General features: G+C 72.3%; 73 protein-coding genes and 1 riboswitch (2 of these 74 cut by a window edge). Of the genes, 35 read left to right on the forward strand and 38 right to left on the reverse strand.

The window, feature by feature from the left end:
• From J5X86_RS04125 to J5X86_RS04135, 3 genes are all read right to left on the reverse strand, one after another.
• On the reverse strand, window positions 1–1,206 hold the 5' end (the start) of the coding sequence (locus J5X86_RS04125) for an aminotransferase class I/II-fold pyridoxal phosphate-dependent enzyme (RefSeq protein ID WP_208515393.1). Its footprint begins 1,287 nt before the window's first position; only the first 1,206 of its 2,493 coding nucleotides appear in the window; its start codon is at window positions 1,204–1,206; the stop codon falls past the left edge of the window.
• A complete protein-coding gene (gene hppD / locus J5X86_RS04130) occupies window positions 1,203–2,234 on the reverse strand; it encodes a 4-hydroxyphenylpyruvate dioxygenase (RefSeq protein ID WP_308124440.1) in 1,032 nt (343 codons plus the stop codon). The genes J5X86_RS04125 and hppD overlap by 4 nt, the downstream gene beginning before the upstream one ends.
• Window positions 2,235–2,495: 261 nt before the next feature.
• Window positions 2,496–3,107, reverse strand: coding sequence for a hypothetical protein (locus J5X86_RS04135; protein WP_208515395.1), 612 nt, complete (start codon window positions 3,105–3,107; stop codon window positions 2,496–2,498).
• Between the two features lie 325 nt (window positions 3,108–3,432).
• On the opposite strand from J5X86_RS04135, the gene J5X86_RS04140 reads away from it, so the two are divergent.
• The 3 genes from J5X86_RS04140 to J5X86_RS04150 are packed head-to-tail and all read left to right on the forward strand — an operon-like array spanning window position 3,433 to window position 6,470.
• Window positions 3,433–4,659, forward strand: a complete 1,227-nt coding sequence (locus tag J5X86_RS04140; RefSeq protein ID WP_208515396.1) for a cytochrome P450 — start codon at window positions 3,433–3,435, stop codon at window positions 4,657–4,659.
• A 45-nt stretch (window positions 4,660–4,704) separates the two neighbouring features.
• On the forward strand, window positions 4,705–5,679 hold the full coding sequence (locus J5X86_RS04145; RefSeq protein ID WP_208515397.1) for an ATP-binding cassette domain-containing protein: 975 nt from the start codon (window positions 4,705–4,707) through the stop codon (window positions 5,677–5,679).
• On the forward strand, window positions 5,676–6,470 hold the full coding sequence (locus J5X86_RS04150) for an ABC transporter permease (RefSeq protein ID WP_208515398.1): 795 nt from the start codon (window positions 5,676–5,678) through the stop codon (window positions 6,468–6,470). Before J5X86_RS04145 ends, J5X86_RS04150 begins: the two co-directional genes overlap by 4 nt.
• 97 nt (window positions 6,471–6,567) lie before the next feature.
• Here the strand turns inward: J5X86_RS04150 and J5X86_RS04155 are convergent, their stop codons facing one another.
• From J5X86_RS04155 to J5X86_RS04165, 3 genes are all read right to left on the reverse strand, one after another.
• The gene (locus tag J5X86_RS04155; RefSeq protein ID WP_208515399.1) at window positions 6,568–7,641 is read right to left on the reverse strand and encodes a MupA/Atu3671 family FMN-dependent luciferase-like monooxygenase; all 1,074 of its coding nucleotides are present in this window, start codon (window positions 7,639–7,641) and stop codon (window positions 6,568–6,570) included.
• 79 nt (window positions 7,642–7,720) lie between these two features.
• Window positions 7,721–8,938 carry a cytochrome P450 gene (locus J5X86_RS04160; protein WP_208515400.1) on the reverse strand — a complete coding sequence of 406 codons (1,218 nt, stop codon included), beginning with the start codon at window positions 8,936–8,938 and terminating at the stop codon, window positions 7,721–7,723.
• Between the two features lie 93 nt (window positions 8,939–9,031).
• Window positions 9,032–9,229: a hypothetical protein gene (locus J5X86_RS04165; protein WP_208515401.1), complete on the reverse strand. Its 198-nt coding sequence runs from the start codon at window positions 9,227–9,229 to the stop codon at window positions 9,032–9,034.
• Here J5X86_RS04165 and J5X86_RS04170 point away from each other — a divergent pair.
• From J5X86_RS04170 to J5X86_RS04180, 3 genes are all read left to right on the forward strand, one after another.
• Complete coding sequence (locus tag J5X86_RS04170) at window positions 9,213–20,219, forward strand: non-ribosomal peptide synthetase (protein ID WP_208515402.1); 11,007 nt, start codon at window positions 9,213–9,215, stop codon at window positions 20,217–20,219. The two genes, J5X86_RS04165 and J5X86_RS04170, sit on opposite strands and share 17 nt — an antisense overlap.
• Window positions 20,220–20,373: 154 nt before the next feature.
• On the forward strand, window positions 20,374–32,145 hold the full coding sequence (locus tag J5X86_RS04175; protein ID WP_208515403.1) for a non-ribosomal peptide synthetase: 11,772 nt from the start codon (window positions 20,374–20,376) through the stop codon (window positions 32,143–32,145).
• Window positions 32,146–32,161: 16 nt separating this feature from the next.
• Window positions 32,162–33,427 carry a cytochrome P450 gene (locus J5X86_RS04180; protein ID WP_208515404.1) on the forward strand — a complete coding sequence of 422 codons (1,266 nt, stop codon included), beginning with the start codon at window positions 32,162–32,164 and terminating at the stop codon, window positions 33,425–33,427.
• 84 nt (window positions 33,428–33,511) lie between these two features.
• On the opposite strand, the gene J5X86_RS04185 is transcribed toward J5X86_RS04180, so the two are convergent.
• Together J5X86_RS04185 and J5X86_RS04190 are read right to left on the reverse strand one after the other, a co-directional pair.
• Window positions 33,512–33,988: a 3-hydroxyacyl-ACP dehydratase FabZ family protein gene (locus J5X86_RS04185; RefSeq protein ID WP_208515405.1), complete on the reverse strand. Its 477-nt coding sequence runs from the start codon at window positions 33,986–33,988 to the stop codon at window positions 33,512–33,514.
• Entirely contained in the window at window positions 33,985–34,359 is a 375-nt protein-coding gene (locus J5X86_RS04190; RefSeq protein WP_208515406.1) for a hypothetical protein, read from the reverse strand. Before J5X86_RS04190 ends, J5X86_RS04185 begins: the two co-directional genes overlap by 4 nt.
• 231 nt (window positions 34,360–34,590) lie before the next feature.
• Here J5X86_RS04190 and J5X86_RS04195 point away from each other — a divergent pair, with 231 nt between their 5' ends.
• Both J5X86_RS04195 and J5X86_RS04200 read left to right on the forward strand, forming a co-directional pair.
• Complete coding sequence (locus J5X86_RS04195) at window positions 34,591–48,990, forward strand: non-ribosomal peptide synthetase (protein WP_208515407.1); 14,400 nt, start codon at window positions 34,591–34,593, stop codon at window positions 48,988–48,990.
• A 7-nt stretch (window positions 48,991–48,997) separates the two neighbouring features.
• Window positions 48,998–49,507, forward strand: coding sequence for a flavin reductase family protein (locus J5X86_RS04200; protein WP_208515408.1), 510 nt, complete (start codon window positions 48,998–49,000; stop codon window positions 49,505–49,507).
• A 132-nt stretch (window positions 49,508–49,639) separates the two neighbouring features.
• Here the strand turns inward: J5X86_RS04200 and J5X86_RS04205 are convergent, their stop codons facing one another.
• The 4 genes from J5X86_RS04205 to J5X86_RS04220 all read right to left on the reverse strand — a co-directional run bounded on the left by J5X86_RS04205 (window position 49,640) and on the right by J5X86_RS04220 (window position 54,615).
• Window positions 49,640–50,278, reverse strand: coding sequence for an MBL fold metallo-hydrolase (locus tag J5X86_RS04205; RefSeq protein WP_208515409.1), 639 nt, complete (start codon window positions 50,276–50,278; stop codon window positions 49,640–49,642).
• Entirely contained in the window at window positions 50,278–51,363 is a 1,086-nt protein-coding gene (locus tag J5X86_RS04210; protein ID WP_208515410.1) for an S-(hydroxymethyl)mycothiol dehydrogenase, read from the reverse strand. Before J5X86_RS04210 ends, J5X86_RS04205 begins: the two co-directional genes overlap by 1 nt.
• Before the next feature lie 109 nt (window positions 51,364–51,472).
• A complete protein-coding gene (locus J5X86_RS04215) occupies window positions 51,473–53,092 on the reverse strand; it encodes a M4 family metallopeptidase (protein ID WP_208515411.1) in 1,620 nt (539 codons plus the stop codon).
• A gap of 512 nt (window positions 53,093–53,604) precedes the next feature.
• Window positions 53,605–54,615, reverse strand: coding sequence for an NAD(P)-dependent alcohol dehydrogenase (locus J5X86_RS04220; protein ID WP_208515412.1), 1,011 nt, complete (start codon window positions 54,613–54,615; stop codon window positions 53,605–53,607).
• Between the two features lie 98 nt (window positions 54,616–54,713).
• Between J5X86_RS04220 and J5X86_RS04225 the strand changes: the two genes are divergently transcribed.
• Both J5X86_RS04225 and J5X86_RS04230 read left to right on the forward strand, forming a co-directional pair.
• A complete protein-coding gene (locus tag J5X86_RS04225) occupies window positions 54,714–55,295 on the forward strand; it encodes a TetR/AcrR family transcriptional regulator (protein ID WP_208515413.1) in 582 nt (193 codons plus the stop codon).
• Between the two features lie 88 nt (window positions 55,296–55,383).
• Window positions 55,384–55,980, forward strand: a complete 597-nt coding sequence (locus J5X86_RS04230) for a Uma2 family endonuclease (protein WP_078642106.1) — start codon at window positions 55,384–55,386, stop codon at window positions 55,978–55,980.
• A gap of 105 nt (window positions 55,981–56,085) precedes the next feature.
• Here the strand turns inward: J5X86_RS04230 and J5X86_RS04235 are convergent, their stop codons facing one another.
• Window positions 56,086–56,661 carry a TerD family protein gene (locus J5X86_RS04235; protein ID WP_059142734.1) on the reverse strand — a complete coding sequence of 192 codons (576 nt, stop codon included), beginning with the start codon at window positions 56,659–56,661 and terminating at the stop codon, window positions 56,086–56,088.
• A gap of 182 nt (window positions 56,662–56,843) precedes the next feature.
• On the opposite strand from J5X86_RS04235, the gene arfB reads away from it, so the two are divergent.
• A complete protein-coding gene (gene arfB, locus J5X86_RS04240; protein ID WP_208515414.1) occupies window positions 56,844–57,272 on the forward strand; it encodes an alternative ribosome rescue aminoacyl-tRNA hydrolase ArfB in 429 nt (142 codons plus the stop codon).
• Window positions 57,273–57,378: 106 nt separating this feature from the next.
• On the opposite strand, the gene J5X86_RS04245 is transcribed toward arfB, so the two are convergent.
• Window positions 57,379–57,879 (reverse strand): flavin reductase family protein, encoded by a 501-nt coding sequence (locus J5X86_RS04245; RefSeq protein ID WP_308124441.1) that lies wholly within the window; start codon window positions 57,877–57,879, stop codon window positions 57,379–57,381.
• Window positions 57,880–58,283: 404 nt separating this feature from the next.
• Here J5X86_RS04245 and cdgB point away from each other — a divergent pair, with 404 nt between their 5' ends.
• Together cdgB and J5X86_RS04255 are read left to right on the forward strand one after the other, a co-directional pair.
• Window positions 58,284–59,972 (forward strand): diguanylate cyclase CdgB, encoded by a 1,689-nt coding sequence (gene cdgB, locus J5X86_RS04250; RefSeq protein WP_078642103.1) that lies wholly within the window; start codon window positions 58,284–58,286, stop codon window positions 59,970–59,972.
• Between the two features lie 320 nt (window positions 59,973–60,292).
• Window positions 60,293–61,291 carry a carbohydrate-binding protein gene (locus tag J5X86_RS04255; RefSeq protein ID WP_208515416.1) on the forward strand — a complete coding sequence of 333 codons (999 nt, stop codon included), beginning with the start codon at window positions 60,293–60,295 and terminating at the stop codon, window positions 61,289–61,291.
• Between the two features lie 93 nt (window positions 61,292–61,384).
• Here the strand turns inward: J5X86_RS04255 and J5X86_RS04260 are convergent, their stop codons facing one another.
• The 3 genes from J5X86_RS04260 to J5X86_RS04270 form a co-directional block, all read right to left on the reverse strand.
• Window positions 61,385–62,347, reverse strand: a complete 963-nt coding sequence (locus J5X86_RS04260; RefSeq protein ID WP_208515417.1) for a 1-phosphofructokinase family hexose kinase — start codon at window positions 62,345–62,347, stop codon at window positions 61,385–61,387.
• A 230-nt stretch (window positions 62,348–62,577) separates the two neighbouring features.
• The gene (gene nagA / locus J5X86_RS04265) at window positions 62,578–63,762 is read right to left on the reverse strand and encodes an N-acetylglucosamine-6-phosphate deacetylase (RefSeq protein WP_208515418.1); all 1,185 of its coding nucleotides are present in this window, start codon (window positions 63,760–63,762) and stop codon (window positions 62,578–62,580) included.
• Window positions 63,762–64,694, reverse strand: a complete 933-nt coding sequence (locus J5X86_RS04270; RefSeq protein WP_208515419.1) for an ROK family protein — start codon at window positions 64,692–64,694, stop codon at window positions 63,762–63,764. The genes nagA and J5X86_RS04270 overlap by 1 nt, the downstream gene beginning before the upstream one ends.
• Window positions 64,695–64,986: 292 nt before the next feature.
• Here J5X86_RS04270 and J5X86_RS04275 point away from each other — a divergent pair, with 292 nt between their 5' ends.
• From J5X86_RS04275 to otsB, 3 genes are all read left to right on the forward strand, one after another.
• On the forward strand, window positions 64,987–66,270 hold the full coding sequence (locus J5X86_RS04275) for an extracellular solute-binding protein (RefSeq protein ID WP_208515420.1): 1,284 nt from the start codon (window positions 64,987–64,989) through the stop codon (window positions 66,268–66,270).
• Between the two features lie 146 nt (window positions 66,271–66,416).
• Window positions 66,417–66,635 (forward strand): DUF3263 domain-containing protein, encoded by a 219-nt coding sequence (locus J5X86_RS04280; protein WP_078647486.1) that lies wholly within the window; start codon window positions 66,417–66,419, stop codon window positions 66,633–66,635.
• Between the two features lie 156 nt (window positions 66,636–66,791).
• Window positions 66,792–67,646: a trehalose-phosphatase gene (gene otsB, locus J5X86_RS04285; protein WP_208515664.1), complete on the forward strand. Its 855-nt coding sequence runs from the start codon at window positions 66,792–66,794 to the stop codon at window positions 67,644–67,646.
• Window positions 67,647–67,721: 75 nt separating this feature from the next.
• On the opposite strand, the gene J5X86_RS04290 is transcribed toward otsB, so the two are convergent.
• Both J5X86_RS04290 and J5X86_RS04295 read right to left on the reverse strand, forming a co-directional pair.
• Window positions 67,722–69,200: a trehalose-6-phosphate synthase gene (locus J5X86_RS04290; protein ID WP_208515421.1), complete on the reverse strand. Its 1,479-nt coding sequence runs from the start codon at window positions 69,198–69,200 to the stop codon at window positions 67,722–67,724.
• 148 nt (window positions 69,201–69,348) lie between these two features.
• Window positions 69,349–70,296: a glucosyl-3-phosphoglycerate synthase gene (locus J5X86_RS04295; protein ID WP_208515422.1), complete on the reverse strand. Its 948-nt coding sequence runs from the start codon at window positions 70,294–70,296 to the stop codon at window positions 69,349–69,351.
• 192 nt (window positions 70,297–70,488) lie between these two features.
• Window positions 70,489–70,630, forward strand: a riboswitch (SAM riboswitch).
• Between the two features lie 18 nt (window positions 70,631–70,648).
• Between J5X86_RS04295 and thrC the strand changes: the two genes are divergently transcribed.
• The 4 genes from thrC (at window position 70,649) to groL (ending at window position 74,846) form a co-directional block, all read left to right on the forward strand.
• A complete protein-coding gene (thrC, locus tag J5X86_RS04300; protein ID WP_078642095.1) occupies window positions 70,649–71,950 on the forward strand; it encodes a threonine synthase in 1,302 nt (433 codons plus the stop codon).
• Entirely contained in the window at window positions 71,947–72,225 is a 279-nt protein-coding gene (locus tag J5X86_RS04305) for a MoaD/ThiS family protein (RefSeq protein ID WP_059142722.1), read from the forward strand. The genes thrC and J5X86_RS04305 overlap by 4 nt, the downstream gene beginning before the upstream one ends.
• A gap of 409 nt (window positions 72,226–72,634) precedes the next feature.
• Entirely contained in the window at window positions 72,635–72,841 is a 207-nt protein-coding gene (locus tag J5X86_RS04310) for a cold-shock protein (protein WP_009716982.1), read from the forward strand.
• Window positions 72,842–73,220: 379 nt separating this feature from the next.
• The gene (groL, locus tag J5X86_RS04315; RefSeq protein ID WP_208515423.1) at window positions 73,221–74,846 is read left to right on the forward strand and encodes a chaperonin GroEL; all 1,626 of its coding nucleotides are present in this window, start codon (window positions 73,221–73,223) and stop codon (window positions 74,844–74,846) included.
• Window positions 74,847–74,996: 150 nt separating this feature from the next.
• Here groL and murQ read toward each other — a convergent pair whose 3' ends face one another.
• Together murQ and J5X86_RS04325 are read right to left on the reverse strand one after the other, a co-directional pair.
• On the reverse strand, window positions 74,997–75,968 hold the full coding sequence (gene murQ / locus J5X86_RS04320; RefSeq protein ID WP_208515424.1) for an N-acetylmuramic acid 6-phosphate etherase: 972 nt from the start codon (window positions 75,966–75,968) through the stop codon (window positions 74,997–74,999).
• A 118-nt stretch (window positions 75,969–76,086) separates the two neighbouring features.
• Window positions 76,087–77,025, reverse strand: coding sequence for a MurR/RpiR family transcriptional regulator (locus J5X86_RS04325; RefSeq protein WP_078642093.1), 939 nt, complete (start codon window positions 77,023–77,025; stop codon window positions 76,087–76,089).
• Between the two features lie 145 nt (window positions 77,026–77,170).
• Here J5X86_RS04325 and J5X86_RS04330 point away from each other — a divergent pair, with 145 nt between their 5' ends.
• Window positions 77,171–77,527: a hypothetical protein gene (locus J5X86_RS04330; RefSeq protein ID WP_208515425.1), complete on the forward strand. Its 357-nt coding sequence runs from the start codon at window positions 77,171–77,173 to the stop codon at window positions 77,525–77,527.
• Window positions 77,527–77,799, forward strand: coding sequence for a DUF4031 domain-containing protein (locus tag J5X86_RS04335; RefSeq protein WP_078642092.1), 273 nt, complete (start codon window positions 77,527–77,529; stop codon window positions 77,797–77,799). The genes J5X86_RS04330 and J5X86_RS04335 overlap by 1 nt, the downstream gene beginning before the upstream one ends.
• A 230-nt stretch (window positions 77,800–78,029) precedes the next feature.
• Here J5X86_RS04335 and J5X86_RS04340 read toward each other — a convergent pair whose 3' ends face one another.
• A complete protein-coding gene (locus J5X86_RS04340) occupies window positions 78,030–79,268 on the reverse strand; it encodes a Cmx/CmrA family chloramphenicol efflux MFS transporter (RefSeq protein ID WP_243979238.1) in 1,239 nt (412 codons plus the stop codon).
• Window positions 79,269–79,607: 339 nt separating this feature from the next.
• Between J5X86_RS04340 and J5X86_RS04345 the strand changes: the two genes are divergently transcribed.
• A complete protein-coding gene (locus J5X86_RS04345; protein ID WP_208515427.1) occupies window positions 79,608–80,276 on the forward strand; it encodes a peptidase E in 669 nt (222 codons plus the stop codon).
• Window positions 80,277–80,540: 264 nt separating this feature from the next.
• Here J5X86_RS04345 and J5X86_RS04350 read toward each other — a convergent pair whose 3' ends face one another.
• Window positions 80,541–81,212, reverse strand: coding sequence for a hypothetical protein (locus J5X86_RS04350; RefSeq protein WP_208515428.1), 672 nt, complete (start codon window positions 81,210–81,212; stop codon window positions 80,541–80,543).
• Between the two features lie 56 nt (window positions 81,213–81,268).
• Between J5X86_RS04350 and J5X86_RS04355 the strand changes: the two genes are divergently transcribed.
• Window positions 81,269–81,997, forward strand: coding sequence for a copper homeostasis protein CutC (locus tag J5X86_RS04355; RefSeq protein WP_208515429.1), 729 nt, complete (start codon window positions 81,269–81,271; stop codon window positions 81,995–81,997).
• A 227-nt stretch (window positions 81,998–82,224) separates the two neighbouring features.
• Complete coding sequence (locus J5X86_RS04360) at window positions 82,225–82,644, forward strand: VOC family protein (RefSeq protein WP_208515430.1); 420 nt, start codon at window positions 82,225–82,227, stop codon at window positions 82,642–82,644.
• 28 nt (window positions 82,645–82,672) lie between these two features.
• On the opposite strand, the gene J5X86_RS04365 is transcribed toward J5X86_RS04360, so the two are convergent.
• The 3 genes from J5X86_RS04365 to J5X86_RS04375 form a co-directional block, all read right to left on the reverse strand.
• On the reverse strand, window positions 82,673–84,805 hold the full coding sequence (locus J5X86_RS04365) for an AAA family ATPase (protein ID WP_208515431.1): 2,133 nt from the start codon (window positions 84,803–84,805) through the stop codon (window positions 82,673–82,675).
• Between the two features lie 291 nt (window positions 84,806–85,096).
• Complete coding sequence (locus J5X86_RS04370; protein WP_208515432.1) at window positions 85,097–85,525, reverse strand: hypothetical protein; 429 nt, start codon at window positions 85,523–85,525, stop codon at window positions 85,097–85,099.
• A 187-nt stretch (window positions 85,526–85,712) separates the two neighbouring features.
• The gene (locus tag J5X86_RS04375) at window positions 85,713–87,362 is read right to left on the reverse strand and encodes a DNA repair helicase XPB (protein ID WP_208515433.1); all 1,650 of its coding nucleotides are present in this window, start codon (window positions 87,360–87,362) and stop codon (window positions 85,713–85,715) included.
• Between the two features lie 178 nt (window positions 87,363–87,540).
• Here J5X86_RS04375 and J5X86_RS50390 point away from each other — a divergent pair, with 178 nt between their 5' ends.
• Window positions 87,541–88,521, forward strand: a complete 981-nt coding sequence (locus J5X86_RS50390) for a VanZ family protein (RefSeq protein WP_308124442.1) — start codon at window positions 87,541–87,543, stop codon at window positions 88,519–88,521.
• A gap of 93 nt (window positions 88,522–88,614) precedes the next feature.
• Here J5X86_RS50390 and J5X86_RS04385 read toward each other — a convergent pair whose 3' ends face one another.
• The gene (locus tag J5X86_RS04385; protein ID WP_243979529.1) at window positions 88,615–91,437 is read right to left on the reverse strand and encodes a helicase C-terminal domain-containing protein; all 2,823 of its coding nucleotides are present in this window, start codon (window positions 91,435–91,437) and stop codon (window positions 88,615–88,617) included.
• 285 nt (window positions 91,438–91,722) lie between these two features.
• Here J5X86_RS04385 and J5X86_RS04390 point away from each other — a divergent pair, with 285 nt between their 5' ends.
• The gene (locus J5X86_RS04390) at window positions 91,723–93,021 is read left to right on the forward strand and encodes a hypothetical protein (protein ID WP_208515435.1); all 1,299 of its coding nucleotides are present in this window, start codon (window positions 91,723–91,725) and stop codon (window positions 93,019–93,021) included.
• A gap of 114 nt (window positions 93,022–93,135) precedes the next feature.
• On the opposite strand, the gene J5X86_RS04395 is transcribed toward J5X86_RS04390, so the two are convergent.
• From J5X86_RS04395 to J5X86_RS04405, 3 genes are all read right to left on the reverse strand, one after another.
• Entirely contained in the window at window positions 93,136–94,044 is a 909-nt protein-coding gene (locus tag J5X86_RS04395) for an ABC transporter ATP-binding protein (RefSeq protein WP_208515436.1), read from the reverse strand.
• Window positions 94,041–95,129, reverse strand: coding sequence for a FecCD family ABC transporter permease (locus J5X86_RS04400; protein ID WP_374229225.1), 1,089 nt, complete (start codon window positions 95,127–95,129; stop codon window positions 94,041–94,043). Before J5X86_RS04400 ends, J5X86_RS04395 begins: the two co-directional genes overlap by 4 nt.
• Window positions 95,130–95,254: 125 nt before the next feature.
• Window positions 95,255–96,289 (reverse strand): iron ABC transporter permease, encoded by a 1,035-nt coding sequence (locus J5X86_RS04405; protein WP_208515437.1) that lies wholly within the window; start codon window positions 96,287–96,289, stop codon window positions 95,255–95,257.
• A 75-nt stretch (window positions 96,290–96,364) separates the two neighbouring features.
• Between J5X86_RS04405 and J5X86_RS04410 the strand changes: the two genes are divergently transcribed.
• A complete protein-coding gene (locus tag J5X86_RS04410; RefSeq protein ID WP_208515438.1) occupies window positions 96,365–97,057 on the forward strand; it encodes an HAD family hydrolase in 693 nt (230 codons plus the stop codon).
• A gap of 114 nt (window positions 97,058–97,171) precedes the next feature.
• On the opposite strand, the gene J5X86_RS04415 is transcribed toward J5X86_RS04410, so the two are convergent.
• The gene (locus J5X86_RS04415) at window positions 97,172–97,477 is read right to left on the reverse strand and encodes a hypothetical protein (protein ID WP_208515439.1); all 306 of its coding nucleotides are present in this window, start codon (window positions 97,475–97,477) and stop codon (window positions 97,172–97,174) included.
• A 168-nt stretch (window positions 97,478–97,645) separates the two neighbouring features.
• On the opposite strand from J5X86_RS04415, the gene J5X86_RS51895 reads away from it, so the two are divergent.
• A complete protein-coding gene (locus tag J5X86_RS51895; RefSeq protein ID WP_208515440.1) occupies window positions 97,646–98,029 on the forward strand; it encodes a cold-shock protein in 384 nt (127 codons plus the stop codon).
• Window positions 98,030–98,259: 230 nt separating this feature from the next.
• On the opposite strand, the gene J5X86_RS04425 is transcribed toward J5X86_RS51895, so the two are convergent.
• From J5X86_RS04425 to J5X86_RS04440, 4 genes are all read right to left on the reverse strand, one after another.
• Window positions 98,260–99,126: a 1,4-dihydroxy-6-naphthoate synthase gene (locus J5X86_RS04425; protein ID WP_107439087.1), complete on the reverse strand. Its 867-nt coding sequence runs from the start codon at window positions 99,124–99,126 to the stop codon at window positions 98,260–98,262.
• Complete coding sequence (gene mqnB / locus J5X86_RS04430) at window positions 99,123–99,941, reverse strand: futalosine hydrolase (RefSeq protein ID WP_208515441.1); 819 nt, start codon at window positions 99,939–99,941, stop codon at window positions 99,123–99,125. Before mqnB ends, J5X86_RS04425 begins: the two co-directional genes overlap by 4 nt.
• A 152-nt stretch (window positions 99,942–100,093) precedes the next feature.
• Entirely contained in the window at window positions 100,094–100,600 is a 507-nt protein-coding gene (locus J5X86_RS04435; protein ID WP_208515442.1) for a hypothetical protein, read from the reverse strand.
• 276 nt (window positions 100,601–100,876) lie between these two features.
• Window positions 100,877–102,349: an MFS transporter gene (locus J5X86_RS04440; protein WP_208515443.1), complete on the reverse strand. Its 1,473-nt coding sequence runs from the start codon at window positions 102,347–102,349 to the stop codon at window positions 100,877–100,879.
• A 433-nt stretch (window positions 102,350–102,782) separates the two neighbouring features.
• Here J5X86_RS04440 and J5X86_RS04445 point away from each other — a divergent pair, with 433 nt between their 5' ends.
• Together J5X86_RS04445 and J5X86_RS04450 are read left to right on the forward strand one after the other, a co-directional pair.
• Window positions 102,783–103,688, forward strand: a complete 906-nt coding sequence (locus J5X86_RS04445) for a DUF3027 domain-containing protein (RefSeq protein ID WP_208515667.1) — start codon at window positions 102,783–102,785, stop codon at window positions 103,686–103,688.
• Between the two features lie 941 nt (window positions 103,689–104,629).
• The gene (locus J5X86_RS04450) at window positions 104,630–108,151 is read left to right on the forward strand and encodes a sacsin N-terminal ATP-binding-like domain-containing protein (protein WP_208515668.1); all 3,522 of its coding nucleotides are present in this window, start codon (window positions 104,630–104,632) and stop codon (window positions 108,149–108,151) included.
• A gap of 298 nt (window positions 108,152–108,449) precedes the next feature.
• On the opposite strand, the gene J5X86_RS04455 is transcribed toward J5X86_RS04450, so the two are convergent.
• Together J5X86_RS04455 and J5X86_RS04460 are read right to left on the reverse strand one after the other, a co-directional pair.
• On the reverse strand, window positions 108,450–109,268 hold the full coding sequence (locus J5X86_RS04455) for an SAM-dependent methyltransferase (RefSeq protein ID WP_208515444.1): 819 nt from the start codon (window positions 109,266–109,268) through the stop codon (window positions 108,450–108,452).
• A 370-nt stretch (window positions 109,269–109,638) separates the two neighbouring features.
• Complete coding sequence (locus J5X86_RS04460) at window positions 109,639–109,902, reverse strand: DUF2530 domain-containing protein (RefSeq protein WP_078642074.1); 264 nt, start codon at window positions 109,900–109,902, stop codon at window positions 109,639–109,641.
• 170 nt (window positions 109,903–110,072) lie between these two features.
• Between J5X86_RS04460 and J5X86_RS04465 the strand changes: the two genes are divergently transcribed.
• The 4 genes from J5X86_RS04465 (at window position 110,073) to thpR (ending at window position 114,359) form a co-directional block, all read left to right on the forward strand.
• Window positions 110,073–111,539, forward strand: a complete 1,467-nt coding sequence (locus J5X86_RS04465; RefSeq protein ID WP_208515445.1) for an NCS2 family permease — start codon at window positions 110,073–110,075, stop codon at window positions 111,537–111,539.
• A gap of 252 nt (window positions 111,540–111,791) precedes the next feature.
• Window positions 111,792–112,253 (forward strand): MarR family winged helix-turn-helix transcriptional regulator, encoded by a 462-nt coding sequence (locus J5X86_RS04470; RefSeq protein WP_243979244.1) that lies wholly within the window; start codon window positions 111,792–111,794, stop codon window positions 112,251–112,253.
• Between the two features lie 32 nt (window positions 112,254–112,285).
• Complete coding sequence (locus J5X86_RS04475) at window positions 112,286–113,668, forward strand: MFS transporter (RefSeq protein ID WP_208515447.1); 1,383 nt, start codon at window positions 112,286–112,288, stop codon at window positions 113,666–113,668.
• Between the two features lie 112 nt (window positions 113,669–113,780).
• Complete coding sequence (thpR, locus tag J5X86_RS04480) at window positions 113,781–114,359, forward strand: RNA 2',3'-cyclic phosphodiesterase (protein WP_208515448.1); 579 nt, start codon at window positions 113,781–113,783, stop codon at window positions 114,357–114,359.
• A 253-nt stretch (window positions 114,360–114,612) separates the two neighbouring features.
• Here thpR and J5X86_RS04485 read toward each other — a convergent pair whose 3' ends face one another.
• A protein-coding gene (locus tag J5X86_RS04485) for an aldo/keto reductase (protein ID WP_208515449.1) crosses the window boundary here: on the reverse strand, window positions 114,613–115,343 show its 3' portion. It continues 265 nt past the right edge of the window; only the last 731 of its 996 coding nucleotides appear in the window; the start codon falls outside the window, past its right edge — the gene reads right to left on this strand; its stop codon occupies window positions 114,613–114,615.

Below are 115,343 nucleotides of genomic sequence, written 5' to 3' on the forward strand. Positions count from 1 at the left end.
GTCGGACACGCTGCGGTGCAGGTCCTGCTTGCGCAGCCCCGGCGCCGGCTCCGGCGGGTGCGGCCGGTCGCGCCGCGGTGCCGCGCCGGACGGGCGGTGGCGCGCCGGGGAGGTGTCCTCCTCCCCGGTCAGCAGCGAGGCGTCCGCGTCGGCGACGGTGGCGGTGCCGGTCAGCGTCATGGCCTCCGACAGCTCGTCGAGGACCAGGTCCAGGACGCCCGCCGCGCCGTCCCGGCCCGCCACGGCCAGGCCGTGCAGCACCGGGCGGCCCAGCAGCACGGCGTCCGCTCCCAGGGCGAGAGCGCCGAGGACGTCCCGGCCGCGGCGGACGCCGCCGTCCAGAAGCAGTGGGCAGCGGCCGTCCACGGCGGCGGCGATCCGGGCGAGCACGTCCAGGGTGGCCGGCGCCCCGTCGAGCTGCCGTCCGCCGTGGTTGGAGACCACGATGCCGTCCGCGCCGGCGTCGATCGCGCGTCGGGCGTCCTCGGCGGTCATGACGCCCTTGACCAGTACGGGCAGTTGGCCGACCGAGCGCAGCCAGGCGATGACCGACCAGTCGAGCGAGGGGTCGAGGCCGGTGCGGCCGTGCTCGGACGGGGACGAGTAATCGGCCTGGCCCGCGGGCAGGTTGGCGGGCACGATATGCGGCGGCAGCCGGAAGTCGTTGCGCAGGTCGCGCAGCCGGCGGCCGAGCCGCGGGGTGTCGACGGTCAGGACCAGGGCCTCGAAGCCCGCGGCCGCCGCGTGCTCGATGAGCCGCCGGGTCGTGTCGCGGTCGCGGAAGCAGTAGACCTGGAGCCACAGGGGCGAGGTGGCGGCCGCGGCGATCTCCGCGAAGGTCCGCCCGGCGAAGGTGCTCACCACGAGCGGGAGGCCGGCCGCGCCCGCGGCCCGCGCGGTGGCCGTCTCGCCGTCGGGGTGCATGAGCGTGTGGTAGGCCATGGGCGCCACGCCCACCGGCGCCCCCCACCGGCGCCCCAGGACCGTGGTGGACGGGTCGCACTCACCCGCCCCGGTCAGCACCCGGGGACTCAGCCGGGTGCGGTCGAACGCCGCCAGGTTGGCGGCGAGCGTCCGCTCCTCCCCGGCCCCGCCCTCGATGAAGTCCCAGACCGCCGGGTCCAGTCGGGTGCGCGCCCGCTCGGCGTACTCCTCGAGGGACAGCGGCGGCCGGGAGCCGCCGGAGGGGGCCGTGCGGCCGGTCACGAGGTGGCCGCCCGGGCGCGCTCGACGGCCTCGTACAGCGCGCGGATGTTGGAGCTTCCGAAGCCCTGGGCCCCGTGGCGCTGGATGAGTTCGAAGAACAGGGTGCGCCGCTCGTAGGGCGAGCGGGTGAAGAGCTGCAGCAGGTAGCCCCACTCGTCGCGGTCGGCGAGCACATTGGTCTTGCGCAGATCGGCGATCGCCTCGTCGAGGTTGTCGATCCGCTCGGCGAGGGCGTCGTAGTAGGTGCCGGGCGTCTGCAGGAACTCGATGCCCCGGCTCTCGAATTCGAGAACGGCCGGGATGATCTCGTCCACGAGGAACGCCAGGTGCTGCACCCCCGGGCCGCCGTTGCGCTCCAGGAATTCGTCGATCTGGCCCGGCTTCTTGGTGCTGTCGGGCTCGATGATGGTGAAGGTGATCCCGGCCGAGGGGCTGCGCACCACGATGGAGTCCATGGCCTGCTCGCCGACGGCGACGTATTCGCTGGAGTACTCCTCGAAGCCGAATCCGTCGATGTAGTAGCGGACCGTGTCGCGCAGGGTGCCGGCGTCCAGGCAGACCGCGATGTGGTCGAGCAGCCGGAGTTCGGTCGTGGTGCCGTCCTGGGCGGCGCGCTCCGGCGAGGAGATCCAGTCCCGGCCCGGGGGCAGCGCGTGCGGCTGGCCCGCGGTGCGCTTGAGGAGGGTGTGGCGGACGGCGCCGAAGCCGGAGACGGCGGGACCGGCCGGGTTGCCGGAGGTCAGATCGCGGGCGCCGGCGGCCAGGGCGCCTTCCCGGGCCGCGAGCGGGTCCTCGCAGGCGAAGGCGATGTCGGCGATGCCGTCACCGTGCGCGGCCAGGAAGTCGGCCGTGCCCGGTCCCGAGGTGATGAGGAGCTGGATGTCCTTCTGGCGGAGGAGTATCGAATCCAGCGCGCCGGTCCGGCACCGGGCCTTTTCCTGGAAACCCATGCTGGACACGAAATAGTCCGTGGTTTTCCGCTGATCGCTGGTGTAGATCTCGATGTACTCGACGTCATACGCGGTCACGATGTCCCCATCCGACGATTGCCTCGCCACACGTGTGTGCAACTCGTGGAATCGCACGCTACCGGCACGGGGGAGCGGTGCCATGGGCCGCCAAGAATTCTTCTATAGCCGGAAAGAGACGGGTGCGGCATTTATGCGGAAGGCGACGGAGGGGGTACCGCCAAGAAGGTCCGCCGACCGCGTCAATCGCCTCTTTTCGGGCGGTCGGCGGTGATCGTGAAGGCGGTCGGCGGACCCTGGCAACGGCTTATTCGATTCTCTTCATTTGAACGCTTTGCGGCGCACCGCGTATGCGTAGGTGACCGCGGCCAGCAGCGGCCCCCAGGCGAGCAGCGGCAGATAGGCGCTGACGAACACCCAGGCCCGCCAGCCGAGTTCGCCGACGTCATGGATGAGCGATCCGCGCCAGCCGCCGCCCCCGAACTCGCGGCCGTCCAGGGCGCGCCCCCGCAGTGAGAGGACCAGGGTCATGGTCCAGGTGACGGTGAGGGCCACCGCCCCGAGCGCGGCGGGAATGATCGCGGACAGCGGCCGTACGCGTTTCCCGGCGAGGAAGGGAACCCAGCGTGGCCACACCTCGCCCCAGGTGGTGACCAGCCCCACGGCGAGGAAGGCCAGCCCCTCGGCGATGATGGACAGGATGACGACGTAGATCTCCAGCGGCAGCCAGCCCGGCAACTGTCCCCGGCCGATGTCCACGTTCTTGGTGAGCGGAACACCGAAGGTGACCTGGGCGATGCGCCACAGCCCCGAGGGCAGCACGACCAACGGGATCAGAAAGGCCGCACGCCGGGCCCAGAGGGGCACCCCTTCGGCGGGAGTGCCGTGCAGCTTTCGATAGCCACGGGAAACGGCGGTCAGGATTCCGGACACGGGGCCCTCCAGTAAACACCGGGAAACATGCGTCCGTTGCCGGATCGCTGCCAGGATCATGGCATGGGGCACCCCGCGTCCGACTCCTCCCGCGGAGGCAAACCCACACGCCGTCGGGTGGAGCGCCCCTTCGCTCCCTCCTCCGTCCGGATGACCGCCGAGGAGTGGATGAACGACTTTCGAACGCCCTCCGAGGGAGCTCGATAGAAATCCTCGAAGTGCGCCGGGGAAGCGCGGAAAACACTGCTATCAACGGGTCGGAGACATCGTTCACCCACCCTGCGTCCGCGACATGCGGCACGGGCCGACCGAGAGGACCGGACAAATGGCCGAGGAGACCAGCCGGACGCCGGAGGTGCTGGGTGAGGACTTCATCCGCGACCCGTACCCGGTGTACGCCCGGCTCCGCGAGCGGACCCCGGTGGCGCGGGTCGTGCTCGGCGGGGCACCGATGTGGCTGGTGCTCCGCCATGAGGCGGCGCGCGCCGCGCTGACCGATCCGAAACTGCACAAGGACCCCGAGCGCTGTGCCCGGCTGGCCGCCAAGCACGCGGGCATCGACCCCGTCGAGCAGCCCGCCGCGAAGTCGCCCGGACAGCGGATGCTGGTGGAGCACATGCTGGGCATGGACCCGCCCCACCACACCCGGCTGCGCAAGCTGGTGGCCAAGGCGTTCACCGCACGGCAGATCCAGGCGCTGCGGCCGCGGATCGAGCACACGGTCGGTGCCCTGATCGAGGACATCGCCGGGCAGGGCGAGGTGGATCTGCTGAAGGTGTTCGCCTTCCCGCTGCCGCTCACCGTGATCTCCGAGATGATCGGCGTGCCCGAGGCCGACCAGGCCGCCTTCGGGGCGTGGTCCAACGCGCTGACCGTGGCCGTCCAGCCGCAGGAGATGCACCGCATCGCCGACGAGATGGCGGAGTACCTCACCGGGCTGATCGCCGCCAAGCGGGCCGCCCCGGCCGACGACCTGATCAGCGGGCTGATCCAGGCGCGGGACAACGAGGACCGGCTCAGCGAGAACGAGCTGGTGTCGATGGTCTTCCAGCTCCTGGTGGCCGGATACGAGACGACCGCGCATCTGATCGGCAACGGGATGCTGGCGCTGCTGCGCCACCCCGACCAGCTCGCCGCCCTGCGCGCGGACCGGTCGCTGCTGCGGGGCGCGGTCGAGGAGTTCTGCCGCTACGACAACTCGCTGCACCTGAACACGCTCTCGGTGACCACGGAACCGATGGAGATCGCCGGAGTCGCCGTCCCGGCCGACGAGTTCGTCATCGTCTCGCTCGGCGCGGCCAACCACGACCCCGAACGCTTCGAGGATCCCGAGCGGTTCGACATCCGCCGGGAGGCCGGCGGGCATCTGGCCTTCGGCCATGGCATCCACCACTGCATGGGCGCGCCTCTCGCACGGCTGCAGACCGAGATCGCCGTCGGCGCGCTCCTGGACCGCTTCGCGCGGATCGAACTGGCCGTGGCGCCGACGGAGTTGCGCCGCGAGATGAACCTGACCCGGGGGCTGGAGTCACTGCCCGTCCGGCTCGGCTGAGCGAGACGGACCGGACCGGCATACCGGCCGATGAAGAGGAGTCTGATGGATATCGCAATCTCCGCGGCTGGTCTGCGGAAGCGCTACGGCGACAACGAGGTGCTGGGCGGCATCGATCTGTCCGTCGAGGCCGGCACGGTCTACGGGCTCCTGGGCCCCAACGGCGCCGGCAAGACGACCACGGTGCGCACGCTGGCGACGTTGATCAAGCCCGATGAGGGCACCGCGACGGTGGCGGGCTACGACGTGCTGACCCAGGCCCACGAGGTGCGCCGCAGCATCGGGCTGACGGGTCAGTACGCCGCGCTGGACGGTGAGTTGACCGGGCGCGAGAACCTGGTGCTCATGGGCACCCTGCTGCACATGGGCCGCAAGCGGGCCCGTTCCCGCGCCGATGAGGTGCTGGAGATGTTCGACCTCACCGATGCCGCCGACCGGGTCGTCAAGACCTACTCGGGCGGTATGCGCCGCAGGCTGGACCTGGGCGCCAGCCTGACCGGGAGCCCGCCGGTGATCTTCCTGGACGAGCCGTCCACGGGTCTTGACCCGGTCAGCAGGAACGCGCTGTGGGACATGGTGCGCAAGCAGGTCGCCGCAGGGGTCACCGTGCTGCTGACCACCCAGTACCTGGAGGAGGCCGACCAGCTCTCCCACCGCATCGCGCTGATCGACAAGGGGCTGGTGGCGGCGGAGGGCACGCCCGACGAGCTGAAGAAGAAGGTCGGCGGCGAGCGGCTGGAGATCACCGTACGGACCACCGAGATGGTGGAGGCCGCCCGGGTCGCGCTGGCCCGGATCTCCGCACGGGGCTCCGCCCCGCCGGTCGTCGACGAGAGCGGGATGCGGGTGTCGATCGCGCTGGAGACCGGTATCGCCGGTGTCTCCGCGGCGGCGTCGGAGCTCCAGGGGGCCTCGGTGGAGGTGGTCGACTTCCTCGTACGGCGCCCCTCGCTGGACGACGTGTTCCTGGAGCTGACCGGAGCCGGACCCGAGGCCGAACTGGAGGCGACGAGCCGATGAGCACCTATGTCCTGAGCGACGCGTTCGCCCTGGCGGGCCGCCACATACGGCACCTGAAGCGGGCACCGCAGCGGATCCTCAGCATCACCCTGATGCCGATCATGTTCGTGTTCCTCTTCGGCTATCTCTTCGGCAGTTCGATGAGCGTGCCGGAGGGCGACTACCACGAGTACATCATGGCGGGCATCTTCACCCAGATGATGCTGGCCGGCGTCATCAACACCGGGGTGGGGGTGGCCGAGGACCTCTCCAACGGCCTGGTGGACCGGTTCCGTTCGCTGCCGATGAGCAGGGGCTCGGTGCTGCTCGGCCGGACCCTCTCCGATGTGCTGCTCAACGCGATCTCCTGTACCGCGATGCTCTCCGTCGGCCTGCTCATCGGCTGGCGCATCCACGGCGGACCGCTCAAGGCCCTCGCGGGCTTCGGGCTGTTGCTGCTGCTCGGTTACGCCACGGCGTGGCTCGGCGCGCTCATCGGGCTGCTGCTGCGCGATCCCCAGGCGGTCAACTCGGTGGCCATGGTGATCACCATGCCGCTCACCTTCCTTTCGGCGACCTTCTACCCGGCCCAGAACCTGCCGGGCTGGGTGCGTCCGGTGGCCGAGTGGAACCCGGTGACCACCCTGACCACCGGGATGCGTGAGCTGTGGGGCAACCCCACGGGGAACGGCGCCGATCCGGCGTTCCCGCTGCGGCATCCGGTGATGGCCTCGCTGATCATGGTGGTGGCCCTGCTGATCGTCGTGATCCCGCTGGCCAACCGGGCCTACGAGCGGGCCGCCGCGCGCTGAGCCGCGGCCGTAAGACGCCCAGGCCGAAGCCGAAGCCCGGACGACCGCTCTCGGTCGTCCGGGCTTCAGCCTGCCCCGCCGGGGGAGCGCCGCCGGGTCAGCTCCCCAGATGCGCACGCCAGGTGTCATGGAGGCGGGCCAGGTGCTCGAAGCCGCCGACCACCACATCGGTCGCCACACCGAAGTCCACCAGACAGGCGACCTCGTCCACCCCCGCGTCCTCGAGCTGCTTGAGCATCGCCATGCAGTCCTCGACCGTTCCGAACATCCCGCTCGTCTCGAAGTACCGGTCGAATGCCTGGGCCACCAGGAACTGACGGTCCTCCGGGCCCATGCTCTTCAGCTCCCGGGACATGTCCGCGCCCTGGGCGCCCGCCGCCTCGGCCGCCTTGATCAGCAGGTCGAAGGAGCTGGCCAGATAGCGGGAGAACGGCTCGCGCACGGTCTCCCGCACGGTGTCGCGGTCGGTGCCGACGAAGGTGTGCACCATCACGGCCACATGCCCCTGCCCGGCCGAGGCGGGCTGGTGCTCCCGGTACGCCCGGCGGTACTCGGCGATGCGCTGCGCGAGGACGTCGACCTCCTGGCCGAGCAGATGGGTGAGCATCCCCATCCCGTTCTCACCGGCCAGGGTGAACGTCGCCGGGGTGCCGCCGCTGGTCAGCCACATCGGCAGCGCGGGCTGGACGGGCGGCGGGAACATGGTCAGCTCCACCGTCTCGCCCGCCCCGTCGGTCAGGGACACGCTCTCCCGCCTCCAGAGCCGGCGGATGGTGTCGACCGTCTCCATCAGCCCGGACTTGCGGGTCTCGTAGTTCTCCGGGCGGAGCGCGAAGTCCGCGGCGTGCCAGCCCGAGGCGAGTGCCACCCCGGCCCGGCCGCCCGACAGGTTGTCGACGACCGACCACTCCTCGGCGATCCGCATCGGATGGTGCAGCGGCGCCACGACGCTTCCGGCGCGCACCGCGACCCGTTTGGTGACCGCCGCCACCGCGGCGCCCGTCACCGAGGGGTTCGGGTAGAGCCCGCCGAACGGATGGAAGTGGCGTTCGGGGGTCCACACCGCGGTGAAGCCGTTGTCATCGGCGAACCGGGCGCCGTCCAGCAGCAGCCGGTAGCGGTCGCGCTCCTCGGCATCGTTGTTGGCGAAGTAGAACAGACTGAAATCCATGAGTCCTCCGGAAAGCGAAAGAAAAGAGCCCGGGGCGCGCTGACGGCGGGTCCCGGGCGGTGATGCTGCTGTGCGCCGTTCAGAAACGCACCGGCAGGTCGATCATCGGGCGGACCATCAGTCCGGGCTGATAACGCACCTCCGAGGGGTGCACGGCCAGCCGGATGCCGGGAAAGCGTTCATAGACCCGTCGAATCGCCAACTCGGTCAGCGCCTTGGACATATGGGAGCCCAGGCAGTAGTGGATTCCGTATCCGAAGCTCACATGCGCGGGCTTGGGACGGGTGATGTCCAGCTCCGAGGGGCGCTCGGGGAAAGCGTGCGGATCGTGGTTCGCCCCGGCCAGCGAAATGATGACGATCTCGTCCTTGGGGATCTTCACCCCGCACAGCTCGACCGGCTCCAGTGTGACCCGCTGCAGGGAGTTGATCAGCGGGCTGGTGAACCGCAGCAGCTCCTCGACCGCGTTCGGCAGCAGACTCCAGTCGGCCCGGATCTTGTCGGCCTCGCCGGTATGGGTGAGCAGCGCCGCGAAGGAGCCGTTGAGCAGGCTGGTCGTGGTGTCGTTGCCGCCGGTCATCAGGGCGAACGCGGTGGACAGCGCCTCCGCGGCGGTCAGCCGCTTGTCCTCGTCGGCGTGGACCAGCGCGGAGATCAGATCGTCCTGCGGGGTCCGCTGCTTGGTGGCGATCAGCGCCTTGAGGTAGTCCGACAACTGCCGGGTGTGCTCGGCGATCATGCCCGTCGGATCGCTGGCGTCCACCCGGCGCAGGGTGTTCGTCCACACCAGGAACCGCGGCCAGTCGGCGTCGGGCACGCCCATGAGCTGCGCGATGGTGATGATCGGAAGCGGTTCGTTGAGCCCGGAGATCAGGTCCCGGTTGTCCGTTCGCACCATCTCGTCGAGCAGGTCGTCGACCACCTTCTCCCAGCGGTCGCGCAGCCCCCTGACCCGCTTGGGGGTGAAGGCGAAGGTGAGCGCCTTGCGCAGCGGGGTGTGGCGCGGCGGATCGGAGTTGGCCAGATGGTTGCTGATCTCGTCGGCGGGCTTGATCTCCTGGCCGAGCTGCCTGCCCAGCGCCGCGTAGAGCTTGCCGATGTCCCGGCCGAGCCGGGGGTCGGAGAGCGCGTCGCGGACGTCGTCGTAGCGGCTCACCACCCAGGCCCGCACCCCGTCCGGGGTCTCCACCCGGCACACCGGCTGTTCCGCGCGCAGTTGGGCGAGGAAGGGATAGGGGTCCTGTGTGTACTCGTCGCTGAACATCCAATAGCGGGACAGCGTGCCGGTGTTGGTCACCAGTACTCCCTGAAGTCGCGGTGCGGGTAGCGGGCCCGCGGGCGCTTGACGGCACGCGGCCGAACCGATGACAGCACGGCCGGACCCGACCGGTCAGCGGCAGTGCGAATTCTTCGAAGTGGCCTGCTTCCGCACCGCGCGACGCGCAAAACGAAGTTTTTGCAGCGCCGTTGCCGGGTGGACCGGCCGGAGATGAAACTCGGCGATCCAGGCTGGTGGCAGGCGACCGAGCCCTTTGTCGGCGACCCCGGAATGACGAGTGGAGATTTCCATAATGACGCGAGCAGCCATCGACGACGTCCTTCCGCTGTGGCCACTGCAGGAAGGCCTGCTGTTCCAGACCCTGTACGGGGAGCAGAAACTCGATGTCTACGTCGCCCAGATCCTGATCGACCTCGACGGCCCCCTGGACGCCGGGGCCATGCGCGACTCGGTGGCCACTTTGCTGCGCCGGCACCCCAATCTGCGGGCCAGTTTCCGGTACGAGAAGCTGAGCCGGCCGGTGCAGGTGATTCCGCGGGAAGTCCCGGTGCCCTGGCGGGAGTTCGACCTCACCGGGCTCGACGAGCCGGCCCAGGAGCGGGAGCTGGAGCGGCTCGCCGCCGAAGAGGCGGCGCACCGGTTCGACCTGGGGACCGGGCCGTTGCTGCGCTTCACGCTGATCAAGCTGGGCCCGCGCACCAGCCGGCTGATGTTCAACTCGCATCACATCCTGCTCGACGGGTGGTCCACCGCCCAGCTCATGTTCGAGCTCTTCGAGATCTACCACCGTCGCGGCGACGGCTCGGGGCTGCCGCCGGTGACGCCGTACCGCGAATGCCTGAGCTGGCTGGAACGGCAGGACCGGGCGGCGGCGGAGAACGCCTGGCGCACCGTGCTCGCTGAGGTGGAGGAGCCCACGCTGATCGCGCCCGGCGACACCGGGGCGCGGATCGCGCCGGCCGAGCAGGTCATCACCATGCCCGATGAGCTGGCCGCCCGGGTGCGGGAGACCGCCCGGCGCAACGACCTCACGCTGAGCGCGGTGTTCCAGGGCTGCTGGGCGCTTCTGCTGGGGCAGCTGACCGGCCGTGACGACGTGGTGTTCGGCTCGACCGTATCGGTGCGCCCCGCCGAGCTGGCCGGCGCGGACCAGATGGTCGGCCTGTTCATCAACTCGGTGCCCGTCCGGGTGCGGGTGCGCCCGCAGGAGAGCCTGCTGTCCCTGCTGACCGGGGTGCAGCGGCAGGCGGCCGGAATGGTGGAACACCACCACCTCAGCCTCCCGGACATCCAGCGGGCCGCCGGGCACGGCACCCTGTTCGACACGCTCACCGTCACCGAGAACTACCCCATGGGCGGGGACGACCTGCCCGAGCTGCCCGGTGACCTCACGCTGACGGGCGCCAAGGGCACCGATGCCAACCACTACCCGCTGAGCATCGCGGCGCTGCCGGGCGACGGGCTGCGGCTGCACTTCGGCTACCGGCAGGAGATCTTCACCCGCGAGGACATCGAGGTGCTCGGCGAGCGCTTCCGCAGCCTCTTCGCGGCCTTCGCGGCCGACCCGGAGCAACTGATCGGCCGACTGCCCCTGCTGAGCGACGCCGAGGCGAGGCGCATGCTCGCCCTGGGCATGCCCGCACAGCCGCTGCCGGGCGGTGACGTCATCCCCGCGCTCTTCGCCGAACAGGTACGGCGGCATCCGGACGCCGTCGCCCTGGTCCACGAGGACACCACCCTCTCCTACGCCGAACTGGACCGCCGCGCCAACCGCCTGGCCCGCACCCTGATCGAGCGGGGCGCGGGGCCGGAGCGGGTCGTCGCGCTCGCCCTGGGGCGCTCCCCCGAACTGGTCGTCGCGATGCTGGCGGTGCTCAAGGCGGGCGCGGCCTACCTGCCGGTGGACATTTCCTATCCGGCCGACCGGATCGCCTATCTGCTCACCGACTCCGACCCGGCGCTGGTCCTGGCCACCTCCGCGTCGGCAGAGGTGATTCCGGACGTCTGCGCCGCGCCGCGGGTGCTGCTGGACGACCCGGCCACCGTCCGCGAGACCGACGCGAGGCCGGACACCGATATCGAGCCGGGCGAGCGGCGGGGGGCGACGACGTCCGCCAACCCCGCCTACGTCATCTACACCTCCGGATCCACCGGCCGTCCGAAGGGCGTCATGGTGACGCACTCCGGTCTCGCCGGTCTGGTCGCCACCAACGTCGAGCGGTTCGACGTGGGGCCCGGCAGCCGGGTGCTGCAGTTCTCCTCACCCAGCTTCGACGCCGCCGTCTGGGAGACCTACACCGCCCTGCTCACCGGCGCCACGCTGGTGGTCGCCCCCGCCGAACGGCTGCGGCCCGGCCGGGCGCTGGTCGAGCTGGTCGCCGAGCACCAGGTCACGCACGCGCTCATCCCGCCCGCCGCGCTGGCCGTGCTCACCGAGGGCGATCTGCCGTCGATACGCCTGCTGGTGGTCGGCGGTGAGGCGTCCGCGCCGGAGCTGGTCCAGGCGTGGTCCGGCGACCGGACGATGATCAACGCCTATGGGCCGACCGAGAGCACCGTCTGCGTCACCCTCAGCGAGCCGCTCTCCGGCGCGGTGGCGCCGCCCATGGGCACCGCCCTCGGCACCGCGCGGCTGCGGGTGCTCGACGGTGCGCTGCGGCCGGTGCCGCCCGGTGTCACCGGGGAGCTGTACGTCTCCGGCCCCTGCCTGGCACGCGGTTATCTGAACCGGCCCGGTGTGACCGCCGAGCGCTTCGTCGCCGATCCGTTCGCGGGCGGCGGCGAACGGATGTACCGCACCGGTGACCTGGTGTGCTGGAACACCGAGGGCGAGCAGCCCGTGCTGGAGTTCGCCGGCCGGGCCGACGACCAGGTCAAGATCCGCGGATTCCGGATCGAGTTGGGGGAGATCGAGTCGGTCCTGGCCGCGCACGAGCGGATCGACCGTGCGGTGGTCGTGGTGCGTGAGCCGACCCCGGGCGACAAGCGGCTCGTCGCCTATCTGGTGCCGGTGGGCGGTGGAGAGGTGCCCACCCCCACCGTGCTGCGCGAACACGTGGGCGCCGCGCTGCCCGAGTACATGGTGCCCGGCGCGTTCGTCGCCCTGGACGCCCTGCCGCTGACCCCCAACGGCAAACTGGACCGCAAGGCGCTGCCCGAGCCCGGCGCGGCCGGGCCGGCCGGGCGCGGGCCGCGCACCCCGCAGGAGGAGATCCTGTGCGCGCTCTTCGCCGAACTGCTCGGCGTGGCCGAGGTAGGGGTGGACGACGACTTCTTCGACCTCGGCGGCCACTCGCTGCTGGCCACCCGGCTGGTCACCAGGACCCGCGCGGTCTTCGGCGAGGAGCTGTCGCTGCGCGCCGTGTTCGAGACGGCCACGCCTGCCGGGATAGCCCGCCGGCTGCACGAGGCCGTGGACGGCCGGCCCGCGCTGGAGGCCGGGCCGCGTCCCGAGCGGGTACCGCTGTCCTTCGCCCAGCGTCGGCTGTGGTTCCTGGACCGGTTCGACGGCGCCAAGCCGATCTACAACGTCCCGCTCACCGTGCGGCTGACCGGTGAACTGGACCTGGACGCGCTGCGCCATGCCTTCCAGGACGTCCTTGCCAGGCACGAGAGCCTGCGGACGGTGTTCCCGGACGTGGACGGCGACCCGTATCAGCGGGTGCTGGATCCCGCGGAGGCCGAGCTCGACCTGTCCCTGGTGGATCTGAGCGCGGCACCCGAGCGGCTGGACGAGGCACTGAAGGAGGAGGCGACCGCCGGGTTCCGGCTGGCCGGTGAACTCCCGCTGCGGGTGCGCGTCTTCCGCACCGGCGACCGTACGTACGTCCTGCTCGTGGTGATGCACCACATCGTCGGGGACGGCTGGTCGCTGGGCGTCTTCGGCCACGACGTCTCGCTCGCCTACGCGGCCAGGCTGAAGGACGCCGCGCCGTCGTGGGAGCCGCTGCCCGTGCAGTACGCGGACTACACGCTGTGGCAGCAGCGCGTACTGGGCGAGGAGGCGGACGAGAACAGCGCGATCGCCCAGCAGTTCGCCTACTGGTCGGATGCCCTGGCCGGGATCCCCGACGAGCTCAACCTCCCGGTGGACCGGTCGCGCCCCGCGGTGGCGAGCTACGCGGGCGACACCGTGACGTTCCACCTCCCCGAGGAGCTGCACAAGCGGCTGCTCACCATCGCCCGTACCTCCCAGGCCAGCCTGTTCATGGTGGCCCAGGCCGGTCTTTCGGTGCTGTTGTCGCGGTCCGGTGCGGGCACCGACATCCCCATCGGCACGCCGATCGCCGGTCGTACCGACGACGCCCTCGACGGACTGGTCGGGTTCTTCCTCAACACGCTGGTGCTGCGCACCGACACCTCCGGCAACCCGACCTTCCGCGAACTGGTCCAGCGGGTGCGGGAGACCGACCTGGCCGCGTACGCCAACCAGGACGTGCCGTTCGAGCGCCTGGTCGAGCAGCTCAACCCCGAGCGCTCCCTCGCGCGCCACCCGCTGTTCCAGGTGATGTTCACCGTGCAGAACAACCGCCCGGCCGAGCTTTCGCTGCCGGGCCTGCGGGTGGACCAGTACGACCACCTCGGCGACATGGCCAAGTTCGACCTGTTCGTCGGGCTGACCGAGCGGCGCACACCCGACGGCGCACCGGACGGTCTGGACGGGTGGATGGAGTACAGCACCGATCTGTTCGACCGGGAGACGGTCCAGCGGCTCGTCGACCGTCTGATCCGGGTGCTGGCCGGGGCGGCCGAGGACCCCAAGCGGCCGATCGGCTCCCTGGACCTGCTCGACCCGATCGAGCGGCACCGCCAGCTGACCACCTACAACGACACCGCGCACCAGTTCGACGGGGCCTTCCTCCCGGAACTGCTCGAGCGGCAGGCGCATGCGCTGCCGGACGCCCCGGCCGTGGTGCACGGCGACACGGTGATGTCGTACGCCGAGCTGAATGCGGCGGCGAACCGGCTGGCACATCTGCTCATCTCACGGGGCACCGGACCGGAGGACACGGTCGGCATCGCGCTGCCGCGCTCGGCGGAGCTGCTGGTGGCGGTGTGCGCGGTGCTCAAGACCGGAGCGGCCTATCTGCCCATCGACCCGGAGTACCCGGCCGAGCGCGTCTCCTTCATGCTGGCCGACGCCGCGCCCTCGGTGGTGCTGACCCGGACCGGGGTGCTGCCGGGCGGTCACCGGGCCCCGGTCCTCGCCCTCGACACACCGGAGACCGCCGCCCTCCTGGCCGGGCAGGCCGACACCGACCCCACCGACGCGGATCGCGTCCGTCCGCTCCACCCGGCCGCCCCGGTCTACGTCATCTACACCTCCGGCTCCACCGGCCGCCCCAAGGGCGTCGTGATGCCCGCGGGCGCCATGGCCAACCTGGTCGCCTGGCACCACGGTGAGATCGGCGGCGGCGCCGGGACGCGGGTCGCGCAGTTCACCGCGATCAGCTTCGACGTCTCCGCCCAGGAGATCCTGACCACCCTGCTCACCGGCAAGACGCTGGTGGTCCCGGACGACGCGGTGCGCCGTGACGCCGCCGCCCTCACCCGGTGGCTGGAGGAGCACCGGATCAACGAGCTGTACGCCCCCAACCTGGTGGTGGACGCCGTCGCGGAGGCCGCCTTCGAGGGCGGTGTCGCCCTCGGCGAGCTGCGAGTGATCGCCCAGGCGGGCGAGGCGCTGGCGCTCACCCCGAGGCTGCGCGCCTTCAGCGCCGAACGCCCGTGGCTGCGGCTGCACAACCACTACGGCCCCACCGAGAGCCATGTGATCACCGGTACCACGCTGCCCGCCGACCCCGCGGACTGGCCCGCCGCGGCGCCCATCGGCCGCCCGGTGTGGAACGCCCGGGTCTATGTGCTGGACGACGCGCTCGGCCCGGTGCCCGCGGGGGTCGTCGGGGAGCTGTACCTGGCCGGCACCGGGCTGGCCCGCGGCTATCTGAAGCGGCCCGGCCTCACCGCGGAGCGCTTCGTCGCCGACCCCTTCGGCCCGGCCGGGTCCCGGCTGTACCGCACCGGTGACCTGGTGCGCTGGGACAAGGACGGACAACTGCGGTTCGTGGGGCGGGCCGACCACCAGGTCAAGGTGCGCGGATTCCGCATCGAGCTCGGCGAGATCGAGACGGCGCTGGCCGCCCACCCCGACGTCGCCTCGGTGGCCGTCCTGGCCCGGCAGGACCGGCCCGGGGCTCACCAACTGGTCGGCTACCTGGTCCCGATGGCCGGCCGGACCGCCCCGGCCCCGGCCGAACTGCGCAAGCATCTGGCCACCACCCTGCCCGAGTACATGGTGCCCAGCGCGTTCGTCGCCCTGGACACGCTGCCGCTGACCCCCAACGGCAAGCTGGACCGCCGGGCGCTGCCCGCGCCGGTACGGGAGGACGCCGAGCGGCGGGAGCCGGCCACCCCGCAGGAGGCCGCGCTGTGCGGGCTGTTCGCCGAGGTGCTCGGGGTGCCCGAGGCCGGGGTGGACGACAACTTCTTCGACCTCGGCGGTCATTCGCTGCTCGCCACCCGGCTGACCAGCCGGATCCGTACGACCCTGGGCGCGGAGCTCAGTGTGCGCGACCTGTTCGAGTCGCCGACGCCCGCCGGCCTTGCCGGGCTGATCGGCGACGCGGGCGGGGCGCGGCGCGCGGTGACCGCGCGGGAGCGGCCCGAGGCGGTGCCGCTGTCCTTCGCCCAGCGCAGGCTGTGGTTCCTGGGCCGGTTCGAGGGGCCCAGCGCCACCTACAACCTGCCGATGGCCCTGCGGCTGACGGGTGAGCTGGACCGGGAGGCGCTGCGCGCGGCGCTGGCCGATGTGGTCGCCCGCCACGAGAGCCTGCGCACCGTCTTCCCGGAGGTGGCCGGCCGCCCCCGCCAGGTGGTGCTGGACGTGGTGCCCGAGCTGCCGGTGGCCGAGGTCACCGAGGCCGGTCTGGAGGCGGCGCTCGCCGAGGCCGCCGGGTACGCGTTCGACATCGCCACCGAGATCCCGGTACGGGGGCGGCTGTTCGCGCTCAGCCCGACCGAGCATGTGCTGGCGCTGGTGGTCCATCACATCGCGGGCGACGGCTGGTCCATGGCCCCGCTGGGCCGCGATCTGTCCGCCGCCTACGCGGCCCGCAGCGCGGGCCGGGCCCCGGAGTTCACCCCGCTGCCCGTGCAGTACGCCGACTACACGCTGTGGCAGCACGAGGTGCTGGGCAGCGAGGACGACCCGGACAGCACCATCTCCCGGCAGGCCGCGTTCTGGCGGTCGGCCCTGGAAGGGGCGCCGGAGGAGCTGGCGCTGCCCGCCGACCACCGCCGTGCGCCGGCCATCAGCTACCGCGGCGATATGGTCACCTTCCGCTTCGATGCCGAGGTGCACCGCGGCCTGCGCGACCTGGCCATGGAGCACCGGGCCAGCCTCTTCATGGCCGTACAGGCCGGTCTGGCCGCGCTGCTCAGCAGGCTCGGCGCGGGCACCGACATCCCGCTCGGCACGGCGATCGCGGGCCGCACCGACGACGCCCTGGACGACCTGGTCGGCTTCTTCGTCAACACACTGGTGCTGCGCACCGATGTCTCCGGCGACCCGACCTTCGCCGAGCTGCTGGAGCGGGTGCGGGAGACCGACCTGGCCGCGTACGCCCACCAGGACCTGCCGTTCGAGCGGCTGGTCGAGCTGATCAACCCCGAGCGCTCGGCGTCCCGGCATCCGCTGTTCCAGGTGATGCTGGCGTTCCAGAACACCGCCGAGGGCAGGGTCGAACTGCCCGGGGTGGTCGCGGGGCCGCAGCCGATCGGCCACGACGTGGCCAAGTTCGACCTGTCCTTCACCCTGTCGGAGACCCACCGGGACGACGGCGCGCCCGCGGGGATCGAGGGGGCGCTCACCTACAGCACCGACCTGTTCGAACGGGACACGGTGCGGATGCTGGTGGACCGGCTGGCGCGGCTGCTGGCCGCCGCCGTCGCGGATCCGTCCGCACCGGTGGACGGGCTGGACGTGCTGCTGCCCGGGGAGCGCCACCGGATCGTCGAGGAGTGGAACGACGCCGCGGTCCGTGAGGTGCCCCCGGCCACCATGGCGGAGCTGTTCGCCGGGTGGGTGGCCCGCACCCCGGACGCACCGGCCCTGCTCACCGAGGAAGGGACCTGGACCTTCGCCGACCTCGACGCGAGGGCCGAGCGGATCGCCCGGGCGCTGGCCGCGCGGGGAGCGGGACCGGAGAAGCTGGTGGCGGTGGCACTGCCGCGGTCGCCGGAGCTGATCGTCTCGCTGCTCGCGGTGGTGCGGGCGGGGGCGGCCTATCTGCCGATCAACCCGGAACTGCCGGGCGACCGCATCGGGTACATGCTCGACGACGCCGAGCCCGCCCTGCTGCTGACCTCCGGCGCCGTCGCCGGACGGCTGCCGCGGACCACCGTGCCCACGGCGCTGTTCGACGCGCTGGACGCGGCGGAGCCCTCTGATACGGCCGACGCGTCCGTGCCCGCCGTTGCCCTGTCGCCCCAGCACCCCGCCTACGTCATCTACACCTCCGGATCGACCGGCCGGCCCAAGGGCGTGACCGTGACCCACGCCGGAGTGGCGCAGCTCTGCGCGACGCTGGTGGAGCGGGCGGGCGTCGGCCCGGGCGCCCGGGTGCCGCAGCTCGCCTCGGCCAGCTTCGACGCGGCGTTCCTGGAGCTGGCCATGAGCCTGCTGGTGGGCGGCGCGCTGGTGGTCGTCCCGGCCGACCGGCCCACCGCCGGACAGGCGTATCTCGACCTGTGCGCCGAGTACGGCGTCACCCACGCCTTCATCACCCCCGCCTCCCTGGCCGCGCTGCCCGAAGGCGGGCTGCCCGAGGGCATGGAGATCGTCGTCGGCGGTGAGTCCTTCGGACCGGAGCTGATCGGCCGGTGGCGGGACACGGTGCGGATGCACAATGTGTACGGCCCGACCGAGACCACCTGTGTGGCGGCGATGAGCGGGCTGCTGACCGACGACGCCGTACCGGCGCTCGGCGCGCCCGTCGCCGACTCGCGGCTGCATGTGCTGGACGAGCGGCTACGCCCGGTACCGCTCGGCTGCGTGGGCGAGTTGCACATCGCGGGCGTCTCGCTGGCCCGCGGCTATCTGGGCCGCCCCGGGCTGACCGCCGAGCGCTATGTGGCCGACCCGTTCGGGCCGCCCGGATCGCGGATGTACCGCTCCGGCGACCTGGTGCGCCGACGCGCCGACGGCGAGCTGGAGTTCGTCGGGCGCACCGACGACCAGGTGAAGCTGCGCGGGCTGCGGATCGAGCTGGGCGAGATCACCGCGGCCGTCTCGGACCACCCCGATGTGCACCGCGCCACCACCATCGTGCGCGAGGACCGCCCGGGGGTGCGGCTGCTGACGGCCTATGTGGTGCCCACCGCAGGGGCGGGCGACCTCGACATCGACGCACTGCGGGCCGGGCTGGCGCGACGGCTGCCCGACTACATGGTTCCGGCGGCGTTCGTGACGCTCGACACGCTTCCGCTGACCACCAGCGGAAAGATCGACCGCAAGGCGCTGCCCGCACCGGAGCAGGGCGGCACCTCCCGTGCGCCGAGCGGCGCCCGTGAGGAGACCCTGCGCGGGCTGGTCGCGGAGGTGCTGGGGCTCGGGGTCGAGGAAGTCGGCGTCGACGACAGCTTCTTCTACCTGGGCGGCGACAGCATCGTCTCGATCCAGCTGGTGGCCAGGGCGCGCGCCGCGGGTCTGGTCTTCACCCCGAAGGACGTCTTCCGCCACCAGACGGTCGCGGCCCTCGCGGCCGCCGCGGGGACCGTCCCCGAGGCCGAGGCGGAGGACCCGGACGCCGGTATCGGGGAGATCCCCGCGATCCCGATCCTGCACTGGCTCAGCGAGCGGAACGGGCCCATCGACCGGTTCCACCAGTCGATGCTGCTGCAGACGCCCGCAGAGCTGGACCTGGACCGGCTGGTCACCGCCGTGCAGACGCTGCTGGACCACCACGACGCCCTGCGGGCGCGGCTGAACCGGACCGAAGGGGAATGGTCGCTGGAGGTGGCGGCCCGCGGCGCGGTCCGCGCGGCGGACCTGATCCGGCGGGTCGACCTCACCGGCCTGGACGACGCGGCGCGGAGCGCCCGCCTCGCCGAGCAGAGCGACGCGGCGGTGGGCCGGCTCGCCCCCGAGGACGGCACGATGGCCCAGTTCGTGTGGTTCGACGCCGGGCCCGGTGAGCGCGGCAGGCTGTGGTTCTCGCTGCACCACCTCGTCGTCGACGGCGTCTCCTGGCGGATCCTGCTGCCGGACCTGGCACGGGCCTGGGAGGTGGTACGGGACGGGCGCACCCCCGAACTCGACCCGGTGGGCACGTCCTTGCGCCGCTGGTCGCGGACGCTGGCCGAGGAAGCCGTGACGCCGGAGCGGATCGCCGAACTCCCGGTCTGGCGCGGCCGCCTCGCCCAGGCCCCGGAGCCACTGGCCGAGCTGACCGTCGACCCGTCCCGGGACCTCACCCGCACGCAGCGCGCGATCACCATGGCGCTGTCCGCGGACACCACCCGGACCCTGCTCACCCGGCTGCCCGAGATGTTCCGCGCGTCGGTCAACGACGTGCTGCTCACCGGGCTGACCCTGGCGGTGGCCGACTGGCGCCGCCGGCACTTCGGCGGGGCCGCGGGCGGGCTGCTGGTGGCGCTCGAGGGCCACGGCCGCGAGGAGATCGCCGAGCACACCGAACTGTCCCGTACGGTCGGCTGGCTCACCAGCATGTACCCGCTGTTCCTGGACCCCGGGCGGATCGACTGGGGCGAGGTGTGGACCGGCGGGGCGACCGTCGGCGACGTCCTCGCCCGGATCAAGGAGCAGCTGCGCCAGGTGCCCGACAACGGCGTCGGCTACGGCCTGCTGCGCCATCTCAACCCGGACACCGCGCCCTCGCTGCGGGGCCTGGCCGAGCCGCAGATCGGGTTCAACTACCTGGGGCGGTTCAACTCCTCGGGCACGCCCGAGGCCGCCGACTGGGCGCTCGCCCCCGAAGCCGGCGCGGTCGGCGGCGAGGATCCGGACATGCCGGTCGCCCACGCGCTGGAGGTCACCGCGTCCACCCAGGACCGCCCGGAAGGACCCGAGCTGTCGGTGCTCTGGCAGTGGCCCTCGGCGCTGCTGGAGGAGGCCGTGGTGCGGGACCTCGCGGAGGCGTGGATCCGGGCGCTGGAGGCGCTGGCCCGCCATGCCGACACCCCGCAGGGCGTCCGCCACACTCCGTCCGACATGGATCTGATCGAGGTCAGCCAGGACGAGTTGGACCAGCTCGCGAGCGAACTGGACAACTGGCAGTAGCCCACTTCGGAGTTGTTTATGTGCGGCTTTCGCCGGGCCGCAGCGCCATTACGGTCGGATCGGCGGGCCTCGCCGACGGGCGAGAAGGGCCCCGCCGATCCGCCTGCGCACTCGTCACACATCGCATCACGAAGACGCCCAGGGAGCCTGTGCAGTGAAGCAGACACGTATCGAGGACCTTCTGCCTTTGTCGCCGCTCCAGGAAGGGCTGCTCTTCCACGCGCAGTACTCCGAGGACGCGGACGCGCTCGACGTCTACACGGTGCAGCTGGCGGTGAGGATCCAGGGCCCGGTGGACGCCCCGGCGGTGCGCCGCGCGGCGGCCACCCTGATACGGCGGCATGCGAGCCTGCGCGCGGGATTCCGGCGTCGCACGACCGGCGACCCGATGCAGGTGATCCTCCGGGACCTCGAACTCCCGTTGACCGAGCTGGACTTCAGTGATGTCTCCGAGGAGGAGCAGCGGGCGAAGGTCCGGGAGTTCGCCGCCGGGGACCGCAAGCGGCGCTTCGACATGGAGCGGCCGCCGCTGCTGCGGGTCACCATGATCAAGGTCGCGGCCGACGCCTTCTGGCTGGTGCTCACCGCCCACCACATCCTGCTGGACGGCTGGTCCGCCCCGCTGGTGATGCAGGAGCTGTTCCAGCACTACCGCGCGGGCGGCGAGGACACCACCCTGCCGCCGGTCACCCCCTACCGCACCTATCTCGCCTGGCTGTCCCGGCAGGACAAGGCCGCGGCGAAGCGGGCCTGGCAGGAGGCGCTCGCGGGGGTGGACTCGGCCACGCTCCTGGTGCCCGACGCCGGCCCCGGAGCCGAGGTGCTGCCCGAGGACCTGGTCGCCGAGGTGCCCGCGGACCTCACCGCCCGGCTCGGCGAGCTCGCCCGCTCCGCCGGTGTCACCCTGAACACGCTGGTGCAGAGCGCCTGGGGCGTCCTGATCGGCCGGCTGACCGGCCGCGGCGATGTGGTGTTCGGCGCCACCGTCTCCGGGCGCCCGGCGGACATCCCCGGGGTGGAGTCCATGGTGGGGCTGTTCATCAACACCCTGCCGGTCCGGGTGCGGGTGGACCACGGCGCCCCCTGGACCGAGCTGCTGACGGCGGTCCAGCGACAGCAGGCCGCGCTGCTGGACCACCACCACCTGCCGCTGTCCGCCGTACAGGAGTCCACGCCGGTCACCGGTGAACTCTTCGACACCCTCGTCGTCTTCGAGAACTACCCGCTGGACTCCGACGGCATCACCGAGCCCATCGACGGGCCGCGGATCACCGACATCACCGGCCAGGACGCCACCCACTACGCGCTCACCCTGTTCCCGACCCCCGGCCCCACGCTGCGGCTGCGCCTGGGATACCGGCCCGATCTGTACCCGGCCGAGCGGGCGCGGGCCCTGCTGGACGGCTTCTGCCGGATGCTGGAGCGGATCGAGGCGGACCCGTCCCTTCCGGTGGGCCGCACCGAAGTGCTCGCGCCCGAACTGCTGCGCACCGTCCTGAACGGCTGGAACGAGCCCGACGCCGGAGCCCCGGACACCTCGGTGCCCGAACTGTTCGAGGCCGCGGTGGCCGCCGACCCGGCGGCGGTGGCCCTGGTCGCGGACGGGGCCGAGGTGTCCTACGGCGAGCTGGACGCCCGCGCCAACCGGCTGGCCCGGCTGCTGTCCGGGCTCGGCGTCGGCCCCGAGACGCGGGTGGCGGTGGCGCTGCCGCGCGGGGCGGACCTGGTGGCCACCCTGCTCGCGGTGGGGAAGACCGGCGGCGCGTACATCCCGCTGGACCCCGAATACCCGGCCGAGCGCGTCGAGTACATCATGACCGACGCCGCGCCCGCGGTGGTGGTGACCGACTCCTCGGTGACCTCGGTGCCCGCGGCCGGTGGCGCGACGCGGGTACTGCTGGACGACCCCGCGGTCCGCGACCGGCTGGCCGCCCTGTCCGGCGAGGCCCCGGGGCTCGCCCCGGTGGCGGGGGACCACCCCGCGTACACCATCTACACATCGGGTTCCACGGGCCGGCCCAAGGGCGTCGTGGTCACCCGGGACAACCTCACCAACTTCGTCCAGGACATGCGGGACCGGTTCGCCCTGCGGCCCGGGGACCGGCTGGCCGCGGTGACCACCATCGCCTTCGACATCGCGGGCCTGGAGCTGTACACCCCGCTGGTGTCCGGCGCCGGGGTGGTCCTGGCCACCCGGGACGAGGTGATCGACGTCCCCAGGCTGGCCGCGCTGCTGAAGAGCACCGGCGCCTCGGTCATGCAGGCGACCCCCACCCTGTGGCAGGCGCTGGTGTCCCAGCACCCCGAGGCGCTCTCCGGGCTGCGGGTGCTGGTCGGCGGCGAGGCGCTGCCCGCCGGGCTCGCCTCCCGGCTGTGCGAACTCGGCTCCGAGGTGACGAACCTCTACGGCCCCACCGAGACCACCATATGGTCGACCGCCGCCCGCCTCGCCGGGCCCGACGGCAGTGGGACGCCGAGCACCACACCGGGCGCACCGAGCACAACACCGGCCAGTGCGCCAGTGATCGGCAGGCCCATCGCGAGCACCCAGGTCTATGTCCTGGACGCCGGGCTGTCACCGGCCCCGCCCGGGGTCCTCGGCGACCTCTACATCGCCGGGCGGGGCGTGGCGCGCGGCTACGCGGGCCGTCCGGACCTGACCGCGGAGCGGTTCGTCGCCTGCCCCTTCGGCGCGCCCGGCACCCGGATGTACCGAACCGGTGACGTGGCCCGGTGGACGGACGACGGGGAGCTGGAGTTCGCCGGCCGCACCGACGACCAGGTCAAGGTGCGCGGCTTCCGCATCGAGCTGGGCGAGATCGAGACCGTGCTCGCCGAACTGCCCGAGGTCGCCCAGGCGGCGGTCGTGGCCCGCGAGGCCGGGTCGGGTGAGCAGCGGCTGGTGGCATACGTCGTCGCGGCCCCGGGCGCGGCGGTGCCGGTGCCCGCGCTGCGCCGGGCCGTCACCGCGCGGCTGCCGGAGTACATGATGCCCTCGGCGTTCATGGTGCTGGACGCGCTGCCGCTGACCCCCAACGGCAAGACCGACCGCAAGGCGCTGCCCGCGCCCGACTTCGGCGAGCTGTCCACCGGTGCCGCCCCGCGCACCCCGCAGGAGGAGATCCTGTGCGGGCTGTTCATGGAGACGCTGGACCTGGACGCGGTCGGCATCCACGACGACTTCTTCGAGCTGGGCGGGCATTCGCTGCACGCCACCCGGCTGGTCAGCCGGGCCCGGGCGGCCTTCGCCGTGGAGCTGCCGCTGCGGGTCCTGTGGGAGGCCCCCACGGTGGCCCGGCTGGCGGCCCGGCTGCGCGGCGCCGACGCGGCCCGGCCGCCGGTGCGCGCGGTGGAGCGGCCCGAGCGGATCCCGCTGTCCTACGCACAGCGCCGGCTGTGGTTCCTCAACCGGTTCGAGCACGGCGCCGCGGCCCACAACATCAGCATCGGCCTGCGGCTGAGGGGACGGCTGGACCAGGAGGCGCTGCGGGCGGCCGTCCGCGACGTCACGGCCCGGCACGAGACGCTGCGCACGATCTTCCCCGAGACCGACGGGGCGGCCCGGCAGCTGATCCTGAGCCCGGAGCGGGGGGCGACCGACCTGGTCGTCACCGCCGTGGACGAGCGGGACCTGGACACGGCGATCGCGGAGCAGGCGGCGCGCGACTTCGACCTGGCGACCGAGACTCCGCTGCGGGTGACCCTGTTCCGGATCGGCCCGGAGGACCACGTCCTGCTGCTGCTCCTCCACCACATCGCGGGCGACGGCTGGTCGGTCGGCCCGCTGGCCGGCGATCTCACCGCCGCCTATCTGGCCAGGGCACAGGGAGCGGCACCGGGCTGGGAGCCGCCGACCGCCCAGTACGCCGACTACACGATGTGGAACTACGAGGTGCTCGGCGAGGAGGACGATCCACAGAGCCCGGTCGCCCAGCAGCTCGACTTCTGGCGCAAGCGGCTGGAGGGCATCCCCGATGTGCTGGCGCTGCCGACGGACCGCCCGCGGCCCCCGGAGGCGGACTACACCGCCGAGACGGTCGAGATGGACATCTCCCCGGAGCTGCACCGGGCGCTGACCGTCGTCGCGCGGAAGACCGGGACCAGCCTCTTCATGGTGCTCCAGGCCGGTCTGGCCTCGCTGCTTTCGGCGCTCGGCGCGGGCTCCGACATCCCCATGGGCTCGCCGATCGCCGGGCGCAACGACAAGGCGCTCGAGGGGATGATCGGCTTCTTCGTCAACACGCTGGTGCTGCGCACCGACACCTCCGGCGCCCCGACCTTCCGGGAACTGCTGGACCGCGTCCGCGAGTACGATCTCGCCGCGTACGCCAACCAGGAGGTGCCCTTCGAGCGGCTGGTCGAGCTCCTCAACCCGGAGCGCTCGCTGGCCTGGCACCCGCTGTTCCAGATCTGGCTGAACGTGCAGAACGTCGAGGCCGCGGGCAGCGCCCCGGTCGGGCTGCCCGGGGTCGACGCCGAGGCGTATCCGGTGCCGGTGAACGCCACCCAGTTCGATCTCGCGTTCACCTTCAACGAGCGGACCACCGCCGACGGCGGCCCGAACGGTATGCAGGCGCTGGTCGACTTCCGGCTGGACCTCTTCGACCGGCGGACAGTCGTGGACCTCTTCGGCCGGCTGGAGCGGCTGCTGGAGCGGGTGGCCGCCGACCCCGGGCTGCGCGTACAGGAACTGTCCGTGCTGACCGAGGACGAGCGGACGATGCTCTCCCGCGTCAACGACACGGGCCGCCCCGACCTCGGCCGGGCCACCTTCCCCGAGCTGTTCGCCCGGCAGGTGGCGAAGCACCCCGACGCCCCCGCGGTGGCCTTCGAGGGCAGCGAGCTGTCCTACGCCGAACTCGACCGCCGGGCCAACCGGCTCGCCCACGTCCTGTGTGCCGAAGGCGCCGGCCCCGAGGGGTTCGTGGCCCTCGCGCTGCCCCGCTCGCAGGAGTGGCCGACCGCGGTGCTGGCGGTGCACAAGGCCGGCGCGGCCTATCTGCCGCTGGACCCGGCCTATCCCGCCGAGCGCCTGGCCTACATGCTCTCCGACGCCCGTCCCGGTGTGGTCGTCACCACCCGGGCCATCGCGGCCACCCTGCCGTCCACCGGCTCGGCCACGGTGCTGGTCCTCGACGACGAGGCCACGGCCGCCCGGGTCGCGGGCGCGCCGGACACCGCGCCGCAGGTGTGGGTGTCGGTGCGGCACCCCGCGTATGTGATCTACACCTCCGGGTCCACCGGCAGGCCCAAGGGCGTGGTGGTCTCGCACGCCGGTGTCGCCGCCCTGGCCACCGGCTACGCCGAGGCGCTGGGGCTGGGCCCGGGCAGCCGGGTGCTGCAGTTCGCCTCGCCGAGCTTCGACGCGGCGTTCGCCGAGCTGTGCCAGTCGCTGCCGGTCGGCGCGACCCTGGTGATGGCGCCGACCGAGCGCCTGGACCCGGGCGCCCCGCTGGCCGGGCTGCTCGCCGAGCAGCGCGTCACCCAGGCGACCATTCCGCCCGCCGCGCTCGGGGTGATGGGCGACGGCGAGGTGCCAGCGGGCACCACCCTGCTGGTCGCCGGTGAGGCGACCCCGCCGGAGCTGGCCGGCCGCTGGTCGGCCGGGCGGCGGATGGTCAACGCCTACGGCCCGACCGAGACCACGGTGTGTGCCACCATCAGCGCCCCGCTGTCCGGGGTGGCCGAGCCGCCCATCGGCACGCCGATCCCGAACACCCGGGTCCATGTGCTGGACGCCGAACTGCGGCCGGTGGCCACCGGCATGGCCGGTGAGCTCTACATCGCGGGCGACGGGCTCGCCCGCGGCTACCTCGGCCGCCCCGGCACCAGCGCCGAGCGCTTCGTCGCCGATCCGTCCGGCCCGGCCGGCAGCCGGATGTACCGCACCGGGGACCTGGCCAAGTGGACCCGCGACGGTGAGCTGATGTTCCTCGGCCGCGCCGATGAGCAGGTCAAGCTGCACGGCTTCCGGATCGAGCCCGGCGAGATCCGCTCCGTACTGCTGAGCCGCCCTTCGGTGGCGCAGGCGGAGGTGATGGTGCGTGAGGACCGCCCGGGGGACCAGCGGCTGGTGGCCTATGTGGTGCCCGAGACGGGTGCCGCACCGCTGGACGGCGCCGAGCTGCGCGCCCACGCGGCCACCGCGCTCCCGGACTACATGGTGCCCGCCGCGGTGGTGGTGCTCGACGCGCTGCCGCTGACCCCCAACGGCAAGACCGACCGCAAGGCGCTGCCCGAGCCGGAGTACGCGGGCGCCGCCGCCCCCACCGACGGGCCGCGCACCCCCCGGGAAGAGCTGCTGTGCTCGTTGTTCGCGGAGGTCCTCGGGCTGGAGCGGGTCGGCATCCACGACAGCTTCTTCGACACCGGCGGGGACAGCATCATGTCCATCCAGCTGGTCCGCCGGGCGCGTGACGCGGGCGTCAAGCTGACGCCGCGGGATGTGTTCGAGCACAAGACGGTGGCCGGCCTCGCCAAGGCCACAGCCGTCGAGGACGCTCCCGCGGGGGCCACCGCGGCCGAGCCCGTCGCGGCCTCAGCGGGGGTCGGCGACGTACCGCTGACGCCGATCATCCACTGGATGCGCGAGCGGGGCGGCCGCCCCGACCGGTTCAGCCAGACCAACATGATGATGGTCCCGGCCAACCTCGGCGAGCAGCGCCTGCGGTCCGGGTTGCAGACGGTGCTCGACCACCACGACGCGCTGCGGATGCGGCTGCGCCGCACCGGTGGCGTGGTGTGGAGCCTGGAGGTGCCCGAGCGCGGCGCGGTCCGGGCGGCGGACTGCCTGCGCCGGGTCGATCTGACCGGGCTGGACGAGGAGCGGGCCCGGGCCCGTATGGCGGAGGAGACCAAGGGCGCCTGGGACCGGCTCGACCCCGAGGCCGGGCTGATGCTCCAGGCCGTCTGGTTCGACGCCGGCCCGGACGTCGACGGCAGGCTGCTGCTCACCATCCACCACCTGGCGGTCGACGGTGTGTCCTGGCGCATCCTGCTGCCGGACCTGACCACGGCGTGGTCGCAGACGGACGGCGGCACCCCTGAACTCGACGCCGTCGGCACCTCGTTCCGGGAGTGGGCGCAGCGGCTCTCCGACGCCGCCCAGCGGCCGGAGCGGATCGAGGAGCTGAAGTTCTGGCTGGACACCCTCGCCGAGCCCGACCCGGCGCTCGCCGACCGGCCGCTCGACCCCGCGCGGGACATCACCGCGACGACCAAGCGGCTGATCCTCACGCTGCCCACCGAGCAGACCTCGGCCCTGCTCACCACCGTGCCCGCCGCGTTCCACGCCCGGATGAACGATGTCCTGCTGAGCGCGTTCGCGGCCGCCGTCACCCAGTGGCGCGCCCAGCGGGGCCACCAAGCCGGCCATCTCCTGGTCAACCTGGAAGGCCACGGCCGTGAAGAGCTCGACGAGGGCGTCGACCTGTCCCGGACCGTCGGCTGGTTCACCAGCCTGTTCCCGGTACGGCTCGACCCCGGCCCGCACGACTGGGCCGAGTACCGCGCGGGCGGTCCGGCGACCGGCCGGGTGCTCAAGCGGGTCAAGGAGCAACTGCACGCCCTGCCGGACAACGGGATCGGTTACGGTCTGCTGCGGTACCTCAACCCGCAGACCGCTCCGGTGCTGTCGCGGCTGACCGAGCCCCAGATCAGCTTCAACTACCTGGGCCGCTTCCCCGCCGCCGTGGCGACCGCGGAGGCCACCTTGGCCGAGGGGCCGGCCCCGGACGGCTTCGACCTCGACGGCGGCAGCGACCCCGAGCGCCCGCTCGCGCACACCGTCGACATCACCGCGATGACCCAGGACCTGCCGGACGGCCCTCGTCTGGTCGCCGATGTGTCCTGGGCGGGCGAGCTGCTGAGCGAGGACGAGGTCCGCGAGCTGGGCCAGAACTGGCTGACCGCGCTCACCGCCCTGGTCAGGCACGCCGAGCGGCCGGAGGCGGGCGGCTACAGCCCCTCCGACCTGACGCTGGTCCCGCTGACCCAGGACGAGATCGAGGCGGTCGAGTCCGCGGGAGCGGAGCGGTTGGAGGACGTCCTGCCGCTCACGCCGATGCAGGAGGGGCTGCTCTTCCACGCCCAGTTCGACGAGGACGAGCCCGACCTCTACACCGTGCAGCTCGGCATCGACCTCGCGGGCCCGCTGGACGCGGACAGGCTGCGCGGCGCCGCGCGGACCCTGCTGGGACGCCACGCCAACCTGCGCGCGGGCTTCCGCCAGCAGGGGCTGAGCCGACCCGTACAGGTGGTGGTCGGCGACCTCGAACTGCCCTGGACCGAGCTGGACTTCGGTCATCTGCCCGAGGCGGAGCGGGCTGCCCGGCTGGACGCGCTGATGGACGAGGACCGGGTGCGCCGGTTCGACCCCGAGCGGCCGCCGCTGCTGCGCTTCACCCTGATCCACATGGGCGACCGGCTGGCCCGGTTCCTGATGACCAATCACCATCTGCTGCTCGACGGCTGGTCGGGCCCCCTGCTGATGCGTGAGCTGTTCGCGCTGTACGAGGCGGACGGCGACGAGTCGGCGCTGCCGGACGTCACCCCGTACCGCGACTATCTCGCGTGGCTCGGCCGGCAGGACAAGCAGGCGGCACGCGAAGCATGGCGCACGGTGCTCTCCGGGGTGGACGGCGCGACGCTCATCGCGCCCGACAGCGACGGACGGACCGCCGAGGTCCCCGGCGACCTGCTCGTGGAACTCCCCGAACGCACCACCACGGATCTGACCGCGCTGGCCCGACGCCACGAGGTGACCCTGAACACGGTCGTGCAGGCGGCCTGGAGCGTGGTGCTGTCCGGGCTGACCGGCCGGACCGACGTGGTGTTCGGCGCGATCGTCTCCGGCCGCCCCGCGGACCTCCCGGGTGTGGAGACCATGGTCGGCCTGTTCATCAACACCGTCCCGGTCCGCGCCGAGCTGAAGCCGATCGACACCTGGACGACGCTGCTGGAGCGGCTGCGGGGCCAGCAGACGGCGGTGATGGACCACCACTACCTCGGCCTCCAGGACGTGCTGCGCCTGGTCGAGCCGGACACGCTGTTCGACACGATCGTGGTGACCGAGAACTATCCGCTGGAAGGCGACGGAATGCCCGCCGTCGAGGACGGTTTGCGCATCATCGGCACCTACGGCTCGGACGCCAACCACTACCCGATCAGTCTGGTGGCGATGCCGGGACGCGCCCTGCGGCTGCGTCTGGGCTACCGGTCGGACGTCGTGGACCGTGACGCCGTGGCGGCCATCGGCGACCGGCTGGTGCGGGCGTTCGACGCCATGATCGGCGCGCCGGGGCAGCCGGTGAACCGGGTCGATCTGCTGGCCACGGACGAACGCCGCACGCTGCTGGAGGAGTTCACCGCCACGGCCCGGCCCGCGCCCGGCGCCCTGGTGCCCGAGCGCTTCCAGGCCCAGGCCGCCCGTACCCCGGACGCCCCGGCGCTGCTGGCCGCGGACGGCACCCGGCTCAGCTACGCGCAGCTCGACGCGGCCGCCGACCGGCTGGCCGCCGAGCTGATCGGGGCCGGGGTGGGCCCCGAGCGGCTGGTGGCGCTGGCGCTGCCGCGCTCGGCGGACCTGGTGATCGCCGCCCTCGCGGTGCTCAAGGCGGGCGGCGGCTATCTGCCCGTGGACCCGGGCGACCCGGCCGACCGGCTGGCGCACGTCCTCACCGACGCGACTCCGGTGCTGGTGCTGACCCGCTCGGACATCGCGCCCGGCCTGCCGGAGACGGCGGCGCCGGTGCGGCTGCTGGACCAGCCGTCGGATGGGCCCGCGCCCGCCGTTCCCGCAGGTCAGCGATGGCATGCGCAGAGCCCCGCGTATGTGATCTACACCTCGGGGTCCACCGGGCGGCCCAAGGGCGTCGTGGTGGAGCACCGTTCGTTCGCCCAGTACCTCGACTACGCCGCCGAGGCGTATCCGTCGCTGGGCGAGCGGGCCCTGCTGCACTCGCCGGTCTCCTTCGACATGGCGGTCACCTCGCTGTTCGGCCCGCTGACGACCGGTGGCTGTGTGCATGTGGCGGAGCTGGAGCAGCCCGCGGAAGGGCGGGTCCGGCCCGCGTTCTGCAAGGTCACCCCGTCGCATCTGCCGTTGCTGGCAGGTGTGGACCCGGAGTGCTCCCCGACCCGTGAGCTGGTGATCGGCGGTGAGCAGCTACTGGGCGAGGCGCTGGCCCCCTGGCGCGCCGCCCACCCGGACGTGGCCGTGGTGAACGAGTACGGGCCCACCGAGGCCACCGTCGGCTGCGCGGTGCTGCGGCTGGAGCCGGGCGAGGAGACCCCGTCCGGCGCGGTGCCGATCGGCCGGCCCACTCCCAACACCCGGCTGTATGTGCTCGACGCGGGGCTGCGGCCCGCGCCGCGCGGCGCCGTCGGCGAGCTCTACATCGGCGGCGGCCAGCTCGCCCGCGGCTATCTGGGCCGGCCCGCTCTGACGGCGGCCCGGTTCGTGGCCGATCCGTTCGGCGCGCCGGGCGGCCGGCTGTACCGCACCGGCGACCTGGCGCGCTGGAACGCGGACGGGCAGCTGGAGTACCTGGGCCGGGTGGACGAGCAGGTCAAGATCCGCGGCTACCGCGTGGAACTCGGCGAGATCGAGGCCGCGCTGGCCCGGGACCCCGAGGTGGGCCAGGCCACGGTCGTGCTGCGCGGCGACGAGGGCGCGGGCAAGCGGCTGGCCGCCTATCTGGTGCCGGCGGCGGGCAGCGGGCTGGACACCGCCGCGGTGCGCGAGCGGCTGGCCGCGGCCGTACCGGACTACATGGTCCCGGCCGCGTTCATGGTGCTCGACGAGCTGCCGCTGAACGCCAACGGGAAGGTCGACCGCAAGGCGCTGCCCGCACCCGACTACAACCCCCGCGAGTGGAGCGGCCCGCGCACCCCGCAGGAGGAGATCCTGTGCGGGCTGTTCCGGGAGGCGCTGGGTCTTGACGTGGTGGGCGTCCACGACAGTTTCTTCGACCTGGGCGGCGACAGCATCATGTCGATGGGCCTGGTCAACCGGATCCGGTCGGCGTTCGGCGTGAAGCTCGGCATGCGGACGGTGCTGACCGCGCCCACCGTCGCCGAACTGGCCCAGAAGCTCGGCGGCGACGCGGAGCAGGACTCGCTGGATGTGCTGCTTCCGCTGCGCGAGCACGGCAGCCGCACCCCGCTGTTCTGTGTCCACCCCGCGGGCGGGCTGAGCTGGAGCTACTCGGCGCTGCTGCGGAGCGTGGACGCCGAGCATCCGGTCTACGGGCTGCAGTGCCGCGGACTGGGCGGTGAGGGGGACGCGCTCCCCGCGACCCTGGAGGAGATGGCGGCCGACTACGTCGCCCAGATCCGCCGGGTCCAGCCCACCGGACCGTACGCCCTGCTCGGCTGGTCGCTCGGTGGCACGGTCATCCACGCCATGGCGGCGCTGCTGCAGGCCGCGGGCGAGGAGGTGGCGCTGCTGGTCAACCTGGACGAGTACCCGCTCGACCGCTCCCAGCCGCTGCCCGACCGGCTGCCGGACGAACAGGACGCGCTGCGCGTGCTGCTGGACTTCGAGGGCTACGACGTGGACGCCCTGGGCGACGCGCGGCTCACGCACGGCCAGGTGGTGACCATGCTGCGGGATCGGCAGTCCGTGCTGGCCAGCCTGGACGAGGACAACGTGGCCGCCCTGGCCCGTGCCTTCGCCAACAACCGCCGGCTGTTCATGGCCTATGAACCGGTCCCCTACCGGGGCGACCTGCTGGTGCTGGTGGCCGAGGAGGACCCGTCGGTGCCCGCGGCCGACCTGGCCGGGCGCGCCGAGCGGTGGCGGCCCCATGTCGAGGGACGGATCGAGTACCGGCGGATCGGATGTGCCCACCCGTACCTGATGCGGCCCGAACCGGCCGCCGAGATCGGCCGCGTACTCAACGAGAAGCTCCGGGAACTCAAGTGACCCGATTGGTGGAGAGATGAGCGTGCAGACAGCGACGAGCCACGACGAGATACCGGAGGAGATCTCGGCCATCAACCTGGTCGATACCCGGACCTACCTCGAGCACGACATGGACGCGTACTGGCGCCGGCTGCGCGCCGACCACCCGCTGCACTGGCATCCGCCGGTCGACGGCACACCCGGCTTCTGGGTGGTCAGCCGCTACGCCGACGTGATGGCGCTCTACCGGGACAACCAGCGGCTCACCTCGGAGAAGGGCAACGTCCTGGTGACGCTGCTGGCGGGCGGCGACTCGGCCGCCGGCCAGATGCTGGCGGTGACCGACGGCCGGCGCCACAAGGACCTGCGCAACGTGATGCTCAAGGCGTTCTCGCCGCGAGCCCTGTCCAAGGTCGCGGAGCTGGTCCGGGTCAACGCCCGCCGGATGATCGCCGACGCGGTCCGCCGGGGGGAGGGGGACTTCGCGGCCGAGGTGGCCTCGGTGATCCCGCTGACCACCGTGGGCGGTCTGCTCGGGGTGCCGGTGAAGGACCACTCCTATCTGCTGGGCCTGACCAAGTCCTCGCTCAGCTCGGACGAGGCGGACCAGGCCCCGGAGGAGGCGTTCCTGGCGCGCAACGAGATCCTGCTGTACTTCAGCGACCTGGTCGCCGAGCGGCGCGCCGATCCGCAGGACGACGTGATCAGCACGCTCACCGCCAGTGAGATCGACGGCGTGCCGCTGACCGATCAGGACATCGTCTTCAACTGCTACAGCCTCATCCTGGGCGGCGATGAGACCAGCCGGCTCACGATGATCGACTCCCTCTACAGCCTCAGCCGTGAGCCGGAGCAGTGGAAGCGGCTCAAGGAGGGCTCGGTGACGCTGGAGTCGGCCACCGAGGAGGCGCTGCGCTGGGCCACCCCCGCGATGAACTTCGGCCGTACCGCGCTGGTCGACATCGAGATGGCCGGGGGGACCATCAAGGCGGGCGACGTGGTGACGCTGTGGAACACCTCGGCCAACCGCGACGAGTCGGTCTTCGATGACCCGTACGTCCTGGACCTCGGCCGTTCGCCGAACAAGCACATCACCTTCGGCTACGGTCCGCACTTCTGCCTCGGCGCCTATCTGGCGCGGGTGGAGGTGAAGGAGATGCTGGACGCGATGCGGACCTTCAGCGACGGTATCGAGCTCACCGGTGAGCCGCGCCGGATCCACTCCAATCTGATGACCGGGATGTCGACCCTGCCGGTCCGGTTCCGGCCGGACGAGGCGGGGCTGGCCACCGCCGACTCCTGAGTGCCGTTGCGACACCGGGCCGCCAGGTGCCTCCCCGCGGGAGCACCTGGCGGCCCGGTGTCAGTGGTGCAGCGCCCCGTCGGTTCAGCGCCCGTCCTCGTCCGGCGGGAACAGCGCGCTCGCGGGGCGGAACGCCATCACCATCTGCCCGATGGACACCACCGTGTCCCCGTCCACCACGCTCTCCCCCTCGAAGATCAGATGGTCACCGAGGGATCTGACGATCCTCGCCCGGTGCTCCAGCAGCACTCCGGGCATGACCGTGCGGTGCACCAGGACGTCGTTCATCGCGGCGAGCAGCATCATGCCCTCGGGCAGCTCACCGCTCAGCCGCGCCAGAATCCCGGCGGCCTGGCCCCATGACTCGATCACCAGAGCCGTCGGATAGCCGAGCTGTTCGGCGGGGGTGCCTTCGGCGAGCCGCGCGTACCACGGCTCATTGCAGGTGACGGCCTTCGTCGCGACGATCCGCTCGCCGGGGACGACGTCCAGCACCCGGTCCACGAGCAGCATGGGGCGGCGGCGCGGCAGCAGCCGGCGCACCCCGTCGAGTTCGATCACTGGTCCGCCTCCCCGGCGTAGCGCAACCGGGCGGAGGCCGCCGTGCCGCGCACGGTGCTCGCGGTGACCAGCCCGGTCCACGCGTCCTCGCCCGACCGCTGCCAGGTCAGCCGGACCGTCAGCTCCTCACCGGGGAAGACGGCGGACAGGAACCGCACCCGGTCCACCGCGCGCCAGTGCAGGCCCGGGGCGGGCAGATTGGCCTCGGCGCTCGCCCGCAGATACTCCAGGACGCACACCCCGGGCAGGACGGGGAAGTCCGGGCAGGGGGCCGCGAGCAACATCTCGAGACATGTGGTGTGGGTGACCTCGGCGGTCAACGCCATCGGGGCCCGCTCGCGGTGCTCGGCATCCTGCCGTCTGACGTTCATGGCTCACAGGGTGCCCTTGGTGAGGGGCGGCGCCTACATCGCCTCGAATAGTTCAAATCGGAAGCCCCGCTACGCCTCCCGGCCACGTACTCAATTCTTTGCACTGTCGTTGTCGCACCTCACGGGCGTCGGACAGGCTGCGAACCGTGAAGGCTGTTCAGCCGACCGTCTCCTTTCTCCCATCGAATGTGGAGTGAGTGCATGTCTCTCCCGCAGGGTGTTCGATTCCGCTTGACCGACGGCCAGCGGGGAATCTGGTACGCCGTCCAGGGCGATTCCGCCAATCCGCTCTTCGGCCTGGCGGAGCGGGTGGACATCCAGGGCCCCGTCGACACCGGGCTGTTCGAGGCCGCCCTGCGGCGGGTGGTGGACGAGACCGAGGCCCTGCGGGTGTCCTTCGGCGAGGACGCCGACGGCCCCTACCAGGTGGTGGCGCCCGGACTCGACTGGCCGTTCCACCTCGTGGACGTGTCCGGAGCGGACGATCCGGAAGCCGCCGTGCGCGACTGGACGTCGGCCGACCAGCGGCGGCCGGTGGACCTCACAGCCGGTCCGCTGTTCACCTTCGCGCTGTTCCGGCTCGCCGACGAGCGGTACGTCTGGTACCAGCGCCATCACCACATCGCGCTGGACGGCCTGAGCGTGGGCATGGTCGCGCGCCGGGTCGCCGCCGTGTACTCGGCCGCCGCGGCGGGGGAGCGGTGCCCGGAGTCCGGCCACGGCGGGCTGCGGGAGCTCATCGAGGCCGACGCCGCGTACGGCGGGTCCGAGGAGATCGCCCGCGACCGGGGGTACTGGGCCGAGCAGTTGGCCGACCGCCCCGAGGCCCAGGGCCTGACCGCACAGCCCACCCGCTATCCGGACGGCCCGCTGCTGCGCGTCGTGTCCACACTGGAGCCGGCCGCCGTCGAGTCGATCCGGTCGCTGGCCCGCGAGGTAGGTACGGCCTGGCCGACGGTGGCCGTCGCCGCCCAGGCGCTGTATCTGCACCGGATCACCGGCCGCACCGATGTCGTCCTCGCCCTCCCGGTCGCGGCCCGGCCCGGCGGCGACGCCGCGAACGTGCCCGGCATGGTGTCCAACCTGGTGCCGCTGCGGCTGTCCGTACGGCCCGGGGACACCGTCGCCGAGCTGCTGGGCCAGGTCTCCCGGCGGATGCGCGGCGCCCTGCGCCACCAGCGCTACCGCTATGAGGAACTGCGCCGCGACGTCGGCGCGCTGGCCGACGGCAGGCGCCTGGTCGGCCCCCGCGTCAACATCATCATGTTCGACTACGACCTGGACTTCGGCGGCCACCCGGGCGTGGTGCACAACCTGACCATCGGCCACGACGACGATCTGACCGTCGTCGTCGACAACCGGGCGGGCGACGGCGGGCTGCGGGTGGAGCTCAACGCCAGCCCCGAGCTGTACTCCCCTGCCGAGGTGGAGCGCCACGGCGAGCGGCTGACCGGGCTGCTGCGCGCCCTGGCCACCGGCGCGCCGGACCGGCCGCTGGGCCTGCTGGACATCGCCACCGAGGCCGAGCGCCGGCAGGTGCTGGTGGACTTCGCCGGCGACGCGGCCCAGGCCGCCACCGCCGCGCTTTCCGCGCAGCCGGACGGCGACCGGGCCGCCACCGCCACCCTCACCGAGCTGTTCGAGGCGCGGGTGCGGGAGTGCCCCGAGGCGCCCGCGGTGTCCCTCGGCGCGGACACGCTGACCTACGCCGAGCTGAACGCGCGGGCGAACGCGCTGGCCCGGCTGCTGGTCGCGCGGGGCGCCGGGCCCGGCCGGTTCGTGGGCCTGGTGCTGCCCCGCTCGATCGACCTGGTGGTGGCGCTGCTGGCGGTGGTGAAGTCGGGCGCCGCCTATGTGCCCATCGACCCCGCGTATCCGGCGGACCGGATCGCGTACACCGTCTCCGATGTGGACCTGACCCTGCTGGTGACGGACACCCGGGCCGAGGTGGCGCTCCCGGAGGGCGTGGAGCGGGTGGTGCTGGGCGACGAGGAGGTGCGGGCGCGGCTCGCCGCCCTGCCCGGCACCGATCTGACGGACGCCGACCGGCCCTCGCCCCTGCTGCCCCTCGCCCCCGCGTACGTCATCTACACCTCCGGTTCCACCGGGCGCCCCAAGGGCGTCGTGGTCTCCCACCGGAACGTGGTCCGGCTGTTCGCCGCCACCCGCCGGTGGTTCCCGTTCGGCGCCGACGAGGTGTGGACCCTGTTCCACTCCTACGCCTTCGACTTCTCGGTATGGGAGCTGTGGGGTCCGCTGCTGCACGGCGGGCGGCTCGTGGTGGTCCCGTTCGAGGTGTCGCGGTCGCCGGAGCGCTTCCTGCGGCTGCTGGCGGACGAGCGGGTGACCTTCCTCAACCAGACCCCGTCGGCCTTCTACCAGCTCGTCAACGCCGACCGGGAGGACCCGGCGACCGGCGACCGGCTGGCGCTGCGCCATGTGGTGTTCGGAGGTGAGGCGCTGGACCTGGGGCGGCTGGCCGACTGGTACGAACGGCACGGCGAGGGCGCCACCTGCGCACCGCTGCTGGTCAACATGTACGGCATCACCGAGACCACCGTGCACGTCAGCCATCTCGCCCTGGACCCCGAACTCGCCGCCGCGGGCGCCGGTTCGCTGATCGGCCGGGGCATCCCCGATCTGCGGGTGCGGGTGCTGGACGGCGCGCTGCGCCCGGCTCCCCCGGGCGTGGCCGGGGAGATGTACGTGGCGGGCGCCGGTGTCGCGCAGGGCTATCTGAAGCGGCCCGGCCTGAGCGCCTCCCGGTTCGTGGCCGACCCGTTCGCGGGCGACGGCAGCCGGATGTACCGCACCGGTGACCTGGCGCGCTGGAACGCCGACGGGCTGCTGGAGTACCTGGGCCGCGCCGACGACCAGGTGAAGATCCGGGGATTCCGGATCGAGACCGGCGAGATCGCGGCCGCGCTGTCGGCCTGCCAGGGCGTCGCCGACTGCGCCGTGGTCGCCCGCGACGACCGGGGCGGTGAGCGCCGACTGGTGGCGTATGTGGTGCCGCAGGCCCCCGGTGAGGCGCTGGATCCCGGACTGCTGCGCAAGAAGCTCGGCGAGTCGCTGCCGGACTACATGCTGCCCGCCGCGTTCGTCACCCTGCCCGCGCTGCCCCTGACCCCCAGCGGCAAGCTCGACGCTCGGGCGCTGCCGGAGCCCGAGGTGGCCGGCGGGGCGGCCGGACGCGACGCCCGCACCCCGGGCGAGCAGGTGCTCGCCGGGCTGTTCGCCGAGGTGCTCGGCGTGCCCCGGGTCGGGGTGGACGACAACTTCTTCGCCCTCGGCGGCCATTCGCTGGCCGCCACCCGGCTCGCCGGCCGGGCCCGCTCCGTGCTCGGCGTGGAACTCGCCGTGCACGAGGTGTTCGACCGGCCCACCGTGGCCGCGCTCGCCGAACTGCTGGACACCGCGCGGGCGGCGCGGACCGCGCTGGTCCCGGTGGACCGGCCCGACCCCATGCCGCTGTCGTTCGCCCAGGCCCGGCTGTGGTTCCTCGACCGGCTCGACGGCCCCAACCCCACGTACAACATCCCCTTCCTGCTGCGGATGTCCGGCGACCTGGACGTCGCGGCGCTGCGGGCGGCGCTGCGCGATGTGCTGCTGCGGCACGAGAGCCTGCGCACCGTCTTCCCCGACACGGCGGGTGAGCCCCGGCAGCATCTGGTGGCCGCCGAGGAACTGCCGCCGCTGCCGTACGCGTCCGAGGTCACCGCCGCGGACCTGCCCGCCGCCCTCGCGACGGCCGCGAGCCACAGCTTCCAGCTCGCCGCCGAACTGCCGCTGCGCGCCGAGCTGTTCCACCTCGGCGGCGGCGAGCATGTGCTGTCCGTCGTCGTCCACCACATCGCCGGGGACGGCTGGTCCCTGGCGCCGCTGGTGCGCGATCTGTCGGCCGCCTACACCGCCCGCTGCGACGGCCGGGCCCCCGGCTGGGAGCCGTTGCCGGTCTCCTACGCCGACTACACCCTGTGGCAGCGGTCGCTGCTGGGCGAGGACTCCGACGAGACCAGTGCGCTGGCCCGTCAGCTCGCGTACTGGAAGAGCGCGCTGGCCGGTCTCCCCGAGGAACTGGCCCTGCCCGCCGACCGGCCCCGGCCCGCCGTGGCGAGCCACCGCGGCGCCGTACTGGACTGCGAGATCGGCCCCGAACTCCACCGTGAGCTGCTCGCCGTCGCCCATGCCGGCGGCGCCAGCGTGTTCATGGTGCTCCAGGCGGCGCTGGCCGTGCTGCTGTCCAAGCTCGGCGCGGGCGACGACATCCCGGTCGGCAGCCCGATCGCCGGACGGACCGACGAGGCCCTGGACGACATGGTCGGGTTCTTCGTCAACACGCTGGTGCTGCGCACCGACACCTCCGGGCGGCCGTCGTTCACCGACCTCGTCGACCGGGTCCGCCGGGCCGACCTGGCGGCCTACGCACATCAGGACGTGCCGTTCGAGCGGCTGGTCGAGGTGCTCAACCCGGACCGCTCGCGGTCCCGGCACCCGCTGTTCCAGATCCTGCTGAGCATGCAGGACCACCCGGACCGCACGCTGGACCTGCCCGGGCTGACCGCCTCGGTGGCCCCGGGCGACCTCACCATCGCCAAGTTCGACCTGCAATTCGACTTCAGCGAGCGTCGGGACGAGGCGGGAGCGCCCGCCGGGATCGGCGGACAGGTGCTGTACGCCACCGATCTGTACGACGCCGAGACCGTGCGCCGGATGGTGCGGCGGTTCCTGAAGGTGCTGGAGTCGGCCGTCGCCCGGCCCGGGACGAGCATCGCCGAGATCGACGTCCTGGCGCCCGAGGAGACCCGCCGGCTGGCCGTGGAGTGGGCCGGTGCGGTCCGCGAAGTGCCCGCGCTCACCGGCTCGGTACCCGCCCGGTTCGCCGAGCGGGTGGCCGCCGCCCCGGACGCGGCCGCGCTCATCGCCGCCGACGGCACCGAGATCAGCTACCGGGAGCTGGAGACGCGCGCCAACCGGCTCGCGCACCGGCTGCTCGCCGTGGGCGTCGGCCCGGAGGCGCGGGTGGCCGTGCTCCAGCAGCGCTCGGTGGAGCTCGTCGTCTCCCTGCTCGCCGTGCTCAAGGCCGGTGCCGCGTATGTGCCGCTGGACTCGCGCGCCCCGCAGAGCCGCTGGGAGCAGGTGATGGAGCGGACCGAACCGTCGGTGCTGCTCGTCGACCTGGCCCAGCCGGAGCTGGAGTTCACCCACCGGGCCACCACCGTCGTGGTGGACGGCGACCTCGACGACCTCGCCGACCTGACCGGCGATCCGGACCAGCCTCCCGCGGTGGCCGTTCACTCCGAGCGGCTCGCGTATGTGATGTTCACCTCCGGCTCGACCGGCCGCCCCAAGGGCGTCGCGGTCACCCACCGCGATCTGCTGGCGTTCGCCCTGGACGGCTGCTTCGCCGCCGACGCCCACCGCCGGGTGCTGCTGCACGCGCCGCACGCCTTCGACGCCGCCAACTACGAGCTGTGGGTGCCGCTGCTCACCGGCGGCACAGTGGTCATCGCCCCGCCGCAGGACATGGACGTCCGCACCCTGCGCCGGATGATCGCCGAGCACGGCATCACCGGACTGCACCTGACCGCCGGGCTGTTCCGCGTCGTGGCAGAGAACGACCTGGACTGCCTGACCGGTGTGCGGGAGCTGCTGGCCGGCGGCGACGTCGTGCCCGGTACGGCGGTGCGTGCCCTGCTCGAGCGCTTCCCCGGCATGGTGTTCAAGGACACCTACGGCCCGACCGAGACCACCTCCTTCGCCACCGCCCACCGGGTGACCTCCGCCGACCAGGTGCCCGACGTCGTACCGATCGGTGCCCCGCTGGACAACACCCGGGCCCAGGTCCTGGACGGCCAGTTGCGCCGGGTGCCGCCGGGCGTCGTCGGCGAGCTGTACATCGCCGGCGAGGGCCTGGCGCGCGGCTATTGGCGGGCGCCCGCGCTCAGCGCGGAACGGTTCGTAGCCGACCCGTACGGTCCGGCGGGGAGCCGGATGTACCGGGTGGGCGACCTCGCCCGCTGGACCGGCGAGGGGGTGCTGGAGTTCGCCGGCCGCGCCGACGACCAGGTGAAGATCCGGGGCTTCCGGATCGAACCCGGTGAGGTCGAGGCCGCGGTCGCCCGCCAACCCGGTGTCGCCTCCGCCGCCGTGATCGTGCGCGAGGACCGCCCCGGGGACAAGCGGCTGGTCGCCTACGCGGTGCCCGCCCCCGGCCACCGCCTCGATACGACCGCGCTGCGCGACCAGCTCGCCGAGGCGCTGCCCGACTACATGGTGCCCTCCGCCGTGCTGGCCCTGGACGCCCTTCCGCTCACCCCCAACGGCAAGCTCGACCGCAAGGCGCTGCCGGAGCCGGAGCTCACCGGCGAAGGAGCGGGCAAGGCGCCGCGGACCCCGCAGGAGCAGGTGCTGTGCGGACTCTTCGCCGAGATCCTCGAACTGGCCTCGGTGTCGGTGGACGACAACTTCTTCTCCCTGGGCGGGCACTCCCTGCTCGCCACCCGGCTGGTGCTGCGCATCCAGGCCGTCCTGGGCGCCGACGTGGCGGTGCGCGACCTGTTCGACGCGCCGACCGTCGCCGAGCTGGCCAAGCTGGTCGACCGGGCCACCGGGGCGCGCACCCCGCTGACGCCCCGGGAGCGCCCCGAACTGGTGCCGCTGGCGTACCCGCAGCGCGGACTGTGGTTCATCAACCAACTGGACCACGCGGACGGCACCTACAACCTGGGGGTGTCGCTGCGCTTCACCGGACGGCTCGACCGCGGCGCGCTCTACACCGCGCTGCACGACGTCATCGCCCGGCACGAGAGCCTGCGCACCCTCTTCCCCGACCGCGACGGTGTGCCCTCCCAGGTCGTGCTGGACGCCGACGGGGCCCAGGCCGAGATCCGGGTCTCCGAAGTGGCCGAGGAGCGGCTGGACGAGGCGCTGTCGGAGGTGGCGCGGCGCGGTTTCGACCTCGCCTCCGAACTGCCGATCCGCGCGGACCTGCTGGTGCTGAGCCCCACCGAGCACGTCTTCCTGATCGTGGTGCACCACATCGTCGCCGACGGCTGGTCCTTCGGCCCGCTGGTGGACGACCTGGTCGCCGCCTACACCGCGCGGCGCACCGGATCCGCCCCCACCTGGCGGCCGCTGCCGGTGCAGTACGCGGACTACACGCTGTGGCAGGCCGAGCTGCTGGGCGCCGAGGACGGCCCGGACAGCCTGCTGGGCCGTCAGCTCGACTACTGGAAGCGGACCCTGGCCGGTCTGCCCGAACAGTTGGAGCTGCCCACCGACCGGCCCCGCCCGGCGGTGCTCGGCAACGACGGTGACCGGCTGCCGCTGTCCCTGAGCCCCGAGCTGCAGACCGCGCTGACCGACATCGCCCGCTCCAGCGGCGCCAGCCTCTTCATGGTGGTGCAGGCGGGCCTGGTCGGGCTGCTGTCCCGGCTGGGCGCGGGCGAGGACATCCCGATCGGCACGGCCATCGCGGGCCGCAACGACGAGTCCCTGGTGGACGGCATCGGCTTCTTCGTCAACACGCTGGTGCTGCGCAACGACGTGTCGGGCGATCCGACCTTCCGGCAGCTGGTCGAGCGGGTCCGGGAAGCGGACCTGGCCGCCTACGCCCACCAGGAGGTGCCGTTCGACCTGCTGGTGGAGACCCTGAGCCCGGACCGGTCGCTCTCCCGGCACCCGCTGTTCCAGACGATGCTGACCTTCGAGAACATCCCCGAGCTGCAGCTGCGCTTCCCCGGTCTGGACACCAGGCTGCACCCCGCCAACAACCGCACGGCCAAGTTCGACCTCGACTTCGCCATCGGCGAGACCTTCCACGCCGACGGCTCCCCGGCCGGGATGACCGGCACGCTGGTCTACAACACTGACCTGTACGACCGGACCGGCGCGCAGACGCTGGCCGACCGGTTCGTACGCCTCCTGGAGACGGTGGCGGCCAACCCGGCCGTCCGCGTGACGGAGATCGACCTCCTCTCCGAGGCGGAGCGCCGGCGGGTGCTGGTGGAGTGGAACGGGGATGCGGCCGGTGAGGTCGTGGCCACCCTTCCGGAGCTGTTCGAGGCGCGGGTGCGGGAGTGTCCCGGTGCGCGGGCGGTGTCCCTGGGCGGGGACGGCCCGACGTACCGGGAGCTGAACGAGCGGGCCAACGCGCTGGCGCGGTTGCTGGTCGAGGAGGGCGCGGGGCCTGGCCGGTTCGTGGGCCTGGTGCTGCCCCGCTCGATCGACCTGGTGGTGGCGCTGCTGGCGGTGGTGAAGTCGGGCGCCGCGTATGTGCCGATCGACCCCTCCTATCCGGCGGACCGTATCGCCTACACGGTCGCGGACGTGGACCTGGCGCTCGTGGTGACCGACACCCGGGTCGAGGTGCCGCTGCCGGAGGGCGTGGCGCGGGTGGTGCTGGGCGATGAGGCGGTCGCGGGCCGGCTCGCCGGGCTGCCGGGTACGGACCTGACGGACGCCGACCGGATCGCGCCGCTCGTGCCGGAAGCACCCGCGTACGTGATCTACACGTCGGGTTCGACGGGGCGTCCCAAGGGTGTGGTGGTCTCGCACACCAATGTGGTGCGGCTCTTCGAGCACACGCGGCAGTGGTTCGCGTTCGGCCCGGACGATGTGTGGACGCTGTTCCACTCGTACGCGTTCGACTTCTCGGTGTGGGAGCTGTGGGGCCCGCTGCTGCACGGCGGCCGGCTCGTGGTGGTGCCGTTCGACGTGTCCCGTGCGCCGGAGCGTTTTCTGCGGCTGCTGGCGGATGAGGGGGTGACCTTCCTCAACCAGACGCCATCGGCGTTCTACCAGCTCGTCAACGCCGACCGGGAGGATCCGGGGACCGGCGACCGGCTGGCGCTGCGCCATGTGGTGTTCGGCGGTGAGGCGCTGGACCTGGGACGGTTGACGGACTGGTACGAACGGCACGGTGCGGGCGCCGCCTGTGCGCCGCTGCTGGTGAACATGTACGGCATCACCGAGACCACGGTCCACGTCAGCCATCTGCCGTTGAACGCGGAGCTGGCGGCCTCGGGCGCGGGCTCGCTCATCGGCCGGGGCCTTCCGGACCTGCGGATCTATGTGCTGGACGGTGCGCTGCGCCCGGTGCCCCCAGGGGTGGCGGGGGAGATGTACGTGGCCGGTGGCGGCGTGGCGCAGGGGTATCTGAAGCGGCCGGGGCTGAGTGCGTCGCGGTTCGTGGCCGATCCGTTCGCCGGTGATGGTGCGCGCATGTACCGGACCGGTGATCTGGCGCGCTGGACCGTGGACGGTCTGCTGGAGTATCTGGGCCGGGCGGATGACCAGGTGAAGATCCGGGGATTCCGGATCGAGACGGGGGAGATCGCGGCCGCGCTGTCGGCCTGCCAGGGCGTGGCCGACTGCGCGGTGGTGGCCCGGGACGACCGGAGCGGCGAACGCCGGCTGGTCGCCTACGTGGTGCCGCAGGACCCGGGTGAGGCACCGGAGCCGGGCCCGCTGCGCGACACGCTCGCCGGGTCGCTGCCCGACTACATGCTGCCGTCCGCGTTCGTGGTGCTGGAGGCACTGCCCTTGAACGCCAGCGGCAAGCTCGACCGCAAGGGGCTGCCCGCCCCGGAGTACGCGCCGGCGTCGGCGGGCCGCGCGGCGGGCACACCCCGCGAGGAGATCCTCTGCGGTCTGTTCGCCGATGTGCTCGGCGTGCCCGCGGTCGGAGTGGACGACAACTTCTTCGATCTGGGCGGCCATTCGCTGCTGGCGGCCAGGATCGTCAACCGGATCCGTTCGGTCCTGGCCGTCGAGCTGTCCGTCCGCACGCTCTTCGAGGCCCCGACCGTGGCGGCGCTGGCGAGGACCCTGGGCGGGGAGGCGGCCGCGCGGCTGCCGCTGACCGCCCGCGAGCGGCCCGAGGTGCTCCCGCTGTCGTCCGCCCAGCGCAGGCTGTGGTTCCTCAACCGGATGGAGGGACCGAGCGCCACCTACAACGTGCCGGTGGTGCTCCGGCTGTCCGGGGCGCTGGACCGGGCGGCGCTGGAGCTCGCGCTGTCCGACCTGATCGGCCGGCACGAGAGCCTGCGCACGGTCTTCCCCGAGACCGACGGCTCGCCCCGGCAGCAGGTGTGGGAACCGGGCGCGGTGCGGGTACCGCTGACCGTGGTGGAGACGACCGAGGCCGCGCTGCCGGAGCAGCTCCAGGCGACCGCCACCCGGGGGTTCGACCTGACCGTCCAGCTCCCGCTGCGCACCAGCCTGTTCGTGCTCGGCGAGACCGAGCACGTCCTGGCCCTGGTGATCCATCACATCACCACCGACGGCTGGTCCACGGCGCCGCTGGTACGCGACCTGTCGGCCGCCTACGCCGCCCGCTGCGACGACCGGGCCCCGGACTGGGCGCCGCTGCCGCTGAGCTACGCCGACTACACCCTCTGGCAGCGCGACCACCTCGGCGACGAGGACGACCCGGAGAGCCTGGCCTCCCGCCAACTGGCGTACTGGCGCCAGGCGCTCGCCGGGCTGCCGGACGAGCTGACCCTGCCCACCGACCGGCCCCGGCCGGCCGTGGCCGGCCATCGCGGACGCACCCTGGACTTCGCGCTCGAACCCGGGCTGCACGACCGGCTCACCGCGCTGGCCCGCGCCCGCGGGGTCAGCACCTTCATGGTGCTGCAGTCGGCGCTGGCCCTGCTGCTGACCAAGCTGGGCGCAGGAGAGGACATCCCGGTCGGCAGCCCCATCGCCGGGCGCTCCGACCAGGCCCTGGAGGACCTGATCGGCGTCTTCCTGAACACGCTGGTGCTGCGCACCGACACCTCGGGCGACCCGACGTTCGACCAGCTACTGGACCGGGTGCGGCGCACCGCGCTGGACGCCTACGCCCACCAGGACCTCCCGTTCGAGCGACTGGTGGAGGTGGTCGACCCGGAGCGGTCCCTGGCCCGGCATCCGCTGTTCCAGGTCATGCTGATGGTCCAGAACATGCCGGCCGCTGAAACCGCGCTGGGCGGGCTGACCCTGCGGCCCGAGCTGGTCGACCTGGGCGTCTCCAAGGTCGATCTGAGCTTCGCCTTCGGTGAACGGCCGGAGCGGCCGGGCGCGCTGTCCGGCGTCTGCGAGTACAGCACCGATCTGTTCGACGCGGACAGCGTGAAGACGCTGGTCCGGCGGCTGATCCAGGTGCTGGAGGCGGTGACCGCTGACCCGGGGCTGCGGATCAGCGACGTCGACGTGCTGTCGGCGGCCGAGCGCGAGCGGGTGCTGGTCGAGTGGAACGACACCGCGCGTCCGCTGCCCGCACGCCGGGTCCACGAGCTGTACGAGGCGCAGGCCGCCCGTACCCCGTCGGCCGTCGCGGTGGTCTCCGGCGGTGTCGAGCTGACCTACGCCCAGCTTGACGAGCGGGCGAACCGGCTCGCCACGCTGCTGACCGCCCGCGGGGTGGGCCCCGAGCGGCTGGTGGCCGTGGCGCTGCCGCGCTCCGCGGACCTGCTCGTCGCCCTGCTGGCCGTGCTCAAGACCGGGGCGGCCTATCTGCCGCTGGACCCGGAGCATCCGAAGGACCGGATCGGCTACACCCTCCAGGACGCCCGCCCCGCGCTGGCCCTGGTCACCACCGGCACCGCGCCGCTGCTTATGGCGGGCGGCGGGGACGGCGGTGGGCAGGAGGCCGCCGCGACCGGTGGTGCGGTGGGCGCCGGCGTACCGGCGCTGGTGCTGGACGATCCGGCCACCGTCGCCGAGCTGGCGGCGGCGCCCACGGCCGCGCCCGGTGTGGTGTGCTCGCCGGACCACCCGGCGTATGTCATCTACACCTCCGGTTCGACCGGCCGCCCGAAGGGCGTGGTCGTCCCGCACGGCGCGCTGAGCAACTTCCTGGACGACATGGCCGAGCGGTTCGGCCTCGGCCCCGCCGACCGGCTGCTCGCGGTCACCACGGTGTCGTTCGACATCGCGGCGCTGGAGCTCTATCTGCCGCTGCTGTGCGGCGCGGGCGTGGTGATCGCCGACCGGGACACCGTGCGCGACCCGGCCGCGCTGCTGCGGATGGCCGAGGACACCGGGGCGGGCATCGTCCAGGCGACGCCGTCGCTGTGGCAGGCCATGGTCACCGCGTCGCCGGAGGGCGTGCGCGGGCTGCGGGTGCTGGTCGGCGGTGAGGCGCTGCCGGAGGCCCTGGCCACGCGGCTGCGTACGTCGGCCGCCGGGCTGACCAACCTCTACGGACCGACCGAGACCACCATCTGGTCGACGGCCGCGGACCTGATGGACGGCCACGGCGTGCCCTCGATCGGCACCCCGATCGCCAACACCCAGGTCTATGTGCTGGACGACCGGCTGCGGCCGGTCGCCCCCGGCGTGCCGGGCGAGCTCTACATCGCCGGCGCGGGCGTCGTGCGGGGCTACCACAACCGGCCCGCGCTGACCGCGGAGCGGTTCGTGGCCTGCCCGTTCGGCGGCCCCGGCGAGCGCATGTACCGCACGGGCGACATCGTCCGCCGGACCGCCGACGGCCGACTGGAGTTCTCGGGCCGGGCCGACCATCAGGTGAAGGTGCGCGGTTTCCGGATCGAGCTCGGTGAGATCGAGACGGTGCTGACCGCCCATGAGGCGGTCGGCCAGGCCGTGGCGCTGGCCCGCGCCGACCAGGGCGACAGCGCGCGGCTGGTCGCCTATGTGGTGCCGCGGACCCCCGGTGGGGCGCTGGATCCCGGACTGCTGCGCACGACGCTCGGCGAGTCGCTGCCGGAGTACATGATCCCGTCCGCGTTCGTGGTCCTGGACCGGCTGCCGCTCACCCCGAACGGCAAGCTCGACCGCAAGGCGCTGCCCGCGCCGAGCTTCGGCGCGGCGGCCGATTCGCGGCCCCCGCGGAACCCGGTCGAGGAGGCGCTGTGCGCGGTCTTCGCCGAGGTGCTGCGGCTGTCCTCGGTCGGCATCGACGACAGCTTCTTCGAACTGGGCGGCGACAGCATCGTCTCGATGCAGCTCATCGCCCGCGCCCGCGCGGCGGGTCTGGTCCTCGCCGTCAACGACGTCTTCGAGCACAAGACGGTGGCCGGGCTCGCCGCGGTGGCGGAGGTGCTCGATGACGCGGTCTCCCGCGAACCGGACAACCCCGTCGGCGAGTTCGCCCCCACGCCGATCATGCACTGGCTGCGTGAGCGGGGCGGTGCGATCGACTCCTTCAGCCAGCCGATGCTCGTCCGGACCCCGGCGGGCCTGGACCTGCCGACGCTCACCACCGCGCTCCAGGCGCTGCACGACCGGCACGATGTGCTGCGCGCCCGGCTGGGCGAGGACGACGAGGGCGGCTGGCGGCTGAGCGTGCCACCGGCCGGGGCGGTGTCCTGCGCGGACCGCGTCCGCCGGGTCGGCATCGCCGAAGCCGCGGCCGGGGATCTTCCCCCGCTGTTCGACCGCGCCCTCACCGAGGCCCGTGCGGAGCTGGCCCCCCGGGACGGCGAGATGCTGCGCGCGGTGTGGTTCGACGCCGGTCCCGGACGGCCGGGACGGCTGCTGCTCGTCGCCCACCACCTGGTGGTCGACGGGGTGTCCTGGCGGATCCTGCTGCGGGACCTCGCCGACATCGCGACGGCCGTCGCCGCCGGACGGGAGCCGGAACTCACGCCGGTGGGCACCTCGGTGCGCCGGTGGAGCGAACAGCTCGCGGCCGAGGTGCGCAGGCCGGAACGGCGGGCGGAACTGCCGCTGTGGACGGACATCCTGTCCGCCCCGGACGCCCAGCTCGGCGCCCCGGACGCCCAGCCAGGCGGGGCCCCGGACGCCCAGTCAGGCAGGGCCACGGACGCCCAGCCAGACGGAGCCGCGTCGGCCTCCGGGCACGACCCGGCCGGACCGGTCGCCCGCGTCACCATGACGCTGCCGGCCGCGCGGACCGCGCCGCTGCTCGGCCAGGTGCCGTCGGTGTTCCACTGCGGTGTGGACGACGTGCTGCTGAGCGCGCTGGCGCTGGCGATCGCCGACCGGCGCCGCAGGCTGGGCTCGTCGGCCACCTCGGTACTGGTCGCCGTGGAGGGCCACGGCCGGGACGAGAGCGTCGGGGGTGTGGATCTCTCCCGTACGGTGGGCTGGTTCACCAGCCTCCACCCGGTGCGGCTGGACCCCGGCCAGGTGCAGTGGGGCGACCTGTGGTCGGGCGGCCCGGCCACCGGACGGGTGGTCAAGCGGATCAAGGAACAGTTGCGCGCGGTGCCCGGTACCGGGATCGGCTACGGCCTGCTGCGCCATCTGGACCGGGAGACGGCCGCGGAACTGGCCGGGTCGGCCGTGCCGCGGATCGGCTTCAACTATCTGGGCCGGGTCGAGTTCCACGACGGGCCCGGGGGCGACTGGCGCCCGGCCTCGGAGGCGCTCGGGCTCGACCTCGGCGCCGACGGTCCGGGCACTCCGTACGGACTGGAGCTGAACGCCGTCACCATCGACCGCCCCGGTGGCCCGGAGCTCATGGTGACGTGGACCTACGCCCTGGATGTGCTGTCCGAGGCGGAGGTACGGGAGGTCGGCGAGGCGTGGCTGCGCGCCCTGGAGGGGATGGCGCTCCATGCGGCCGGACCCGGCGCGGGCGGCCACACCCCCTCGGACCTCGCCCTGTCGGATCTGGAGCAGGAGGAGATCGAGTTGCTGGAGGACGAGTGGTGAAGCGTCGATGACCATCACCTCTGAGGAGTTCACCCGGACCATGGCCCGGGTGCCCGCCCCCGTGACGGTGGCCACGACGGTCGACGCGTCCGGGCGCAGATGGGGGTTCACGGGCAGCTCGTTCAGCTCGCTGTCCCTGGCCCCGCCACTGGTGCTGATCTGCCTGGGCAAGACCGCGAGCACCCATGAGGCGTTCACCACCGCCGGAAGTTTCATGATCAACATCCTGGCGGAGGGACAGGCGGACATCGCGAAGCGCTTCGCCGCCTCCGGTGTGGACCGGTTCGCGGCGGGGGACACCCTGCCGATGGAGCTGGGGCTGCCGGGCATCCCGGACGCGGTCGCCCGGGTCGCCTGCGCACTGCACCGCGTGGTGGACGGCGGCGACCACTCCGTCCTCATCGGCCGGGTCGTGGCGGCCCACGTCGGCGAGGACGCCCCGCTGGTCTACTACGACCGGTCCTTCCAGCGCCCGGTGTCGGTGGCCGAAACGGCCCCCGGGGCCGCGGTCTGGTGAGCGCGGCCCCGGGGCCGGGGGCCGAGGGGCGGATCGACCGCGGGGGCTCGTGCCCCCGCGCGATCCGCTGGTCGTGTCGGCGCGTGGGCCTTTCGGCCGCGGGGGCTCGTGGGCCTCTCGACCGGCAGGGGCTCAGTGCCCCCGCGCGATCCACTCGTCGAGGTGCGGGGCCTCGTCCCCGATGGCCGTGGAGTCGCCGTGGCCGGTGCGGACCACCGTCTCCGGGGGCAGCGTCAGCAGCCGCTCCCGGATCGACTCGATGATCGTCGGGAAGGACGAGTAGGAGCGCCCGGTCGCGCCGGGGCCGCCCTGGAAGAGGGTGTCCCCGGAGAAGACCGTGGTCAGCGCCGGGGCGTGCAGACAGACCGCACCGGGGGAGTGGCCGGGGGTGTGCAGCACCCGCAGCTCGGTCCCCGCGACGGTGAGGACGTCGCCGTCGGCCAGCGGCTTGTCCGGGGCGCGGTCCGGGTGGCGCATCCGCCACAGCACCTCGTCCTCGGGGTGCAGCAGGATCGGCGCGCCGGTGCGGTCGGCGAGGGCCGGGGCCGCGTCGATGTGGTCGTCGTGGCCGTGGGTGCAGATGATGCCGAGCAGCCGGCGGTCGCCGATGGCGTCCGCGATGGCTTCGGCGTCATGCGCGGCGTCGATCACGTACACCTCGTGGTCGTCGCCGATCAGCCACACGTTGTTGTCCACCTCCCAGGTGCCGCCGTCCAGCGAGAAGGTGCCGGAGGTGACGAGGTGATCGACGCGTACGGGCGGAGGGGTCATCAGAACATCACCACCGAGCGGAGCACCTCACCGCGGTGCATCTTGGCGAACGCCTCCTCGATGTCCTCGAGCCCGATCGTCTCGCTGACGAACGCGTCCAGGTCGAGGCGGCCCTGCTGGTAGAGGTCGATCAGCATGGGGAAGTCGCGGGACGGCAGACAGTCCCCGTACCAGGAGGACTTGAGCGCCCCGCCGCGCCCGAAGACGTCCAGGAGCGGCAGCTCCAGCTTCATCTCGGGGGTGGGGACGCCGACCAGGACGACCGTGCCGGCCAGATCGCGGGCGTAGAACGCCTGCTGGTACGTCTCGGGGCGGCCCACCGCCTCGATGACGACGTCCGCGCCGTTGCCGTCGGTCAGCTCCCGGATGGCCTCGACGACATCGGCGCTGCCCGCGTGGAGGGTGTGGGTGGCGCCCAGCGAGCGGGCCCACTCCAGCTTCCGCTCGTCCAGATCCACCGCGATGATCTTCGCGGCCCCGGCCAGCCGCGCCCCGGCGACCGAGGCGGCGCCGACACCGCCGCAGCCGATCACGGCGACCGAGTCACCGCGCTGGACATTGCCCGTGTTGAGCGCGGCGCCGATCCCGGCCATCACGCCGCAGCCGAGCAGCCCGGCCGCGGCGGGCGAGGCCGAGGGGTCGACCTTGGTGCACTGCCCGGCGGCCACCAGCGTCTTCTCGGCGAACGCGCCGATGCCGAGCGCCGGGGTCAGCGCGGTGCCGTCGGTCAGCGTCATGGGCTGCTTCGCGTTGTGGGTGTTGAAGCAGTACCAGGGGCGGCCGCGGCGGCAGGCCCGGCACTCGTGGCAGACGGCCCGCCAGTTGAGGATCACGAAGTCGCCGGGGGCCACCTCCGTGACGCCCTCGCCCACCGACTCCACGATGCCCGCCGCCTCATGGCCGAGCAGGAAGGGGAACTCATCGTTGATCCCCCCCTCCCGGTAGTGCAGATCGGTGTGGCAGACGCCGCACGCCTGGACCCGCACCACCGCTTCGCCGGGGCCGGCGTCCGGCACCACGATCGTCTCGATCCTGACCTTCTCGCCCTTGCCGGGGGCTACCACGCCGCGTACCTGTTGAGTCATGACAGCAGCGTAAGTGGCGACCACCGGCTACGACAGGGATGACGGGGCACGCCCGGAACGGGCCGCACCGGTGTTCCCCGGTGCGGCCCGTCCGGGCATCCTTCGGGGCTTACTTCACGTTGATCGCGGTCCAGGCGGCGGCGACCGCCTTGTACTCGGTGGAGCTGGAGCCGTAGAGGTCGGCCGCGGCACTGAGAGTGCCGGTGCGGGCGCCCGCGTACTTGGTCGTCGAGGTCCAGTACGTGGTCAGGGCCCGGTACCAGATCTTGATGGCCTTGTCCCGGCCGATCGCGGTGACGGTCGAGCCGTCGTAGGTCGGGCTGTTGTAGCTCACGCCGTTGATGACCTTCGCGCCGCTGCCCTCGGACAGCAGGTAGAAGAAGTGGTTGGCGGGACCGGAGGAGTAGTGGACGTCGATGTTGCCGAGCGTCGAGGACCAGTAGTCCTTGGACGCGCCGTCCTTGCTGGGCTTGTCCTGGTAGCGCAGCGGGGTGCCGTCGCCATTGATGTTGATCTTCTCGCCGATGAGGTAGTCACCGACGTCCGCGGAGTTGCCCGAGTAGAACTCCACCGCGGTGGCCATGATGTCGGAGGTGGCCTCGTTGAGGCCGCCGGGCTCACCGGCGTAGTTGAGGTTGGCGGTGGCCGCGGTCACGCCGTGGCTCATCTCGTGGCCGGCCACGTCCATCGCGGTCAGCGCGTTGGCGTTGCCCGAGCCGTCGCCGTAGGTCATGCAGAAGCAGGAGTCCTGCCAGAAGGCGTTCACGTAGCTGTTGCCGTAGTGGACGCGGGAGTACGAGCCCACGCCGTTGTTCTTGATGCCGTTGCGGCCCAGGAACTCCTTGTAGAAGTCCCAGGTCTCGGCCGCGCCGTAGTGCGCGTCGACGCCGGCGGTCTGGCGCCCGCCGCCCCATACGTCGTCCGCGTCGGTGAACAGGGTGCCGGTTCCCGAGCTGCCCTGGTTCAGGTCATAGGTCTTGTGGTTGCCACGGGTGGAGTCCGTGAGGCTGTAGGTGGAGCCGCTCTTGGTGGTGCCCAGGGGCACCGTGCCGCTGTACTTGCTGGTGCCGGTGCCGGTCTCGACGCCCTCCCACTGGGACAGCTTCGCGCCCGTGGTGGCGTCGGTGACGACGTGCAGCTCGCTCGGGGTGCCGTCGGCCTGCGTCCCGGTGACGACGGTCTCCCAGGCCAGGACGGGCTTGCCGGTGGCCGCCCAGACCACCTTCCGCGGCGACTTGGCCTTCTCGCCGGTGGTCGCCTTCGGCGCGGCCTTCAGCGCGGTGCCGGAAGCGGCCCCGGGGGTCACGGCGGCGTCGGTGCTCTTGACCGCTATCCGGGTGCCGGTGGCCTTGTTGACGGAGCGCGCGCCGCTGGTCTTCTCGTGGACGACCAGGTCGCCGCCGAGGACCGGCAGCCCCGCGTAGGTGCGCTCGTAGCGGGTGTGAACGGTTCCGTCCGCGTCCTTGATGACGTCGCGGACGAGGAGCTTCTCCTTGGCCCCGAGTCCGAGGGACTCGGCCTGCGCGGAGGCGTCGGCCTGGGCCGCCTTGATCGCGGTGGCGCGCTCGGTGGCGGTCAGCGGAAGCGCCGTGGCGCCCGCCTCGCGGGAGCGCTCCGGCTGGGCGCTGGCCTGGCCGGACTGCACACCGATGACGACCATGGCGGCGGAGGCGACGAGCGCCGCCACGCGGACGGTCTTCTTACGGGGGGAGGAAGCGATGGGTCTCACTCGGTCTCCTTGCCTTGGGGCCGCCGGGTCGCGGCCCTGTGTAGGGGGTACGGACGGCTATGGGTGGGCCGTCCGGTCGAGCAGGAGTGGTGCGAGTGGTGCACATAGTGGTGCGAGAGGGCCCTACTGCGGAGTCAGAGGACGCGCAGCGGGCCGACCAGAGATTGTCATCGAACGATCGATTCGGGTAGGCGCGTAACAAGAATTTGACTCGACGTTGTTCAAGTGGGGGCGAATTCGGTCAGCGAGGCATGAGGCAACAACAGCGGTTTGATGCCGACTTATGCCGCTACGTCATGCCCCCGTCGTGTTGGTGCATCCGGCCGTTCCGGGGGCCGGTACCGGCCAATCGCCCAGGTGGCGAGCGCGGCGGGCCGGTCGGCGGGCGCGGAGGGCGGCGTTGCTGTGTACGCGACGAGAAGACGATCTGTGTGCCGAACGGCGCGTAACACCCTCACCACGGGCACCGGCACCGGCACCGTCCCACCGCTCGACCGGGCGACGGGGGGAGCTCAGAACTCCAACACCGCGCGGTAGCGCGCGCGTCCGTGGCGGACATGGTCGAGCGCCTCGTCCAGGCGCGCGACCGGGAAGGTCTCGACGGCCGGGCGGATGCCGTGCCGCGCCGCGAAGTCCAGCATCTGCCGGTTCTCCGCCGGTGCTCCCACGAGGCCGCCGACGAGCCGCTTCTCGCCCAGCAGAAGGCTCAACGGGTGGAAGCCGAAAGGCCCGTGGGGAACGCCGACCACGCACAGCGTCCCCTGCGGGCGCAGCGCCGCGAGATACGCGTCCCACGGCAGGTCGGCCGAGACGGTCGAGAGGATGAAGTCGAACGAGCCCGAGACCCGCTGAAGCCCCTCCTCCGCGGCGACGAACTCATGGGCGCCGAACCGGCGGCTGTCGTCCGCCTTCGCCGCCGTCGAGGAGATGGCGGTCACCTGGCAGCCCCACTTGGCGAGGAACTGGATCGCGAGGTGGCCCAGACCGCCCACCCCCACCACGGCGACCCGGTCGGTGGGCCGGACCCCGTTCCGCGTGATCGCCGAGAACACGGTGATCCCGGCGCACAGGAGCGGCGCCGCGTGCTCGGAGGCGAGGGAGTCGGGGATCGGCTGGACATACCGCCAGTCGCTCGCCCGCACCCGGGTGGCGAACGCGCCGCGGTCGCCGCGCAGGACCGTGTCGTCCTTGTCCGCGCACAGATACTGCCGACCGCTGAGGCACCACTCGCAGGCGAAGCACGCCCCCGCCACCGCGCCGACGCCCACCCGCTGGCCGACGGCAAGCTGCCTGCCGTCGACGGCGCTGCCCACGGCCTCGATCACGCCGACCGACTCATGGCCCGCGACCAGCGGGAACCGGGAGATGCCGTGCGCGTCGTCGACCATGGCGACGTCGGTCTGGCAGACACCGCAGTGCGTCACGGCGACGTCGACCTCCAGGGGTCCCAGGGGCTCCGGCGCGTACTCGAGCCGCTGAACAGGGCCACCGGCCCGCTCCACCGCGTATGCGCGCACGGTCATGCGCCCCACCTCGTTTCTAACTAACTAGTTGGTTGGTTTTTTGTACGCTACGTGGCAGCGCCCGCGTTGGCAACTAACCAGTTGGTAACCTGAGCCCCGTGTCTCCCCGGAAAAGTGATGCCACCCGCCGCCGCCTGCTCGACGCGGCCACCGCCGACTTCGCCGCCCATGGCATCGCGGGCGCCCGGGTCGACCGCATCGCGGCCGCCGCGGGCATCAACAAGGCGCAGCTCTATGCCTACTTCGGAGACAAGCTCGGCCTCTTCGGGGCCGTCTTCCGCCTCCACGCCGACGCCGTCGTCGACTCCGTGCCGTTCACGGCCGACGACCTCCCCCAGTACGCCGTGCGGCTGTACGACACCGCCGTGGAACGCCCGGAGCTGATCCGCCTGGCCACCTGGGCGAGGCTCGAAGGAGTGGCCACCGACAATCTGGTGACCGAGTCATCGGCCAATGTCGCCACCAAACTCCAGGCGATCGCCGATGCCCAGCGCGACGGCCGGGTCACCGCCTCGATGGACCCCCAGGACGTCCTCGCACTGCTGCTCGCCATGGCCCTGACCTGGTCCGCCTCCGGGCTCTCCGCCACAGCCGCCCCGGACGACCCGCCCGCGGCCCACGACCGCCGCAAGCAGGCCCTCTCCCAGGCGGTCTCGGGCGCCTTCGGCGCGCGGGGCTGATCGTCCTCCGAAAGGGTGGCTACGGGCCGGGCCGTCCGAGACCGCTCGCCTACGCTGGAAGCATCGCTCCGTACGAAGGAGGTCCACCGTGGCACTGACGGCCCCCGAGCGCGAAGCGCGCACGGACAGTGGCGAGAGCACCGCTTCATCGGTCGAGGAAGCCTTCGTGGCGTTGAGCGCGGCAGCCCCCGAGGGATGGCGCGTGGAACTGATCGAAGGAGAAATCCACGTGGTGCCTCCCGCTAACGGTGAGCACGAAGAGATTGTGTCCGAGGTTGCGGACCAGGTGACCAGCCGTCGTACGAACAAGGAATTGCGGACACGTACCGGGCTTGGGCTCCTCGTTCCTGGAGCTTCGGCCACCGGCAAGGTTGTCCCGGATATCGTCATCGCGCCCAAGGGGAGCTTTGACGACTCCTTGGAGTACCACGACCCCGGCGCGGTGATGCTCGTCGGCGAGGTCACCTCGCATTCGACCGCCGACAACGACCGGGGGCCCAAGCTGCGGGGCTACGCGGCGGCGGGCATTCCGTTCTACCTGCTGATCGACCGGGAACGGAACCAGGCCGTACTGCACTCCCTGCCCGCCGGGAAGAGGTACACCCGCAAGGTCGAGGTCGACATCTCCCAGCCGCTGTCGCTGCCCGAACCGCTCGGGTTCGACCTGGACACCAGCGAGTTCTGACCCCGTTCCCCTTATAAGGGCCTTATGAGCGCCTTATGGGCGCCGATATGGCGAGGGCCGCCCCTGGTGTGGGGCGGCCCTCAGTGTTTCCGCGCCGGTGAAACCTCAGACGTTGACGCCGAAGTCCTGGGCGATGCCCACGAGACCGGCGGCGTAGCCCTGGCCCACGGCACGGAACTTCCACTCCGCGCCGTTGCGGTACAGCTCGCCGAAGACCATGGCGGTCTCGGTCGCGGCGTCCTCGCTCAGGTCGTAGCGGGCGATCTCGGTGCCGCCGGCCTGGTTGACGATGCGGATGAACGCGTTCCGCACCTGGCCGAAGTTCTGGCTGCGGGACTCGGCGTCGTAGATCGAGACCGGGAAGACGATCTTCTCCACGTCGGCCGGCAGACCGGCCAGGTTGACGTTGATCTGCTCGTCGTCGCCCTCGCCCTGGCCGGTGACGTTGTCACCGGTGTGGACGATGGTCTGGTCCGGCGTGGACTTGTTGTTGAAGAACACGAAGTGCTGGTCGGAGTAGACCTTGCCGTTCGCGTTCACGGCGATGGCACTCGCGTCGAGGTCGAAGTCGGTGCCCGTGGTGGTGCGGACGTCCCAGCCGAGGCCGACCGTGACGGCGGTCAGGCCCGGTGCCTCCTTGGTGAGCGAGACGTTGCCGCCCTTGGACAGGCTTACAGCCATGGGGAGTCCCTTTCGTGGTCTCGATGATTCGAGGCGACGGGCGAAGCCGTCGTCACCCTCCACAACGCCACGAACAGCCCGACAGGTTCCAGCTCCCTTTACTTTCTTTGCCAAACCCTGATGCGGCGGTGTGACGAGATAACCGGATGACGCCGCCGGGGTCGGCAGGCGACCATGGACGCATGCCCGCGCCCTATGTCATCCGAGGTTCCGTCTCCTTGCCGGAGGCCGAGCTGATGTGGCGTTTCTCGCGGTCCTCCGGGCCCGGTGGACAGCACGTCAACACCAGCGACAGCCGGGTCGAGCTGCGCTTCGACCTCGCCCGCACCGAGGCGCTGCCGCCCGTGTGGAAGGAGCGCGCGCTGGAGCGGCTGGCGGGCCGGCTGGTGGACGGGGTGGTGGCCGTACGGGCCGCCGAGCACCGTTCGCAGTGGCGCAACCGCGAGACGGCCGCCGTAAGGCTCGCATCGCTGCTCGCGGAGGCGACCGCGCCACCGCCCAAACCGCGCCGCCCCACCCGGATCCCCCGGGGCCTCAACGAGCGGCGGTTGCGAGAGAAGAAGCAGCGCAGTGACGTCAAGCGGGGGCGTACGGGGCGGGGCTGGACGTAGCACCGGGCCCGGGGCCGACTGGGGCCGAGCCGACCGGCGGGCCGACCGGAACCGGGCCGACCGGACTCGCGGCTCCTTACTTTTCGGCCTCCACCCCCTGGCGCCCTCACCCCAGCGCCCGATAGCGCCCCCTGAAATACGTCAGCGGCCCGCCCTCCGCGGCCGGTGCCGCCGCGGCGAGCACCCGCGCCACCACCAGCGTGTGGTCCCCGGCCGTCACCCGCTGCTCGGTGCGGCACTCCAGCATCGCCAGCGCGCCCACCGCGAGCGGGGCGTCCGTGTGCTCGCCCCGCACCACGGGCATGTCCTCGAACAGCAACCTGTCGCTGATGCGCCCCTTCATGGCGAATCGTCCTGCAATGTGTCGCTGACCTTCCGACAGGACCGATACCGCCCAATGCGGCTGTCGCTCCAGCAGCTCGTCCATCCGCGAACCGTTGCGAACGCTCACCATCACCAGCGGCGGGTCAAGTGACACTGACATGAACGCGGTGGCCGTCATGCCGACGTCCTCGCCGCGCGGCCCCTCCTCCGGGTCATGCGCGGTCACCAGCACCACGCCCGCGGTGAGCCGTGACAGCGCGGCACGGAACTCGTCCTCACTCACCCCACCAGCATGGGGGACGGCGGGCTCGGCTGGACTGGAAGGAGTCGTCGGGAACACCCCTCGACGCTAACCGCCCCCGTCCCCTCCCCGCATCGGGCCCGGGGACCATGGCGGGCTTAGGCCGTCGGCCGTAGGCCGGGCGTCGATGGGAGGGTGTTCGGGCTGTTCGGGCGGTCGCCTTGCATGGCCAGGTATCGCCGTTCCGGAATTTGCGTTCACAAAAACTTGGAGCGCTCCCACCCCCTCTGTTAAAGAAGTGAATACGTTCTGTGACATGAGTCACAGCAGGCAGTAATTGTTGACCCTGTGTACCGAGTGAACAGCTCGCTGTGATTCAGTGGCCGTGGCAATCGGACGACAAGACGCCAGGAGTTTGCTGTCGAGGTCTCGGGGGAGTGCGATCGATGGAGACCGAGTCGGAGCCGTACATCCGCCTTGCGACACTGCGGCAGCTGCACCAGGTAGTCGCCGATCTGAACACCGCCCGCAGCCTCGCCGACACGCTTCAGGCCGTCGCCGACGGCGTCATCGCCGGACTCGGGTTCGAGCTGTCGGCAGTCAATCTCGTCCGCCCCGACGGAGACCTCGTCGTCGCCGCCGTCGGCGGCAGCGCCGGGGCCGAGGCGCTCATGGCCGGGCGGGTCGGCTCCCGCTGCTCCTGGGAGCGCCGGCTGTCCATGGGCGACCGCTGGGGCGATCTGCGCTTCATCCCGTACAGCGAGGGCTGGGTCCTCGACGACGACGACGTCCCGCAGTGGCACACCCCGGGCCCCGCGCCCCGCTTTCCCGACGAATGGCACCCCATGGACCGCCTGTTCGCCCCGCTCTACGCGGCGGGCGCCTCCGGCGGCGAGCTCATCGGCGTCATCTCCGTCGACAAACCGCGCAACGGCCGCCGCCCCGGCGCCTGGGGCCGCGAGGCCCTCCAGATGTACGCCTTCCACGCCGCCGTCGCGATCGGCAACGCCCGGCTGCGCGGCAATATGCAGCGCGCCCTGCTGCGCCTGGAGCGCGAGCAGCAGGCGCTGCGCGCCAGCGAGGAGTCCTTCCGGCAGGCGTTCGAGTACGCGCCCAGCGGTATGGCCATCGCCGAGATGGGCGGCGATCAGCACGGCCGGCTGCTGCGCACCAACGACGCCCTGTGCCGGCTGCTGGGCCGTCCCGCCTCCGCGATGCGCCGCTTCTCCTTCTCCGACCTCGTCCACCCCGAGGACATCGGCACCCTGCTGCGCACCTCCGCCGAGGGCGGTCGCGCCGAGCTGCGCCTGGCCCGCCGCGACGGTTCGTATGTCTGGGTCTCGCTGCGCAACTCGGTGGTGGCCGACGCCGCCGACGGCCCGCGCTTCCTGCTCACCCATGTCGAGGACATCGAGGAGCGCAAGCGCCATGAGCTGCAGCTCGCCCACCGGGCCAGCCACGACTCCCTGACCGGCCTGCCCAACAGCGCCGAGCTGCGCGCCCGGCTCGCCGCCCGGCTGTGCGCCACCCCGCCCCGGCCGGGCGGGGGCTACGACGACGAGGCCGCCTCGCCCGACGGCGCGGGTGGCGGCGGGGTCTATGTCGACGCGGCGGGACATCTGCACGGCTTCGACGACTTCGAGTGCTTCGGCACTCCGCCTCCCGCCGAGAGCGTCCCGTTCGACGGCCATGTGCACACCATCCCGCCCAACGAGGACTCCAACGCCGACGACGGCCATAAGGGGCTCGCGGTGCTCTTCTGCGACCTCGACGGCTTCAAGTCCATCAACGACCGCTTCGGGCACCACGCGGGCGACGCCGTGCTCATCGAGGTCGCCCGCCGGCTGACCAACGGCGTGCGGGAAGGGGATACGGTCGCCCGCCTCGGCGGTGACGAATTCGTCGTCCTCGCCGACGGCCTCGGCCGGGCCGACGCCCAGGACCTGGCGGTGCGGCTGCGCAACGCGATCACCCCACCCATCCGGGTCGACGGCCGGGCCGTCCGGGTGGGTGCCAGCTTCGGCATCGGCTGGGCGGGCTGCGGAATGTCGGCCGAAGAGGTGCTGCACTCCGCCGACCAGCGGATGTACATCGAGAAGCGGTCCCGCTCCAAGGAGCGCCGCCGGGCCGGATGAGGTGTGCGGGTCATGCGGGCGTGACTGTGCGGGTGTGTGGGCGTGGCCGTGCGGCCGGGCGGTTGTGAGATGTGCCGGTGGGTGGTTGTGAGATATGTCGGGGGGTAGGAGGGGTGCACCGACCGGCCGAATGAGGTGTGGGAGCGGTCGGTCGCGGTAGGCTGCGCCGATGCGGCCCTGCCGCCGACAGTGAACCGATCGTGAATATTGGCCATCCGGACAGCACACGCCCTGTTGAGGCCCTCTCGACCCTGATATGAGCTGTCGTGGCGCGTTCTGATCCTGCGCCGATGGCCATATGCATAGGGGAGTGACGAGGGATGACGGCCGGCAACAACGGCTCGGGCACACCGGAGAACGACGACCCGTTCGCCTACCTGTACCGCTCGGAAGGGGACCAGGGGGACCAGGGCGGTCAGTCGGGCCAGCCGGGTCAGCCGGGTGCCGCCCCCCGCACCGGTGGCTACGGCTATCCAGGTCCGGCTCAGCCAGGGGTCCCCCGCACCTCCTACAACCAGGTCCGTGCGGTGGGCGAGCGCAACTACGGCCAGCAGATCCCGAACCAGCCGCCGCAGGGGTACGGCCAGCAGCAGGGCGGCTACGGTCGGCAGAACGCCCACTACGCCGCCCCCGAGACGCTGCCCGGCGGGGCACCCCGCCAGCCCGGTGCGGCCGTCCCGCACGGCGGCCATGGGGGAGGCGGCCGGGGCCCCAACAACAAGGGGCTGCTGGTCGGTGCGATGGCCGTGGTCGCGGTGGTCATCGTGGGCATCGGCGTCGCCATGATCACCAACGGTGACGACAAGAAGGACGACCAGACCGATCCGACGAACCAGCCCACGGCGGGCTCCAGCGTCGGGCCCGGCGAGTCCTCCGGGCCCTCCAAGGCCCCGGACGAGAATCTGCCCACCGAGGACGCCGCCAAGATGCGGCTGACCGGCGGCGCGGCCGCCGCGAGCGCCATCCAGGGCGCCAAGGCCGACGGCGGCTCCTACGTCGGCGTCAACGCCCCGGGCGCGTCCGCGACCTGGAGCGTGGACGTGGACAAGGCGAAGTCGTACCGGCTGTACGTCACGTACGGCGTGCCCGGCGAGGACCAGAGCATGTCGCTGACGATCAACGGCAAGAAGGAGGCGCGGCCGCTCAACATGAAGAACTTCGCGGGCGCGCCGAAGGGTGACTTCGAGAAGGGCTGGACGGAGACCTGGTCGATCGTCCAGCTCAGCAAGGGCACCAACACGATCACCGTGTCGTGTGAGAACGGCGACAAGTGCAACGCCAACATCGACCAGATGCGGCTGGACAAGGCCAAGGGCTAGGCCCGTACTGCCAAGGGTCGGGGCCCCGGAGAGGTCGCCGGGGTCCCAAGAGGGTGCGGGGCTTTTGAACGTACGGCGGTGCTCGCGGCGGCCTCACGCCGCCGCCGGGTACTCCGTCACCTCGACTCCCGCCAGCACCTCGTCGTAGACCGCCCGGTCGAACTCGCCCGCCACCGGGGCCCGTACGGCCGCCGCCGACAGGGCCACCGCGCGGGCGAGCCGGTCCGGCCACGGCGCCTCCTCGACCAGCCCGGACAGCAGCCCCGCGACCGCCGCGTCCCCGGCCCCGGTCGGATTGCCCGCCAGTCGGCGCGGCGGGGCGGCGCGCCAGGCGCCGTGGGCGGTGACCGCGAGCATGCCGTGCGGGCCGAGCGAGGCGGCCACCGCGCGCGCCCCGCGCCGCCGGGCGTCGCGCGCGGCGCGCAGCGGGTCGGTGGAGCCGGTGAGCCCGGCGAGCTCATCGATGTTGGGCTTGACGAGATGGGGGCGGGCGGCGATGCCCCGGCGCAGCGGTTCGCCGCTGGTGTCCAGCAGGGTGGGCACGCCCGCCGCATGCGCCTCCCGGATGAGCTGGGCGTACGTCCCGACGGGGACCCCGGGTGGCAGGCTGCCGCACAGTGCGACCGCCGACGCCTCGCGCAGCAGCCGGCCGTAAGCGTCCATGAAGGTGGACCACTCGGGGGTGGTGACGATCGGGCCGGGCTCGTTGAGCTGGGTGGTGTCGCCCGTGGTGGCGTCCACGACGCCGATGGTGCGCCGGGTGGTCCCGGCGATCGGGACCAGTGCGTCGGTGATCGTTCCGTGCGGTGCCTTGGGGCCGGTGCGGGGCACGGCGATTTTGCCGAGCAGTTGCCGCAGCACCGCGCCGGTGACCCCACCGACGAGGCCGGTGACGACGGTGTCGTGGCCCAGGGCGGCCAGCACCCGGGCCACGTTGAGGCCCTTGCCGCCGGGCCGTTCGGTGACCTCGGTGACGCGGTGGGTGGTGTGCGGACGCAGTTCTGGCACCCGGTAGGTGACGTCGAGGGCGGCGTTGAGCGTGACCGTGAGGATCACCCTGGCATCCCCTCTCCCGTCCCCCCGCCGGACGGAGATTCCTGTGCTGAACGCGACTGTGTGCCGAGCCGTGCGTGCCCGTGCCTGGGCCCGAGCCCGCACTCATGCCTGTGCCCGTGCCCGCACTCATGCGATGCCCGTGCCCGAGCGATCATGCCAAAACGAGTGGCTTCGGCCCAGACCTCCGTGTCGTTCCGGTCACCGTCATCGCCGCCTGAAATCAGGGCATTTCAGCTCGGTTCGGGATGGACCACCCAGCCGCCCCGGCGCATCACGCCCCGCAGCCGGAAGTCGTCGTCGAGCACGACGAGATCCGCGTCCTTGCCCACCTCGAGCGAGCCCACCCGGTCGGCGATGCCCAGCAGCCGGGCGGGGGTCGCGGACAGCGCCCTTACGGTCTGCTCGACGCTGAGCCCGTCGATCGTGACGGCCCGCTGGAAGGCACGGTCCAGGGTGAGGGTGGAGCCCGCGATGGAGCCGGCCGTCGGCCCGTCGCTGATCCGCGCGACGCCGTCCTTGACCTCGACCTCCATCGGGCCGAGCGGATAGCGCCCGTCGTTCATGCCCGCCGCGCCCATCGCGTCGGTGATGAAGGCGACCCGGTCCGCGCCCGCCCGGTGGAACGCCAGCTCCAGCATGGCGGGGTGCAGATGCGTGCCGTCGTTGATCAGCTCGATGGTGACCCGCTCGTCCTCCAGCAGCGCGGCGATCGGGCCGGGGGCGCGGTGCAGCAGCGACGGCATCGCGTTGAACAGGTGGGTCGCCACGGTCGCGCCCGCCTCGACGGCCTCCCGCGTCGCCTCGTACGTCGAGTCGGTGTGGCCGACGGCCGCGAGGACTCCGCTGTCGGCCAGCAGCCGTACGGACTCCAGCCCGCCCGGCAGTTCGGGGGCGAGGGTCATCATCCGCGCGGTGCCGCGCGCCGCGTCCACCAGTTTGCGCACATCCGCCGGATCGGGCGCGCGCAGCAGCGACGGCTGGTGGGCGCCGCAGCGGTGGGGGGAGATGAACGGCCCCTCGAAGTGGATGCCCGCCAACTCGCCCTGCTCCACCAGCTCCGAGAGGACGGCGGCCTGCCGGGCGAGGTCGTCCAGATCGCCCGTGACAGTGGAGGCGAGCATCGTGGTGGTGCCGTGCAGCCGGTGCGTACGGATGGCGGTCAGCGACTCCTCGGGGGTGCCCGCCGAGAACGAGGCACCGCCGCCGCCGTGCACATGCAGGTCCATGAAGCCGGGGACGATCCAGCGGCCCGGCAGGTCGAGCGCCTCCACTGCCGCCTCGCCGTGGCCGGGCGCGGTATCCGCCGCCGGCCCCGCCGCGGTGATGCGCGTGCCTTCGACCGTCACCCGCCCGTTGTCGACCACGCCTCCCGGCAGGACCACCCGGGCGCCTGTGAGAACCGTTCGCTGGACCATCAGGCGGTTACCTCCGTGGAGAGTCGATCCCAGGCGAGCAGACCCGCGCCCAGGCAGCCGGCGGTGTCCCCGAGGGCCGCCGGGACGATTCGGGGAAGCTGCTGGAAGGTGAGCCGCTCCTCGACCGCGGTGCGCAGCGGCGCGAACAGGGTTTCCCCGGCCTCGGCCAGCCCACCGCCGACGATCAGCACACCGGGGTCCAGCAGGGTGAGGCCGGTCACCAGACCGTCGGCGAGCGCGCTCACCATCTCCCCCCATACGGCCACGGCCCTCGGATCGCCGGACCGGACGGCCTTGGCGCAGTCGGCGGCGTCGGCCGCCGGATCACCGCTCGCACCGGCCCAGGCGCGGCCCACCGCCGCCGCCGAGGCGAGCGTCTCCAGGCAGCCGGACTGACCGCAGCCGCAGGCGGGGCCGCCCGGCCGGACGACGATATGGCCGATCTCGCCGGAGGAACCGTGCGCTCCGGGGTCGATCCGCCCGTCGATGCCGATGGCGCCCGCGATGCCGGTGCCGACGGATACGAACAGGAAGCGCCGCGCGCCCTCGCCCGCTCCTATCCGCCCCTCGGCCAGCCCGCCCATCCGGACGTCGTGCCCGAGCGCGACCGGGATCCCGCCCAGCCGCTCGGTGAGCAGCGCGCGCAGCGGGACGTCGCTCCAGCCGAGGTTGGCGGCGAAGACGGCCACCCCGCGGCCCTCGTCCAGGACCCCGGGCACGCCGACCCCCGCGGCCACCGCGGGCCCGCCGAACCGTCGCTCGCCGATCTCGCGCAGCTCGGCGGCGAAGTCGAGGATCGCTGCGACGACCGCCTCGGGTCCGCGCTCCCGCTCGGTGGGCCTCCTGGCCTCATGGAGGAGTGTGGTGTCCGCCCCGATCAGGGCGGCCTTCATGCCGGTGCCGCCCACATCCAGGGCGATGACGTGTTTCACATGGAACAGTCTCGCGCGATCCACCATGAGAGGTCTAGTCCACTCGCCGCTTCTCGTCAGGAGATCACGCCGTTGCCGGTAAGGGAGTTGGTATGAACCTGCTCTTCCGTTTGTGAGTGGGTGACACATCGCACTTTGGCGTGTAACAGCCCGCTCACCTGGGCAAGTGAGCCACCGATATCGAAGCGATATGCCCATGGTGTAGACCTTGTGGAGGTTTGCAAGGCAGACTCGCTCGACCTCGGGGGAGGACCCTGGAGGATGAAACAAGCCATAGGGTGGGAAAACAGCGGTGCAGCGGCGACGGTTCTTGGGTTTGACAACGGCGGGTGTCGCGGCGGTGACGACGACACCCGGGCTCACGGCCTGTGGCAGCGACGGCTCCGGCTCGGACGGTGACGCTACGCTGAAGGTGGTCGCGGCCGACTACGGCGACAGCACCGCCAACAGCTCCCAGAAGTACTGGAACAAGCTGGCCCGGGCCTTCGAGGCCAAGAACAGCGGGATCAAGGTCGAGGTCAAGGTCTATAGCTGGACCGAAGTGGACCGGCGCGTCGCCGAGATGGTCAAGAACGGTCAGGCCCCGGACATCGCGCAGATCGGCGCGTACGCCGACTACGCCGCGCAGGGCAAGCTCTACCGCGCCGACGAGATGCTCGCCATCCCCACCCAGGCCGGTTTCATCACCTCGATCGCCCATGCGGGCGAGGTGCGGCGAGTGCAGTACGGGGTGCCGTTCGTGGCCAGCGCCCGGCTGCTCTTCTACAACAAGAAGCTCTTCGACCAGGCCGGTATATCCTCCGCCCCCACGAGCTGGGACGAGCTCAAGGAGGCGGCCGTCCGGCTCAAGGCCGACGGGGTGAAGATCCCGTACGCGCTGCCGCTCGGCCCCGAGGAGTGCCAGGCCGAGACCATGATGTGGATGCTCAGCGGCGGTGGCGGCTACACCGACACCAACGGCAGCTACACCATCGACTCCTCCGCGAACATCAAGACCTTCGAATGGCTGCGGGACGAACTGGTCGGCGCGGACCTCACCGGCCCCGGCTCCCCGGCCCGCACCAACCGGCAGGACGCCTTCGACGCCTTCACCCGCGGCGAGGTCGGCATGCTCAACGGCCACCCGACCCTGATGCAGCAGGCGTCCGGCCACGGCATCAACTACGGCACCGCGCCCCTGCCCGGCCGCAGGGGCAAGTCCCCGTCGACGATGGGCGTCGCCGACTGGCTGATGGCCTTCAAGCAGAACGGCCACCGTAAGGAGATCGGGAAGTTCCTCGACTTCGTCTACACCGAGAAGAACGTGCTGGACTTCGTCACCGAGTACGACCTGCTGCCGGTGACCACCGCCGTCGAGCAGACGATGCTCGGCGACCGTGAGTACAAGCGGCTGTGGCGGTTCCTCGACGAGCTGGAGAGCGCCGAGTTCTACCCGGCCGACAAGACCTCCTGGGCGGAGGTCAGCAAGCTGTTCAAGCAGAAGATCGGCTCGACCGTGGCCAAGGGCGGCGACCCGACGAGCGTGCTGGGCCAGATCCAGCGCGAGGCCGACGCCATGGAGAATGCGGGGGCATGACAGTGGACACGCCCGCCCCCGGCCCTTCCGACGACCCTGCCGACCAGGGCGGGGACGGGGGCGGGGAGCAGGACGGGGGCCGGGACCGGGTCGAGAGCCCGGCTGAGGGGCAGGACCAGGACCAGGAGCCGGACCCGGGTGACGGGCTGTCCGACCGCGACGTGGCCGTGCTCGCCGTGGAGCGACGCGGCTGGCCGGGCCCCGGCGCCAAGGAGCGTGCGATACGGGAGCGGCTGGGCATCTCCCCGACCCGCTACTACCAACTGCTGAACGCGCTGCTGGACGACCCCAGGGCCCTGGAGCACGACCCGGTGACCGTCAACCGGCTGCGGCGGGTCAGGGACGAGCGCCGCGAACGGCGCTGACGTCCATCGGGGGGAGGGATGGCCGGGGCGGTTCACCGACGGGGCGGCTAGGAGCTGTTCACCGGTGGGACCTCCCTGCGCCGTTCACCGGTGGGACGCCCGGGGGAAGCCCGTGGTGCCGCCGGGCCCGGTAGGGTCACCGCCATGGGCAGCGCTATGGGCAGTCACCCCCTCCCCGTACCTACCACCGCCGTCGGACGCGAGGGCCTCGCCGCCCTCCTCGAACGGCCCGGCCGCGCCGTCGTCGGACTCGACTTCGACGGCACCCTCGCCGAGATCGTCCCCGACCCCGACCGGGCCCGCGCCCACCCCGGCGCCGTCCCCGCGCTCTCCCGGCTGGCCCCGTGGCTGCGCTCCGCCGCGGTGATCACCGGCCGTCCGGCCGAGGTCGCCGTCCGGTACGGCGGGTTCGCCGGGGCCGAGGGGCTGCACGGGCTCGTCGTCCTCGGTCTCTACGGCGCCGAGCGCTGGGACGCGGCGAGCGGCGCCGTCCAGGCACCCGAACCGCACCCCGGCGTCGCCGCCGTCCAGGCCGAACTCCCCGCCGTCCTCGATGAGTACGGCGCTTCGCAGGGCACCTGGATCGAGGACAAGGGCCGCGCCGTCGCCGTCCATACCCGCCGTGCCGAGGACCCGCAGGCCACGTTCGAGCTGCTGCGCGCGCCGCTTCACGCCCTGGCCGAGCGCCATGGGCTGATCGTCGAGCCGGGCCGACTGGTGCTGGAGCTGCGGCCCCCTGGCATGGACAAGGGCGTCGCGCTCACGGAGTACGTACGGCGGACGGGCGCGGAAGCCGTGCTCTATGCGGGCGACGACCTGGGCGACCTGGCCGCGTTCGCGGCGGTGGAGCGGCTGCGCGAGGAGGGTGTGCCGGGGGTGCTGGTGTGCAGCGGCAGCACGGAGGTGACCGAACTCGCCGAGCGGGCCGACCTGGTGGTCGACGGCCCGGCGGGCGTGGTGGAGCTGCTGTCGTCCCTGGCAGACGCGGTCAGCGGCGCCAACGCTTCGTAGAGCCCGCCCGGACCGCGCCGGTCACCTCGTAGGTCCGTGGCTCAGAAGCCCGCCGCCACCGCGAAACCCTCGCCCCTACAGCGCCCGCAACTGCGCCAGGAACCATGCCTGGGGCGGCAGCGCGGTCGCGGCGGCGGCGAGTCGCTTCGTACGGTCCGCGCGCTCGCCGTCGCTCATGCGCAGCGCCTCGTCCAGCGCCCGGGCCGTGGCCTCCACGTCGTACGGGTTCACCACCAGCGCGTCGTCGCCCAGCTCGGCGTACGCCCCCGCCTCCCGCGACAGCACCAGCGCACATCCCCGCTCGGAGACCACCGGGACCTCCTTGGCCACCAGGTTCATCCCGTCCCGGATGGGGTTGACCAGCGCCACGTCCGCCAGTCGGTAGGCCGCCAGCGACCGTGCGAAGTCGTCCTTCACATGCAGGGCGACCGGGGTCCAGCCCTCCGTGCCGTACTCGGCGTTGATCTCGTCCGCGAGCCGCCGCACCCGCTCGGTGTAGTCGCGGTAGACCGAGAGGTCCTGGCGGGAGGGGTAGGCGAAGGCCACATGCACCACGCGCTCCCGCCACTCGGGGTGGGTCTCCAGCAGCCGCCGGTAGGCCAGCAGCCCGCGCACGATGTTCTTGGACAGCTCGGTGCGGTCCACCCGGACGATCGACTTCCGGTCCGGCCCGATCTGCGCCCGCAGATTGCTCAGCCGTTCGTCCACATCGGCCTGCCGCGACCGCTGCCGCAGGAAGTCCGCGTCCGCGCCCAGGCCGTGGACGCCCAGTCGGGTCTCCCGCCCCTCGAAGCGCACGGCCGTCGGCGGGCCGTCGCCGTTGCCGTCACCGTCACCGTCGCCGTCCCGGACGATCTCCGCGCCCAGCACGGCCGCGCAGCAGTCGGCGAAGGCGCCGGCCCAGCGCTCGGTGAGGAACGCGGCGCGGTCGCCGCCGAGGATGCCCCGCAGCACACCCGCCGCGACGTCGTCCGGCAGCAGCCGGTAGTAGTCCGGCGGGGCCCAGGGGGTGTGCGAGAAGTGACCGATCCGCAGGTCGGGGCGCCGCTCGCGGAGCATCGCGGGCACCAGCGCCAGGTGGTAGTCCTGCACCAGGACGACGGCCTCGTCCACCGCTTCCTCGGCGAGCGCGTCCGCGAAGGCCGCGTTATAGGTCTCGTAAGCCGCCCACTGGTCGGCGAACTCCGCGTCGAAGACCGGCTCGACCGGGGTCTGGTAGAGCAGATGGTGGATGAACCACAGCACCGAATTGGCGATGCCGTTGTACGCGGCGGCGAAGACATCCGGCGCGATGTCGAGCATCCGCACCTGCTGGCCGCCGGTGTCACCGGGGTTCAGATGGTTTTCCCCGGCGCGCCGGGCCGCCTCGCGATCACCCTCCCCGAGCGCCGCGCACACCCACACCGCGTTCGCGTCCGGGCCGATGGCGCTGAGGCCGGAGACCAGCCCGCCACCGCCGCGCCGGGCGGTGAGCGAGCCGTCCTCGCCCAGGGTGTACGAGACCGGACCACGGTTGGACGCGACCAGGATCGGGGCGGTGCGCGGAACTGCCATGTCGCGAGCCTAGCCAGCCGCGACCCCGCGCAAACGTACGTACGGTTTCTTGCCCCGTAGGCGGTATGGGGCGGCCTGTTTCCGCCCCGTAGGGGCTATCGCCTGATGCCGGGGTCCCGGGGTCATCACGCCGCGCCGCCCGGGTGCGTCACGCCGCGCGCCGCTCCGCGTACTCCGGTATCTCGATCATCGGCGGCCGCTCCTCGGTGTCCACAGCCGTGGTGCGCGGCTCGAAGCCGTTGTCGCCCCGGTCGAACTGGGTCAGCCGCGGCCGCACCAAATGGCCCCGGGCCAGCCGCAGCTGCGCGGTGCGGTAGATCGCGGCCGCCATCCGGCCGAGCGCCAGCCCGTCCTGGTGGCGGTGTTTGCGCACCCCGATGTCCACCTGGCCGAGCGCGTCGAGACCCACCGTGTGCAGCGCGTCGACCAGCAGCCCCAGCTCGACCCCGTAGCCGACCGGGAAGGGCAGCCGCTCCAGCAGCGTGCGGCGCGCCGCGTACTCACCGCCCAGCGGCTGGACGAATCCGGCCAGCAGGGGCCAGTGCAGATTCAGCAGCGGGCGGGCGACCAGCTCGGTGACCCGGCCGCCCTGGCCCGCCAGCTCGCCGAGTGGGCGGTCGTACATGCCCTTCACGAGCTGCAGCGTGGGGTCGGTCAGCAGCGGACCGACGATCCCCGAGACGAAGCGCGGATCGAATTCCCGCAGGTCGGCGTCGATGAAGCAGATGATGTCGCCGCTCGTGGCCAGCAGGGACCGCCACAGCACCTCGCCCTTGCCGGGCAGCGCGGGCAGCCGGGGGAGCAGCGAGTCGCGGGGGACGACGGTGGCGCCCGCCGCCGCGGCGACCTCGGCGGTGCGGTCCGTCGAGCCGGAGTCCAGCACCACCAGCTCGTCCACCAGCGGCGCCGCCTCGCCCATCAGCTCCCGGCGGATTGTCGCGGCGATCTCGCCGACCGTGGCCTCCTCGTTCAGGGCGGGCAGGACCACGCTCAGGGTCGTCGCCGAGCCCCGCTTCGCGTCCAGCAGGCGGTCCAGCGGCCGGTCGTCGGCCGACCAGGAGCGGTGCTTCAGCCAGCGCTCCACCTCATCCAGCACCTGTGTCTCTCCCTGCCGTGGTCGCTGTGATCCATCTCGCGCATCGGACGGCTAGCTCAACCATCCGGGCCGTCGGTTACAGTCTTGAACAACGCGCATGGCCGTCGTATGTCGGGGTCGACCTCGGTGTTTACCGAGGAAGCCCGTGATGATGCCGTGCTGACAAACGCCCGGGTCCGCCCGGTGCCATACCGCTCATCCAGAGGGGCAGAGGGAACGGCCCGTTGAAGCCCCGGCAACCCTCCAGCTGATCTCGCATTCCGCAGCGAGGCTCCCAGCTCGGGAAGGTGCCAATTCCGTCTCGTGGCGAAATGCGTCGCGAGGAAGATGAGGAGAAAGGGCCTCGCCATCCATGGCTGTGCAGTCAGTAGAAAGCTCAACCACTTCCTCCACCTCCGACGCCTCCGGTGCCTTCGGTCCCGCCATCGCATTGTCCTGCCGGGAGTGCGGTGAGCGGTTCGATCTGGGCCCGATCTTCGCGTGTGAGGTCTGTTTCGGGCCGCTTGAGGTCGCGTACGAGCTGCCGGCCGGCGACCCGGAGGAGCTGCGCCGGCGCATCGAGGCCGGTCCGAACAGCATCTGGCGCTATGCCCCGCTGCTGCCCGTCCCGGCGGACGTGGCGGACCTGCCCAGCCTGCACCCCGGTTTCACCCAGTTGGTCAAGGCCGACAACCTCGCCCGTGAGCTCGGCGTCACCGGTGAGCTGCACATCAAGGACGACTCCGGGAACCCCACCCACTCCTTCAAGGACCGGGTCGTCGCCATCGCCGTCCAGGCCGCCCGCACCTTCGGCTTCACCACCCTCTCCTGCTCCTCCACCGGCAACCTCGCCGGCGCGGTCGGCGCCGCCGCCGCCCGTGCGGGATTCCGCTCCTGCGTCTTCATCCCGCACGACCTGGAGGCGGGCAAGGTCGTCATGGCCGCGGTCTACGGCGGTGAGCTGGTCGGCATCGAGGGCACCTACGACGACGTCAACCGCTTCTGCAGCGAGCTGATCGGCGACCCGGTGGGCGAGGGCTGGGGCTTCGTCAACGTCAACCTGCGGCCGTACTACGGCGAGGGCTCCAAGACCCTCGCGTACGAGATCTGCGAGCAGCTCGGCTGGCGGCTGCCGGACCAGATCGTCATCCCGATCGCCTCCGGCTCCCAGCTAACCAAGATCGACAAGGGGCTGAAGGAGCTGATCGCGATCGGTCTGGTCGAGGACAAGCCCTACAAGATCTTCGGCGCCCAGGCCGAGGGCTGCTCCCCGGTCTCCGCCGCCTTCAAGGCCGGCCATGACGTCGTCCGGCCGCAGAAGCCGCAGACCATCGCCAAGTCGCTGGCCATCGGCAACCCCGCGGACGGCCCGTACGTCCTGGACATCGCCCGCCGTACGGGCGGCGCGGTGGAGGACGTGAACGACGAGCAGATCGTCGACGCGATCAAGCTGCTCGCCCGCACCGAGGGGATCTTCGCGGAGACCGCGGGCGGGGTGACCGTCGGCGTGACCAAGAAGCTGATCGAGGACGGTCTGCTCGACCCGTCCCTGACGACCGTCGTGCTCAACACCGGCGACGGCCTCAAGACCCTCGACGCGGTGGCCCCCACCACGGGTCCCTCCGCCATCATCCGCCCCACCCTTGACTCGTTCCGAGAGGCTGGTCTCGCATGAGCGTCAACGTCCGAATCCCGACCATCCTGCGCACCTACACCGCCGGTCAGGCCGAGGTCCCCGCCGAGGGCGCGACCCTCGCCGAGGTCCTGGCGGACCTGGAGAAGAACCACCAGGGCATCGCGGCCCGCGTGCTGGACGACACCGGCAAGCTCCGCCGCTTCGTCAACGTCTACGTCAATGACGATGACGTCCGCTTCGCCGATGGCCTGGCCACGGCTACCCCGGACGGTGCCGGGATCTCGATCATCCCGGCGGTCGCGGGCGGCTGCTGACCCCGCGTCCACCCTCCTCACCTTTGGCATCGCCCCGTCCGGGGACAACCGGACGGGGCGATTCCGTGTGTGGAATCGCGATACAGTTGCCCGGAATCCCCGATGGCCCCCGGGCCGGAACCACATATGAGAACTCGTCAAGTTGTGCGTAAAGTGTGAGCGCGAATTGTCGGGTTGGTTCCCTATGTCCCGCCCGGCTTGCCCGAACTTCACATAAATTCTCACTTTTAACCGTTCGGCCGTGCCCAGAATTCTCGTCCGATTGACCTGTTGCAGAGGGCGTTGGGACGGATACATTCAGCGGCGGTCGACGCGTTCCGGCGCACACCCCCCACATCCGGGGGGTGAGGTCTGACCCGGGTCCGCGGAGTGCGGTCCTGCGCAAGGGCCAGCAATAGGGGAGTTAGGAATGGCTCAGGGCACCGTCAAGTGGTTCAACGCGGAGAAGGGGTACGGCTTCATCGCGGTCGACGGTGGTGCGGACGTGTTCGTCCACTACAGCGCGATCCAGATGGACGGGTACCGCACCCTCGAGGAAGGCCAGCGGGTCGAGTTCGAGATCTCGCAGGGTCAGAAGGGCCCGCAGGCCGACATGGTCCGCGTGGCCGTAGGCTGACGCGCCGACGCGACGCAGCTGAACAGTACAGTCCGAAGGGTCCGTGTCCCGGCCAGGGTACGGACCCTTCGGCGTGTCCGCGCTGAATTGTTACGGGGTTGGCGTCGCTTCGTCCCCGGGGGTGGATGGCCTCCGGCCGCTTGCGCCCACCCGTCGCCCGGCCGCCACCCCCCAAGGATGGCCTCCGGCCGCTTGCACTCTATAGGTCCGAGTGCTAATCATTGGCGTTAGCACTCTGACGTTGAGAGTGACAGAAGGACCGGGTCGGTGAGGCCCGCCAGGCCATGCGGGGCAAGGAACCGTACGGCAGGCAGGCCGTCCGTCGCGGGCGCCAGCGCGGTCCGGAGCAATCCACCCCGTCTTGGGAGGACCACTTCACATGGCCAAGATCATCGCGTTCGACGAGGAGGCGCGGCGCGGCCTCGAGCGCGGGATGAACCAGCTCGCCGACGCCGTCAAGGTCACCCTCGGCCCCAAGGGCCGTAACGTCGTCCTCGAGAAGAAGTGGGGCGCCCCCACGATCACCAACGATGGTGTTTCCATCGCCAAGGAGATCGAGCTCGAGGACGCGTACGAGAAGATCGGCGCCGAGCTGGTCAAGGAGGTCGCGAAGAAGACGGACGACGTCGCCGGTGACGGCACGACGACCGCGACCGTCCTCGCCCAGGCGCTGGTCAAGGAGGGCCTCCGCAACGTCGCCGCGGGTGCCAACCCGATGGCGCTCAAGCGGGGTATCGAGAAGGCCGTCGAGGCCGTCTCCGCCCAGCTTCTCGAGCAGGCCAAGGACGTGGAGACCAAGGAGCAGATCGCCTCCACCGCCTCCATCTCCGCCGCCGACACCCAGATCGGTGAGCTCATCGCCGAGGCGATGGACAAGGTCGGCAAGGAAGGTGTCATCACCGTCGAGGAGTCGCAGACCTTCGGGCTCGAGCTCGAGCTCACCGAGGGCATGCGCTTCGACAAGGGCTACATCTCCCCGTACTTCGCGACGGACATGGAGCGTATGGAGTCGTCGCTCGACGACCCGTACATCCTGATCGTCAACTCCAAGATCAGCAGCGTGAAGGACCTCCTCCCGCTGCTCGAGAAGGTCATGCAGTCGGGCAAGCCGCTGCTGATCATCGCCGAGGACGTCGAGGGCGAGGCCCTGGCCACCCTGGTCGTCAACAAGATCCGTGGCACCTTCAAGTCCGTCGCCGTCAAGGCCCCGGGCTTCGGTGACCGCCGTAAGGCCATGCTCGGTGACATCGCCATCCTTACCGGTGGCACCGTCATCTCCGAGGAGGTCGGCCTCAAGCTGGAGAACGCCGGGGTGGACCTGCTCGGCCGCGCCCGCAAGGTCACCGTCACCAAGGACGAGACCACCATCGTGGACGGCGCCGGCGACACCGACCAGGTGCAGGGCCGCGTCAACCAGATCCGCGCCGAGATCGAGTCCTCGGACTCGGACTACGACCGCGAGAAGCTCCAGGAGCGCCTGGCGAAGCTGGCCGGCGGCGTGGCCGTCATCAAGGCCGGTGCCGCCACCGAGGTCGAGCTCAAGGAGCGCAAGCACCGCATCGAGGACGCGGTGCGCAACGCCAAGGCGGCCGTCGAGGAGGGCATCGTCGCCGGTGGTGGCGTGGCCCTGCTGCAGACCGTCTCGGTCTTCGAGAAGCTGGAGCTCGAGGGCGACGAGGCCACCGGTGCCCAGGCCGTGCGCCTGGCCCTGGAGGCCCCGCTGAAGCAGATCGCGGTCAACGCCGGTCTCGAGGGCGGCGTCGTGGTCGAGAAGGTGCGCAACCTGACCCCGGGCCACGGCCTCAACGCCGCGACCGGTGAGTACGTCGACCTGATCGCCGAGGGCATCATCGACCCGGCCAAGGTCACGCGCTCCGCGCTGCAGAACGCCGCGTCGATCGCCGCGCTGTTCCTCACCACCGAGGCCGTCATCGCCGACAAGCCGGAGAAGGCCGCCCCGGCGGGCGCTCCGGGCGGCATGCCGGGCGGTGACATGGACTTCTGATCGACTCGGCGCGTTCGTTCGCCGGTCGGTCGTACCGTCCAGGACGTCGGGGCGGCACCCTCTCCCAGGGGTGCCGCCCCGACGGCGTTTTTTGGGGGTGGGCGGGCGGATCCGGGGTCCGGCGTATCTGCGGCCCGGCGTATCCGGGGCTTACTCCTCAGCCGCGTCGAGGGCGGCGCGCAGATGGCCGTGCGCCTCGGCGAGCAGCTTCTCGGCGGTCGGGGCGTCCACCTCGCCCAGGATGGTGAGGATCGCGTTCTTCACCTCGCCGTCCGTGGCCGCCAGCGCGCTTTCGATCCGCTGGTCGGAGGCGCCGGTCGCCAGGAAGACGATCCTCCGGGAGCGGGCGCGCAGCTTGTCGTTGGAGGCGCGCACATCGACCATCAGATTTCCGAAGGTCTTGCCCAACCGGATCATGGTGATGGTCGAGATCATGTTGAGCACCAGCTTCTGGGCCGTGCCCGCCTTCAGCCGCGTCGAGCCGGTGAGCAGCTCCGGCCCCACGACGATCTCGATGCCGTGGTCGGCCGCGGCGGCGAGCGCCGAGTCGGCGTTGCAGGACAGTCCGATGGTGAGCGCGCCGAGCCGTCGGCCGTGTTCGACCGCGCCCACGGCGTACGGGGTGCGGCCGGAGGCCGAGACGCCGATCACCGTGTCATCGGGGCCGATCCCGAGCAGGTCCAGGTCGCGGGCGGCCAGCTCCGCGCTGTCCTCCGCGCCCTCGACCGAGGTCACCACGGCCTCCGGGCCGCCCGCGATCACCCCGACGACCTGCTCGGGCCGGGTGTTGAAGGTGGGCCGGCATTCGCTCGCGTCGAGCACCCCGAGCCGTCCGGCGGTGCCCGCGCCCGTATAGAGGAGACGGCCGCCACGGGACATCCGCGCGGCGATGGCGTCAATGGCGGCGGCGATGCGGGGGAGCTGGAGGGCGACGGCGGCGGGGACGCCGGCGTCCTCCGCGTTCATGATCCGGGCGATCTCCAGGGTTTCGAGGCGGTCGATCTCGGCGAGTTCGGGGCGGAACGCCTCGGTGGTGAGGGTGTCGAGCTGGGCGCGGAGCCGTGTGGAGTCCTGGTCGGCTGCGGAGTCGGTGGGGTCGGCTGCGAAGTCGGCGGAAGTCATGGTGAAGCGGCTCTTTCCGGTACGTCAGGGTGAGGGCGGGGGGTGAAGAGGCGGAGAGGGGCGGGGTCGGGGGTCGGGGGTGGCCCGAGGGTGGAACCTCGGGCTGGACCGGCCCGGCTCAGCGATGCCCGGGGCGCGGGTCGTGGCGGTGCGCGAGGGCCTCGTACGACGCGGAGAGGGCGGGCGCCGCCGATTCGTACGTCCGCTGGGCGACCCCTATGAACAGGCAGTCCACCACTAGGAGCTGGCTGGTGCGGCTGGACATGGCCGCCGGGCGCAGCTCGCTCTCACGGGCGGTGGAGGTGGTGAGCACCAGGTCCGCGTACTGCGCGACCTCGCCGTCCGGCCGTCCGGTGATCGCGACGGTGGTCGCGCCGCGCTCGAAGGCCACCCGTAGCGGCTCGATGACGTCCGTCGTACGCCCGGAATGGGTGATCGCGATGGCGACGTCGCCGGAGTGCAGCTGGACCGCGTTGGTGACCGCGAGATGCGGATCGGCGTGGGCGTGGGCTATCAGCCCGATGCGCAGCAGCTTCTGGACCAGGTCCTGCCCGACGAGGCTGGACGCCCCCACCCCGTACACATCGATCCGGCGCGCCGTGGCCAGCGCCGAGACGGCGGCCTCGACCTGGCTGGTGTCCAGGACGGCGGCGGTGTCGGCCAGACACTGCTGCTCCTCCCGCGCCAGCTTGGTGACCACGTCGGCGATCGGATCGTCGACCGCGATGTCCGCGGTGACGGCCGGGGCCCGCCCGGCGGCCTGGTGTGCGGCGAGCGCGGCGAGCGCGATGCGCAGATCGCGATATCCGGGGTAGCCGAGCAGTCGGGAGGTGCGGACGACGGTGGCCTCGCTGGTGCCGGTCCGCTCGGCGAGCCCGGTGACGGTGAGCGCCGCGCATCCGGCCGGATCCCCCGCCACGGCCTCGGCCACGCGCTGCATGGAGCGGGTCATGGAGGGGCCTAACGTGCGGACCTTCGCGGCGAGGGCGGCCGGAGGGGGCGGGGTGGGGTCGGATTGCGGTGGTGGCATGAAAGTTTCCTTCAGGTCGCTGCTCATCCGCGAAAACTATTTCCGGCCATGGGGCCCGTCAACCCTCCGCGCGGCGGGCCGCAGCGAGACGGAGCGAGACGCAGCGAGACGGAGCGAGACCGAGGATGAAGCAAACAGGCGCCAGGAGGAAGCAAAGGTGACAATGGGACCCATGAAGCTCGAACACGCACTGCACGCGGCCCGCGCCCTCGTCCTGGCCGACCTCGCGGCGGGCGAGGTCGCCCGGGCCGATATCGTCTCGCTGGTCGAAGACGCGATCGCGCACCGGCGGTGGTGGGTCGAGCAGTGGCCGGAAGGCATCGAGTACGTGGCCGGTCTGGTCGCCCAGGACGTCCAGGACGCCCTGCTGGAACGGTACGGCCGATGGCCGCTGTGCCCCGTCTGCACCCAGGGCGGCGACCTCCACGCCCTCGACGTGGAGCCCGAGTTGGGCCCCAACCCGCACTGGGTCTGCGGCAAGACGGCGGTCGCGGTGGCGCCGGTGGGATCGCTGGGCACCACCCTCTGATGGCCGTACTGATCGACCCGCCCTCGTGGCCGGGCCACGGCCGCCTGTGGTCCCACCTGGTCAGCGATGTCTCCTACACCGAACTCCACGCCTTCGCCGCCCGCATCGGCGCCCCGCGCCGAGGCTTCGACCGTGACCACTACGACCTGCCGAGCGAGCTGTACGCGAAGGCGGTACGGGCGGGCGCGGAGGAGGTGGGCAGCAAGGAACTCCTCCGCCGTCTGAAGGCCGCGGGCCTGCGCCGCCCCAAACGAGCCGCGAACGCGGACTGACCGGTGCGGGCGGTCCTGCGGCCCGCCCTGCCAACCGGCCGCCCGGAGTGGCCGCCACGCCCCCACCGCGCGTAGGTCTGCGCGCGCTGCCGCGATGCCGCTCGTGCCCCCGAGCGGCTGAGGGCAGCCGCGCCACGGGCGGTATGGCGGGCGTCAAGCTCGGCCCCGGCGCCAAGGTGAGTGCCCCGCGCGGGCGGTGTGGCCGCGCCCGTGCGGCGAGGCGGGGTCTCTCAGCGCGTCGTGCGCGACGGGTCGGGGGCCGCTTCCGCATCCGCCGGGGAGTACGTCGCCGACGTGGCGATGACGCGCGAGGCACCAGCCGCCCGGTGCAGGCGCATCGCGGCGACCGTCGTCACCACGCCCGTACCGGCGAGTGCCGCACCCGTCCAGGCGACCGCCGGGTAGCCCCAGCCCAGGTCGATGACGAGGCCGCCGAGCCACGGGCCCACCGTGTTGCCGATGTTGAAGGCCGAGGTGTTCGTCGCGCCCGCGAGCGTGGGCGCGGCGTTCGCGAGGTTGAACATCCGGGCGTTGAGCGCGGGCGCGGTGAAGAAGGCGGTGAAGCCGAGCAGCAGCGCCAACGTCACGGCCGCGACCGCGCTGTGCGCGGTCAGCGCCAACGCGCTCAGCACGACCGTCGAGGCGGTGATGCCCCCGAGCATCGTGCCGAACAGATGCGCGTCCGCGATCCGCCCGCCGAGCACCGTACCCAGCAGCGCGCCGACCCCGAACAGCGCGAGCACGGTCGGCACCCAGCCCTCGTCCAGCCCCGCCACATCCGTGAGCAGCGGCCCGAGGTAGGAGAACAGGCAGAAGACCGCACCACCGCTCAGCGCGGTGGCGGCCAGCGCCAGCCACACCTGCCGGTCGCGGTAGATGCGCAACTCGGCCCGCAGCCGCGGCCGGTCGTCCCCGGTCGGCACCTCCGTACGCGGTACGAGCGCCACGACTCCGACCAGCCCGAGCGCCGACAGCCCGGCCACCGCCCAGAAGGCGGCGCGCCACCCCGCGTGCTGCCCGAGCAACGCCCCGGCGGGGACCCCCGCGATGTTCGCGATGCTCAGCCCGCCGACCATCACCGCCATCGCCTTCGCCCGCGCGTTCACCGGCACCAGCGATACGGCCACCGCGGCGCCCACCGCCCAGAACCCGGCACACGCGAGCGCGCTGACGACCCGCGAGGCGAACAGCACCCCGTACGACGGCGCCAGCGCCCCCGCGATCTGCCCGAGCCCGAACGCCGTCAGCAGCGCCATCAGCGTCGTCCGCCGCGGCAGCCGCAACGTGGCCGCCGCCAGCACCGGCGCCCCGACCACCATCCCGATCGCGAAGGCCGATATCAGCAACCCGGCCGTGGGGATGGACACCCCCATGTCCCGCGCGACGGGTTGCAGCAGCCCGGACAGCATGAACTCGGAGGTACCGAGGGCGAAGACGGACAGCCCGAGGACGTAGACCGCCAAGGGCATGCGGGAGCGAGCGGAATCCGCTGGGGAGGAGGAGGGCATGCCAGGCTCAACGCCATGGCATGACCTCGGCATTCCTGCGCGGAACAGTGAGATGCTCGACTCTCGAACATTCACTCGATGGGGTGGTCTGGCAGCGAACTGAACGGCCCGGGCGCCGGACGAATGGGCCGCCTATCTGGCCACAGCGGCACCGGCACCGGGACCGGCGACCGCGTCGATACTGCCGGTGCTGGACGCGGAGAAGCTGTCCCGCACTGGCCGGCGGCCATGCCATGCCATGACGGCGGTGGTGATCATGGGTTCGTTGCGCGCGCCTGTCAGCCGTGGTTGGCTCGCCCGATGGAGCTTCTGTTGACGGCGAGTGGCCTGCGCAACGAGACACTGCGGGATGCGCTGCGGGACATGCTGGGAAAGCCGTTCGGGTCGGCGAACGTCGTGTTCGTTCCTACGGCGTCCGTTGCCGAGCCCGGGGACCACGGGTGGTTCGTCGCGGACATGAACCGGCTGCACGGCCTCGGCTGGCGGGAGTTCGACGTCCTGGAGCTGAACGGCCTGCCCCGGCAGATGGTGCTCGACCGGCTGCTCCATGCCGACGTCATCTATGTCGAGGGCGGCAGTCACTACCACCTCGCGCGCAGCATCACCGGCAACGGCCTGGCCGACGGCTTCCTGGAGGCGCTGGAGAGCCGGGTCTATGTGGGGGTCAGCGCCGGATCAATGATCTTCAGCCGTAATCTCACCGGACACTCCGCCGACGTCATCGGGGACACCACGGACCTCCACGTGCTCGGCGCGACGACCGTGGAGCCGCCGTTCGGTCTCTTCGACTGGTATCTCAAGCCTCACCTGTACTCGCCGGATTTCCCCGAGCGGGACGACGCCTGGGCTGATCGCATCGCTGCGCGGGCGGACTTCCCGATCTACTTCATCGATGACGAGACGGCCGTTCGCGTCAGGGACGGCAAGTTGGATGTCATTTCTGAAGGCCGGTGGCGGTTCCATCCGTGACTCAACGCGTGGTGGGGAGCAACGGACAGGGCAGTGCGGCGCCCAGGGGCGCGCTGATGCGGAGCTGCCGGGGTGAGCACCTGCGTCAGGCGGCTTGCGCGAGGTAGTACGGGCTGCTGGGCCTCCGCGAGCGGGAGGGTGCCCCCGCGGGCGGCGACGTCGGCGAAGACCTGCTGGAGGGCGTCGACGGTCGCGGCGAGGTTCTTGCGCAGCGGGCCGAGCGGGACCATGCGCAGCTCGGGGTTGAGCCGCGAACGGCACATGTTACGCACTGAGCAGCTCCAGCTCCGTGGTCATGTTGCGGCGTGCGGCGGCCTCCCAGCGGGCGTGGCCTTCCGGGGTGCGGAAGAGGCGGGACAGGCCCAGCAGGTGGCGGAGGACGTTCGCGCGGCCCTCGCGGAAGGCGTCGTCGGGGACGAAGCCGTACTCCTCGCGGACCGCCGCCGCGTAGGCGCCGTAGGCGGCCGGGGAGCCCGCCAGTACGGCGAGGTCGGCGTCGCAGAGGACTTCGCCGTTGGTGTCGCCCTCGGCGGGGTCGTGGTCGCGGGTGACGAGGACGAGGCGGACGGTTTCGGCCGTGCGGGGCGCCGGGACGGCGGCCTCGGTGAGGGCGCGTTCGGCGAGGCGGGCGCTGCGTTCCTCGTTGGTGGAGCGGTCGGGGAGGTAGACGGCGTCGTGGAACCAGGCGGCGAGCCGGATGGCGGCGGGGTCGGCGGCCTGGACGTGGGGGAGCAGCTCGTCCACCCGGTCCAGGACCGCGAGCAGGTGATCGGTGGTGTGGTAGCGGCGCTGGGGTTCGGCCCAGCGGGTCAGGAGGTCCTCGCCGTAGGGGGCGGGAGATGGAACCGTGGCTTCGCGGGCGCTGGTGAGGAGGTCCGTCCAGCGGGTGAGCAGGGCGTCATGGGCCGGATGGCGGGCGGGCGCGGGTGCGGGCATGGGCCAATTGTGGGGTAGCGGTTTGCCCTCTTGCGCGGTGTGGCAAGCTGTGGAGCATGTCTAGACCAATTCTCGAGGTGATCGCCCTGAACCCGGCGGACGCAATCGCCGCACAGGCCGGAGGGGCGGACCGCCTCGAACTGGTCACCGACATGGCCGCCGACGGGCTCACCCCCTCCCGTGAGACCTTCGCCGCCGTCCGTTCGGCCGTGGACCTGCCGGTACGGGTGATGCTCCGCGCCGCCGACGGCTTCGCGGCAGGGGACCCCGCCGCGTTCGACGCGCTGTGCGAGGCCGCGGCCGCGCTGCACTCGGAGGGGGCGGACGAGTTCGTCCTGGGCTTCCTGACCGACGACGGCGGGGTCGACCTGGCCGCCGTGACCGCCCTGACCGACGTCGTGCGGGCGGGCGGCGGGGTGGACGAGAGCCGCTGGACCTTCCACCGGGCCATCGACCGCGCCGCGGATCGCGACGGGCTGCGCAAGCGGCTCGCCGACATCCCCGGCCTCGACACGTATCTCACCGCCGGGTCCGCGCGCGGCGTCGACGACGGTCTGCCGACCTTGGCCGAGGAGGCGGCGCGGACCGGTACGCCGGGCTATGAGCCGCGCATCATGGCCGGTGGCGGGCTGCGCCTCGACCATCTGTCCGCCCTGCGCGCCGCCGGGATCGATGCCTTCCACATCGGCGGCGCGGCCCGCCCGGCGGGATGGGCCGGCCCTGTGGACGCGGCCACGGTCGGCCGGTGGCGTACGGCCCTGGACGCGCCCGTTCCGGTCGCCTGAGGGCGTGCCGCGCGGCGGCTGTGCCGACAAGCTCCTGTTGGATGCCGGGCCTGCACACCGGGCCTGCACACCGGGCCCGGAAACCGGCCCGGAAACCGGCCCGGAAACCGGCCCGGAAACCGGCCCGGAAACCGGCCCGGAAACCGGGGCTCGATACCGGGCGGTTTCTGCCCGGTATCGACCGTACGGTCATCCGCACGGCACACAACACCTCACGGGAGCTTGCCATGCACTTCGCCTCGATCCGCATCATCACCGAGGACGTCGCCCGGATCGCCGACTTCTACGAGCGGGCCACGGGCCTGACGGCGAAGCGGTATACGGACGACTTCGCCGAGCTCATGACATCGAGCGGAACTCTCGCCCTTGCGAGCACCCGCACGGTGCGGGTGCTCGGTGAGCAGGCGCCCCGGCCCGCGGCGAACCAGAGCGTGATCGTGGAGTTCCGCGTCGCCGATGTCGACGGTGAGTACGAAAGGCTCAAGGAGTTCGACGTCGAGATCGTGAACGAGCCCACGACGCAGCCCTGGGGCAACCGTTCGCTGCTGTTCAAAGACCCCGACGGCAATCTCGTCAACTTCTTCGCGCCCGTCACCCCGGACGCCCTCAAGCGATACGAGCAGCAGATCGCTGAAGCCGAGGCATAACGGTCAGGCCGGCTCAGCTCAGGTCAGCTCAGCTCAGCCGCTCCGGCAGCGCCGCCCCGTGGACGACCGTCAGCCCCGAGACCGCACGGGTAAGGGAGACATACAGGCGGCGCAGCCCGGTGCGTTCGTCCGGCTCGCCGTCGACCACCGCGGCCGGTTCGTCCAGCACCACGTAGTCGTACTCCAGACCCTTGGCCAGCGTCGCCGGGACGAGGGTGAGCCGGGCCTCGGCGCTGGTCTCCTCGCCGGGGGAGAGGTGGGTCAGGCCCGCCGCGTCGAGGGCCTCGGCCAGGGCCGGGACGCGGGCGTCGGCCGCGATGAGGCCGACGGAGCCCTCGTGGGTCAGAGCGTCGTGGCAGGCGGCGATCACGGCCGCGTCCAGCTCCGCCGGGTCCACGGCCCGGACGGAGAAGTCGCCCGCCGCCTCGCGGATCGAGGTGGCCTCCGACAGGCCCGGGGCGATGGCGGGCAGCAGTCGCGAGGCGTACGCGATCACCTCGCGCGGCACCCGGAATCCCTGGGTCAGCTCCTCGATCGCCGCCCCGTCCTTGCCCAGATGGGTCAGGGCCTCCTCCCAACTGGCCGTCGCCCACGGGGTGGTGCCCTGGGCGATGTCGCCGAGCACGGTCGCCGAGCCGGTGCTGCAGCGGCGGCCGACCGCGCGGTACTGCATGGGCGACAGGTCCTGCGCCTCGTCCAGGACCACATGCCCGAGGGACGGGGTGCGCTCGATGAGATCGGCGGCCTCGTCGATCAGCACCAGGTCCGCCGGGGACCACTTCGCGGACTTCACGCCGCGCCCCGGCTTCGCCCACAGCACGGTCTTCTGCTCGTCGGCGTCGAGGACGCCTTCCGCGTGCTCGGCCAGGAAGTCGGCGTCGGAGAGCAGCCGCAGCACCAGCTTGGCCGGGTCGACCGGCGGCCAGACCGCCTTGACCGCCGCCTTGACGGCCGCGTTGCGTGCGACCGCGTCCTGGACCCGGTCGTCGGGCGCCTCGCCCGCCTGCTCCATCCGGACGAGCACGGCGTGCGCGATGCGTTGTGGAAGCGCCTCGCGGGCCGCGCCGTAGCGGATGTCGCGGGTGAGCAACTCCTCGACCATCTCCTCCAGTTCATACGCGGGCACCCGCCAGCGGCGTGAGCCGCGCACCACCACACAGGGTTCGGTGGGGGCGGTGACATACGAGCGCAGGGCGCGGCGCAGCACCTCGGCCAGCCGCGCGTCGCCCTTGATACGGGCCGCGTCGGCGGAGTCGGTACCCCGCGCCTCCGCGCCCAGGGACGGGCGGGTCACCAGGTCCTCGACGGTCGCCTGGGCCACCTGCAACTCGCCGAGGGCGGGCAGGACCTGCTCGATGTAGTGGAGGAAGGAGCGGTTCGGGCCGATGACGAGGGTGCCGGAGCGGGCCAGCCGCTCGCGGTGCGCGTACAGCAGATACGCCACCCGGTGCAGCCCCACGGCCGTCTTACCGGTGCCCGGCGCCCCCTGGACGCAGATGGTGCCGCCGATCCCCTGGCGGACGATCTCGTCCTGTTCCGGCTGGATCGTCGCGACGATGTCCCGCATCGGGCCGACACGCGGGCGCTCGATCTCGGACTGGAGCAGCTTGCTGGTCTGCTCGGCCTCGGTGGGGTCGGAGAGCCTTTCGTCCTCGTACGCCGTCAACTCGCCGCCCGTGTAGCCGAAGCGGCGGCGCAGCGCGATGTCCATCGGCCTGGTCTTGGACGCCTGGTAGAAGGGCTGGGAGACGGGGGCACGCCAGTCGATGACCATCGGGTCGCCGTCCGCGTCGTGCACATGGCGGCGGCCGATATAGAAGCGCTCGCCCTCCGCGCCCTCCGCCGTCTCCGCGCCGGGTGCGTGCAGATAGTCGAGCCGGCCGAAGAAGAGCGGGGTGTCGGCGAGGTCGGCGAGGGCCTTGATGCGCTCGCTGACCTGGTGGTGCAACGCTGCGGCGTTGACCCAGTTCGCGGCGACGTCCCGGAGGTCGAGGGCCTCGACGTCGGCGCGCATGGCGCGCAGCGCGGCGCGGGAGTCGGTCAGATGGGTGCGCTCCCGCGCGAGGGGGTCTGCTGCGTGGGGGGTCGGGAGAGGGGCTGGGAGCGGGTCCGAGCGAGGGTCTGAGAGGGGATCTGCGTGGTCAGGGGCGTGCGAGGGCACGGCGTAGCCTCCGGCGAGCGAGTACACAACGAGTGCACAAAGCGAGTACACAAAGCGGGTGCGCGGTACGGATGCGCGGTCAGAGATGCCGACCGGTTTCCGTCCGGGCGGCGGCTCTCCCGTTCGGAACGCGGGAGGCGGCAAGACCGGCGATTGTAGCCAGGGCATGTCCGGGAGGCGAATGAATTATGACGGCCCCCGGGGAAGGGGCCGGGCGAGCTCGCGGGCGGGCCTCGTGTGGGGCTGTGGGCCTCCGTCTGTGCGGGTCCCTGCGTGGGCTCCGCCTTTGTCTCAGGCGAGCCGCAGGGCGCGGAAGGTCACGCGCTGGTTGAACCACAGCAGCGTCACCGTCGTCGCGCCCATCAGGACCGCGACGGTCAGATGTCCGGCGACCGAGGTGACCGGGGCACCGACGGCGGCGAGGACGAGATGGAGGCCGACGCGGAGCGCGAGCAGCCCGATGGCGATCTTCCGGGTGTGGGCGTTCTTGAGCATCGCGCGCATCAGCTTCACCCGGCGGCGCAGCACGGTCGCCGCGACGACGACGTTCACCAAGGCGATCGCGATGAGCACCATCCAGGCGTCGTCCCACGCCTTGGTCAGGTCGTACGCGGCACCCATGACGCCCTCGAAGCCGAAGAACCACAGCGGCAGCGGCTTGATGTCGCTCAGGTCGATGTCGGTGGTCGCGGTCTTGCGTTTGCGGATGCTGATGCCCATGTCCCCGCCCCTTCGGCGTCGTGTGGTGCCATGTCCTGCTGACACTCACGATCCTTCCGGGCGGGGAACGCCCCGGGCAGAGTCGGCGATCACGGGTCACCCATGACACATGTCATGGCCGCATGTCATGGCCATGGGAGCGTGCCCAACGGCCGCAGGTGACCGGGTGACCGTGACCGGCCGAACGTCAGACGTCCTCGTCCGCGAGCAGCTCGCTCGCGTCCACGATCCGGTACGCGTACCCCTGCTCGGCCAGGAACCGCTGCCGGTGCGCCGCGAAGTCCTGGTCGATCGTGTCGCGCGCCACCACCGAGTAGAAGACCGCCGGGTGGCCGTCGGCCTTCGGGCGCAGCACCCGGCCGAGCCGCTGGGCCTCCTCCTGGCGGGAGCCGAAGGTGCCGGAGACCTGGATGGCGACCGTGGCCTCGGGGAGATCGATGGAGAAGTTGGCGACCTTCGAGACGACGAGCACCGACAGCTCGCCCTCCCGGAAGGCGTCGAAGAGCTTCTCCCGCTGGGCGTTGGTGGTCTCGCCCTTGATAACGGGCGCGTCCAGGTGCTCGCCCAACTCGTCGAGCTGGTCGATGTACTGGCCGATGACCAGGGTCTGCTGCCCCTTGTGCCGGGCGACCAGCGCCTCGGTGACCTTCCGCTTGGAGTCGGTCGTGGCGCAGTAGCGGTACTTCTCGTCGGTCTCGGCGGTCGCGTACGTCAGCCGCTCGGCCTCGGTCAGATTGACCCGGACCTCGACACAGTCGGCGGGCGCGATATAGCCCTGCGCCTCGATCTCCTTCCAGGGCGCGTCGAAGCGCTTGGGCCCGATGAGCGAGAAGACATCGGACTCCCGGCCGTCCTCCCGGACGAGCGTCGCCGTGAGCCCGAGCCGCCGCCGGGCCTGCAGATCGGCGGTGAACTTGAAGACGGGCGCCGGCAGCAGATGCACCTCGTCGTAGACGACCAGGCCCCAGTCGCGGGAGTCGAACAGCTCCAGATGCGGGTAGATGCCCTTCCGCTTGGTGGTGAGCACCTGGTACGTGGCGATGGTGACCGGGCGGATCTCCTTCCGCGTACCGCTGTACTCACCGATCTCCTCCTCGGTGAGCGAGGTGCGGCGCACCAGCTCGTGCTTCCACTGCCGGGCGGAGACGGTGTTGGTGACCAGGATCAGGGTGGTCGACTTGGCGACGGCCATCGCACCCGCCCCCACCAGCGTCTTTCCGGCACCGCAGGGCAGCACGACGACACCGGAGCCGCCGTGCCAGAAGCCCTCCACGGCCTGCGTCTGATACGGCCGCAGCGCCCAGCCGTCCTCGTGCAGCTCGATGGGGTGGGCCTCGCCGTCCACATACCCGGCCAGGTCCTCGGCGGGCCAGCCAAGCTTCAGCAGCGTCTGCTTGATCTGTCCGCGCTCGGAGGGGTGGACGACGACGGTCTCCGGGTCGATCCGGGCGCCGACCAGCGGCTGGACCTTCTTCGACCGCAGGATCTCCTCGAGGATCGGGCGGTCGCTGGTCTCCAGGACCAGACCGTGGGTGGGGTGCTTGAGCAGCCGCAGCCGCCCGTAGCGGGACATGGTCTCCGCGACGTCGACGAGGAGGGCGTGCGGGACGGGGTAGCGGGAGTACGCGACGAGGGCGTCGACCACCTGCTCGGCGTCGTGCCCGGCGGCGCGGGCGTTCCACAGCCCCAGCGGGGTCACCCGATAGGTGTGGATGTGCTCGGGCGCCCGCTCCAGCTCGGCGAAGGGCGCGATGGCGCGGCGGCAGGCGCCTGCCTGCTCGTGGTCCACTTCGAGCAGGAGCGTCTTGTCGCTTTGGACGATGAGGGGTCCATTCACGCGCCTGGGTCCTTTCGTGCTGCCGGCCAAAGAACCAGTGTCCCCCATCGAGAAGGCATGGCGGAGAGCCGCAGGGATACAACGGGCGGCTACGGGCAAGCGGCGAAGACGGACACGGACCGACGGAACCGCGACGACAGCGCCGCGACAACAGAGCCATGGGCGGGAGGGAGTCCCTGTGATCAGCATCGCTGGATGGGAGATCCGGCGGACGGCGGACAAGAGGACGACGGTAAAGCGGACGGCGGAGAAGCGGACGGCGGAGAAGCGGACAGCGGAGAAACGGTCGGGGGAGAAGAAGCCGGGAGAGAAGAAGCCGCGGGAGGGTTCCCGGACGACGGGCGGCCAGAAGGCGGCGAGCGGCGAGAAGAGGGCGAGCGGCCAGAAGAGGGGGCCGCGGGCGGGCGGGGCTCTGGCGAAGGGGTCCCGGACGACAAAGCCGCAGTCCACGAAGTCGCAGTCCACGAAGTCGCAGACCACGAAGCCTCAGTCCGCGAAGCCGCAGACCGCGAAGGCCCAGGCTGCGAAGCCTGAGTCCGCGAAGGCCCCGTCAACGAAAGCCCGGACCGGGAAAGCCCGGATCGCCAAGCCTGTCAAGGCTGCCAAGCCCGCGGAGCCCGAGGGCGCCCCGGAGACGGCGCTGCTGCAGCGCAAGTCGTTCGGCGCGCGCGCCGCACGGTTGCTGGTGCTGCTCCTGGCGTTCGTCTGCATGGTCGGCTTCGCGGCGGCGCTCGCCAAGGCCACGCTCGTGCCCCAGCCCGGCTCCGTCGACCTCGTCCACACCAATCTGCATCCGGGACGCTCGCTGCGCGCCTACGTCGACCAGCCCGCCTTCCAGGACACGGTGAAGCAGATCGGCGGCAATGTGCTGCTCGGTGCCCCCTTCGGGGTGCTGCTGCCGATGCTGCTGCCCAAGGCGCGGGGCGCGGTGCGGGTGGTGGTGGTGACGGCCTTGGTGATGGTGGCCGTCGAGACCGTTCAGGGGCTCATCGTCGAGGGCCGGGCCTTCGACATCGACGACGTCATCCTCAACACCGCGGGCGCGCTGCTCGGCTACGTCGTGATCGGCCGCTGGCTCGGCCACGCCCTGCACCCCCGCCGCCGCCACTGGTGGCACCGCTGGACCCGGCGGGGGACCGAGGTACCGCCCGCGGGGTGAGCTGTCCCTACGTGCCGTGGCCCCCAGCCCGCGGATCCAGCCCGCGGACGCCCTGCGGGCGTGTCCTCAAGCGCCGGACGGGCTGATTTGAGCCTACGTCGCGTCCTCGGCCAGTTCGGCGGCGCCCGTGATGCGGTGCAGGGGGTACGTACGGACCTCGTCCGCCGTGTGGTCGTACGCCGTGACGAAGCCGCCCTCGACCCGGACCGGGGCGATCACGCGCTGGGTGGCCGCGCCGTTCGCGTTGACGTAGCCGATCCAGACGTTGGAGCCGGTCAGGGCCGCGGCCTGCATGGTGGCGAGGGTGTCGGCGGAGGTGGTGCGGGGCAGCCGGTCCCCGCCGGCGGCGGCCCCGGAACGAGCCTCGGAACCGGAGCCGGCATCCGACCCCGCCTCGGCTCCGGACGCGGCAGCCGGTTTGTGGGGCGCGGTCGCGGCGAGGTCCCCGGCCCGGATGGCGCGCACGGCCGCGCCCAGCAGGGTGCCGTCGGCCACCGGCGGGCCCTCGGGGACCGGAACGGGCGGTGTACGGGGCGGGGTGCGCTGGGCTTCGGGGCGGCTGACCAGCACATCGCCCTCGGCGGACTCGGCAGCCGGGGCGTACCCCATCGCCCGCAGCCCCTCCAGCAGCGTGTCCGGCGGCGCCTGGGCGGCCAGGACGGTGGGAGCGAGGCGGCGCAGCCGCAGCCCCGCCGAGCGGCGGTCGGCGAGGATCTCGGCGAGCAGCGCGTCGTCGTCGCAGCGCAGATACGCGGAGGCGGTGCCGATGCGCAGTCGGCCGTGCTTACGGGCCACATCGTTGACGAGATAGGTGAGCGGCTGGGGCACGGGGGTGCGGGAGTGCGCGGCGAGGAAGGTGTGCACATCGTCGGCGGTCCGACCGGCGTCCAGCGCACGGCGTACGGACTCGGGCGTGAAGCGGTACACGGTCGCGCCGCCCTTGGACTCGACGTTGGCGAGGATGCCCAGCGTCTCGGCGAGCGGCCGTTCCAGGGGGCCGGGCGCGACGGCGGTCAGGTCAGCCTGGAGCAGGACGTGGTCGAGGGGCTCGGGGAGCAGCGGCGCGAGCAGCCGCGCAGCGTGCGCGGACGCGATGTCGCTCCTGGCGGCCGGCGGCTCGTCCGGGTGGCGTTCCAGCAGGGCGCGGCCGTGCGAGGAGAGCGCGCCCCGGCCGGTGATCCCGAGCATTTCGGCCTCGGCCACGGCCCAGCGAGCCAGCCGCGAGCGCAGGTCCTCCCTGGTGGGGGAAGTGGCGCCGGGGATGGACCCGATGGGCGAGACGGCGCTGGCGGCTGACCCGCTGGGCGAGGAGGCACCAGGGACGGCACCGGCTGCGGCTGGGGCCCCGCGGTGGCTGGTCGGCCGCTCCCACCGCAGCCGGGTCAGCACGACGTCGGGGGCGGCCGCGGCTCCGGGCGGGAGGGTGGCCAGGAGTTCGAGGACCCGGCGGCGGACCTCGGGGGCCGGGGAGCGGTCCAGGTCCGGGCCGAGCGCGGCGAGGGTGCGGCCCCGGTTGTCCCGGCCGCCGACCAGCCCCGCCGTCCGGGTCGCGGGCAGCCAGGCGGCGGCGAGCCGCGCCCAGCGCTCCTCGGCGGGCAGCCGCAGCCAGTCGTCGTAGGCGGGGGTGGGGGCGTATCGCTCGTCGGTCTCACCGTCGGAGGCCAGCAGCCCGGCCGCGTAGGCCAGCTCGATCCAGAAGGCGGCCACCGGTTCGGCCACGTCGAGTGCCACGGCGGCCCGCTTGAGGTCCCGGACGCTCAGCCCGCCCGCGCGCAACACGGGAGGTCCGGCGCTCTCCCACTGCCCCAGCAGCTCCTCGACGGTGGCCAGGGCGGTGAAGGTCTGGCCCGCGGCAGTGTTATCCACAGCCTGTGGATCGTGTTCGGTGGTCGGCGAGAGCGGCGGGGCCAGCGGCTCGGGGGCGCGGTGCGCCCGGCCGCGGCGCAGATGCAGGGCGACCTCGCGGGGCAGCACCACGTTGCGCGGCCCGGACGGCAGCAGCAGTCCGCGGTCCAGCAGCCAGCCGACGGGCGGGGTGGGCGAGGCGACGGACGCCTCCCCGTACGGCGGTCCCCAGGTCAGCTTGGACAGCACGCCCGCCGCGCCCGCCGGTGCCCCGTCCAGCAGCGCCGCCATCCGGGCGCGGTCCCGGAACAGCCCGGCCAGGGCCGCCACCGCCGTGACCGGGTCGTGCGTGGGCGGCAGCCCGGCGCCCGCCAGCAGCTCCTGCAGTCGGCCCGGAGACATCCCGGACGTGGCCTCCTGGACGGTCGGGCCGAGACCGGTCGGGGAGGGTGAGGTGGGCGAGGGCGCGAGCAGTTCGCGGGCGGTGCGGACGAGGCGGAGCCGGTCGTCACCGCCCCAGACCAGGGCCTGGTCGCGCAGGGTGGCCACGGCACGCGGCAGCTCGGCCGCGATCGCCGCACGTTCCTCGGCGCCCAGGGCGGCGTCGGTGCCGGGTGGGGGGCTGGTGGGGGTGGCGGGGCTGAGGGGCGAGGCGGCCTCGATGCCCGACGTGGGACCGACGGGCGCCGCGGGCTCAACGGGCGAGGCGTTTCCGGGACCCTGAACATCCCCAGCACCGTCGGCTTCCCCCGCACCCCGGGCGTCCCCCTGACCCCCAGCCTCCTCCCCCTGGCCCGCGGCCTCCTCCGCGCCCTCATCGCCCGTCAGCAGATCCCGCAGGGTTTCGTACGGGCACGGGTCTGGCGCGACCGCCAGGGCCTCGGCCGTCTGCAGCGCGAACCGGTCGAGCCGCTCCACGGCCCGTACCACCGAGGCGCGGGTGCCGGCCCGGGTGGCGAGCTGGGTGAGGTCGTTCGGGACCGGGGAGAGCAGATCGGGGCGGGCGCGCAACAGGGCGGCGAGGGCGTCGTCGGGCCGGGTCCGCAGCTCCTCGGCGAGTGTGCGCGGCATCCCGCGACCACGGTTGCCGTGGCCGCCGTCCCCTGGGCCGGTGTCCCGTGGGCCGCCGTCCCCGTGGCCGGTGTCCCCACGGCCGGTGTCTGCGGGCAACTCATGCCTCCCGGTTGCGCGAGCTGGTCTCTTCGGGCATTTCAGCCTTCCCGATTCCATGAACTGCTCATTCGATCCACAGTACCCGCGGGGTGCGGGACGCAGGGGGTGCGGCGGGACTCCGCTTCCGCGCGGTACCGTCGGAGCCGACTGATACGCCGACCGTGCGCATTCTCAGGGGTCTTGGTGGGGATCGAGAGCGAAAAGCTCGTCTACGACTATCTGAGCCGTGTCGGTGACCTGGCTCAGCAGCAGGGTTTGTCGTCCGGTGAACGCATGCGACTGGTCTCCGGGCTGCGGGCCGATATCGACCATCGCCGGACCACCGGAGGGGCGGACAGCCCGGCCGGGGTGAAGCGGATCCTGTCCAAGCTGGGTTCACCGGCCGACGTGGTGGCCGCCGCGGGCGGTCGGCCCCCCGACCCGGGCTCGGGAACGGGCGCTGACCCGGGCTCGGGAACGGGCGCTGAGCGGGGCCCGGCGGGTGGTGGCCCGGTCGGCGGCGCGGGCAATGGAGCGGGCGGCGGTGGGTCGCCGCGGGGAGCCGCCGGGGCGGCGCGGGCGGCCCGCGACAGACTGGCCGGGCTCGCCAAGAGCAGCGGTCTCACCGGTAAGGTCCCCACCCCGCGCGAGGAGGACGCCCCGGGGGCGCCCGGCGCCGGCCGGAACGGCGGCGGCCCGGGCGACGGCTCCCCCTCCCTGCTCAAGCCGAGGCCCTCCACCCCCGCCACGCCCCCGTCCAACGCCGCCTCCCCGCCACATCTCGCGGGGGAGGACGAACTGAGCCCGCGCGAGTCCAACATGGACTGGTGGCATGTGGAGGCGGGGCCGTTCGCCCAGCCCGAACAGCGCGACGCGCAGTACGGCTCGGTCGAGGGGTTCACCGGCGGGATCGAGATCCCCGAACTGCTCGGCAAGGGCAAGACGGCCGAGCAGGAACGCCAAGAGCGGCGGGAGGCCGAGGAGAAGGCGGCGGAGGAAGAGGCCGCCGCCGCCGAGGCCCAGGCCGCAGAGGAGGCGAAGGCCAAGGCTGCGGCCGGGGCCGGGGGCAAGCAGCGCGGTGCGCTGCGCCGGGTGCTGCTCGGGCCCGGTAAGGCGGCCGATCAGCCTGCGGGTGGGGGCGGGGTCGGCGTCGCCAAATGGCTGGCCGGGCTCGGCCCGATACTGCTGGTGGCGGTCGGACTCCTCGTGGCGGGCGCCGCCATGGGCAACATCATCCTGATCGCCTTCGGCTGGGTGATCGCCTACTACGGCACCTACCGCCACTCCCCGGCCGGGGCGAAGTGGGCCTCGATGGGCATACCCGGTCTGGTCGCGGCCGGATCCGGGGTCTGGCTGTGGGGCCGGGCCGCCCGCAAATGGGGCCAGCCGATCCCCGAGGACGGGTGGAAGGACGCGCTGACCGACACCTGGCCGTTCGTCGTCCGGGGCGCGGCCATCGCCTCGGTGCTCTTCCTCCTGTGGCGGGCGAGGCGCAAGGGCTGAGGTCCGAGGGCCCGGTGGGGGGCTTGCTCCGGCAGCTCCCGTGGGGTTCACACCGGGCTACCGTGAGGCTCAACCCGGAAGCAGACGCTGGGCGGTGCCGTCCCCCGCCGCCGCTCAGTCCTGCTCGGCATGCCAAGGCGTGCCCGGGACGACGAGGGGGCTGCCGGTGACCGGGTCGGGGACGACCACCGAGTCCAGGCCGAACACCTCATGCACCAGCTCCGCCGTGACGATCTCCGCCGGGCGGCCGCGTGCCACGATCCGGCCCTCCTTCATCGCGATCAGATGATCGGCGTAGCGGGCGGCCTGGTTGAGGTCGTGCAGGACGGCGACGACCGTACGGCCGCGTTCGTGGTTGAGCTGGCGCACCAGGTCCAGCACCTCCACCTGGTGGGAGATGTCCAGATACGTCGTCGGCTCGTCCAGCAGCAACAGATCGGTCTCCTGCGCGAGCGCCATCGCGATCCATACGCGCTGCCGCTGCCCGCCGGACAGCTCGTCCACGGGGCGGTCGGCGAGCGCCGTCACGTCCGTACGCTCCATGGCGTCCGTGACGGCTCGTTCGTCCTCCTCCGACCACTGCTGCCACCAGTGCTGATGCGGCTGGCGGCCACGGGAGACGAGATCGGCGACGGTGATCGCCTCGGGCGCGACCGGGGTCTGTGGGAGCAGCCCCACGGCCCGGGCGATCTTCTTGGTGGGGATACGGGCGAGATCCGTGCCGTCGAGGAGTACGGCGCCGCCGCGCGGCCGCAGCAGCCGCCCGAGGGCGCGCAGCAGGGTGGACTTGCCGCAGGCGTTGGGGCCGACGATGACCGTGACCTCGCCGTCGGGTATCGCCAGGTCCAGCCCGTCCACGACGGTCCGGTCCTCGTAGGCCAGGGTCAGCTCACGGGCGGTGAGCCGGTTCGGGGCAGCGGGTTCCACCGGATCCGTTTCCGGCGTACGCGTACTCGCTCCCGTGGTACTAGCTCCTGTCTTGCCCGTTCCCGTCGTACCCGATGTGGACGCCGAAGCGGTCATGCGGCGGTGCCTCCCTTACGGCCGCGTCCCCCGGAAGACAGCAGCAGGTGGATCAGATACGGGGCGCCGACCGCGGCGGTCAGCACGCCCACCGGCAGTTCGGTCGGCGTGAACAGCTTGCGGGCCAGCAGATCCGCGGTGACGACGATGAACGCTCCGGCCAGGGCCGAGCACAGCAGCGGGATCTGGGCGGTCCGGGTCATCCGGCGGGCGATCTGCGGGGCGAGCAGCGCTACGAAGTCCACCGGGCCGGCCGCGCCCGTCGCCATCGACGCGAGCACGACGCCGAGGGACACCAGGCCCAGCCGTACCCGCCCGAGCCGTACGCCCAGCGCGGTCGCCGTGTCGTCGTCCAGGGACACCGTGCGCTGCGCCCGCGCCGCCCACAGCACCCCGGGCAGCAGCACCAGCAGCGCCCAGCCGAGCGGACCGGCCTCGTCCCAGCCGCGTCCGTTGAGCGAACCGGTCATCCACACCTTCGCCTGCTGGGCCACGAGATAGTCGCCCTTGGTCAGGAAGAGATGGGTGATCGAGCGCAGCGCGACGGCGAAACCGATGCCGATGAGCACGAAGCGGGCCGCCTGCAACCCGCCGCGCCAGGCGAAGACGTACACCAGCGCGGCGGCGGCGAGACCGCCCGCGACGGAGAGATAGGGCAGGACGGCGAAGGAGGTGACCCCGTAGGTCATCGCGCCCACGGTCACCGCGCTCGCGCCCTGGCTGACACCGATGATGTCCGGGCTCGCGAGGGGGTTGCGGGCCACCGTCTGGATCAGCGCGCCCGCGATGCCGAAGGCGGCGCCGACCATCAGACCGAGCGTCATCCGGGGGAGCCGCAGCGTGCCGACGACGAGATCGTTCGGGGTGGCCTGCCCGAGGCCCCACTGGGTGTGCAGGACGGCCTTCACGGCGTCGGCAGGGGCGATGAAGCTCTCGCCGACGCACAGATACGCCACACAGACGGCGACGGTGGCCAGGGCCAGCCCGATCGCGACGAGGGCCGAGCGGCGGTGCAGCAGGAACGATCCGCCACGGAGGTCGCGCACGTCATGGCCGCCACGTCCGTCGCCCTTGATGCGGATCAGGCCGTACCCGGCGGGGCGGACACCCGGACGGACACCCGGACGGACCCCCGGACGGTCGGCGCGGCTGTCGGTGGGGCTGTCAGTGCGGCTTTCGGCGCCGCCGTCAGTGCGGCTTTCGGTGGCGGTCACGCGGCCACCGTCTTCCGGCGGACCAGCGTGACCAGGAACGGCACCCCGATCAGCGCGGTCATCACGCCCGCCGGGACCTCGCTCGGCGGGAAGAGGATCCGGCCCACCACATCCGAGACCAGCAGCATCACCGGGCCGATCAGAGCGGCCATCGGAAGAACCCAGCGGTGGTCGGTCCCGACGATCGCGCGGGCGATATGGGGGACCGCGAGGCCGACGAAGGCGAGCGGACCGGCGGCGGCGACCCCGACCCCGGTGAGGATCGTGGCGCCGAGGGCGGCGACGACCCGTACGACCGCCACGTTCTGGCCGAGCCCCTTCGCGACGTCCTCGCCGAGCGCCAGCGCGTCCAGACCGCGTGCCACCGCGATCACCAGCACCGTGCCGACCAGCAGGAACGGCCAGATCTGGCCCACGATCTCGGTGTCCCGCCCGGCGAGCGAGCCGATCTGCCAGAAGCGGAACTCATCCAGGGCCGCCGCCTTCGTCGTCAGCACGCCCGTCGTCACGGACACCAGCAGCGCGTTGATCGCGGCGCCGGAGAGGGCGAGTTTGACCGGGGTCGCGCCGCCCCGCCCGCTGCTGGCGATGGCGTAGACGGCGACCGAGGCCAGCCCGGCGCCCGCGAAGGCGAACCAGACATAGCCGTTGAGCGTGTGCACCCCGGCGAAGGCGATCGCGAGCACCACCCCCACCGAGGCCCCCTGGCTGACGCCGAGGATGCCGGGGTCGGCGATCGGGTTGCGGGTGACGCCCTGCATCACGGTGCCCGCCATGGCGAGCGCGGCGCCGACCATCAGCCCGATGACGGTGCGCGGCAGCCGCAGGGACCGCACGATGTCGGCGGCGTCGCTCGAACCGCCGTGCAGCAGCGCGTCCAGCACCGCGCTCGGCGCGATCTGGCGGCTGCCCACGGCGAGGCTCAGCAGGATGGCGAGCAGCAGGGCGACGACGGCCGCGGCCGTCCAGCCGAGGCGGCGGCGGACCAGTGAGGCTCTGGGAGGGCGGCTGCTGGTCCGGTCGGCGGTCATCGCTTCCGTTCGTTCGTCTCGCTCGTCGGCTACGAAGTTAGGCGAGGCTAAGTCTATGGGGTGGGTCGAGGCACAATGGCGGGCATGTCTTCGTACTCCGCTCCGTCCCCCGCCCCCACCACCGACCCGGGCTTCGCCGCGGACGCCGGGTCACACACGGTGACCGTCGGCTTCGACCTCGACATGACCCTCATCGACTCCCGGCCGGGCATCAGGGCTGCGTACGAGGCGCTCTCGGCCCGGACCGGCACCTACATCGACTCCGACCTCGCCATCACCCGGCTCGGCCCGCCGCTGGAGCAGGAGCTGGTGCACTGGTTCCCCGACGAGCGCGTCGAGGAGATGGGCGAGCTCTACCGCGAGCTCTACCCGGAGTACGCGATCGGGCCCACCCCGGCCATGACCGGGGCCCGTGAGGCGATCGAGGCCGTGCGGCGGGCCGGGGGCCGCGCCATCGTCGTCACCGCGAAGCACGAGCCCAACGCCAAGCTGCATCTGAGCCACCTGGGCATCGAGGCGGACGCGGTCATCGGCTGGCTGTGGGCCGAGGCCAAGGCGGAGGCGCTGCGGGAGTACGGGGCGACGGTGTACGTGGGGGACCACACGGGTGACGTACGGGGCGCTCGTACGGCCGGTGCGCTGTCCGTGGCGGTCGCCACCGGGCCCTGCCCGGCGGACGAGCTGCTGGCGGCCGGCGCGGATGTCGTCCTGGACGATCTGACGGCGTTCCCGGCCTGGCTGGCGGGTCACATAGGCGGTCAGGCGTAGGCGGTCACGTATAGGTGGGCACGCCTAGGCGGTCGCACGGCAGGTAAGCGGTCGCACAGCAGGCTGATCGGCTCGCTGACGCAGATCCGGGGCTGAACAGACCCCGGGGCTGGTTCACCCGTTTGGCGGTACGGTCGACGGCGGCACGTGGGCGGCCGCGGCCTGCCGCCGCTGCGCCGCGATGGAGCGCAACAGCCCCGCGGCGGCGAGGGCGAAGCCGACCCCCATCAGCATGCACATGAAGTACGCCACCGACGGCAGCGGATCCGCGCCGAGGAAAAGCGGTGCGACGGTGACGAGCGTGGCCACCGCTCCGATGGCGAAGACGATGACGCCGGACCGGATGAGCCGGTCGCCGGGAAGGGGTGCCTCCCGGGGGTAGCTGGGGGAGCCGCCATGGTGCGGGGTTTCATTACTCACCGCACCAGGGTAGATCCGTGCCAGAGCGCGCATAGGAACCACCCGGGTACGTCTTGTCACCAGGCTCGGGACCATTAGCCTTGGTGGTGGCGGGTCTTACGACCCGCTGTAGTGCTATCGAGAGCCGTTTTTCCGTGTTTTCCGACGAGCGACGAGGACGAGACAGACGTGCCTACCGGCAAGGTCAAGTGGTTCAACAGTGAGAAGGGCTTTGGCTTTCTCTCCCGCGATGACGGTGGCGACGTCTTCGTTCACTCGTCGGTGCTCCCGGAAGGCGTCGACCTACTAAAGCCGGGGCAGCGCGTGGAATTCGGCGTGGTGGCCGGAAACCGCGGAGACCAGGCATTGTCCGTCACCGTTCTCGACCCGACCCCTTCCGTGGCGGCTGCCCAGCGGCGCAAGCCGGATGAGCTGGCGTCGATCGTCCAGGATCTGACCACCCTGCTGGAAAACGTGACGCAGCAGTTGGAGCGCGGCCGCTACCCGGACAAGGCACACGGCCACAAGATCGCGGGCATGCTGCGAGCGGTGGCCGACCAGCTCGACGTATGACCTGATCGCCTGACCTGCTCGCTGACCTGATAGGCCGACTGATCGGCCGATCTGATCGGCCCGGCACGTACGACACCCCGTCAGGCGGAGGCGGACGGATACCCGCTGGGCGGAGCCGCACGGGTATCCATCAGCCGGAATCCATCGGAGCGCCGGAACTCATCGGAGTGCCGGAATCCGAATCCGCCGGAGCGCCTGAATCCATCAGAGCGCCGGAATCCGGCGGAACGTCAGACCGCGTCCAGCGCCCCGGGGCCGAGGGGCGGCACCAGCCCCTCGGCCGCCGCGCGGGTCAGCAGCCCGCGCACCGCGGCGTAGCCGTTCTCGCCCAGGTCGGCGGTGAACTCGTTCACGTACAGCCCGATGTGCTGATCGGCGACGGCCGGGTCCATCTCCTGGGCGTGCTCCAGGACATACGTCCGCGACGCCTCCGGGTCGTCCCAGGCCATCCGCACCGACGTCCGGGCGGCGTCGGCGAGTTCCCGCAGCCGCTCGTCGCCCAGTGAGCGCTTGGCGATGATCGCGCCGAGCGGGATCGGCAGGCCGGTGGTCTGCTCCCAGTGCTCGCCCATGTCAGCCAGGCAGTGCAGCCCGTAATTCTGATAGGTGAACCGGGCTTCGTGGATGACGAGCCCGGCGTCGACCTCGCCGTCCCGCACCGCGGGCATGATCGCGTGGAACGGCAGCACCTTGATCTCGCCGACCCCGCCCGGTACCTCGGCGGCGGCCCACAGCCGGAAGAGCAGATACGCGGTCGAACGCTCGCTCGGCACCGCGACCGTCTTCCCCGCCAGGTCCTTGCCGGTGAACTGCTGCCCCTCCCCGGGCTGCCGCGTGAGCACCAGCGGACCGCAGCCGCGCCCGAGCGCCCCGCCGCAGGGCAGCAGCGCGTAGTCGTCCAGCACCCACGGCAGTACGGCGTAGGACACCTTCAGCACATCGAACTCACCGCGCTCCGCCATCCCGTTGGTGATGTCGATGTCGGCGAAGGTGACATCGAGTGCGGGCGCGCCGGGGACGCGCCCGTGGGCCCAGGCGTGGAAGACGAAGGTGTCGTTGGGGCAGGGGGAGTAGGCGATCTTCAGGGGCTCAGTCACTGCCGGGTTCCTTCCGGGTCCAAGGTCCAGGTGCCGAGGAGGGGGGCGATGGTTCCGAAGGCGCTTGTGAGCGCCTCGAGCGCCTCCCCGATCCGCCAGGCCGCCCGGTCGCGCGGCCCGACGGCGTTGGAGATCGCCCGTACCTCCAGAGCGGGCACGGACTGGGCCGCGGCGGCCTCCGCCACGCCGAAGCCCTCCATGGCCTCGGCGGCGGCGTGCGGATGACGGCGCAGCAGCTCGGCGGCCCGTTCGGCGCTGCCGGTCACGGTCGACACGGTGAGCACGGTGCCGCGCACGGCGTCCGTCGCCTCGGCGACGGCGGCGACGAGCGGGGCGGGCGGGAGGTGTTCGACGGTTCCGAAGCCCAGGTCGGTGACGGCGGCGAAGCCGTCGGGGGTCTCGGCGCCCAGGTCGGCGGCGACGATCGCGTCGGCGACGACGATGGAGCCGAGGCGCGCGGTGGCGGCAGGCCGCGCGGTGCCGGGGCGCTCGGTGGCTTCGGGGTGCGCGGTGGCGTCGGGGCGCTCGGTGGTGAAGCCGCCGCCGATACCGGCCGATACGGCGAGGTCGTAGGGGGTACGGGCGACCGCGGCCGCGGTCAGGGCGGCAGCGGCTCCGGCCGCCGCTGCCGCTGGGCCGACCCCGGCGGCCAGGACATCCACGGTGAGCGGCGGCCCGGTGGGCGGCACCGGGCTCAGCCGGTGGATCATCCCGCCGGGGACGGGGAGTTCGGCCACCTCGGGGGCCGTGGCGCCGATGCCCCGCACCACGGCGTCCCGTTCGGCGGACACGGCCGTGACGATCAGTACGCGCATGGACGGTTCCCCCTTGTCACGGCGTGGCTGGTTCTCCTGGGGCTGGTTCTCCTGGTGCGTCGGGTTCTCTCGACGTGCCCAGTTTTCCCAGTGCGGCCAGGCCCCGTAGGGCGGCGCTGCGTCCTACGGAGTCCCGTACGTCAGGAATCCTGTCAGGAGTCCCGCTCCAGCGTGAAGCGCCAGATGCCCTTGACGCCCTGGCTGCTCTTGCCGAGCTCGGCGATCGTGATCGTGACCTTCTTCTCGAGCGTGGTCTGGCCCGTCTGCGGGTTCTGCTGGGCGAAGAGCGTGTCGCTGTCGAAGCTGCGGTACGTCTCCTTGCTCGCCTCGGCCATGACCGGGTTGTTGGCGATCAGGCCCCAGCTGGACTTGGCGATCTCGGGGTCCACCCCGATCCGCACCTTGTCTCCGGAGGTCACCTTGATCGTCTTTTCGGGCTTGGCGGAAAGGCACGCCTTGAACTTCTCCGAGCTCAGGTCCTTGCCGTCGCCGTAGCAGCCGTCGCTCGCCTCGGCCGTCACGGTGTCCGAACCGACCGTCACCGTTGCCAGCGGGGTCGGCTTGTCGCATGCGGAGAGGGCGACGAGCCCGAGGGACACAGCACAGGCGGCGGTGGCGGCGCGGCGGCCCTTGCCCCTGGAAAACAGCGCAGCGGTCATGCGGGCAGGCTATCGGGCCGCCCCGATCACTTCGCGCGCGGGTCAGGCGAGCCGTGGAGGCGGGTCAGGCCGGCCGTAGACGCGAGCCGGCCCAGCGGTCGTACACGCAATTCAGGCCAGCCGTAGACGCGAGCCAGCCCAGCGTCGTGCACGCAATTCAGCCCAGCCGCAGACGCGAGCCGGCCCAGTCGCCGTGCACGCAATTCAGCCCAGCCGCCGGTGCACGCGAATCAGGCCACCCGCGCACGCGGACACAGGCCCCCGCCCACGCGCCGCTCAAGCCACCCGTGGATACGGCGCCCCCTGCCGGGAGGCGCTCAGCAGCCCGCGGACGCTCAGCGCCACGCCCAGCGCGAGCACCGCCGCGGCGACCGCCATCCCCAGCACCCCGTGGAGCGGCAGCACGATGCCGATGGCGCCGCCGAGGACCCATGCCATCTGGAGCGTCGTCTCGGAGCGGGAGAACGCGGAGGTGCGGACCTCCTCCGGGACGTCGCGCTGGATCAGCGCGTCCAGCGACAGCTTGCCCAGCGCCTGGGAGATGCCGGCCGTGGCAGCCACGGCGGCGACTGTCACCGCGCCGTAGAAGGCCGCCGACACGATGATCACGGCCAGGGCCGAGCTCAGCACCACCGCGATGATCCGCTCCGGGCCGCGCGCCCGCAGCCAGGCGCCGATCGCGGTGCCCAGCGCGTTGCCGCCGCCCGCGCAGACGGCGGCCAGGCCGAGCGAGACCTCGGGGCCGAGCCCGCCCACGGGCTGGTCGCGGAGGAGGAAGGCGAGGAAGAGGGTGAGGAATCCGGACAGGGTCTTCAGCGCGGCGCACGCCTGGAGGGCGTGCAGTACGGAGGGGCCGACCGTACGGAGGCCGAGCCGCCCGGAACGGCTCCCGCGAAGGGTGCTCCAAAAGTTGGTCCAGAAGGCGGTCCTGGACCCGCCGACCCTGGCCTTGGGTTTACGCACCGTCACCGTCACCGGTAGATGCAGATGGCGCTGTCCCGAGGTCAGCTGCGCCCTGGCCTCGCCCTTCGCGGAGTCCACCTTGTGGGGGAGGGTGAACGACAGGAACCCGCCCAGCATAAAGATCACGGACGCCCCGTACAGCGGCCAGCTCGGGCCGATCTGATGCAGCCCGGCCCCCAGCGGGGCTGCCACGCCGGTCGCGAGCAGCCCGGCAAGCGTGACCCGTGAGTTGGCCTTGACCAGGGAGAAGTGGGGTGGGAGCAGCCGTGGCACGACGGCGGAACGGACGACTCCGTACGCCTTGGACGCCACCAGCACGCCCAGCGCCGCCGGATACAGCTCGAGGCCGCCGCCCGCCACCGCGCCCGCCATCGTCAGCGCGAGCACCGTACGGGTCAGCATCGCGCCCGCCATGGCCGCGCGGCGGCCGTGCGGAAGGCGGTCCAGGAGCGGGCCGATGACGGGGGCGAGTAGCGCGAATGGCGCCATGGTGATGACCAGGTAGAGCGCGACCCGGCCGCGGGCCTCGTCGGTCGGGACCGAGAAGAAGATCGTGGAGGCGAGCGCGACGGTGATCAGCATGTCGCCCGCGGAGTTCACCGCGTGCAGCTCGATCAGCTTGCCGAGCCCCGACTCCCCGGCCCCATGGGCATGGGTGGCCCGGCGGATGCCCCGCCCGGCCGCGGTGAAGGGGAGACGGAGCGCGAAGGGCAGACGGAGCGCATGGGCGACCCAGCGGCCCGACCGCCTGGTCGAACCGCCGCTGTACCACCCCTTGCCTGCCACCTGACCATGGTGCAGCCAACGCGGCCCCGGCGTCAGACCTTCGACGGCTTTCCGGATGGCGGCGCCGTCGGCGGGGATCGGCAACACCCCGCTGTCCAGCGGAAATGCGGTTTCCCGGGGGCGGGCGGGCAGCGGGTGGACGGCACGGCGGCCGAGGACGGGTATGGGACAGGCATGGGACGGGGGTAGGGGCTGCGCGGCCGGACAAGGTAGCGTGCGTAACCGCGCCACCGAGGGTCGTTCCTGGCCGCGTGCCGAGTAGCCATCCCGCAGAATGGGACGTACAAGGTGCGCCCGAAGGCCGGATGGGCGCGGACGTCGACGCGGCCCCATGGTCCGCTCCGTCCGCCGTCCCGCGTTCCGGCCGTACGGCTGGCGCACCAGGTCAGACGGCTGCGACGGCGTGGAAGAGAGAATCGATCCTGTGAGTGCGATGCGAAGCCGTACCCCCGACCGCCTGTGCGCCGAGGCGGTCGAACTCGCCCGCGAGGCGGCCATGGAAGCCGCCTTTCCGGGGAAGGTCGGCGAGTATATGGGCGCTGTCGCCGAGGGCGACCGCGTGGTCACGCATCTCTTCGAGAGCCCCGATCCCGGCTATCGCGGCTGGCGCTGGGCGGTCACCGTGACCCGCGCCTCCCGCGCGAAGGCCGTCACCCTGGACGAGACGGTACTGCTCCCCGGCCCCGACGCGCTGCTCGCGCCGGAGTGGGTGCCCTGGAGCGAGCGGCTGCGCCCCGGCGACATGGGGCCGGGCGATCTGCTCCCCACCGAGGCCGAGGACCTGCGCCTGGAGCCGGGCTACACGGGCGAGGACATCCCGCCGCCCAACTCCGTGGTCTCGGAGGAGATGCAGCAGCTCGCGGCGGTGGAGGAGGCCGATGTGACGGCCGGCGCCCCCGTCACCCAGACCGCCGCGCCCAAGACCGGCTCGATCGCGGCCATCGCCGAGGAGCTGGGCATGCGGCGCGCCCGGGTGCTGTCCCGCTACGGCCTCCACGTCGCGGCCGACCGCTGGGACGACGCGTACGGCGCCCAGACCCCCATGGCCCAGGCGGCCCCCGGCACGTGCGCGACCTGCGGCTTCCTGATGCCCCTCGGCGGCTCGCTGGGACAGGCGTTCGGGGTGTGCGCGAACGAGTTCAGCCCGGCGGACGGCCGCGTCGTCTCCCTCTCGTACGGCTGCGGAGCCCACTCCGAGGCGGCCGTCATGCCCAAGCCCCCGCGCCCGTCCGCGCCCGTGGTCGACGAGACCGTTGTCGAACCGCTCCCCCTCCACCCGGACCGCGCGAGCGGCTCCGTCGAGGCGGACACCCCGCCGGAGGAACTGGGCCACAGCTGAGGCGGTCTGCCGGGGCGCCCTGGCGGGCGCGCCGTAGCCAGCCCATCGCTGAGACTCGCCTCAGGCCCGACCGGGTGGTCCGCCTGGCGGGCGCGCCGTCGCCGCGATGGCGGCTGCGGACCCCGCTGCTGCCGCCCAGTGGGGTGCCCGTGACGGCTGCTGTCCGCCGCTGCCCGGACACGCGCCTCCCGGACTCGTCCGGCGACGTGTGGGCAGGTGCGGCCGGGAGCCCCACGCGCCCGGGCGGGCGGGCCTGTGCAGGGCGGCGCGGCACGAAGCGGTCTGTGCGGCGTGGGCCTGTGCGGCGCGGGCCTGTGCGAGGCGGGCCTGTGCGACGCGCGTCCGGCGGGCGGCCCTGTGCGACGCGCGCCCGGGCGGGCGGGCCTGTGCAGGGCGGCGCGGCACGAAGCGGTCTGTGCGGCGCGGGCCTGTGCGACGCGGGCCTGTGCGACGCGCGCCCGGCGGGCGGCCCTGTGCGACGCGCGCCCGGCGGGGGCCCTGTGCGACACGGTCCGGCCGTGCCCGGCCCGGTCCATGCGTCCGATCTGCCCGCAGCCGCCCGTCGTCAGGTCCAACGGCGAGCCCAGCCGCACCGGTTTCTGCCCCTGCGGGGCGGCCTGCCGGTGGAAGCATGGCCGAGTTGGGCGGAGGGCTGAGCGGGGGGCCGGACGCCCCGGGGGCCGAGGGGCTCGGGGCGAGGCGGGGAAGAAGACCTGGGAGGCGGGCAGCCCCGGGGCTGAGGCGGGGAATCCGGTTGTCTGGAGCCCGAGGCGTCGTTTGGGCGCGGATAGCGGTACGTTCGCGGCTAGCAAGGGCGACACGCGAGGGAACGACGAGCGCGGTGGGGCGAGCCGCACCGCGGGGGACTCGGCGGTGTGGAGCCGCGGCGCAGGACGGACCCCGACCAGGAACTCCGGAGGCGAGACGTGAGCAGCACGGCGATGGTGCGAGGCGCGACCGAGGACGCGGACCCGTTCGGGACCGCGCGGCTGCGGCGCGGCGTGCTGGACGCCTGGGCCGCGTCGCCCGCCCGGTTCCGGGAGGACGCCAACGCCGAGGAGGATCTGGCGCTGGGCGGCCATCGCGACCGGCTGGTCGTCGAGATGGCCCAGAACGCGGCGGACGCCGCCGCCCGCGCCGGGGTGCCCGGACGGCTGCGGCTGACCCTGCGGCCGGCCATCGATGGCGAGCCCGCCGTGCTGGCCGCCGCCAACACCGGGGCGCCGCTGGACGCGGTCGGGGTCGAGTCGCTGTCCACCCTGCGGGCGTCGGCCAAGCGGGACGAGCCGGAGAGCGCGGTCGGGCGGTTCGGCGTCGGCTTCGCGGCGGTGCTCGCGGTGAGTGACGAGCCCGCGGTCGTGGGCCGCACCGGCGGGGTGCGCTGGTCGCTGGCCGAGGCGCGGGAGCTGACCCAGCACGCCACCGCCACCAGCCCCGGCCTCGCCGAGGAGCTGCGCCGCCGCGACGGCCACGTACCGCTGCTGCGGCTGCCGCTGCCCGCCGAGGGGATCGCCCCGGCCGGCTACGACACCGTCGTGGTGCTGCCGCTGCGCGACGGCGCCGCCCTGGACGTGGCCGAGCGGCTGCTGGCCGGGATCGACGACGCGCTGCTGCTCACCCTCCCCGGCCTGGCCGAGGTCGTGGTGGAGACCGTCGAGGGCACCCGGACGCTGCGCCGCCGCCAGGAGGGCCCGTACACCGTCATCGAGGACACCGGCGAGGGCAGCCGAGAGGACACCGGCGAGGACAGCCGCGAGGGCAGCCGCGCCCGCGGTACGACGCGCTGGCGCACCGAGAGCGCCGGCGGGCGGCTGGAGCCGGAGCTGCTCGCCGACCGCCCGGTGGAGGAGCGGCTGCGCCCGGTGTGGTCGGTGACCTGGGCGGTTCCGGTGGATGCGGAGGGCGCGCCGATGCGGTCCGCGACCGCCCCGGTCGTCCACGCCCCGACGCCGACCGATGAGCCGCTGGGCATGCCGGCGCTGCTGATCGCGTCCTTCCCGCTGGAGCCCACCCGCCGCCACACCGCCCCCGGCCCGCTTACGGACTTCCTGCTGGACCGCGCGGCCGAGTCGTACGCGACGCTGCTGCGCGACTGGCATCCGGTCTCGGTCGGCACGATCGACCTGGTCCCGGGCCAGCTCGGCCGGGGCGAGCTGGACGGGGAGCTGCGCCGCAGGGTGCTGGAGCGGCTGCCGAGGGTGCCCTTCCTGCCCAGCGCCGCCGCACCGGCGGTGGGCGCGGGCACCGAGGCCGTGGAGGGCTGGCTCGGGTCGCCGGACGCGCTCGGCCCGGACGCCGCCCAGGGCGGCCCCGCGGCGGGCGACGCGGCCGTTGCGGCCGCCCCGCCGGTGGCGGCGGCCGACTCCCCGGCCGACTGGGACGACGACGTGCTGGCGCGCGGCGGCTTCGAGGGCGAGCCGCACGCGCTGCGGCCCCGGGACGCCGAGGTCGTCGAGGGCGCGGGCGCGGAGACGGTGGAGGTGCTGGCCGAGCTGTTCCCGACGCTGCTGCCCGCGGGGCTGGAGCGCCGTTCGGAGCTGCGGGTGCTGGGCGTGGCCCGAGTGCCGCTGGGCGAGCTCATCGACCGGCTCGCGGGCGTGGAGCGCGCCCCGGCCTGGTGGCGGCGGCTGTACGACTCGCTGGGCGGAATCGACCCGGACCGGCTCAGCGGGCTGCCGGTGCCGCTGGCGGACGGCCGGACGACGATCGGGCCCCGGCAGGTGCTGCTGCCGCTGCCGGGCGAGGCAGACGGCGACCTGGACAGCATCGGAATCGCCGGGGCCGCGGAGTCACCCGGGGCCGCCTGGGCCGCCGAGTCCGCCGGGATGGCCGGAACCGCCGAGTCCGCCGGGATCACCGGGACCACGGAGGCCCCCGAGCGCGGCGGCGCGGTCGGCGCTACGCATCGCACCCTCGCCCGCCTCGGCCTGAAAGTTGCACATCCGGACGCCGCCCATCCACTCCTGGAGAAGCTCGGCGCGACCCCCGCCACCCCCCGCGCCGTGCTGACGACCCCGCAGGTGCGGGCCGCCGTCGCGCATTCGCTGGAGGCGGAGGACGAGTACGACCCGTTCGCGGAGGAGGGCGAGGCCCTCGGCGCGGCGCTGGACGCCGACACGCTGGCCGACACCGTCCTCGGCCTGGTCCAGCAGGCCCGGCTGGCGCCCGGCGACGAGCCCTGGCTGGCCGCGCTCGCGCTGCCGGACGAGGACGGGGAGCTGGCCCCGGCGGGTGAACTGGTCCTTCCCGGCAGCGCCTTCGAGCAGGTGATGCGGGAGGGCGAACTGGCCGCGTGCGACGCCGAGCTGGCCGAGCGCTGGGGTGAGCAGCCGCTGGCCGCGGTCGGTGTGCTGGCGGTCTTCACGCTGGTCAGGGCCACCGATGTGGTGCTGGACCCGGATGAACTGGAGCCGCGCGAAGGCGACTTCACCGAGCCGGACGACGTCGGCGTGCTGGACGCCGTCGACGTGTGGTGCGAGGACGTGCTGGACCGGCTGCCGCAGACGCCGGTGCCGCCGGTGGCCACCGAGATCGTGGCCGTACGGGACCTGGACCTGGTCGACGACGACGCCTGGCCGCGGGCGCTCGCCATGCTCGCCCAGCCGCCGCTGCGCGACGCGCTCACCGCGCCGGTGCGGGTGCTGCTGCCGGACGGCACGACGGAGACGGTGCGCTCGTACACCGCGTGGTGGCTGCGCGGCAATCCGGTGCTGGACGGCCGCCGCCCCGCCGGGCTGCGCGCGGCCGGGGGCGATCCGCTGCTGGCGGGGCTGTACGAGGCGGTGGACGCGGCCGGGTTCGAGGACGAGCAGGTGCTGCGGGCGCTGGGGGTACGGACCTCCGTCGCCGTGCTGCTGGACGAACCGGGGGGCGCCGCCGAGCTGCTGGCCCGCCTCGCCGACCCGGACCGCGAGGTGACCCCCGCCCAGCTGCACGCCATCTACGGGCAGTTGGCCGACCTGGAACCCGAGCAGGTGACCCTGCCCGACGACGTACGCGCCATCGTGGACGGCGAGCCGACGGTGGTCGAGGCGGGCGAGGCACTGGTCGCGGACGCCCCGGACCTGATGCCGCTGGCCGAGGCGGACGGCCGGGCGCTGCTGCCCGTACGGCCCACCCGGGCGGCGGAGCTGGCGGAGCTGTTCCAGGTGCGGCGGCTGAGCGAGGCGTACCCGGCGCGGGTGACCTCACAGGGCGATCCGCACGAGGTGCCCGAGGCGGTCCGCGAACTCCTCCCGGGCGCCCCGCTGTCGTACATCGAGCATGAAGAGCTGCTGATCGAGGGCGAGGACGAGCTGGACTGGCGGTACGTGGACGGCACCCTGCACGCCTCGACGGTCGAGGGCGTCGCGGCCGGTCTGGCCTGGGCCGCCGGCCACTGGTCCCGCCGGTTCGAGGTGGCGGCCCTGCTGGAGGACTTGACCCGTACGGAGGAGCTGGCGCGGGCCCGCTGGTTCGACTGAGGGACGCCCGGGGGCTGTCCGGCTGACGGATGCCCGGGGCTGTTCGACGACGGACGGACCGGGGCTGCCCGGGGCGGGGCTTCTGCCTTGGGGTGGGGCTCGTGCCCCGAGGCGGGGCCTACGCCCGGTGAGGGCTTGCGCCCCGGGTCAGGTCTTGCCCGGGGCGGCGCTTGCGCCTCGGGTCACGTCTTGCGCCCCGGTCAGGGCCTGCGCCCCGGGGGCAGGGCTTCTGCGCCCCCGGTCAGGTCTTGCCCGCCCGGTCAGGTCTTGCCCGCGCGGTCAGGTCTTGTCCGCCCGGTCAGGGCTTACGCGCTACGCCCGCGAAGATCCACAGGTCCTTGGCCTCCGACTCTGCCCTGGCCTGTTCGTTATCGGGCTTCCAGCGGTGGGGCATCACCACGCCCGGGTCGACCAACTCCAGCCCGTCGAAGAACGGAAGGACCTCCTCCTGGGTGCGGCCCTGCACATGGATGCCGCTGCTGCGGTAGAGGTTGGTCACCGCATCCGAGACCCCGCCGCGGGGGTCGAGCCCACCGTGCGAGAGCACGAGGTAGCTGCCCGACGCCAGGGGCTCGACCAGCTCTCGCACGATCTCGTACGGCTTCTGCTCGTTCGCGATGAAGTGCATGATCGCGTTGAGCGACAGGGCGATCGGCTGGGACAGATCGAGGGTGTCGGTCAGATCCTCGGCGGCCAGGATGCCCTGCGGTTCGGTCACGTCCGCGTGGATGTAGGCGGTGCGGCCCTCGGGTGTGGAGAGCAACAGGGCCTGGGCGTAGGCCAGCACGATGGGGTCGTTGTCCGCGTAGACGACCCGGGAGTCCGGGGCGATCTCCTGGGCGACCTGGTGGAGGTTGGGCTCGGTGGGTATACCGGTGCCGATGTCCAGGAACTGCCGTATGCCCGCCTCGCGCGCGAGCCAGCGGGTCGCGCGGTGCATGAATGACCGGTTGGCGCGGGTCCACGGCTTGACGTCGGGCCAGACGGCCTCGACCTGTTCGGCGGCGAGGGTGTCGACCGCGTAGTGGGTCTTACCGCCCAGGAAGTAGTCGTACATGCGGGCCGAGTGCGGCTTGCTGGTGTCGATCTCATCGGCACGAAAGCGGTTACCGGTCATATCCCTCACATTACTGGTGAGTTGGCTGCCACAAGACGGTAGTTCCCGAACAAAGTGTGCGCCGTGAGGCTTCCGCAACATTGTGAACGGCCCGTGAAGATCGTACAGTTGTCGCATCCGGCTCCGCCCGCGTATCTCCGCGGCGGGGCCCTCATCTTTCTGTGTGCATCACAGACGGGTGAGCGGGTGCGTCGCAAGGAGGGGAGCGCGCCCGCGCACCAGGCCAGGGCGCCGGATCGCCGCCGGGAACGGCGACGGTCCGGCGCCGCGCCGCCGCGGGTGCGGTCGCCATCGCGGGTGCGTGGCGTGCGTGCTCAGGGTGGGCGCGGCGGCTGTTCTGCGGCGTGGGTCGTTCGGGTCGTTCCGTACGTCAGCCGCTCTGCGCGTCGCCGTTCCGCGAGCCGTTGATCGCCGTGTCCCGGGCCCGTACGTACCAGACGCCGAGCAGTCCGAGGGCGCCGCCGGCCAGGCAGGTCCACAGCCACCACAGATGTCCGTGCTCGTCGAACCAGCGGTAGAAGGGCAGCTGGACGAGGAAGAGGACGAACCACACGATCGTGCCGCCGGTGATCGTGGCCACGACATTGCCCTCGAGCGGCTCCGGCGCCTCGTGCTTGGGGGTCCACTTCGTCATGGCCACAGCTTAAGGGGGCCGGTCATGGGCCCGGTCGGGGCCGTGCCGGGACCGGTTTGGCGATCGGGCCTTAATAGTTTCATACTCAATGCTTTCGGGTCTGGCTGGAATGTCTTGTTCGATCGTCCAAAAGACCCGCTGTTGATGTTCACGCAAGACTGAGGTCATCCATGTCCCCCTCGGCCCCCGCGCCGGTCGACGCCAGCGAACAGGCTCCGATTCCCCCCATGAACGGCATCGACAAGTTCTTCAAGATCAGTGAGCGTGGCTCCTCGGTCTCCCGGGAGATCCGTGGCGGCCTGGCCACGTTCTTTGCGATGGCCTACATCGTCGTACTGAACCCGATCATCCTCGGGGCCGGTACGGACAAGTTCGGGCATCAGCTCAACAACGGCCAGCTCGTCACCGCCACCGCGCTGATCGCGGGCCTGACCACGCTGCTCATGGGGATCATCGGCAACGTCCCCATCGCGCTCGCCGCGGGCCTTGGCATCAACGCCGTGGTCTCGCTGCAGCTCGCACCCAAGATGAGCTGGCCGGACGCGATGGGCATGGTGGTGCTCGCGGGTCTGGTGCTGATGATCCTCGTCGCCTCGGGGCTGCGGCAGCGGGTGATGGACGCGATCCCGGCCGGGCTGCGGCGCGCGATCGCGATCGGCATCGGGCTCTTCATCGCCCTGATCGGCCTGGTCGACTCCGGCTTCGTCAGCCGTAACCCCGACTCCGCGCACACCACCGTCCCCCTGGGTCTTGGGGTAGCCGGGCGGCTGCAGGGCTGGCCGGTGCTGGTGTTCGTGGCCGGTCTCGCGCTCACGTTCATCCTGATCGTCCGCAAGACGCGCGGCGCGATCCTGATCGGCATCGTGACCATGACCCTGGTCGCGATCGTGATCAACTCCCTGGCCCACATCCCGGACGCCCAGTGGGGGCTGACCATCCCCAAGGTGCCGGAGAAGGTGGTCGACACCCCGGACTTCGGCCTGGTCGGCCATGTCAGCCTCTTCGGGGGCTTCCATGAGGTCGGCCTGCTCACCGGCTGTCTCTTCGTCTTCACCGTGCTGCTGTCCGGTTTCTTCGACGCGATGGGCACGATCATCGGCGTCGGCGAGGAGGCCGGGCTGACCGATGAGCGCGGGCAGCTCCCGGGCATGGGCCGGATCCTGATGGTGGACGGCGTCGCGGTCGCGGGCGGCGGCTTCGGCTCGGCCTCGGCCAACACCTGCTTCGTCGAGTCCACGGCGGGCGTCGGGGAAGGGGCGCGCACCGGACTCGCGAACGTGGTGACCGGCGGTCTCTTCCTGCTCGCGCTGGTCTTCACCCCACTGGCCAAGGTGGTGCCCTCGCAGGCCGCGACGCCCGCGCTGGTGGTCGTCGGCTTCCTGATCATGGCGGCGAACGTCAAGGAGATCGACTGGAGCGATTTCACGATCGCGATCCCGGCCTTCCTGACCATGATCTCGATGCCGTTCACCTACAGCATCACCAACGGGATCGGGCTGGGCGTGCTCTCGTTCCTGCTGCTGCGCATCGCCACCCGGCGGACCAGGGAGATCCCGTGGCTGCTGGGCGCGGTGGGGCTGTGCTTCCTGGTGTACTTCCTGCTCAACCCGATCGAGCAGGCGCTCGGCGTCTCCTGAGCCGAGCCGTAGTCTCCTGAGCCGAGTCGGCGTCTGAGTCGAGTCGTCGTTCTGCCCTGGCGCACCCGCCCTGGCGCACCCGCCCTGGCATATGTCGTCCCTTCCTGAGCGCCCAGGACCGTAGGTGTCCTGGGCGCTCAGGCGTTTCGCCGAGCGTCACTACCCGGAGTCAACTCACTCGTTCGGGTGAAATAGAAATAGGGACGTAACCAGGGTTTTCATTAGGCGAGGTAATGAGTTATGCTAAAGACCATGCCGGATCTGTCCCGCTCCCAGCACAATGCGGAGGCGCGCCCCGATGACGCGGCCGCCGTGAGCGTCCTGCGGTCGGCAGTGATGCGTCTCTCGCGGCGGCTCAAGCACCAGCGGGTGGACGAGTCGCTCAGCCCGACCGAGATGGCGGTCCTGGGCACGCTTGCCCAGTGCGGCTCAGCCACCCCCGGTGAGCTGGCCCGCAAGGAGCACGTCCAGCCGCCGTCGATGACCCGCATCGTGGCCCTGCTGGAGGCCAAGGGACTCGTCAGGCTTGAGCCGCATCCGGAGGACCGGCGGCAGAAGGTCGTCTCGCCGACCGAGCGGGCTGAGGCCATGCTCGAGGAGAGCCGACGCAAGCGCAACGCCTGGCTGGCCGAGCTGGTCGGGGAGCTGACCGAGGACGAGTGGGACGTGCTGCGCGCCGCCGCGCCCGTGCTGGAGAAGCTCGCGCATTTGTAAGAACAACCGAGGCAGCCAGGAGGCGAACACACTTGAGTACGGGACCCGGAGCAGACTCCGCACCCGCACCGAAGCACCCCACACACTCCGCACCGGACCCCGCATCCCCCGCCACCACGGGACGCACCCGGGGCGGGACCTTCAGTTCGCTGAAGGTCCGTAACTACCGGCTGTTCGCCACCGGTGCCATGATCTCCAACACCGGCACCTGGATGTCGCGGATCGCCCAGGACTGGCTGGTCCTCAGCATCACCGGCTCCTCCACCGCCGTCGGCATCACCACCGCGCTGCAGTTCCTGCCCATGCTGCTCTTCGGACTGTACGGCGGGGTCCTCGCGGACCGATGTCCCAGACGGCGGCTGCTGCTGTTCACCCAGACCGCGCTGGGGCTGTGCGGGCTCGCCCTCGCCGCCCTCACGCTCAGCGGCCATGTGCAGGTCTGGCATGTCTATCTGATCGCGTTCCTGCTCGGCATGGTCACCGTCGTCGACAACCCGACCCGCCAGGTCTTCGTCAACGAGATGGTCGGCCCCAAGGACCTGCGGAACGCGGTGAGCCTCAACTCCGCGAACTTCCAGTCCGCCCGGCTGGTCGGCCCGGCGGTCGCCGGTGTGCTGATCACCGCCGTGGGCAGTGGCTGGGCCTTCCTGATCAACGGACTCTCCTTCGCCGCCCCGATCATCGGGCTGCTGCTGATGCGCACCAGTGAGCTGCACAAGGTCGAGCGGGCGCCGCGCGGCAAGGGGCAGCTTCGGGAAGGGCTGCGCTATGTCGCCGGGAACCCCGATCTGATCTGGCCGATCGTGCTCGTCGGCTTCATCGGCACCTTCGGCTTCAACTTCCCGATCTGGCTGAGCGCCTTCGCCGACGATGTCTTCCACGCCGGACCCGGTACGTACGGCCTGCTCAACACCCTGATCGCGATCGGCTCGGTGGCCGGTGCGCTGCTGGCCGCCCGACGCGTGGTGGCCCGGCGGCGGCTGCTGGTCGGGGCCGCGCTGATGTTCGGCGTGCTGGAGATGGTCGCGGCGGCGACCCCGTACTTCTGGCTCTTCGCGGCGCTCATGGTGCCGATCGGGATCTTCAGCCTGACGTTCAACGTGACCGCGAACTCCAGCGTCCAGCTCGCGACCGATCCCGCGATGCGGGGCCGGGTGATGAGCCTGTTCATGATGGTCTTCGTCGGCGGTACGCCGATCGGCGGCCCGCTGATGGGCTGGCTGACCGACACCTGCGGCGCGCGCGTCGGCTTCGCCGCGGGCGGTCTGGTCTCGGCCGCCGCCGCGGGCACGGTGGGGCTGCTCCTGGTCCGGGCCGGCGGTCTGCGGGTGAAGCTGGATCTCCGCCGCGGCCACCCGCGTGTGGTCTTCGTCCCCCGCACACCGGAGGACAAGCAACTCGCCGCCACGGCCTGAGCCCACCACGGAACTCAGCCCCTCCGGCGTTTGAGGAGCGGGGTCCGGGGCGGAGCCTCGGCGGGGTCAAAGAGGCGGAGCCCCTTCCCGCCCCGTGGGGGAGACTGGGCGGATGAGACTCTTCGCCGCCGTCTTGCCGCCGGACGCGGCCGTCGCCGAGCTGGCCGCGCGGGTCGAGGCGCTCCAGGCGCTGCCGGGGGCGGACGGGCTGCGCTGGACCGAGCGGGAGGGCTGGCACTTCACGCTCGCCTTCTACGGCGAGGTGGCCGAGGAGGTGCTGCCCGAGCTGCACACCCGGCTGGCCCGTGCCGCCCATCGGCATCGCGCCCACGAGCTGCGGCTGGCGGGCGGGGGCCGGTTCGACGACCGGGTGGTGTGGGTGGGCGTCGACGGCGACAGCGAGACCCTGCGGCGGCTGGCCGACTCCGCCGAGGCGGGGGGCCGACGGATCGGGGTCCCGATGGACCGGCACCGTCCGTACCATCCGCATCTGACCATCGCCCGTGCCCGTTCCTCCCGCCACCGCTCCGCCACCAGCCTGGTGCCGTACGTGGACGGGCTCACCGACTTCGCGGGCCGGGAGTGGACCGTGGGCGAGCTCTGCCTGGTCCGCAGCCATCCACCGGCCCCGGGCGTTCCCGGGCGGCAGCCGCGCTACGAGGTGTTGGCGGCGTGGCCGCTGGGGCACTGAGCGGTCCGGCTGATGGGCCACTGAGCGGTCCGGCTAATCTCAAGCCTGTGGACCCCAAGACCAGAAACATGATCATGAGCGGCGCGCTGGTGCTGATTCTCGTCGTCGTCGCCGCTGCGGCCGCCCTGGGCGGCTAGAGCCGCCATAGGACGCGTAAAGGCAGGGGGCGCGGGCCGCGTACGGCCCACGCCCCTCAGCGCCTTCGCTTACCGCCCCAGCGGCGACCGCCTCTGCGGCTACCGCCCGGCGGCGGCTACCAGGCGAACGCCTCCGGCGACGGCCCCGGACCCGGGAAGATCTCGTCCAGCTCCGTCAGCACTTCCTCGCTCAGCTTCAGCTCCGCGGCGCGTACCGCCGAGGCCAGCTGCTCGGCCGTGCGCGGGCCCACGATCGGGCCGGTCACCCCGGGGCGGGTGAGCAGCCAGGCCAGGGCCGCCTCGCCGGGCTCGATGCCGTGCTTGGCCAGCAGGTCCTCGTACCGCTGGATCTGATCGCGCACCGCCGTGTTCTTCAGCGCGTCGGCGCTGCGCCCCGACGTGCTGCGCGATCCGCCGCCCTCGCGCTCCTTGCGGAGCGCGCCGCCGAGCAGTCCGCCGTGCAGCGGCGACCAGGGGATGATGCCCACGCCGTAGCCCTGTGCGGCCGGGATGACCTCCATCTCGGCGCGGCGCTCGGCCAGGTTGTACAGGCACTGCTCGCTGACCAGCCCGTACGAGCCACGGCGGGCCGCGGTCTCATTGGCCTGGGCGATGTGCCAGCCCGCGTGGTTGGAGGAGCCCGCGTAGATGATCTTGCCCTGCTGGACGAGGACGTCGATCGCCTGCCAGATCTCGTCCCACGGGGTGGAGCGGTCCACGTGGTGGAACTGGTAGAGGTCGATGTAATCCGTGCCGAGCCGCTTGAGGCTGGCGTCCACGGCCCGGCGGATGTTGACGGCCGAGAGCTTGTCGGAGTTGGGCCAGGGCTCACCCTCGGCGGCCATGT

This window comes from Streptomyces sp. NEAU-YJ-81, assembly GCF_017592595.1.
GTDB lineage: Bacteria > Actinomycetota > Actinomycetes > Streptomycetales > Streptomycetaceae > Streptomyces > Streptomyces hygroscopicus_B.

Excerpts from the sequence above, each read along its gene's own strand:
- J5X86_RS04140 (WP_208515396.1), top strand. The coding sequence starts at position 3,433 with ATGGCCGAGGAGACCAGCCGGACGCCGGAGGTGCTGGGTGAGGACTTC.
- J5X86_RS04145 (WP_208515397.1), top strand. The coding sequence starts at position 4,705 with ATGGATATCGCAATCTCCGCGGCTGGTCTGCGGAAGCGCTACGGCGAC.
- J5X86_RS04150 (WP_208515398.1), top strand. The coding sequence starts at position 5,676 with ATGAGCACCTATGTCCTGAGCGACGCGTTCGCCCTGGCGGGCCGCCAC.
- J5X86_RS04155 (WP_208515399.1), bottom strand. The coding sequence starts at position 7,641 with ATGGATTTCAGTCTGTTCTACTTCGCCAACAACGATGCCGAGGAGCGC.
- J5X86_RS04170 (WP_208515402.1), top strand. The coding sequence starts at position 9,213 with ATGACGCGAGCAGCCATCGACGACGTCCTTCCGCTGTGGCCACTGCAG.
- J5X86_RS04165 (WP_208515401.1), bottom strand. The coding sequence starts at position 9,229 with ATGGCTGCTCGCGTCATTATGGAAATCTCCACTCGTCATTCCGGGGTC.
- J5X86_RS04180 (WP_208515404.1), top strand. The coding sequence starts at position 32,162 with ATGAGCGTGCAGACAGCGACGAGCCACGACGAGATACCGGAGGAGATC.
- J5X86_RS04190 (WP_208515406.1), bottom strand. The coding sequence starts at position 34,359 with ATGAACGTCAGACGGCAGGATGCCGAGCACCGCGAGCGGGCCCCGATG.
- J5X86_RS04200 (WP_208515408.1), top strand. The coding sequence starts at position 48,998 with ATGACCATCACCTCTGAGGAGTTCACCCGGACCATGGCCCGGGTGCCC.
- J5X86_RS04205 (WP_208515409.1), bottom strand. The coding sequence starts at position 50,278 with ATGACCCCTCCGCCCGTACGCGTCGATCACCTCGTCACCTCCGGCACC.
- J5X86_RS04210 (WP_208515410.1), bottom strand. The coding sequence starts at position 51,363 with ATGACTCAACAGGTACGCGGCGTGGTAGCCCCCGGCAAGGGCGAGAAG.
- J5X86_RS04220 (WP_208515412.1), bottom strand. The coding sequence starts at position 54,615 with ATGACCGTGCGCGCATACGCGGTGGAGCGGGCCGGTGGCCCTGTTCAG.
- J5X86_RS04235 (WP_059142734.1), bottom strand. The coding sequence starts at position 56,661 with ATGGCTGTAAGCCTGTCCAAGGGCGGCAACGTCTCGCTCACCAAGGAG.
- arfB (WP_208515414.1), top strand. The coding sequence starts at position 56,844 with ATGCCCGCGCCCTATGTCATCCGAGGTTCCGTCTCCTTGCCGGAGGCC.
- cdgB (WP_078642103.1), top strand. The coding sequence starts at position 58,284 with ATGGAGACCGAGTCGGAGCCGTACATCCGCCTTGCGACACTGCGGCAG.
- J5X86_RS04255 (WP_208515416.1), top strand. The coding sequence starts at position 60,293 with ATGACGGCCGGCAACAACGGCTCGGGCACACCGGAGAACGACGACCCG.
- nagA (WP_208515418.1), bottom strand. The coding sequence starts at position 63,762 with ATGGTCCAGCGAACGGTTCTCACAGGCGCCCGGGTGGTCCTGCCGGGA.
- otsB (WP_208515664.1), top strand. The coding sequence starts at position 66,792 with ATGGGCAGTCACCCCCTCCCCGTACCTACCACCGCCGTCGGACGCGAG.
- J5X86_RS04290 (WP_208515421.1), bottom strand. The coding sequence starts at position 69,200 with ATGGCAGTTCCGCGCACCGCCCCGATCCTGGTCGCGTCCAACCGTGGT.
- thrC (WP_078642095.1), top strand. The coding sequence starts at position 70,649 with ATGGCTGTGCAGTCAGTAGAAAGCTCAACCACTTCCTCCACCTCCGAC.
- J5X86_RS04305 (WP_059142722.1), top strand. The coding sequence starts at position 71,947 with ATGAGCGTCAACGTCCGAATCCCGACCATCCTGCGCACCTACACCGCC.
- J5X86_RS04310 (WP_009716982.1), top strand. The coding sequence starts at position 72,635 with ATGGCTCAGGGCACCGTCAAGTGGTTCAACGCGGAGAAGGGGTACGGC.
- groL (WP_208515423.1), top strand. The coding sequence starts at position 73,221 with ATGGCCAAGATCATCGCGTTCGACGAGGAGGCGCGGCGCGGCCTCGAG.
- murQ (WP_208515424.1), bottom strand. The coding sequence starts at position 75,968 with ATGACTTCCGCCGACTTCGCAGCCGACCCCACCGACTCCGCAGCCGAC.
- J5X86_RS04325 (WP_078642093.1), bottom strand. The coding sequence starts at position 77,025 with ATGAGCAGCGACCTGAAGGAAACTTTCATGCCACCACCGCAATCCGAC.
- J5X86_RS04330 (WP_208515425.1), top strand. The coding sequence starts at position 77,171 with ATGAAGCTCGAACACGCACTGCACGCGGCCCGCGCCCTCGTCCTGGCC.
- J5X86_RS04335 (WP_078642092.1), top strand. The coding sequence starts at position 77,527 with ATGGCCGTACTGATCGACCCGCCCTCGTGGCCGGGCCACGGCCGCCTG.
- J5X86_RS04340 (WP_243979238.1), bottom strand. The coding sequence starts at position 79,268 with ATGCCCTTGGCGGTCTACGTCCTCGGGCTGTCCGTCTTCGCCCTCGGT.
- J5X86_RS04345 (WP_208515427.1), top strand. The coding sequence starts at position 79,608 with ATGGAGCTTCTGTTGACGGCGAGTGGCCTGCGCAACGAGACACTGCGG.
- J5X86_RS04350 (WP_208515428.1), bottom strand. The coding sequence starts at position 81,212 with ATGCCCGCACCCGCGCCCGCCCGCCATCCGGCCCATGACGCCCTGCTC.
- J5X86_RS04355 (WP_208515429.1), top strand. The coding sequence starts at position 81,269 with ATGTCTAGACCAATTCTCGAGGTGATCGCCCTGAACCCGGCGGACGCA.
- J5X86_RS04360 (WP_208515430.1), top strand. The coding sequence starts at position 82,225 with ATGCACTTCGCCTCGATCCGCATCATCACCGAGGACGTCGCCCGGATC.
- J5X86_RS04370 (WP_208515432.1), bottom strand. The coding sequence starts at position 85,525 with ATGGGCATCAGCATCCGCAAACGCAAGACCGCGACCACCGACATCGAC.
- J5X86_RS04385 (WP_243979529.1), bottom strand. The coding sequence starts at position 91,437 with ATGCCGCGCACACTCGCCGAGGAGCTGCGGACCCGGCCCGACGACGCC.
- J5X86_RS04395 (WP_208515436.1), bottom strand. The coding sequence starts at position 94,044 with ATGACCGCTTCGGCGTCCACATCGGGTACGACGGGAACGGGCAAGACA.
- J5X86_RS04405 (WP_208515437.1), bottom strand. The coding sequence starts at position 96,289 with ATGACCGCCGACCGGACCAGCAGCCGCCCTCCCAGAGCCTCACTGGTC.
- J5X86_RS04410 (WP_208515438.1), top strand. The coding sequence starts at position 96,365 with ATGGCGGGCATGTCTTCGTACTCCGCTCCGTCCCCCGCCCCCACCACC.
- mqnB (WP_208515441.1), bottom strand. The coding sequence starts at position 99,941 with ATGCGCGTACTGATCGTCACGGCCGTGTCCGCCGAACGGGACGCCGTG.
- J5X86_RS04435 (WP_208515442.1), bottom strand. The coding sequence starts at position 100,600 with ATGACCGCTGCGCTGTTTTCCAGGGGCAAGGGCCGCCGCGCCGCCACC.
- J5X86_RS04445 (WP_208515667.1), top strand. The coding sequence starts at position 102,783 with ATGCGAAGCCGTACCCCCGACCGCCTGTGCGCCGAGGCGGTCGAACTC.
- J5X86_RS04450 (WP_208515668.1), top strand. The coding sequence starts at position 104,630 with ATGGTGCGAGGCGCGACCGAGGACGCGGACCCGTTCGGGACCGCGCGG.
- J5X86_RS04455 (WP_208515444.1), bottom strand. The coding sequence starts at position 109,268 with ATGACCGGTAACCGCTTTCGTGCCGATGAGATCGACACCAGCAAGCCG.
- J5X86_RS04460 (WP_078642074.1), bottom strand. The coding sequence starts at position 109,902 with ATGACGAAGTGGACCCCCAAGCACGAGGCGCCGGAGCCGCTCGAGGGC.
- J5X86_RS04465 (WP_208515445.1), top strand. The coding sequence starts at position 110,073 with ATGTCCCCCTCGGCCCCCGCGCCGGTCGACGCCAGCGAACAGGCTCCG.
- J5X86_RS04470 (WP_243979244.1), top strand. The coding sequence starts at position 111,792 with ATGCCGGATCTGTCCCGCTCCCAGCACAATGCGGAGGCGCGCCCCGAT.
- thpR (WP_208515448.1), top strand. The coding sequence starts at position 113,781 with ATGAGACTCTTCGCCGCCGTCTTGCCGCCGGACGCGGCCGTCGCCGAG.